Raw genomic sequence first — 115,343 nt, 5'->3', positions numbered from 1 at the left:
CTCGTGTCGTCATATTTTTCATCTTTATGTGTTTCTTTATCCGTCCAATAAATCATTCTGGATAGGAGCAGATAGAGCGTTTCCAGAAAAACATTCTGAAGTTTCTGGCTTTTTTCATGCAGCTGGTTTTGTCCCTTTTGTCCTAATGCATCTAATATATTGTGGAGAATGTTGACATAGCCGAATATGGCTTCCTTGTTGTGCCAATATATATTAGGCGATGAGAATATATGACTTAATTCTTGCTGAGCAAATGATAATGCGACATTCAATTTGTTAGCTCTGAAATACTTTTGGAATATTTCACTTGCAATATAAGGGTGGAATACTTTGATATATTTGTTGGCAAATTCGTTGCATCTTTCATCTTGTACATCGTAGGGATAGAAAGAATTGGCAGCCTCAGTCGTGAATTCGTCCAACAGTCTTCTGTCATTTATCTGGTGACTATGGTTTACATAATGGATAGCGTCTTTGTGATCATCCATTATGCGGTAGAATCTTTCCTTGATGGTTTCAAGAAGAAAGTCTGTTTCCGCATCATTCAAACCTGTTGCGTTCAATTGCATCTGATAGGTGACAATTAAATCATATAGGTTTTCCCTGTTTGTGTTTTTATGTAGGTATTTGGGCAGCCCGATAACTTTTGGTATAAAATGGTCGAGATAATCAATCTCTTCAACAGTCATACCGTTTGTCCATTGGGGCTTGGGATTCCATGTGAGGACATGATTAAGGTCGAAATCGTAAGAAAACTCATTCTCATTCCTGTTACTGTTTTCATATTCCTTTCTAAATATGTCATATCTGTTCTTTATAAGCTCCAGATTCATCCTTATGCCAAGAGTTGACTTTCCATCGGTTTCAACTAACATTTTGTAGTTAAGAATGTGATTTGTCAACTCACGATCATTGTGGTCTGTTAGGTATTGTAACAAACCAGGAACTTTACAAATGATACGATACAGTTTTGTATATTGCTCTTCATTCAGACAATATGACCACAGAAAGTTCTCCATGCAAGTCTGTCAAGGTAATGGGTGGTAATTCATGCTCATGTATCTTCCCACAAGGAGCTGCTGGAACACCTGTTTTGTAATGGTGTAGTCCATATGTTCGAGAGGTTCAATGATAACGTCGCTCATTTTAGCGATGGCATCGACCTCAGATTCTCCTGTCAATCTGAAAGCGATGAAATAGAGTACGCTCATGTCGTTTAACAACTCAAAGATATAGGAGAATTCAAGTTCCTCCTTATATTTCTTGTCGGTTTCTGCTTGGGTTGCCAATTTCTCATATCGAGCAGTGCTGAGAGACCCAACTTGTTCGTATGGGTTGTTTGCCATCCATCCTTCCAGATAGGGCATAACTTCTCTAAGAGCTGTTTCCCCATAGAATCGAATCACATATTTTGCAGCTTCTTGGAAGTCATCAAATTCTGGCATTTCGTCATTGGCAAATGCCTGATAGACAAAACGTGTGCTGTATGCGCGATACATCATGTTGAGCACTATCTTATGTGGGTAAACCTGGGAGGGGTATTTGTTTCTCCAGTTACCTAAGTTTCTCAGTGCCTCATTGAGAGCTGGTCTTAATTCTATCATTTTTTTTGCTTGTAAAGTTAATTGTTCTTTTGTTTGCTTCCAAAGGATTTCCTAATCTTCTTCCATTGTTGTTGAAAATGAAATCAGAGCACCCTTTATCCGGCTGTTTACAACATTAAATTTCTCCTATTTATATAACGTAAAAATCAGCCAAATATTGCCCCTAACAAGCCGAATATGGCGGCAAGCAGGAGAATGTTCAAAATATACCCAGCAATACTGTATAGGCATCCCTTTGCTTCGTCTTTCACGCTTGACTTAGAATCATTACTGCTGTCATCGCTTTGCCCATACCCCAATTCTTTCAAGTTTTCTTCCAATCCCTTATATACCATTCCGGCAGGAGAAATAAGAGTGTTTTCTGTGTACTTTATGCTATGATACGTGGACACCTCTGGCAAGTAGTTCATCCATAAGGCGGTTATAACCTTGAACACACGAATTATTGCCTCGTTCTGTGATTGGGTCATTTGCTGGTCATCAGAAGCAGTCCTTTTCTGAAGATCAGCGATTTCTTTTGACTTGTTGATGATCCAATCACCAAACTCAAAATAGTTCATGTTGCGGCAGAATGGTTGTGATGCGAATTTGTTCATCTTACTTTCTACGGCCATGAGCTGGAAAAAGCCTATCCAACCAGGAACATAAAAAGAGTGATGGAATCCGACAACTGGAGTCTTTTGGGAAAGCTCGTTTATGGCAATGATAATGTCATTGAGCTTATCTTTCATTTCCCTCTCAGGGAACATGTCTAAGATGTTGTTGACGCTGTTCATATTTATAATAATTTGGTGTGGTTTCTTGGAAAGTGTGCAGCCTTGCGGACAAGGCCGCACACGACAAATAAACAATATTAATGGATGAAGTATAACTTCAGGCCATCCTACTTATAGCATATCTTGCAGGGGCGACGTCCCATTTCTTTCGCTTTCGATAGTGTGACAGTTATTACATGTCCTTCCTCAACACATCTTTTAAGTGCCCTGCAAGATTTCTTCATGTGATACGCATAGGCACTATTGCCTTTGCTGATATACACGTTCTCACTGTTGCTACTCGAAACATGAGGTGTCAAGTATAGCAATGCTGCGAGCAAAATGGTTTTCATACGACACGGGCTTTTTGCAATGTCACTCTGTTAAATGCATTGGCGAACTGTACGATTCTTACTTTCTGAGCACCTTTTATTGCAGCCTCATAGTCACATTCACTGTCAACCATTTTGCTTACCACGACGAATAGTTCAAGGCTCATAAGGAGAACGAAGAATACTACGTAAAACGCACCGGCCAGCTTTCTTGTCGTGATGATTTCGCACATTGCCTCCAATTCTTCCAGGAAACCAACGCTTTCCTTACATTCACGTCTAACGTCCTCTTCTACGTTCTGCTTCTTCTCCGTCCACTTTTGCTCTTGTTCACGCAACTTGTCAACTGTTTTGCTGTTGGACTCCAGAAGTGCCTGTTTGGGGTTCGCTACCTGATTGGTCGTTACTGAAGGATTGTTTACAGTCTTTATTTGTCCGTCAGGCATTACCAGCTTAGATGTACTGTTGGTGACTGACTTCTGGATTACGAATGGATTGGCATTGATGTCCGCTTGTAAGGCGGCGTTTATGCGGTCTATTGAATCGATTTCAAGGTGCAAGGCAGCCAGCTTTTCATCAATGATGCGTACTCTTTGATTGGTCAGGTCAGCTACTTGTACTTCGATGGTATTTGCCATCTGCTTGTCGATGTCCTTGCCAAACATCGTCTGGTCGAATATGGTCGATCCGACGATGGCCATGATGAAAGCAATGATTGCCCTGAAAGCCAGCATTGAAAATGTCTTTTCACTTGTTAATATGATTTGACGCTCAATCATGATGACAATCGTGATGAAGAACAGAGACACAAATCCACAGGCCCAAGTGGGTAGCCCGATGTACCTTTGAGCAAAACAGAATCCTGTAACTCCCCAGATGAGGATGAGAATCAGTAATGCAGAAGTGTATTTGCTTAACTTGCATTTGCTGGCTTCTGAACATTGTGACAGTACGCTTGAACTCCACCCTGTCAACTTGCAACCGAATTTAATCCACCAGTTCATAATATCTTTTTTTATTGGTTTGACTTTGTTGATACTTCACACTATTATGCCGTTGCTCTTTGCTGTGAAAGAGGCTGAGCATTATTAGTTTGTGGCATTGCTTTTCTTTGAGGCGAAGTCATGGCGATGGTAGCGACACCTCTCAGGAAACCACAGTTGTATGACTGAAGGGGTACTGAAGCCTGGTCATCAGCCTTGAACTCTCTTTCGAGCTGTTCCAATTCCTGCTTGTGGGTGGTAATGATAGCCATTTGATTCTCCAGTTCTGTAACAGTTGAGATCAAGCCGGCAGCATTGCAGGTGTCCATACGTGTTTCAATGTCCCTCTTCATCACATCGTAATTCAGATTGATTTCGCGGAATACCATCAGGATCTTGTTCTTGATGATGTTCATGTTCATGTCTCTGAAGGCTAAGTCGCTCTTGACCATGGAATCATTGAATCCTTTCTCTTCATAGTTCTTGTGGAGATATCCATAAATGATATCAATTGGCCAACCGGTAGCATAGGAAACAGTCAGCGGCTTGTTTTCAGGTGATTCAGGCTCAGGAGTCGTCATCACACTGTTGATCTCTTCTTCCGATTGGTCAGCTGGGTTTAAAACTGGCAGCATCGAGATGGCTGCGTTTTCACTCTCATTCTTTCTGTTCAAAAAACTAAAAAGTCCCATAATTGAATATTGTTTATTTGTTAATACTTTCATCACGCTCAATGTGTAATTACGACGCAAAGGTAAGGTTTTGTTTTTAACCGGCAAAATTATTTGCGTAAAAAATACACAATGAACAAAAGATTTAACGTCTCTTAACAGAAAGGACGCAAAAAAATGACTTATTGGGAATGAAATAAGAGGGTGGAACATTTGAAAGTGAAGGATCCTATTCTATAGGAATAAGATGGTGCCCACAACGGATGTAAAAAGGGATATTAATAAAGTACGCGCATGTGCGCGAACAAAAAATAAAAAGGTGCTTACGATAAGCACCTTTTTGTAGGTAGGGAAGTAATCCGAAAGCTTTATATACGCATTATTTCAATCTTTTGTAGCTGCAAAAGCCGAGGTAAAATTCGTTGGATGTTTGCTCATTATTTTGAGGGCGACTGAGCCTTCAGAGCCTCGATATAATCTGTCTTTGCTTGTATCAAGTCATCCTTGGCTTTCAGGGCTTCGTCTTTAGCCTTTAGGGTCTCTTTCAGGCTTTCGACCTCTTTGCGAAGAGAGTCATTCTCGATAAGGAGGTTGTTGCTGAGAGAGACATTGCCAACATAGTTGTTATTGCCACTTACATTATTTGTGGCAAATGAGTTTCCCATGCGGAAATAGTCCAGGGGCATATGGAAAAAGTCAGCAAGTATTTCCAGTTTGGACATACTGATGTCTTTCGTGCGCCTGAAGTAATTCATGGTCTGCTTGCTGTTTTTGAACAGTTGGGTGCAAAGCGTCTGCTGTTGCTCTTTTGAGAGGCTCGCGTAGAGATTATCTACCAGATCAATGTTAAGCATAAATGACAAATCTTACATTTAATATGTTAATATGTTCTAATACCCTCAATATATTGAGCGAATTATTTTTTTATTTCAATGTTTTGAGCTAAATTTGCGTGCAAAATTACGCATAACTCTTGAATTAACAAAGTAAATTGGAAGATTTAACACAATATAATGAGCAAATGACGCAAAAAGATATTGCTGCATATTATGAGCAGTTGACGCGCGGTGAGAAAGGTCGTTTTACGGCATTCATCAGTTTACGTCTTGGTGGTTCGCCGCATTCTTGGCAGCACAGACTGTTGTGTGTTGCCAGAAATACCGCTATTCGCCCTTTGTCCCCCGTTATTATCAGGGAGTTGGGTAGTATCATCAAGACTAACTGCTGGAGAGCGGAGTTTGCCGAATGATTCGGCTTCTTCTCAATGAAATTTGATATGATAAAAGAAAAATACATAGATACCATCAAGTCAAGGGTTGACATCAGCCAGCTTGTGATGGACTTATGTCCAGGCACTTCACTACTGAATGCCGGAAAGAATCGCAAGAAATGCTGTTGCGTCTTCCATAGTGAGAAGACACCTTCTTTGATGTTGGATCTCTCGCTGAACATGTTTAAGTGTTTCGGTTGCGGCAAGGGTGGCGACATCATTAGTTTTGTCCAGGAGCTGAAAGGCTTTGACTTCGTGGAAGCCGTAAAGTTTCTGTTGAAAACATATTGTCCTGATGTTGATACCAGTGACCTTTATTCCAAACAGACAGATGAAGAGATAGAAGCCGAACACCATAAGGAGAGCCTTTTTATCTGCAATAAGTTCGCCTATGACTTCTTCAGACAACAATATGAGGCAGATTGCGAAGAGTCGGCCCGATGTCGCTTGTATGCAGAAGACCGCTGGGAACGGGAGTTCTGCAAGACGCTGGGACTGGGTTATGCACCCTTAAAAGGAAACCAGTTCCTTGCTTTTGCCAGGAAACAGGGGCTGAAAACAGAATTGTTGTTAGAGCTAGGTTTGATAGCACAAGAAGAAAACCATCCAGACCATTATTTTGATTTTTACCGTGGTCGGCTGATGATACCACAGCGTGACCGATATGGTCGTATTGTGACGTTTACCGCCAGGTCGCTGAATCCTCAGGCTACAAACAAATACCTCAATGGCAAGGACAGTCCCATCTACAAAAAATCGCTGAGCATCTTTGGCATAGATGTTGCCTTGAAAGCGGCCCGGCAGTCAGGTAAGGTCTATCTTGTCGAAGGAGCGCCCGATGTGATGCGACTGCAATCATTGGGCATTCCCAATGTCGTAGCCTCCTTGGGCGGTGCATGGTCAAAAGAACAGTTGAACACCTTCAGTAGGTTCGGCTGTTCGTTGTGTTTTATCCCTGATGCCGATGTACCGAAAGAAGGGGAACGGTTCGGAAAGGGCGAACAGTTCGTCTTCAAGAATGGGCGACTTGCCACTGAGCTTGGCTTCCAGGTGTCCGTGAGGGAAATCCCTACGGATGGGAAGGTCAAGCAGGATGCCGACTCCTATATCACCAGCATGGACCAATGGGAAACCCTGATGGAGAAAGACTTTATCCTTTGGTATGCTGACAAACACTATGACTTGGCTGGCACCAATGATGACCAGTTGAAAACTATCAGTGAAGTCTGTGACTTATTGGTGTATGTCCAGAGCGATGTCATGCAAGCCTCCTTGCTTGGTGACCTGAAAGGCAAGTTCAGGAAGGCTGCTGTCTGGAAGACTGCCCTTGCTGACGCTGCAAGGCGGCTTCAGGAGCAAAAACATCGTCAGGCCATGCAGAAGAATGACGAGCTGGAGGGCTACCGTTTCTATCGTCGTGGTCGTCATTATTACGACCTTGACCAGCAGGGACGGGAACGGGACTGGACTAACTTCGTCATCCATCCACTGTTCCTAATCGCTGATGACAAGTCACCAACCCGTATCTTCGAGTTGGAGAATGAGAGCGGCATCCGCAAAACTATTGAGCTGCGTCAGATGGATGTCACAAAACTCGATCGTTTCAAAGACCAGATAGAGGGAAAGGGTAATTTCCGCTTCTTTGAGAAGCAGGAAAAATACGAACTGTTGAAAGCCTTCATGTATGAAAAGACTGAGGAAGCCCTTCGGGTCCCTCAGATGGGCTGGAACAACATCGGTGAAAAGGGTTTCTATGCTTTCTGCAATGGTATTGTCTATGGTGGCAAGTGGCAACCGGTCGACGAATATGGCATCATCCGTCTTGACACTGAGAATTTCTACTTGCCAGCCATGTCTAAGATCCATAAGTCGAACCGCACGGGGTTTGTCAACGAACGTCGTTTTATGCACAAGCCAAATATGGATATATCTCTGGAGCGGTATTTTTCGCTTATAGTCGAGCTTTATGGTGACAATGGGGTGGTGGCGCTTTGCTTTTATATGGCCTCCCTGTTCCGTGACATCATCATCGACAGTACGCGCTCTTTTCCTTTGCTGAATATCTACGGTAAGAAAGGCACGGGAAAGACGGAGTTTGCCATAAGCATCATCAGCATGTTTCAGCGCAACCCGGAGGTCAGTAATCTGGAGAGTACTACTTACTATGCAATGGGTGACAAGTGCGCGGAGGTCAGCAACATGATTGTCCACTTTGATGAATACAAGAACTCCCTCAGCCATAAGCACATTGACTTCCTCAAAGGCATCTATGACAATGCCGGACGCTCTAAACGCAGTGCAGATGGTGAGCGAAGGGAAAGTACCAATGTTGATTGTGGAGTGATACTGACTGGCCAGGAGATGCCGACCGCCGATGCTGCATTGTTCTCCCGTGTACTTTTCCTGGAATCTCAACGAAGTGAGCGTACTAAAGAGGAAACGGATAAATTTCACAAGCTCATTCAACTTCGTAATGCCTGTCCAACAAACATAACTGTTGAACTATTGCATTTCCGTGATAACTTTGAGACTCGATGGCAAAAGGCTTGGGAACGGGCACTGAACGAAATCAAGGATGAGGTGGATTATAATGTTATCGGTGAGCGTTTCATCAACAACTGGGCAATGATGCTGGCCACCTTCTATACGCTTGAACCATTTGTAAAAGGGTTGCCTTTCAATGCAAAGAGAGTCAAGGATATATGTCTTCGAGGTCTTGAATATCAATTCTCGCTTTGCAACAGTACTGATGAGATAAGTATGTTCTGGTCTATGTTCTCCAAGTCTCGTCAGTTGGGTGACATCAAGGAAGGTCAGGACTATAAGATCAGTTATGTCGGTAGCCTGAAGGTAAGCCAGAAAAAATCTCCACCTAAGACCATCGATTTCGGGAAGGACACCTACGTTCTCTTTGTCCGCGAGAAGATTTGTCTTGCCAAAGCCAATATTCAGGCAAAGCGTGAGGGTAAGCAGATGATACCCGACGAGTCTCTGTTGTCATACCTGACCAGTACCTCGGAGTATCTTGGTAAGACCCACTCAGCCCTGAAGTTCTATGTCTATGATGAGACTGGCAATCCCGTCCGTAAGACCAATGAGAACGGCATTTGTGAGTTGTTCTATGACCAGGAGCGTGTCCTTGCCTTTGACTATGAAAGCATCTGTGCCAATTATGACATCGACCTGCGCACGATGAAAGAACGTGTTGGCAGGTCTTTTCCTGAAAACCAATCATCCAACCCAATAGAATATGAACCAACAGAATAGTCCATTTCCATTGTTCTTCACCCTGGAAAGAGTGGAGAACGGCTATATTCTGACTGCCAAGGAGAATACCGGCAGTCTGTCACAGGAACCGAAGTTCCGCAAGGAAGTCGTTGCTGAAGACAAAATCAGTTCCCGTGTCGGTCAGTTGCTTAATCTTGAAGCCATGACGAAGGAACGTCCGCTTTTATTCCATGTTGAAGCTGTCAATGAAGGAACTTACAAGACGGAGAGCGATGTTCCTGCTGATCATGTGATGGAAGCCAAGCTTGCCTTTGTCCATATCAAGTCTAAGAACATACCTGCGGATACTGTATTAGTGTTGCAACTCACAGACACCCATTCTATTGAGGTCTGTGGTGACAAGGCAGAGAAGTTAGCGAAGGATAATGGCATCAGTATCACCCGTACTGGTGGTATTCCAGTACTTCGCTTGCCAGACAACAAGGACGGTAAGAAGCTGCTTGCCTCTTTTTGCAATCGTCCCCAGTTGCTTACCACCACCCAGAAGGAAATCCTTCAGTGGTACAATGAGCATAAGGTCGTTATGGAATCCAAAGCCAAATAGAAGATTATAATTGTATATATCGTATGAAATCCAGAATTATCGCTGTTGCCAACCATAAGGGAGGCGTTGGCAAAACCACTACTACCAGCAGCCTTGGCAGTATTCTTGCCAGCAAGGGCTATAAGGTCTTGCTTGTTGACCTCGATGCACAGGCCAACCTTACAACATCGCTTGCGTCTTTCAGTGATGGTGCCACCATTTATGAAGCCATGACAGGCAAAGTAGAAACACTCCCAATTGTCATACTTCATGACTATCTGCATCTTATCCCTGCCTCTCTCACACTTGCAATGGCTGATGTCGAGTTGTCATCTGCCATAGCAAGGGAACGTATCTTGTCAGATCTTCTCATTAAGAGTAAAGCCGTAGAAACCTATGACTTTATCCTTTTTGACTGTCCACCCTCGTTGGGACTGATGACACTCAATGCCTTTACCGCATCCACTGATATTCTTATTCCGCTGGTCGCTGAGGTGCTGCCGTTCAAGGGGCTGACCATGATTAACGATTTTATCAAGATGGTACATGCCCGGCTCAATCCCCAAGCCCATGTCAGTGGCATCCTTATCACCCGTTGGGAGGCCAGCAACCTCTCCAAAGGCATTGAGAACAACCTGCGTCAGGCATTGGGGGACATCGTTTTCCGCACGAAGATACGTAAGAATGTCCGGCTGGCAGAAGCCCCGTTGGAGAATGCCAACATTGTTGACTATGACCCAAGAAGCAATGGAGCAAAGGATTACCTGAGTTTTGCCGAGGAGTTCCTTGAAAGGATGCACCAGGAAGGAAAGGGGGCAGTACTATGAATAACAAGAATCTTGATGCACTTTTTACAGGATTGACAGGAACGCAAATCTCCCTGGCTTCTGAGCTGCCTCCAAATCAGGAACCCAATGTCACGGTAAAGAATCTCGACACAGAGAGGGAATTGAGTGAAGAAGTCTCGGAAGAGCGCTTCTGTACTATTGTCCAGTCCGACATTCTCCGAAAGATACGTATTATCGCCAAACGTGAAGGTTTGCAGATTAAGGAAGTTGTCAATGCTGCTTTTGGAAAGGCCATCAAAAGCTACGAGCGGAAAAATGGCCCGGTAGATGGGCGAATGAAAGGGGATGCCAAGAATCTCTTCTGAAAAATCACTATAGATATATAGAATGAACGGTAGGCTGCGAATGTGGAGCCTGCCGTTTTTTGTGCTTTGTCAGAGTGCTTGAAAGCTCTTGTCAGTTATTTGTTGGTTCTACTTGATTTTGTGGTTAGAACCAATTCATTTATTTACCCCAAAATATTGCGGTATCTTCTCTATATTTTACGATGGAGGGGGATAATCACTCTAATTTTGCGTCGAAATTTTGACAACGAACAAAACCAAAAGTGACCACAATGAGCACATTCGTAATTTTCGCCATCGTACTGACATTAGGCTACATACTCTACTATGCAGCCATGATAACCATAGACATGACAGCAAGAAAGAAGTCCGATGCTGCCACCGAAGAAACCATCAACACTGATGGCTTCTCAGATTCGGATTCAGATGATGACGTTGTTCCCCGTAATGTCATTGAGAACACTGAGACTGGAGGATTCAGCTTCTCATCTCCGGAGCCTGTTATTGCTGAGCCAGTTGATATTGCAGAATCCAATGAAGACGAACCTTTATCAACAACCACGGTTGATGAGGGTGAGACCGCTGTTGATGAAGCCGCGGACGAAGAAGGCACAGAGGGTGCCGACGTACCCGATGATGCACCTGATGTTCCAGGTGTTGATGAGCAGCCAGTGGCTGAAGAACCATTAGAGGATGGTGTATCAGCAGAAGAAACGTCGGAGTTGGAGGATGACGAAGAGCCTGTGCCTGGCATCGAATATTTTGAGGAGAAGCCGGAAGATGATACAGACAAGAAAGACTTCGATGTAAATGATGCTTTCGACCCGGACTTGTTGACCCCTAAGTATGGTGTTACCGAGTTAGTCGAGCCGGCGGTATCAGACGAAGCCCAGGAGAAGGCAAATATGGTCAATGCGTCATTGCTGTCTATAGCCAGCAAGGGCAATCAGATGGACAGTTTTGACCTAACCCGTGTTATACGAGAGCAGAGAGCAGGACAGTTAAATATCGAGACCCATGATGAAGTCACCAACTACTAATCACATCCCATTCGGAGTATTCCTTTCCCTTTTGTCTCTTACCGTCTGCCAGACGGCATCAGCCAAGAGTGGAGCGGTGGACTATTCCTGGGGTGCAGACGGCTTGGCAGAGGCAACCTCTTTTGTCGGAACGATGATGATTTATACGGTTGATATTCTCTACGCTGTGGCTGCTATCATGGTTATCGTTTCAGCTTTGCAGATATACATCAAGATGAACAACCACGAGGGCGACATCACCAAGAGTATCATGATGCTTCTCGGTGGCATCCTGTTTATGATAGGAGCAATGATAGTCATGCCAGCCTTCTTCGGTTATCAGAACATGAATTTCATATTTTAGAATATTGTATTCGCGAACCACAATAGGAGTTAATTCACGGAATGTTAAACCAAAAAAAACGTCAAGAAGCAATGAAACAGTTTTTCAAGAACGCTATCACTTCTACGGTAGATTGGGTACAGGGCATGGGGTCACGTGTCAAGACAGGAGTCTTGGCCGTATGTATCGCCATCCTTTCGCCTGTTGGTGCCTTCGCTCAGTCGCTGGCTAACACCGGCTATGATGCAGGAACCAGTGCCATGGAGGAAGTAGCTACGCAGATTGCGGCATACGTACCCTATGTGGTAAACCTCTGCTACGCTCTGGCAGGAGTGGTGGCCATTGTCGGCGCTATCAGCGTCTACATCGCCATGAACAACGAGGAGCAGGACGTCAAGAAAAAGATCATGATGGTGGTAGGTGCCTGCATCTTCCTGATTGCAGCCGCCAACGCACTGCCTCTGTTCTTCGGTATCACAGGTTAACAACGAGGTAACTATGGCACAGGAGACAGACAACTACACGGACTATCCGATGTTCAAGGGGCTTCAGCGTCCTTTGGAATTCATGGGATTACAGGGAAGGTACATCACCTGGGCGGCTATTACCGCTGCTGTCGGAATCCTTGGCTTCATGCTGGTCTATGCGCTGACTGGTTTCATTATCGGTCTTGCCTTTGCCGTGCTGTCAATCAGTACAGGTGTCGGCATAATCATGGTGAAACAGCGTCGTGGCCTTCATTCCAAGAAAGCCGACAAGGGTGTTTTCGTCTATGCCACGCTGTGTAAACTGTAACTAACCGTAGTTGCCAGAGCATTTGGATGAGGGCAGTCGGTTACTGCCGGCTGCCCTTATTAAATCTCAAATAAGAAAGAAAGTACATGGCAGTTTATATCATATTAATTTTCATCGCCATCTTGATTGGCATGGCAATTTCCGTTTCCGCATTCGGTACAGGCGGTAAACGGGCAAAGATATTCAAGGACATCTACTTCTCGGTCGAGGACGTGGATGGTGTTGGTGTGCTTTATACCAAGACTGGCGAATACTCTGCAATTCTTGCCATGCAGAATCCCGTTCAGAAGTTCTGTGCCAATATCGACAGCTACTATGAGTATTCGAGTCTCATGGCGGCAGTCATGGCAACCTTGGGCGATGGCTATGCCATCCACAAGCAGGACATCTTTACCCAAAAAAAGTTTAAGGGCGAGGCAGACGGGAACAGAGAGTTTCTGTCTGAAAGCTATTTCCGCTATTTTGAGGGAAGGGAGCATACAGACTGTACCACTTTTATTACTATCACGCAGGAAAACAAGAAAAGCAGACTCTTCAGCTTTGATAACAGAAAATGGAGAGAGTTTCAGGTAAAGATTAACAAGGTCAAGGATCAGCTCAGAGACCGCGGAATACATTCCGAGTTCTTGAATAAGGCTCAGGCAACAGAATATGCTGACCGTTACCTTGCCCAGAACTTCACGGACAGACATGTTTCGTTGAACAATTTCAATGTCAAGGACGAAAGTATCGGCATTGGCCCAAGAAAGTTTAAGGTGTACAGCCTTGTCGATGTGGATAGCATTATCCTTCCGGCTTTGATACGTCCATATACCAATATAGAAGTTAACAATATCACCATGCCTGTGGATTTGATGTCACTTGTTGACAGCATACCAGACGCACAGAGTGTTGTCTTCAATCAAGTCATATTCATCCCCAACCAGAAGCAGGAGATGAGTAAGCTCGCCAAGAAAAAGAACCGCCATGCCTCTTTGCCCAATCCAAGTAATCAGATTGCCGTGGAGGACATAAAGCAGGTTGAAGAACTAATAGCGAGAGAGAACAAACAGCTGGTCTATTGCCATTTCAATCTGATTATTACCACTGCTGCCGATGCAGATCTCCAGAAGTGTACCAATCATTTGGAGAATGCCTTTGGTCGTATCGGAATCCATATCAGCCAACGTGCTTACAATCAGTTGGAACTATTTGTCAACTCGTTCCCTGGTAATTGTTATGGCCTTAATGCAGAGTATGACCGTTTCCTGACACTGAGCGATGCTGCTTGCTGCATGATGTACAAGGAGAGGATGACCAAGAGTGAGGAAACGCCTTTGAAGGTCTATTATACAGACCGTCAGGGTGTGCCCGTTGCCATTGACATCAGTGGAAAAGAGGGCAAGGAGAAGCTAACGGATAACTCTAATTTTTTCTGTCTTGGCCCAAGCGGAAGCGGCAAGTCGTTCCACATGAATAGTGTCGTAAGACAGCTTTGGGAGCAGAATACAGACGTTGTCATGGTCGATACAGGTAACTCGTATGAAGGTCTTTGTGAGTATGTCGGTGGTAAGTATATCAGTTATACCGAGGAGAATCCTATCACGATGAACCCGTTCCGCATCCAGCGAGAAGAGCTGAACGTGGAAAAAATAGGTTTCCTGAAAAATCTCATCATGCTCATCTGGAAAGGTAGTAACGGCGAAGTGAGCAAGACAGAAGACCGTCTTATCGAGCAGGTCATTACTGAATACTATGAAGCTTATTTTGTTGGTTTCAAAGGCTATTCTGCCTCTCAGAGGGATGCCTTACATAAGAAGTTCCTCATTGAAACAGCTACACAAGGCAGTGCCACAGACACCAATGAGGAAGTCGAGGCGCGGATTAATAAGCGTATCAAGGAGATGGAAGACCGAAGGAAAGCACTGAAGGTTAAGGAACTGTCCTTTAACTCTTTCTACGAGTACAGTACTCAGCGCATACCATATATTTGTAACGAGAATAAGATTGCCGGTATAGATATATCAACCTATAACTATATGCTGATGGACTTCTACAGGGGAGGCAGTCATGAGCGTACCCTGAACGAGAATTTGGACTCCACGCTTTTCGATGAGACCTTCATCGTTTTTGAGATTGACACCATCAAGGACGACCCCTTGTTATTCCCGCTTGTGACGCTTATCATCATGGATGTTTTCATCCAGAAGATGCGCATCAAGAAGAACCGCAAGGTGCTTGTCATCGAGGAGGCATGGAAAGCCGTTGCCTCTCCCATGATGGCAGAGTACATCAAGTATCTCTATAAGACGGCCAGAAAGTTCTGGGCAATGGTTGGGGTAGTTACACAGGAACTCCAGGACATCATAGGCAGTCCCATTGTCAAGGAAGCTATCATCAATAACTCGGATGTTATCATGCTACTTGACCAGGGTAAGTTCAAGGAGCGTTTTGATGAAATTAAGGCTGTCCTGGGCTTGACTGATGTAGAATGCCGCAAGATATTTACCATCAATCGACTGGAGAACAAGGAAGGCAGGGCTTTCTTCCGTGAAGTGTTCATTCGTCGTGGTCTTGCCAGCGATGTCTTCGGTGTTGAAGAACCGAGGGAATGCTATATGACCTATACGACGGAAAGAGCAGAGAAAGAGGCCCTGAAACTCTATAAGAGAGAACTGAAATGTTCTCATCAGAAAGCCATCGAAGTCTATGTCCGTGATTGGAACAAGTCCGGCATCAGCAAGTCACTGGCTTTCGCTCAGAAAGTCAACCAGACAGGACACGTATTAAACTTATATTAAAACAATATGATTGCTAAAGACAAACGCATTGATCTCAGTACTCCAATAGAGAGACTCGAATTTGGAGATGGGTATAATCTCCGTGTTCATCATGCCTTGCATGTTTACGAGATTGAAACTGTCCTCGACTTGTGTAAAACGAGCCGTAATGCATTTCTTCGACTCAGGAATTGCGGAAAAAAGACGGTTCGAGCTATTGAGATGACTCTGTCTGAGTATGGCCTGAAGCTTGATATGGATGATAAGAGCATCGATGAGTATCTGAATTGCCCTTCCTTCGTGTTGTCTGATGAAGAATGGGAGAATCGTAGATATGCAATTGCCAAAGAGATTTACATAAACAAGTTTTCAGACTATTCCATAGAGAATGCTGAGCTGGCCTTGATGGCAGCAGATGATTTCATCGGTGTCCTGAGAAAATATTACCAAAACAAAGATTAGTAATTATGAGGAAGACGCTGTCCATATTTTTCGTGTTACTGACCTTGGCATTCCCTGTGAGTGTCAAGGCTCAGTACTATAGCATTAATGTGGATTACGGCACAATGGAAGCCATGTCTGAGGCTTTCACTACCGAGGCTGCTATGGAGGCTCTTCATAATGAGAACCTTCAGAAGATCTATGACAGCTACAAAGCTGCCGAAGTTGCCAGTGCCGGTATCTTTTCTTCAAAATACCTTGACAGGAAAGCACTCACTAATCTCAATTTATGGGATGACCGTCAGGAAAACTACTACTACAACCGTATCTATAAGATTGTCTCACGGCGTATTATACCAAAGATGGTCGTATGCGCCCAGCTTATGATAGAAGATCCTTCGACAGCTATCTATTGGGGCAGTTACCTTCTGAAGACCTGTGATGATGTCAAATCTCTCTGTCAGCAGTTTGAGAACATTGTCACGAACAGTACTCTAAGCTTTAATGATATTGCCTTTCTGGAGATATCTGAAGAACTGAAAGCAGTTTTCAACTTGGCCAAATTAGGAGGCATAGACTGGAAGGAACTTTTCGAGCACCTGGGCGATGACATTGAAGGGGCGTTTTCTGAGGAGAACTTGAAAGCCGACCTTGACAATCTCATCAGCAAAGGTGTTGGCCTTGCCAATGCCGGATATAACAATGGTGTGAATCAGCTGCTCCAAGGGACAAGTTTTGGTGGCACGTTCATGGAGAAGGTGGGAAGTGTGCTCACCCTTGCCGATAATGTGAGGAACATGTATGAAGAGTACAAAGACTTATCCGCAACACAAGTTCTGACTACAGTGATAGGACAAGAGAATATCGGCAATCTGTTCAATCTGAGTGACTATAATCTCACTCGGTGGATAGATGACTGGGCTTCTGCTGCTCAGGGCAGTTATTATACTCAACGTGTTTATATCTATCGTAGGGATGCTGGGAGTGAGACACTTTGTAACTATAATCCTCCTACAGATGATAACAGTATCATCAATGGTGGCGAATGGTACAGAATCAGCACCAAAGACCCCAATTTCTATCCAAATTCCACTCAGTATGAGGCCGCTTTGCTAAATTCCGAGGGTTACGCAGGGTGGAGTCGTGAGAGGGTACGCCAATTGAATGCCAGTGGTGATGGCTTCAGCTATTCCATCTATTATTCACCTCTTGCCTACATATTGAGCAAGTCAAAAAGTGGTCAGTATGCCAAGGCTTATGCCTATAGCATCCAAGTTACAAAGTCGTGGAATGTCAAGGAAGAGGTCTATGAGGCCGTCTTTGACAGCTATAGTATGGACTGGAATACGTTCATGGCTCAGATGAATGCTCGCCTAAATCAGTATAATGAAAACGGTGACCATCGTGACATTGAGAATACTTCTGAATTGAATGATTATATCTCCACACATCCGACGGAGAGCAACTATACCTATTATATCGGTTATGATAACCGAAACTACTATCAGGCATCTAATGCTCAGAAGATTGCTGGAGCTGCATCTGCTACTTTCAGCATCACATGCCATGATGGAGGCACTTTGGGTAAGGGCAGTACCACCTATAAATGCAGTCACTGTGGAAGTAGCCCCAGTAGCCACACAAAGGAATGTTCTATGTACACAACGCTTACAGGAACATCAGAGATAGACACCGGTGAGCTACAGGCTAAAATTGCACAGTTACAACAGGAGGCGGCCCATCTGCAGAGCCAGTTGGATGCCCTTAATGCAGAGAATAGTGAATTGCTCCGTAAGATGTCCCAGGCGACAACCACTGAGGAATATAACCAGTATCAAGCCACTTACAACAGCAACAAACAGAAGATACGCGATTTACAGTCACAACTCGACACGATTAACAAGAGTATTATTGACACCAGAAACGCCATTTCTGAAGCAGAGGAAGGGGAGCGTGCCCAGACTGATGACTATACCAGAATACCGCAGTTGATGAAGTCCATGAAGGATGCCTATGGAATCACATGGACGGACAACGGCTCTTGGACGGGCTACACCTTTATCCGCAATGGAACTGTCGGTAGCGTCAAGGGAACGGTTACTTTCAAGGCAACGGTTTCTATTGCACGAAGACCAAAGTATTTCCTTGGTATCAAGATACACCGTGCCATTGTGCAGATTGATTGGGAATTGACCAGTAGCTGGAGTGATACGTCCGTTGCAGAAACGATGGAACTTGATCCTTCAAAGACCGATGATGAGAACGCTGCTATTGTCAACCAGCGTTTGAGTGAGCTTGCTCAGGAATATCCTTCATGTACGGTAAGTGTTGAATATAGCCGTCGTCCAGGACTGGAAACAGAAGACACAGACGGGGTCCGTCACCTCTTATGGGCAAGTGACCGTCTGGAGATTGCCAGAGGCATTGAGGCAAGGCTTGCTAAAATATACACAGATCTGGCAACGATAGAGAAGTTCCTCCATTATAAGCACACAGTCAGGGATTGGGTACACGACTTGTTACCCAAGCTCAATGCTGACAAGAACCGCAAGATGAATATCGCAGAAAAGAGTCGTCGCCGTTGGATGCACAACGGAGGCAGTGACTATTACGATTGGGAGGAAGAGAACAATAATTATGATGTTGAACCCTAAGACGATTAGCAATGAGACAGTTGAGACATATCATCCTATTGCTTTGCCTGACTACCTTGTGTCCCAAGGCTGTCATGGCTCAGTTAGTCCCTCGTGACATACCGACCATTGAAGCTTACATCAACGACCACAAGAAGCAGCGCAGCCTCCTTCTTGCCCGTGCCACCTTGGAAGAGAGCAATGCCCTCCTGCACAAGGCCAGCAAGGTCACTCATCGGGAGTACAGGGATATCAATCTTGAATTAGACAAGTACACCCGTGCCTTTGACATCATTGACCTTGTGTATAGCACCGTCAGCACAGGATTCAATGTCTATCGCACCTATGATAATGTTTCGGAGAAGATAGGCAAGTATAAGACGATGCTCGAAGACTTCAATGAGAAGATCATCCAGCGTGGGCGCATAGAAAGTGCCGACACGTTGCTGCTTGCCGTCAATGCCAGGGCTGTTGCCAATCTTGCCGGGGAATGTCAGAATCTTTATTCCTCCGTCTGTGTGTTGGCGGCTTATGCCAGTGGCCAGGTCTGTTGCACCACTGCCTCCTTAATGCTGATGATTGACAATATCAACAAGTCACTTGACCGTATCAAGGACATCGTGAATAGTGCCTATTACCAGACCTGGAAGTTCATACAGGCGAGGACGAGTTATTGGAAGTCTGAGATATACCGTTCCAAAACCATTCGTCAGATGGCAACGGAAGCCTTTGATCGATGGATGGAAGCAGGAAACATTCTTGATTATTAACGTAAAGAAAAAATATGAGAAAGAGCATCTTCATATCGGCTGTTGCTATACTTTTCATTTGTATTGAGTCCCATGCTCAGTCCATGACCTACAATCACGATGCCTCCAAGCAGGGGCAGATTCAGGTCATGGAACTGGGTGCGGGTAATTTGACTCCAGAGCTTTACTATACCGTTACCCATCGGAGGTACAAGAACGGAGCCAAAGCTGCCACTTCTGTTAAGAACACTTTGCGTATTGCAGCCAATACCGCTTCCATTCCACAGGTGGAATATGCAGACAGTATTCAGGCAGACCTTGAAGGCCGTGCTAAGATTGAAGCAGCCAATATCGCTGACCGCCAGGTTGACCTTGCTTGGGTCACGGAAGGAAACAAGATTGAAAGCAAGCTGCTTGCCTTCAAAAACAATATCAACGCCCTGAATGGGAAGGCTCAGACAGAGGAAATCACCAACTGGACAGAACTTGGCCAGATGTATGACTTCGCTATCAAAGCCACCCGGCAAGCATATATGCCCAATAGTGAACGTCAGAAGCAGTATCTCGCCATTTATGATGAGATTGTCAAGAGCAATGACCATCTTTTGCTTAGAGTGCGATACCTGACTACAAAGAATCAGGCAGACCACCTTGTTCAAGCCATGTCGCGTTTCCAGCACCGTGTCAGTGAGAATGCGACAGCTGGCTATAACCGTTGGCGTGATGCCTCCCATGAAGGCAGTACCAGACGAGTATCAAATAATCCTTAAACGAAAGAAGTAATATGAGTAATGACAGTACCGCTGTTGATTTCGGCATTAACCTCCTTGAAGAAGAGATTGATGACGTGATATTCAGAACCAACGAGTTTCTGACCGATGCCACGTTCACGGGTGGTCAGGGGCCGTTTTGGTGGATTCTCCAGATGTCTATGGCTTTGGCAGGACTCTTTGCCATCATCGTCTGTGCTCACATGGCCTATAAGATGATGGTCAAGCGTGAGCCATTGGATGTAATGAAACTGTTCAAGCCGTTAGTTGTCAGCATTGTCCTTTGCTGGTGGTACCCACCATCGGACACTGGTATAGCAGGAGGTCACAGCTCTTGGTGTGCTCTGGACTTCCTGAGCTATATTCCTAATGCCATAGGTAGTTACACCCACGACCTCTATGAAGCCGAGGCAGCACAGGTGGAGGACAGGATGCAGGACGTACAGCAGCTGATGTATCAGTTAGGCGACGAAGCCGCAGATCCGATGTCCACCATCAAGGCGGCCAGCAATGCCGTCAGTGCCTTGCTCACCCAGAGTAGTGTGCAGGATGTCACAGATGCAGATGCTGCAGCTGAAGATGAAAAAAACATTGTGAAAGCAGAGATGACCAGTACCACAGCCGGACTTGTGATGTTGGCCGACAAGATAATCATGCTGATAGCGTTAATTACTTTCCGAATAGGTTGGTGGGGAACCATCTACTGCCAGCAGATTCTGTTGGGTATGCTTACCATTTTCGGACCTATTCAATGGGCGTTCTCGCTCTTGCCGAAATGGGAAGGGGCATGGGCTAAGTGGATTATCAGGTATCTCACCGTGCATTTCTACGGAGCCATGCTTTACTTCGTCGGCTTCTATGTCCTCTTGCTCTTTGATATAGTCATCAACATACAATATAACGACCTCGCGGCAGTCACTGCTTCAGATGAGACCGTAGTGAACTATTTGCAGAACGCTTTCTTCTCGGCTGGTTATCTTATGGCAGCCAGTGTCGTGGCCTTAAAGTGCTTGAACCTTGTTCCAGACCTTGCAGCCTGGATGATACCTGAGGGCGATACCGCATTCTCCACCCGTAGCTTCGGTGAGGGTGTGGCCACCTCCATGCGTCAGTCGGCAGGACGTTTAGTAGGAGTTTAATATAATATCGTTATACAATGGTAATCAAGAATTTAGAAAACAAGATTAAGCTGGTGCTTATTATATGCAGCCTGTTCTTAGTGGGATGTGTGATCATCTCTCTTGGCAGCATCTGGACAGCCAGGGGAATGGTCAGTGATGCGCATCAGAAAGTGTATGTCCTGGACGGCAATGTTCCCGTCCTCGTCAACCGTAGTACGATGGAGGAAACCTTGGACGTCGAAGCTAAGAGCCATGTCGAAATGTTCCATCATTATTTCTTTACTCTTGCACCTGATGACAAATACATCAAGTACACGATGGAGAAAGCCATGTACCTCATCGACGAGACAGGTCTGGCACAGTACAATGCCCTGAAGGAGAAAGGTTTCTATGGCAATATCATGGGAACGAGTGCCGTCTTCAGTATCTTCTGTGACAGTATCCGTTTCAGTGAAGAGAATATGTCCTTCACCTATTATGGCCGTCAGCGTATCGAGCGCAGAACTTCCGTGCTGATGCGTGAACTGGTCACTGAGGGCTATCTGAAGCGTGTGCCGAGAACCGAGAATAATCCGCATGGACTGCTTATCGTTAACTGGCGCACTATCCTGAACAAAGATCTGGAGCAGCGTACAAAGTCGAACTATTAAACGATAATAATATGGGATTTAAGAAGATTCTGTTCGGGGAGAAAGTTCCTGATAAGGACGACCCGAAGTACAAGGAGCGTTATGAAAGGGATGTGGCAGCAGGAAAGAGTTTCGCCCAAACCCTGCATCTTGACAAGGGTGCTGCATGTGTACAGCGTTTTGCCTCTAAGCACACAAAGTTGTTCCTTGCACTCGTTTTCTCTTTCGTGCTCTTCAGTGTAGGACTAAGCCTGTATCGAATGACACAGGCAGTCAAGTACCGACCTCAGCCTTCCAGTGCCGTTGAACGGCAGGAGAAGGAACTTCATTTTAAGCGTCATCATGCGCCCAAAGAGCAGGGTATGACGGAAAGGAAAGACATCAACAGTTATACACCACATCAAATAGACGAATATGAAGCTTACAGAAAAGATTAACTTCCGGCAGCCGAAGTATATGCTTCCTGCCATCCTGTATATTCCCATCCTGTTCTTGGGCTTCTTTGTCATACGCCTCTTTGGTACGGAAAAAGCCGAGGTGGACAAATCGAACTTGGAAACCACCGAGTTCTTCAACGACAAGTTGCCTGATGCCAATATCAAAGGTGATGGTATCGGCGACAAGTACACCAATATGCTCAATGACTTTGGCAAGATTAAGGATGAATCAGCCGTAGAGAACATTGAACGTGGTGGGGAAGACATCAAGGAAGAATATACTTCACAGTATAGTGATGCAGAGGTCGCTGCTATGGATCCCAACAGCAAACAGGCACAGGAGTCTTTAGAACGCCTGAAGCAGTTGCAGGAGCAGATGCGCCAGCAACAGGCACAAGATAATCATTTTGCTGATGACCGAACGGGTGGAAACACCTCAGAGGAAGACGAGACACTGGAGGGACTTCGCAAGGCACTTGCTGAAGCGAGGATGGAAGGTGAACGCCAGGCTTCTGGTGCAATGTCTGCCGTAGAGAACAGTGCAGCCGAAACAGGAGGCAAAGCTCGGCAGCAGATTGAACAAAAGGTTGGTGAAGTCTCCATCAATGAGAATGCCGTTACCGAGATAGCGGAAGAGGCAGAAGCTGAAGAGGTTGTCAAGTCACAGAAAGAAACTTCGGATTATTTCAACACCATCACCACTAATGACCCCCAGAATAAACTTATCAAAGCCATTGTCGATGAGAATGTCAAGGCGGTTGATGGAAGCCGTGTGCGCCTAAGGCTGTTAGATGACATCGACGTTGGCGACCGTACTATCCCAAGCGGCAGCTATCTGTATTGCACAATGAGTGGTTTCAGCCAACAGCGTGTTAAGGGAACCGTCAAGAGTGTTCTCATTGATGACGAATTGGTAAAGGTTAATCTGAGCATCTACGATACCGATGGTATGGAAGGATTGTATGTGCCAAGGAGCAGTTTCCGGGAAACCACACAGGATGTGGCCAGTGGAGCCATGAGCCAAAGCATGAGCCTAAATGACGGTTCTGCCACCAGTTCATTGGGCCGCTGGGGAATGCAAGCCCTTCAGAATGCTTATCAGAAAACTGCCAATGCTATCTCAAAGAACATTCGCAAGAATAAGGTGAATATCAAGTATGGTACTCAGGTTTACTTAATCAATTCCAAGGAAAAGAGACAAACAAAATGAATATCAATATGAAACTATCAAAAATGTTTGGCACGGCAGTCTTTATGCTGCTGTCCGTTGTGCCAACTATGGCACAGACGACGATGGACGATATGCTATATCTTACCGTCAACGAGAATGTAACCACTGTCATTACTGCCAGTGAGCCCGTCCGTTTTGTGGACATCAGCACTGACAAGGTGGCCGGTGACCAGCCTATCAACAACACTGTCCGTCTCAAACCCAAAGAGGGTATGGACGTACATCATGACGGTGACGTGTTGGCCGTTGTCACTATCGTTACGGAGCGTTACCGTACCCAGTATGCTCTTATCTATACTTCCCATATGGATGAAGCAGTGACAGAGAAGACGATTTCCTTGGACGAGCGAGTTCCGTATAATAATCCTGCCGTCAGCATGTCAACAGAAGATATGACACGGTATGCGCGTCAAATCTGGGCGTCGCCAGCACGTTTTCGCAACGTTTCAACCAAGATGCACCGTATGATAATGCGCCTGAATAACATCTATAGTGTTGGGGAGTATTTCTTCATTGATTTCTCTGTTGAGAATAGGACGAACATCCGTTTCGATATAGACCAGTTAAGGGTTAAGCTCAATGATAAGAAGACTTCGAAAGCAACGACTGTGCAGACTATTGAGTTGAAACCGGAACTCGTTCTTGATCCAACACAATCTTTCCGCTATGGGTACAGGAATGTCATTGTCTTGAAGAAGATGACTTTTCCCAATGACAAGATCCTGACCATAGAACTTAGTGAAAAGCAGATTAGTGGCCGTACCATCAATCTCAGTATTGAGTATGAGGATGTGCTCAGTGCCGATTCGTTTAATAGGGCAATACTGATGGAAGAATAAAAACGAGTGAACTATGAAGAAAATAAGTATTATGAAGTCGTTGCTTGTCTGTGCCATGCTCTTGCTGGCGGTGACAAGTAAAGCACAGAGTCACGGCAACCGTCTCTCATTGGGCGTTGGTGCGCTCTATGAGAGAGGCTTTGATGTAACGTTTGCCGTGGAGCATGAGACAAAGAATCACAATGCCTGGGAATATTTTGCCAATGGCTATGTAAAGTGGGCAAAGGACGAATCAGCCGGACATGTTACCAAAGAATCATTCTGGAACAACTATCGCACATGGGGATTAGGTGTTGCCTATAAACCATGCGTTGTACGTTCCAGAAACAAGTATGGCACTCTGCGTATCGGAGCCAGTGCTGGCAGTGATACCCATGAGGTAGTAGGTTGGGCAAATCTTGGTTATGAGCATAACTATGTCTTCCGTCATGGATGGCAGCTCTATTGGCAGGTGAAGACCGATTTGTGCATCAATGGTGAAGACCTGTTTCGTACAGGCATTGTGTTAGGCATTAAACTTCCAACAGGTTCACGATAAAAACGAGTTATTATGAAGACAAGAATATTCACGAAGTTATTATATGCTTTGATGGCAACTATGCTGCTGACTTCCTGTGATGAACATTTCGAGGAAGATTTCTCCTGGCATAGCTGGATGCCGGGCATGGTCTATAGCACCAATGGTGATGTCACCACTTATGAGAAATGTATTGAAAACGGCAATACTCCAGAAGCTGTTCTTTTCTATGTAGATGCAGCGGATGAAATATCAGGTATTGCCTATGCCGTCAGTTTGAATGCCTCTTTTCAGGATGCTTTCATCAATCCAGACACCATCTATGTTGCTCAGGGAACTTCCACTGACATCAATGCTTGCGATGGAGAGTCAAACACAACGGCCTTGCGTTACGGTAAGATAGAATCCCCTATAGCATCAAGTGTGCAAGCCAAGTATTTCATACCATCCGTCGGTGAAATGTATAAGCTCTATGCGGCAAGGCATATCGTCAATGCAACTATCGAGCGATGTGGAGGGGTAGTCCTTCCTGTTGACTCTGTTGATTGCTGGTACTGGACGAGTACAGAATGTGAAGGGGCTGCCACAGACAGAGCTTGGCGTTTCAGCCTCTATTCAGGTCGTTTTGAAAGCACTGACAAGCACACCTCATTGCCAGTCAGACCAATAATGATGATTCGTTTGAACAAAGAAGAACAAATTCGTAAGTGATGGAAGAGAGCAAAGACCTACAGACGCTATATAAGATATTCCGTACTTTCATCTACCTCTCTTTGGTAGTTGAGTTCTTTGAGTATGCCATAAACCCAGAAGTTTTGGACTTTTGGGGCGGAATACTCGCTGACATCCATGGTAGGCTTAAACTCATGGATGTGTACCAGGACGGCCACATGCTTCGCAGTAAGATCATGACTTTCCTAATGATATGCGTTACTTGTGTCGGCACCAGAAATAAGAAACATTTGGAGTTCAATGCCAAGCGTATGGTCATTTATCCCATTACGTTTGGTGTGATACTCATGTTCTTCTCCGTCTGGGTCTTTAATCGTCATTGGAGTCCAACCTTCTTCACACTCCACAGCAGCACATGGATTTATTTCGTAATGTCTGTGGTCGGTACTGTGTTGGTTCATGTTGCTCTTGACAATATCTCTAAATACCTGAAAGATGGCTTGCTGAAAGACCGTTTCAATTTCGAGAACGAGAGTTTTGAGCAGATGGAGGAGAAGGTAGAGAATAAGTATAGTGTCAATATCCCGATGCGCTATTATTATAAAGGAAAGTTCCGCAAGGGATGGGTAAATGTTATCAACCCGTTCCGTGGTACATGGGTTGTAGGAACACCTGGTTCAGGTAAGACCTTTTCCATCATTGAGCCGTTCATCCGTCAACACAGTGCCAAGGGGTTTGCAATGGTTGTCTATGATTACAAGTTCCCGACGCTTGCCCAGAAGCTGTACTACCACTACCGTATCAACAAGAAAGCCGGAAAGACCCCAAAAGACTGCCAGTTCAACATTATCAACTTCGTGAATGTTGAATACAGCCGTCGTGTCAATCCTATCCAACTGAAATACATCAGCAATCTGGCTGCCGCCAGTGAAACTGCCGAGACCCTTCTTGAATCCTTACAGAAAGGCAAGAAAGAGGGCGGTGGAGGCAGTGACCAGTTCTTCCAGACTTCTGCTGTCAACTTCCTTGCTGCTTGTATCTATTTCTTCTGCAACTATGAAAAGAGACCGTATGATGAGAATGGTCAAGAATTGAACTTTGACAAAACCATTGACCCGGAGACAGGTATGATCAAGCCAACGGGTGTTGTTCGTGACTCAATGGGTAATGTAACGACTCCAGCATATTGGTTGGGCAAATATAGCGACATGCCACATATCTTGTCATTCCTGAATGAAAGCTATGAGACCATCTTTGAGGTTCTGATGACCGATACGGAGGTGGCACCACTTCTTGGCCCGTTCAAGACGGCATTTGAGAATAAGGCAATGGAACAGTTGGAAGGTATGATTGGTACGCTGCGTGTCTTCACTTCACGTCTTGCAACCAAGGAATCTTATTGGATTTTCCATAAGGATGGTGATGACTTCGACTTGAAGGTTTCTGATCCGAAGCATCCGAGTTATCTGCTGATAGCCAATGACCCAGAGATGGAAAGTATTATTGGTGCTTTGAATGCTTTGATATTGAATCGACTTGTCACCCGTGTCAATACCGGCCAGGGCAAGAATATACCAGTCAGCATCATCGTCGATGAGCTTCCTACGTTGTATTTCCACAAGATAGACCGTCTGATAGGAACGGCTCGAAGCAATAAGGTCAGTGTAGCCTTGGGCTTTCAGGAACTTCCGCAGTTGGAAGCCGACTATGGCAAGACAGGTATGCAAAAGATTATTACTACTGTAGGTAATGTGGTCAGTGGTTCTGCAAGAGCTAAGGAAACCCTTGAATGGCTGTCTAATGACATCTTCGGTAAGGTTGTGCAGTTAAAGAAAGGTGTTACCATTGACCGCGACAGAACTTCCGTTAATCTCAATGAAAATATGGACAGCCTTGTGCCAGGCTCTAAGATTGCAGACATGGCGACAGGCTGGATATGTGGTCAGACTGCTCGTGACTTCGTAAAGACAAAGACAGGCAGGGGAGGGAGTATGGACATCCAGGAGTCAGAGGAATTTCAAACCAGCAAGTTCTTTTGCAAGACGAACTTCGACATGGATGAAATCTCCAAGGAGGAGAAGGACTATGCTAATTATCCTATCCCTCAGTTCTACCATTTTGATTCTCCAGAAGTACGTGAGCGGATATTATATGCCAACTTTCTGCAAGTTAACCAAGACGTGAAAGATATGATTAAGGAAATACAGGAGTTCAATAAGAAGTAAGCACTGCGAGAGAGGGGGCAATACGTCTTCTCTCTTTCTTATATATGAATGCCCTGGAAAAGAAAAAAAACACAAATTGATTGTTTTATATGTAAATTTCTGATTGTTTTATTTGCCAATTAGAAAATTTATCTTACCTTTGCTGCGGTATTCATTTTAGAAGTGGGGTACACCACTATAAAAACGATTAAAAATATGGATATATCTAAGTTTAAACATCAATCTTCAGCCCAGATTATAAACAGAAAAGAGGTTGAAGTCACTGCTCCAGATGGAGAAGTGTTTACAGTTCTTTGCCAAATCGGTAGTTATATTAACGAAGAAACCAGGAAACAGGAACTTTTCTGGCTTGAATCGTTGTTTGACAAGAATTTCTCCGATAACAAAGAGCAGATGATTAATGACATCTGGCGTGAGTCCCTGCGTTTTGGCATAGGTGGTGGTATTCTCGGTATAAGTAGTGGTACCAGGCATGAGGATAGAGCCAGAATAGGCAATCGTATCAAGGAGATACGTGAAGAACGTGGTATAGAGGCACGAGATCTTTCACGTCTTGTCGGTATTGATGCAGCCAATCTCAGTCGTATTGAGAATGGTCGCTACTCTGTTGGACTTGATATTCTTGCGAAGATTGCCACTGCCTTGGGAAAGAAAGTGGATTTCGTTGATATTGACCAGTAAACACGCAGGTCCATGGAATATGAGAATAGAATGGAGCAGCATTATGCTGTTTCCAAGAGCGGTGTATTGGTACATATCAACGAAGCTCATGAAAGTAAGGAGGATTGTTTCTGTCCTCATTGTGGATGCAGAATGCTCAAACGTTGCGGAAATATCCGTGCCTGGCACTTTGCACATGACTATAGGTATGAAAACGATGTTAATAAGGAATGTTCTTATGAATCCTATCTCCATGCCTTTGCGAAGCTGAGACTCAAACAGTGGTTTGAAGAGTCCGAGAGCATTATACTCCATTATCAGCAGTCGATGGCTTGTAAGTATGCCAAAGACTGCATTTGGATAGGAAGTGGTGATGAGTGTTCCAGACTTGACGAAAAGACTGTTGATTTGAAGAAATATCTCACTGTTTGTAGGCTTGAAGAGATTGTTCATGTCGATGATGACAGATTCAGGGCAGACCTATTATGGAGTAACCCAAACAATTCAAAGAATGATATTCTTATTGAGATTAAAGTTACGCATGAATGTACTCAAAAAAAGAAGGAGTCCCATAAACGAATCATTGAATTTGAAGTTCATTCTGAAGAAGATGTGGAAAACATTGTAGCCAATGACATTCAGGAGAGTGACACTGTAAGATTCTACAGTTTTAATCCCAAAGATATTGTTGATGAAGTCATTCCAGCCCGTTATTCACTCTCAAAATTTATCTATTATAGTACAGGCAAAGCTTTTGCAAGGTCTGCGTGCGATTGTAAGACTTTTAGGAACAGAAGAAGGTGTGCTTTATTGGAAGTTACAATCAAGAACAGTAATTATAGCATGGGTATGTTCCCGGAAATTCAAGTAAGTCCTGAAGCATTTTCCTTCGGACGTTTTTACAACTGGGGACTGGCATTAGCAAGAAGCAAAGGCTGTGATGTGAGGAACTGCTATCTCTGCAGTCATCATCATTATGATTATGACGAGGAAAAACTTTCTTGTGACCTGAATCCAGATGAACCCTGTGAGGCATCTCAGGCTATATCATGTGGTAAATATAAAGTGGAAGAGGACTTTTATCATAAAAACCTCAATGACTTTACTAAATTCTCGCAGAACAACATAGTTGATGTCTGGCATAAAATGTAACCTGGGAGATACAGGAGTACATTGATCTATTTATTGACTTGTTTGTGAAATACTTGTCATTATGAGTCAATCATAAAGGCAAGTATTTCAACATAGTTATAGTTAAACGAGTGCTGTTTTAAGTGATAACCCAATGCCGAATAGTATGGCCGCTATAATTAGAATGCAAAATTTCGCCATAATAAACCAATGGCTCCTTTTGTTGATTTCATCCATTTTGGGTTCATGTTTTCTGTCGATGTCAAGTAGGGTCTGATAAGAATCAAGTTTGTAGGATTCAATATGATAACTCATGGAATCCCAAAAGTAGTGAATGACATCTGTAAGCAAAAAAACAAGTCCTGTTATAAGGCTGCTCAATAGCCACTTATTTGGAATGCATAGATTCCCATCGACATAAGTCAGAACCCATATGGTTCCTATTATGCCGAGAACGAGACTTCGAGATACAGATGAGAATTTACTGGATTGCTGGTACATGTACCGCTGAGTCTCATCCAGTAGCTCCTGTCTTCGTTTCTCAAACTCATCTTTTTTTGACGGCAGGACTCCCGGAAGGCCCTTTTGACCGAGTGCTTTGTCCCTGCTGTCCACTTTCTCTTGTTTGTTGTTGGCCTTGTTGTTGGCTTGTTTGCGACTTGTCATTTGCCATGTTTCTGCTTATATGTTCGTTTATCAATTCATTCTCTCTAATTCCTTGCGATTTATTCTTTCAAGAATGTCTGTGGTACTACCTTCAGTACTAACACCAACCCGTTTTGCTTGTTTCACTACCTCCGCATGGTTTATCCTTTCAAGAATGTCCGTGGTGCTGCCTTCGGTGCTGACCCCAGCTCTCTTGGCTTGTTTCACCACCTCTGCATGGTTTATCCTTTCAAGAATGTCCGTGGTGCTGCCTTCGGTGCTGACCCCAGCTCGTCTGGCTTGTTTCACTACCTCTTCATGATTTCTACGTTCAAGTATCTCTAACGTAGTAAGTTCTCTTTGAGTTTCCTTCTTAGTTTTTTGAGTTTCACTCACCTCATTCAAGTCCTCTCCAGAATATGATTCTGATGGGGTTTTCGGATTTGACATCTGTTCAGATGAAACAGAATGCTCTTCAACTATTGTCTTGTCTATAGTTTTGGCATCTGAATTATCCGTTTTTTTTATTTTGAATTCCCTATCTTGCGATTGGGCACTTGCATTAACGGAAGAGGGCTTATCTTCATTGCGCCTTTCTTCAGATTGGTTCGTCTCTATTTGTTCACGATTCTCGTTTGATGTTAGTTGTGAGAACTTATTCCATCCAAAAGTCAAGGCTAATAATAATAGAAGGCCGCACAATACATATTTCCAGTTAAACTTATTTTGTGGTTCTTCAGGAAAAGGATTTCTGTCTTTTACATTATATCCATTGCCCATACCAATGGGATTCCCCCATCTATCTGCCTCACTTTGAAATGTAGAATGATGTGGACGCTCTTCTTTGATTTCTTCTGAATAAGAATATGATTTGGCATAATCTCCAAATGGCACATGGCTATGAGTAGTGCTCTCTTCTTGTACAGGGTCTTGCCATATACCATGGCGTTTCTTGTGGCATTCTTCACAAAGAACAACCATTTCTTCTGGTTTATAAGACCACGGATTGATGTCTCGATAAACCAAATGGTGGACTTGAAGCTTATTCCTTTGATTATAAAACCTTCGCCCACAATCTTCACATGTGAAATTGCGCTCCTTGATTAAAGAATAGGAGAATCCTTTCCAATAATCAGACTGTAATAGCTTTTCGTATTCTTCTTTGGTCATCTTATCCAGCTAAAGTGAAATTTTCGATATAGTTAATTGCAAGGTCATTGGCCAGTTGCTTGTTTTTCGCTGACATGATTCCTGCCATAACAAGGATGACTTCATTGTTATAATTTCCATAATCAGCGACACGAGCAGCATCCATAACTGCTTGATACTTTACACATTGAAAAATTCCACGTGTTATATCATATTCAGGAGATGATGACGGTTTTACTTCTATAGCTATATGTTTATTACCCTTGCATTCGAAGAAGACATCAAGTCTATCACCAGAGAGAAGGTCATATTCGGTCCTGGCTGAAATGACTTTTCTAATTCCAATGCTTTCAGGGTGTGAACAAATATAATCTTTTATAGTTTTATGCTCTTTCCCTTCGCCACCGAAACCATGGCTGGAACTTTTCAATTTGGATAAATCGTCGGTTGAAAAGATTTTTGCAGGTTGTAATCCCAGCGAATCAAGCACCCATTCCCAATCATAAAGATGAGCTTGGAGGTTTAGTTTTCTAACCTCGCCTTTTTTGGAGTCAGGCGACAGCTTACTGTAGTTCTTGATGACATAATCAAATCCATCACTTGGCAAGTCGGAGGATTTGCTAAACACGAGGCAATTTAAGGTGGGAATATTTTTACCTGATTGTTTTTGTAAATCGTCAATAATGTCTTGGATGATACCCATGACATTTCCAATATGATTTGTCTTATGTCCTACAGCAGCAGTCAAATCAGAATAATAGTGAGGCTTGTCCCATGCTCCTTGTGCCCATCGCACAAGAACTGGAATCATTTTTAGTGCCCATTCTCTATTTGTCATATTCTTAGTAATATTATACAATAATTAAGATTGTCTAATCACTTCATTATCTGAGCTAGTATAAATCCAACTACTGTGGCGATAATTGCAATGATTATGAATGTGGTCGTGTAGTTCGGCTTTGATGCCAACTGCCGTTCCAACTCTCTGCTATGTTGCCGTTCCCTTTCAAGTAGGGTGTTGGTTTGTTTGTTTTGCTCAGTCAATTTATCTAATGACTCTTTTTGCGATTTAGAAAGATCAGCAAGCTGTTTTTGGAGAGCTGCATTTTGTTTTTGGGACTGCTCCATCTGCTGTTTACTCTGTGCTTGGAACTTGGCTAATGCCTCATCGTTCTTTTTCTGTTGGGCTTCAAGGTTCTTTTTATTTTGTTCGTTGAGCTTGTCAATATTCTCTTTGTTGGCCTTTGTTTGTTCTTGTTGCTGTTTAGTCATTTTCTCTATTTGATCTAGCAATTCCTTGTTCTTCTTGTTAGAGTCCTCCAATTGTTTCTGAAATTGTTTTTTTACTTCTTGTACGAGAGCAGCGCGAGAATTGTTGCGTTTTGCAGCTACACGCTCGACCATTTCAGAGAAATACTGTCCGAGTCCGTTGGGAGTAGGGGCAACTTTGTCTGCAATAGACTTCAAGAAAAGTTCTTCGCCCACATGTCCGATAGCACAAATGATAGGCGTTTCCATTTCGGACACAGTTTGTAAAACAGCAATGTCGTCAAGAGCCTCAATGCCATTGCCACCACCACGTATGAGCGCTATTGTATCAAACTTCATCTCATCTTGCTGTTTGAGAAAAGCCGCCAATGAAGCACCTTTGCCAAAAGATTGTCGCAGTTCTGTGAAATCAATCTTGACAGCTGCGGCATTTACACCGACATTAAAGTCTGCCATAGTTATAGAGGTGGAAGCAAAGATAAGTGCTACTTTAGGACGTTCGTCGCGGAAGAGTTTATCCTCTAATACCGCATCAACATTCTTAAACCCTCTTTTTGTTTTTGCAATTCGGATCTCAGAGCGTTTAATATCCTGCTCTGTCACAAATTCATCTTTTATTATCTCAAACCGTGTAACTGAAACCACAATTTGTATAGTTCCATTAGTAAATGGATTAAGTTCTATCAAACCACCTATTTGCACTAAACTATTTGGCTTCAGACGTTGCCGGTCTTGGCGATTTATCTTTAATGTAATTGAGGTGTTGGTATCAACATCCCTCAATTCATCGTAATATGCAGCCCATTGATTGTTTTGACTTGGCCGTTGAATGTATATGCCACGAAGCCAAACTACTCCGTTGGACTTTCCTCTTTCAAGGAAATTCCTATATATACCCACTAACTCCACTGGAGTATAGTAAGTAACAGCTGGAAGGTTATTTGTAGTTTCTGGCATTACTTATTGCTATTATTTATTTGTTTTATTTTGACAACATACCCATATTGATGTTCATTCAAACAGGAAGTTTTCAAGTAGCTTCTCTGCTTTCATAATGGCAAATTATGGGCCTGTCAACTATCACCCACTTGAAACCACTTGGATATTATAGCAATCAAACCAAGTTTCGATAACCCAGTTTAACAATTCCATGATAGAAATGGCATCAATAAACTTGTTTTAATCAAATCTCAACATAGACTTAGATAATGTTTTTTGTGTCCCATTAGAGTATGTTAAGATGACTTTTGTTATCTGCATATTTGAAGCATCTCCAGCAACATAATAGGAGGAATAATCCCAGTTCCAACTTGCCGATTTCCATTCTTCTAACGGACCGGTTCCTTTGAAATGGCCAGTCTTTCTTACATCATTTACATCATTAGTTATAGTCCAATATACGTCTATATACTTGATGGTTGCTTTATTTGTGTTAGTATATTCAAAATGGAAAGAAACAGCCCCGTATTCACTATCCCATCCCCAATTATTGAAATATCCATAAGGCGCTTCGGCTTTTACTCTATCTGCAGCTTTAGATATAAACATATAGTTGAAAAAATCTGGGTCATCCATCAAAGATTCATTACAAGTTCTTAAGCTGTCTCCATAAACTTCAAAGTGGTAGCGGAATTTCTCGTTAGTTTTTAGTGATGAAGAAACATGCATTGGATGTATCTTCAGATAGGTTTCATCTAGAGCGAATTCTTCACTAGTGACATGATATAAAGTATCATTTCTGTAGCCTAAACAGAAGATAGAATCTTCAGAATACACGGATTTACTGCAAAGGGAGCATGATAAAGAATTTCTAGAAATTGGGACCCACCTCCAGCTGTGGTTCTTTCGATATGTTTCTTTTTGTGATGCAATCCGAGCAAGACGGATAGAATCTTGTTTGACTCGCTCAATAGAATCAGCTTTTGCTTTAGCAATGGAATCTACTATTTGTTGTTGTCTCTGTGTATTGAGTAGATTAAACTGTTCTTCCAATTGCATATTAACTCGCGAAATGGCAGAAGCAAGCTCTTCACCCTTTATCTGAGGTGTGTTTTTGTTTTTCTTCAGGAATTTTGCATAGTTATCTGCAACAGTAATTACGCAGTTCCCAAAATTAGTTTTAACGTATAACTCATGTGATTTCTTGTCATAAGCATAACTTTCTGTAATACCATTTACTACAGGAATACTGATATTTTCGGACTTCTGATAGAAGCCTTTAGCGTCTTTTTGATACAGAACTAATGCCTTTCTCATTAAGGAATTTGATTCGTCATACACCTGTGCGCGCAAAGCGATAGCAGGAAGTAATAGCAATAATGCAAGAATAATCTTTTTCATATATCATTTTTTTTATTTGCCTAATTTTGAAAGAAGCTCTTTATGCTTTTTGACTAGAGCATTCGGGTTAATCGTATTAACTTTTAGAAGTAAACTAATAATTTCAACTTTTGTCATTGAAATATTATCTTCGTTCTTACGCCACCATTTGTAAAATTGCAATGGTGCATCATGATATGGAAGATTCGCTGCGACAGGACGTTCATATCCAGGGAAACCTATTTGTAGTTTTAATCCCATCATGTCGCGGTAATATGGAAAATGATAATGTCTGAGCTTAGACATAAGAATTACAAATATTTCCTGGTCGAATATTAAGCTGAATTTCCGACGTGCCTTATCAAGCTCAATAGGATTTTCTATCAGCCATTTACTAACATGTTTGGTCTGTCCATCTAGAGTGATAAGGTCGTTAGACATGTATTTCCTACCCTCTTGTGGAACGAAAGTGCTTACAGCCTTAGACTTAGAGCTACTATTGTTATCACCGATAGTAGTATCTCCCATGTGATTCTTCACATAAGCAACAATATCAATATGGTTTCTCTCTCCACCCGGATATTTCTCAAATAGTTCGTCGTTAGAGTCCCCAAGGAAGAAGTCTTCGATAAAGTTCCATCTTTCTTCATTGTCAAACGAATGAAGAAAGAAATGGTCGAAAATCTCCGAGCTGCTTCTATGGCGTTTCTCTATATTTGAAAGTAGAGAATTATTATATTTTGCGTCCTCTGCGTCTTGTTTTATTCGTCTGGGGTCATTGATACGTATGAAGATCATCGGATTGTCACCACCTCGACTTTCATATGAACCAATTCCTAAGATTTCCATAAGGCTACCCAATCGTATGTAGTTCGTCAAATACTCACTATCATGTGAGGTGAAGACATAAGAATTGGACTTGGATGCTCCTTCAAAGAGCTTTAACATTCTTCTTTTTAGTTTGGCGAAATTATTTGTGTATTGCCCATTAAATACACGATATTGTTGCTCTTGCTTCGCATTACGCCTGCGCTGCAAGAAAGCGTCCTTGTCAGCTTGATTTTGTTTAGGACGACTTGAATAAGTGGTAAGAATGAATTTCACCAACTTCTCCCTAGTCTCCTTTTTGGAAATGTAGGGCAATAGAGCATCGTCAAGTTCTTTGTCTGTGAAGTAATGCCCGGTGAGACGCGACAGCGTAGATTGCATTACATCGAGGAACATGGCAATTTTACGATATGCAGACTTGAAATCCGTTTCCAAATTGAACATGACCTTTACCTGTGGTTTACAGTCCACATTAGAGTCATTGAACAATGTTCCTTCGTAAAATTCTCGTTTAATCATTGGGAAACTCCGGTCGCTAAAGTTTTTCTTCCAAACTTTATCAAGGTCAAGTTCCACAATATGTTGGTCATTTGATTTGTTTTCCAGTTTTTTGAAGCACCCTTTATAGTCTTGGAACAACAAATTCAGCCCAAAGCTATTAACACGACAATACACTTTTACAAAAAGTTTTTTGGGACGTGCAACAAGAACGTTGAAACGGAATTTTGCCAAATAGTCCTTTTCAATCATCATTAGTGAAGTCATCACCTTTTGGTCGTAGTCCACCGTCCCATCAAATATATAGCTAAAGTCATCAGCCGAAACCAGCATATTACGCTTTCTGCCTCCAGCTTCAAATATTTTGTAGATCTTGTTAAGAACCTCCCTTATTTGGTATTGTCGTAATGCAGATATGCCATGAAGGATTTTACTATACCTCTGGTCCTCAATGGCATAGCTTAGTGCAGCAAATCCTTGAATTTCAGGTTTACGAGCAGCGCGGCCAACTTCCTGAACATAGTCAGGTAGTAAGCCCGATGGCGCATGATGGTAAACCAATTGAATGTCTGGTATATCAACACCCATACCAAACGCTTTCGTAGAAATCATAACCTTGGTTTCATTATCTTTGAAACTATTATATGCAAGGTTTTTACTATCAGCAGTCAAGCCTGAATGGTAAGCAACGGCAATACCGTCCTTGCCATCTGCTTCTAAACGCTGAACGATATTATCAATATGTTTCCGATACGGTGCATATACAATAGTTTTAACCCCAGCTTCATCAATAGCTTCCACGAAATTTACCGTTTCCTTTTCCTTTTCTGAATCATAGTTAGAAGTGTACTTTTCGTGGTTGTCGATAACGAAAGTGATGTTGTTGCGCTTTACCTCACCGATATAAGTGTGTGGGTCATGCATATAAAGACTGCTACGGCTATCAAACACCATATCATTGTCACCACCATAGATGGCGGTGGCGGTGACTGCAACCATTGGGAAGCGATAGCCGTAGTTCTTCCTTATTTTGTTTATATGCTGACCCAAGAACCAATAGTCCACACGGAAGTCTCTACCCCATGTAGTTATGAGGTGGGCTTCGTCGATAACGAGCAAGCCAAGCTTACGTTCCTTACCTATGAAATACGTTATGTCGTATGATAGTAGTAACTCTGGCGAAAGGTATATCACATCTATTTCGCCATTCTGACAATCTTCAATAACCTTATCTCTATCAATTAAGCTCAATTCACTATTTAGGAAATAGACTTTCTCAAAGCCACGTTCTTGCCGTATCTGTTCCACTTGATCCTTCATCAGAGCGATGAGCGGTGAAACAACAATTGTCACATCGTGATTTTGTGATACATAGAAAGCAGGCAACTGGAAAAGCAATGACTTACCAGCACCTGTAGGGGCTGTAAGGAAAAGGTCTTTTACCTCCTTATTCTCTTTCGCATTTTTATACTCGTTGATAATTGTTTCAACAATAAGCCCTTGTGATATGCTGACAATTTCCTTTCCATAGTTCGGGTCTTTATAAACTCGCAGCTCTCGGAAGGAAGCATCCTGGCCCCAGTATCTTTTTAACAGATTGGTGGTTTCTTCAGATGGTATGAACTCTTCTTCAACAGCTTTTTCGTCAAGTTCAAAGAGCTGTCCTCCAAATTGTGACAACAACCAGTTTACCTTTTCGAGCTTTACTTTCTCTTGTCGGTTCATAGGCTGCTTTTTGAACACTTTTACGATAACATTCTTGTTGAAGCTGTCTTCATGTAAGCATTGATTTATGAAGGTGTCAAGTCCATAAGGGTCAGTTGCTGTATCTATAACCTCATGTTCATTGTCGTAAGGTAAAAGTTGTAACGCCTTTTTGTTAGAGAATATATTCAGCGTAGTGAACACCTCTATAGGCATTTTTGCAGAGTAATAGTAATTGTTACCAATCTGCATTTGTTCAGCCATATAGATGGGCATTGCTTCACTACGCTCTTCTATATTTTCCGCTTCTGTTTTCTCGATGAAATTTTCTTTTGGCAGAGGAAGTAATGCCCTAAATCCATCTTGTACGATAACCAAGCGCTCTTTGAAAAAGTCTGGCTGAATGTAGCTGATTAAATAGCTGAATTGGGCAAATGACAGGATTGTATAATCCAATTCTGGATTCGTCAACGCCATATTCAGCGTAGAAAATACTTCTGCAAACCACGATGATGAAAAAACGGATTTGTTGCCGTTTTGGAAGAATGTATTTTTATCTGCGAGCTGCTTCATGAAAACGTCCATGTTAACATATTGCTCAACTCCGACAAATACGAAGATTAGGTTTGCAATTTCCTTCGCTTTTTCATCAAGCTGATTCTTGATGAATGAGGTAAGTGTTTTCTGTATATTATTCTCAGCCATTCTATTGACAGACTTTAGAGTGAAGGTTTAGTTTTCAAATGGATTCCAGTCCTAGCTCCTTTAAGAAAACATTGAGCTTTTCTGTGGACTCTTTTATCTTTGAGTCTATGTCGGCCAGCAGAGCGTGGTTGGCAGTCAGGTCAATCTGAGGTTCCTCCTGTGCCAGGCTGACATAGCGAGTGATATTCAGGTTATAGTCGTTGTCTCGGATTTCTTTGAGACTCACACGACGGCTGTAACGATCCTCTTCGGCGCGTGTGCGATATGTCTCCACAATCTTATCGATGTGCTCCGGCAGCAACTCGTTTTGCTTCTTACTCTTCTCAAAGTATTCAGCAGCATTGATGAAGAGCACATCGTCGCTCTTGCGACATTTCTTCAGAACTATGATGCACACAGGAATGCCAGTTGAGTAGAAAAGATTAGAGGGCAGGCCGATGATACAGTCAATGTTATCATCGTGAATGAGCTTCTGCCTGATAGCTGCTTCGGCACCTCCACGGAAAAGAACACCGTGAGGCAAGATGATGGCCATCGTACCGTTATCGCTCAGATAATGGAAGCCATGCAATAAGAAGGCAAAGTCAGCTGCGCTCTTCGGTGCGACACCATAGCTGTTAAAGCGCGGGTCGTTGGAGGCATCATCATCAGGCTCCCATTTCAAGCTGAAGGGAGGATTAGCCACGACAGCGTCGAATGTAACCGGCTTCACGGGATTGCTATCTTTGAGCAACGGCCAGTCGTTGGTGAGTGTATCACCATGGAAGATTTCAAACTCCGAGTCGTGCAGACCATGAAGCAGCATATTCATACGGGCCAGGTTGAAAGTAGTGTTTGTTTTCTCCTGCCCGTATATCTTACCAATCTTACCACCATGTAGGCGCATTTGGTTGCTGACATTTAGCAACAATGACCCTGAACCACAAGCGAAGTCAAGCACACTGCTCATTTCTCGCTTGTGCCCTGTTTTTGGGTCTTGGCAGTCGAGAGTAACGATGCGCGATAAGATGGTGCTCACAGGCTGCGGCGTGTAGAATTCTCCTGCTTTCTTGCCACTTTCAGCAGCAAATTTAGCAATGAGGATTTCGTAGGCATCGCCAAGGATGTCCCCCTTGCTGTCATATTCAGCAAGTTTCTCTTCCAGCTTTACCACAATGCGACACATCAGGGTGTTCCTACTGGTGTAGTCCTTGCCGAGGTTTTGGCTGGTAAGGTTTATCTCAGAGAACAACCCTTTGAATGCCCCCTTGAAAGACTCCTCCTCGATGTGGCGGAAGCTTTCGCTCAATTCGGTGAGCATATTTGCATCCTGTGTGCGTGCCATTTCGTGAATGGTACTCCACAGATACTTCGGTTTGATGATATAGTGCTTGCTTTTAAGCATCATATCTTCAAAGTCAGGTACGTCCTCTTCGTTGTCTTTGTACCAGGCAAGTAGAGACTCATCAGCAGGAAGATCGCTTCCTAATTCCATACGGGCCGCAGACTCGTATTGCGCACTGATATAGCGATAGAAGAGCATGGGCAACATATAGTTGCGGAATTCGTCGGCAGGCATGCCGCCACGCAATACATTTGCCACTTCCCACAGCGCATTTCCGAGCTGTTCCTTCTCCTGCTTTGTCATCGTTGTTTTCGATGTTTTCTCCATGTTGTATGTTGTTTTTTGTTTCTATTATTCTGTTTTATTCATTTGGATGATTTGCTATCCAAGCTTCGCTGTGGAAGTCAGTCAAGTCAGGCAGAACGAACTGATACTTTTCCACCAGATGATTGAAGATGGATGTCGCCAATTCCTTGTTGTCCTCGTTCATTAAAGACGGAGAGAACATCGACCCTTGGTGAGTGAGCACATTCACCACACGAGAATAGAACTCTGTCAGTTCGTCTTCCGTGAAAGCCGTCTGGTCGTATGTCTGCCCTTTGTATTTTATGCCTTTGAGAATGACGGCGAAATCGCGGTGCCCGAAGAACTCCTTGATTTTCTCCATCACGCTTCGTAACACCGTAAAGTGGAATGTATAAAGCTTGTCACTTTCAATGGCATGCTTTATTTCACTCATCATAGCCACATTGTAGTAGAACGGCGTGTTGTCGTCCATCTTCTTCAGCACCAATCTTCCTTTTTGCTTATCGCGACTCAGATAGTAACGACCAAGTCTCCTGTCCCCAATCAGTCCGTGAAGCATGGTGTGGAAGAAGAGCGCATGGTGTGATGAAACCACAAATTTGATACGGCGGAACTTCTCTTTTCCCGCACGCTGTGCGTCTACCTCTTGCTTCAGTTGCTGCCGTATCACACTGTAAAGCTGTTCGGCAAATGCGATAACATTATTGTCATCCAGTGACGACATCGGGTCGTCAATATAGATGTATTCTATATCCTTGTACGCATCATTGCCTCCGATAACCTGATCTAGGATACAGCGGAAGAAACACCACACGAATAATCGTTCCTCGCCTCGCGAGATTTTGATGTTCTCTACTACGTCATCTATTTCCTGCCATTCGCCGTTGAGCTTTATTTTGCTCTTCACGTTCTTGCTGAAAACAACATAATCAGGCAGGTCAGGTGCTTCCTCACCGTAATGGAAATCGAAGTCAATATCTGTGAAGACTTGCAGGTACTTGCGCAGCTTGTCCGTGAAGTTGTAACCAGCCAGACCTTGTATCAACGAAGAATTCTGATTGATGAGAAGATGATGCTCGGTGTTGTTTTCGAGGTCATTATCCCATGTGAAGAGGTCTTCAGTATAGGCATTGTAGTACAGCGTATGCTGTGTGCTATCCTCTTTTCGGCCATAGTGCGCAAAGTCATACGAAAGGCGTGTTTTGCCGGTACCATTATAAGCAAATACCAGTGCGCAGTTCGTGAACAAGTCTTCGTAGGCTTCAAAGCCCCTGCGCAATGATTTTATGATATTGTCGTTATATGCCATACTGCCTATCATTTAGAGGGTGTTGGGAAGAGTTGTTGCATTAGACCTTTTTTATGGTCTTTGAGAGATTCCAATCTTGCTTCTTCATCAGAAATGAGAGAGTCAAAATTAGAAAGGAAATCAGCAATTATTCGCTGCTCTGCGTAAGAAGGAATATACAATGGCATGTTGAAGAAACCTTCAGATGTAATATTCATCCTATCAAAGCGAGCCCCAAAATTAGCTATACTTTTAAGGTATGGATGCCATATCGTAGTTTGGAAGTATTGCTCGTAAAAAGCAACACATCCAGTATGAAAACGGAAAATAGTATAAAGTGGGGACATTATACCTTTTCCTATTTTGTTAATAGATATAGGTCCAACAGGTGCAGCTGACGAAATTCGAGGGTTATAAACGAATTCGTTAATATCGACAATGTGGTAGTTGGCTGTATTCTCTTTAACAGCAATGCTTCTGTCAAAATAGTCATTTTGGTCAACAATACCAGAATTAGCCGAGTTTGTCAGAACTCTGGTAATTTCCATTTTGCTATTCCGCAGATTTACTTTCTTTGCGATAGAACCTAGTGTTTTCTCTTCCCACTCTCCAGAGAACTCAGGGAAGCGAAGACGTGGTTTGGTTTCGCCTGGCTGGGGGAACAGTTGCTGCATTAATCCTTTCTTATGCACTTTCAGCCTTTCCACTTTCTGATCTTGTGCGCTTATCAAAGCATCTATTTCAGAGAGGAATGTGGCAATCTTCTCTTGTTCGGCAGGGTCGAGAGGCAAGCAAACAGCTTTTGAAACAAATGTATCATTTGAAATATTGATAGTGTTTTTAGCACCCTTTTGAATCAATGATTCCAAATAGCTGTTAGTGTTTGCGGCACTCTCAAAGAAAGAATCTAGTATATAGCCGACAAATTTATTGATAGGCGTGTAAACAGCATACAATGGTGAAACAATCACATTGTATGGGTTCTTATTCTGCTTGACGATACCATAGGGGAAAGCACCAGTAGGGCTTTTTGTATATATTATATCATTGGGTTTCGCCAAGTTATATTTGGAGGTGTCTGCTGCTGCAAAAGATCTACCTAAATATTCAACTTGGTTGATAACACCTTTTGACACAGAAACTGAATGGACTTCACATTTTCCATCACTTTTTGTTCTATGCTCGTGAAGGAAGAACGAAAGAGGTTTGGAAGCCCATTCCCCAGTAAAACCAGGGAATCTCAGCTTAGGTGTACAGCTTTTGTTTTCGCTACTCATATATGTTGCGGTTTTATTGTTTTACGTATGCGTTAAGACCCTCGATAGTATTGCCGGCAGACAGCAAAGTAAACAGCGGAGCCAACTTTGCCAGCAGACCTTCCTTAGCAGTCTTGCGCAGCTTCCAGTTATCGATATGGCTTAACAGTTCGCGCAGTGCATCTTCGTCGATACGACGCAGCTTGGCTGTTTCGCTTACGAAACTTTCAAGTGCGGATGTGTCTATGCCATATTCCTGCGCCAGTTCTGCAATCTTTTGGTTAAAGCGCTTATCCTTAAACGCCTTGTAACGATTGCGAATATCGGCTTCGCTCAATCCGCTTCCTTTCTCCAGTTCCTCTTCGATGAAGGCTTTCAGGTATTCGCGTTCGTTCATCAGATCGACGCTGCTTGAAAGAATCTCCAACAGTTGTTCTTTGGTGATTTTCACCTTCTCGAAATGCGTATCTGTGTATTTAGCCAGCAGACGCATGATGTAGTCGTAGTCCACCAGTGCAGAACTGAAGAGGGACAACTCGAAGTCCGGCTCATCCCCTTCAGGTGTTTCTTCGGTGCGTGAACCACCGCCCTCGGGACGTGAACGACGAGCAAGGTCAAGATATGCTGTGCGGAATTGCTGGAGCGTATCTTCCGGCATGGCGCTCTCAATGGACTCTTTCAACTCTTCCGGCAGGTCCACATATTGGTCGAGCTTCAGAGCCAGACGCTGCACATCCTTGAAAGCGTCAATGAAATGAGCGGTGTTTTCTCCCTGTGGGATATTGATAACCTCTTCAGGTTTACATTCCAAGCCCATGCCATTCATGACGGTCTGTAGCTGTGCGATTTTATCCTTATATTTCTCCACTACCTTTTCGGCAGGCTCCACAAGCCAATACTCCTTTCCTTTGCTCTTGTCGAAGCCACTAAAGAGTACCATAGCATCCTCCATCGCACTTTCAAGGTTGCGATAACAGATGATGTTTCCATACGGCTTCGTTCCGTCAAGGATGCGGTTCGTGCGGCTGAAAGCCTGAATGAGGCCATGCCATTTTAGGTCTTTCGCCACATAGAGCGTATTGAGGAACTTACTGTCAAAGCCCGTCAACATCATCTCCACAACAATCACGATGTCAAGCTTCTTGCTGTGAGGGTAGTCCTTATTCGGATACTTTTGGTCTTTGACACGCTGCTGCACGTCTCTGTAGTACTCATCGAAGAGGTCAGGAGAGAAATTAGTGTCGTACTGAGCGTTGTACGCATCGATAATTTCTCCCAATGACTTTTTGTTTCCATCAGGATTTTCTTTGTTGTCGGCTTCCTCCTGAGGCAGGTCCTCATCCGAACTGTTCTTCATCGGTGGAGTGAAGACAGCCGTGATATTCAGTGGAACATAATCAGGGTCTGCCTGAGAACGCTTTTCCTGTTCCTCCTTGAAAATCTGGAAGTATCTTATCGCATCCGGAATAGAAGGAGTAGCCATCAAAGCATTAAATCGGCGCTGTGCGGTGAGCTTATCGTGGTTGTCGAGGATATGCTGCACGATTTGGTTCTTGGTCAGCGGTGTTGCGGTTTTTTTCTGTCCGTCTGCCGACTTGTTCCCATAATACTCTACCTTAAAGCGCAATACATTATTGTCATTGATTGCGTTGGTGATGGTATATTCGTGCAAAGGCTCCTGGAATACATCTTCCGTGGTGATGCATTCGGCTTGCTGTCCGTTCACCCGAACATAATGGCTATTCTCCTCAAAAATAGGAGTGCCGGTAAAGCCGAAGAGTTGAGCCTTCGGGAAGAAGCTCTTGATGGCTTTGTGGTTTTCACCGAACTGGCTACGGTGGCACTCGTCAAATATAAAGACGATATGCTTATCTTTCAGACGTAGCAGGCGCTCGTAGAACTTATTCTTGTTCGATGGGTCGAGTGCGATACCCAGTTTCTGAATGGTGGTGACAATCACCTTATCAGCATAGTCAGTGCTTTCCAGCCTGCTAACAAGCGCAGCCGTATTCGCATTTTGTTCCACACATCCCTCTTGGAATTTGTTGAACTCATCGCGGGTCTGTTTGTCGAGGTCCTTGCGGTCCACCACAAACACACACTTCTCAACATCCTTGTTATCTTTGAGCAGCGTGGAAGCCTTGAAACTTGTCAGGGTCTTTCCGCTGCCCGTGGTATGCCAGATATAGCCGTTACCCATTTGTTCTGCCACACGGTTTACTATGGCTTCAACGGCATATATCTGATATGGGCGCATGACCAGCACTTTCTTCTCCGTTTCCACAAGCACCATATAGCGGCTGATAAGCTTGCCCAGTTCGCATTTCTGCAACATCATGTCGGAGAAATCAAACAATTGCGCAATCTTATGATTGTTAGGGTCGGCAGCGTGGTACACCGGCAGATAGTTGTTTGTGGTGTCAAAGTGGAAATGTTCGTCGTTATTATTGGCGAAATACATTGTGTCACTTCCACCGTTGCTGACAATAAACAGTTGCATGAAGCACATCAGCGTGTTTGTATATCCGTTTCCACGGTCTTGCTTGTAGCGAACAATCTGCTCAACAGCTTTCAGCGGAGAAACGCTGTGACGCTTCAGTTCTATCTGAACAAGTGGAAGACCATTTATAAGAATGATGACATCATACCGCTGACGGCTATTAGCGGTGTTGATGGTCAGTTGGTTTACAACCTCATACTCATTCTTGCACCAGTCGCGAAGATTCACCAGGCTATAGTCGAAGGTGGTGCCGTCGTTGCGCACAAAAGTTTGCTTTTCGCGCAGATGCTTGGAAGCAGTGAATACATCCGATGTGATGTTTTCCTGTAGCAGTTTACGGAATTCATCATCGGAGAGAGAGACGAAATTCAGACGCTCGAATTTCTCACGGAAGTTTCTTTCGAGTGCATCTAAGGTGCGGATGTCACTACGATAGGTGTACTTCAACTCTTGCAATTTCTCGATGAACTGTTGTTCAAGCTGTGCTTCGCTTTGGATCATGTCTCTTTGTTTTTTAGGTTTGACGGTGCAAAGTTAGGTTCTAACTATGCAAGTTTTCTTCACTCTTCGGAAAACCTTCGAAAGATGTCTGTTTTGCAGAGAAACTTCTTATCGGTTTCCGGGTGCAAAGTAAGGGTCTAACTGTGCAGGTTTTCTTCATCGCTGATATATTTTTGATTTAATGCAAGAATTTTTTCTGCAATATGTTTTCTATAACTTTCTGGAGCAAGTACTTCCATGTGGTCACCAAAAGAGAGTATGAGAGAGTCCAGCTCTTTATTTACTTTCACATTGATGGACACGATGGCATAGTCTTTATGCTCTTCTTTTATACGCTGGGAGAGATGTAGCGGTTTGGTACGGATGAACTCAAACCGCGGCTTGCTTACCTTTAGAACTATGTCTTCCGAATCAACATCAGGCACTGTAACGCCAACCACTTCGTCGAAGTAGTCTTCAAAATCCCTTTGTGCTTCTTTATAGGGAAGAGCCACTTCCTCGAATTCATCTATGCGGTCGAGGGCATAGTGTGCGTAGTAGGAGTGTCCTTTCACCTGTGCAATAAGATACCAGCGGTCATTGTATTCCTTTAAGAAGTAAGGATAGATGGTGGCTGTAATCTGACTTTTGCCGTAAGGTGTATATTTCAGTTTTAGAACGCGCCTAGTGATGATAGCCTGGAGCAGTTCATTGAAGTGGCTAAGCCCCTTCAAGTCAACGTTAGACTGAAAAGAAACCACCTGAGACGAATTTTCATCAAAGAATCCACCTTCAATCTGCATAAGGCAGGAACGCACCCAGTCGTATAACGGCTCTCCTTCAAAATTTTCCAGAACGCGTATAGCATCTCCTATCTTGTTTCTTTCCTCGTCGTTAATGCGGAATAGAGGAATGGTGAAATTTGTATCAGCATAGCGATATATACGCTTGCGACCCTGTTTCAGGGTTTCGTCAAGGACAATATGGTAGTCGGCTTCAAGTGTATTGATGTCATTTTGAATAGTGCGTTTAGACACATCGGGTTTATCTAAACGACGAAGAGCCTTGTTACACTCATCCACGAGGTCGTCGATGGTGTATCCTTTGTATCTATTGCGAAGGCATCTGTTCAGAACTTTATAGCGTTCAAGAACTTGTTTGTCAACTGGCATAGCTCTTACAAAACAAGAACCCCCAAGCAGTGTCTCGACAGGCGACCAAACCTTTATGCAACACTGCGAGGGAGTCCGTATATCTATTTGCCTATTGGCAGTTGGGGTCTTTTGTCGATGAATGTAACGTAGATTGTTCGTCATGCGCACATTGCATGCGCGCAAAGTTACAAAAAAATATGCAAAAAAACAGCCATTTCCTTTAATAAATAAGGTAAACAGCATTGTTTTTTACATCATTTTTGTAACAAAATGACTTGCTTGGCAAATTATTTTATTTGTAATCGGAGCTACACGATACTAATAATTTGTTACTATTTTTCACCATCCAAAGAACTTTCCACCATCATCACACTCACGTTCCCAATCGGACTTCCCATGCCAGGTAGTCCGATTATTCTTTTTCTTCCCCTTGTTTTTGTGGGCGATGATAAGCATGATGCCCACTATAATGATTATTACTCCCATATTATTGCGTTTACTTGTTTATTGTATTTTCAGATTCATTAACTGCTCCGTGATGAACTTCAGCAATATACGTGGGTCAAAGTATTTCCCCGTATCGCTCCACTTACATAACAAGTGTAGATGTGGGCCTGTAGTACGTTTGCCCGTGTTCCCACTAATCGCTATCTTTTGCCCGGCACTCACATGTTGGCCATTTACCACGTTAATTTTCGACAGGTGGAGGAACGAGCATGTGCATATGCCGTAATCGATGGTGATGTAGTTTCCACCAGCCGTTGATGAACCTGCATCTGTCACGGTGCCAGGCAACATCGAATAGACATCTTCATACTTTGCCCTTAAATCCAATCCATAGTGCATCCTGCCTTTCCTGCGGTTCATCGGATCACGCCTCATTCCAAAAGGCGAGTTTATATGGATGTCCTTCAGGGGCAATGCAACCATTAGGGGCACTTCTGTAGCAGCACTGTCTGCATGCATGTCTATGTCTTCTTCTAACGAGTCCTGAACGGTAGTATCAGTTAGAACTTCCACCATCGTTCTGACTTTTTTCTTTTGTGTTTCTCCAACCGTATGGAATGGAGATGCCTCTTGCTGTGCATGTATTCTTGCCGTCGATGAGAAGCAGCACAGTCCAATTAGGATAATTGTCTCTTTTAGCATGTAAAGTTACTAATTTTTGGTGATATATCAAAATATTGAGCGTCAAACTTGTGTAATGAATCGAGATTTTTGTCATTCAAGGTGCGGTTTGTATTGCTCAACATATTGATAATACTATTGGGAGAATAATCTCTTGTAAAGCTGGGTAGCTATCTTTGCCACAGTGGTTGTATATCTTGGGTCTTCAGCGTACCCGATGCGTTTTAGGAATTGTAGGTAGTTTCCTCCTTTATAGCGGTATTGGATGAATTTCTGATAGCCAACCACGCTGTCCTCCCATCTGGCAAAGCGATAGTAGTCCTTGTGCTTGCTATCGTATAATCCAAATAGGTTGTGATAGTTCTTGCATACGGGGCTGGTGAAGTGCCCGGTTTCCAGGACAGCCTGGGCCAATACAAAAAGTTGGTTGCTCAATCCGACCTCCTCGATGACATCAATCAAGTTGGCTAAAGTCAATTCTCGACTTTCTCCAGTATAGTAGCTGAGTACCTGCTGGTTATTATGTTCCATTAAAGTGCTTCTTTCCCTCTTGTTTTGTTTGTAACTCTCATAGAGTTTAATCAGCTTCTCCAACTGTTCTATAGACAATCCGGAATAGGCTGTAGTTGATAACTGAACTGAATCTACTATATTGGAATCAGTAGAGCAGATGCTATCAGGCACACCTTCTCGCGTCTTAATTTCTGCATTGTTCACAAATGTGCGGTTATGCTCACCTATGGTGTGAAATGACCCTGTGTTACTCTGCCCGTACAAAAACGTCGAACAAAGCAAGGCCATTACAGATAAAATCGATTTCTTAGTTTCCATGGTGCAAAGTTAGAGCCTCCTTATACCATTAGATTAAGAATAAAGAAAGAAACTTAATATAATGAGCGATTTTTAATTATTGGTACTAATCAACCACCTCGTTAGAACCAATAATAAAAAGAGAAGTCAAATATCACTATTTTGAGCACATTAAAGAACTTCTATCCTTTCTTATCCAGTAATTTTGCGTCAGCAAATTTTCAAAATGTATAAGAACATGGAAGAAAAAAGATTTCACAGAGAGGATTATCCCCTTGACATTCTTGCTGAGTTCGGGCTCACGGAGGAAATGATATATGACCTCCCCGAATTTGTGCATGAGACCCTTGAACGTGGTGGTAAGTCACCCTTGCTGCCTATATGCGTTGAACAGCCCTTTGGAGTAACCCATGCCTATGCCAAGTTCTGCCTTATCGAGACGGAAGAGGGCCTTGATGTCATGTTCTCACCCAAGCTGAAGAGCATTAACCTCGATGCTTTCAGTGAAGAGGAGCGCCAATCCCTTCTTAGTGGTAAGGTCATTGTTGCCGAGGTGGACGATAAGGCTGTTACTGACGAAGGGGTAGAGGAGATGCAGCGCATCCAAGCCTTCGTGCAGCTTGACCGTGACACCAACGGCGTGATTTATACGCCTACACAAGTCATCGGTCGTAACCTCAATGCCGTTGCCACCGAATATGAGTTGAGTGGCGAAGACCTTAATAGCTTCTGGAAGGGCGGTCTTGTAACACTCTATGAGGAAAACCGCCTGGGGCAAAAAGAACCAGTTACTATCGGTGTTGACCTCTTTACAGATACGGGAGTCATCGTCGTTCCAGGCACTGCTGCCAAATGGGAGAACACGGTGCGTCGTGTCATGCCAAGGTATTCATTCGGCAATGATGGATGTTGGCTCAATAAAGACGGACGACTCACCTATGTTCCTGAAGAGGAGTTCACCAAAGACATCCTTGACGAACTGGAGCGTATTGCCAAACTGCATGGAATGGTCAGCGAGGCACATGAGCTACGTCATGCCATTCAGGAACCTCACGTTCACGCAGTCAACACAGAAGAAGAGCAGCATCAGCTTGTGCGATAATATCAGAAATACGAGTAATACAGTATAACCATTAAACAACATCATTATGGCAAAGAATTATCCAGATTATGATGACCTTCGTGAACAGTACGAGGCCGGAAACATTTCTGCCGTGGATTTCGTTACACAGCAGTCAGATGAGTTAACAGAAGAATATGAGCAGTTCTGCAAGGACAAGTCCATTGATACGGGCAGTAACCAATCAGCCTTGGCATTTATGGACTATCGTGACGAGCTGTTCGAGGAAAGTCTGTCAAACTAACCAATAGGGAAAGGAGCGAATCATGAGCATACGTTCAGAATCACTTCCCATGAGAGGACGGCTTTCCTATCAGTTGGAAGACCTCCTTCGCAGGAACGGCATGAGTGCCCAGCTTGCCGTCAAGGATGGCCAGTATAAGCTCCTTGTTCAGGGGCATGACTCCCCGTTACTGCAATATAACATCAGTGAGCAGCAGTTCCGTGCTCTCGGTGATGGTGGCACCAACTATGCCAACAAGAAAGCCTATAATGTTTTCAATGGCATTGTCGGCAAGGAGTTCGACCTCCCTTCATCATTCGTTGCAGCCCGTAATGTCAATGGCCGTGTTGCCATGGGACTTCATGGTTACAGGGTCGGTGTTGGAGAGTATGGGCGGCCTATGCCTTTCCGTCCCCATGCCTTTGGTCCTGGATTTCTTGGATGGATGCCGAGACAACAGGCAGGCTTCCACCTTCGTCGTGTCGGCGATGTGCCTATGGTCGTGGAGCATCCTGACGGACGCATACGCCCAGGAGAGCTGAAAAGCGGTGGCTACGGTTACTATTATAAAGGTGGTGTGACTCAGGCGCAGGAGGTGGCAGATCCATTGAGGGATTTGCAGACCTATTTTCCACCTGTTCAGACACGTCCACGTCCTTCAGAACCAGCCAAACCGTATAAGGAGCTGATTACGTCAGATGTGTATTTCACCAATGAGAAATGGCAGGAGGTATTGTCTTCACACGGTATCATCATTGATGCCGACAAGAAGCTGCTTACAATCCAGTCTTCAGGAACTCAGCAGGATTTCGTGTATGACCTGACAGAGGAAGAGGTCAAGAAACTCACGGAAAATTCATTGAAGAATGTTCCATTACAGGAACGTCTCGACATTCTCAGCCATGTTATCAGCGGAGATTTCAAGGACTCTATCACCAAAGACATGCTCAACAGCAAAGAGCGTATCAGCATCACCTTGAAGCCGGAAGTGGAGCAGGAACTTAATGTCCAGGCGCAACAGCGCGGTCTTCAGACGGTAGATGTTATTCCAGACCCGTTGCAGGAGCAACAACACTTCGCGCCAACCCTCAATCCAGAGGAAGGCTATGTCAACGGTGCTGAACTTGCAGAAGGCAACGAGCGCAAGGGCTGGTATCGTGAGGGCAATCATGGACGTGAGGTAGAGGTCGGTGACATCTGGGTGGAGAAGGGACAGCCGGAACGTTCACAGCAGCAAGAGACACAACCGAAGAAAGATAACAAGAACAACGAGCAAGTCACTTATCGCATGAGTGCTGTCATCAATGGTCAGGTCGTTTCCCATGAGATCAGCAAGAAACAGTATGACAAATTTCTTGCCGTCGATGACTACCAGCGTCAGCGCATGTTATCCAAGGTGTTTAATGAGGTCGATTTGAAGACCCGTCCTGAATTGCGACAGGGCTTTAATCTCGGTGCTTTCCTCGCTGCCGCAGGGGAAGCCACCTATCTTGGTGCCGACATCGCCCATAACGTAGAGCATATCCGTCATCCGCATTATGCCGCCGATGTATATCACGAGGTTCATGGCACTGGTCGAATCTATGCCAAGCCAGGCGTGGACTCTCCGCAGGACATCGCTTCAAGAGCATTCGAGGCTGGTCTTAACCAAGGCATCTATGGGCATGGGATAGGCAGGTGATAAATCAATAAAGACCGATGATGAGCAGCAATGACATGACCTATCAGGACTATCTTGACCGCATCAACATTCAGGAAGTCCTTCTTCACGCCGGTTACACCTTGAACCGACGTGACGGAATGCGTTATCCTTCTTTTGTCCGTATTGGCAGTGATGGATGCCGTATTCACGGCGACAAGTTCATTGTCACCCAGAACGGCAATACTTGTTTCCGTCCACCTGAACAGAAGTCCTACAATGTTATCAGCCTTATCAAGAGCTTCCCCGGAATGTTCAAGGAACATGTCGGCTCTTCCAATCCAGACCATCTGGTTAACGAGGTGTGCCGTAATATCCTTAACATTCCAAGCGAAGAAAGGCAAGGCAGGATTATTGAGCCGCGTAAGGAACAAAAATCTTTTGACCTCAACAACTATACTATCCATGCCTTCCGTAAGTACGACTTCGAGGGTATCAAGAAGTTCTATCCGTTCTTCATCACCAGAGGCATTAGCCTTGACACCCAGAAAGCCTTTGGTGCTCATTTCATACTTACAACAAAAGAGTCGTTGGATGGAGGTAAGAGTCATACCAACCTTTCCTTCCCGTTGTATGTGCCAGGCAATACAAATGTCGTCGGTTTGGAAGAACGAGGCTATCCCCGTCTTGACGGCAGTTCCGGCTACAAGGGCAAGGCATTGGGAAGCAACAGCTCCGAAGGGTTGTGGATAGCTGCTCTTGGCAAGCAGGACTTGTCGGACGCTACCGATGTATATTGGTTTGAATCCGGCTACGATGCCATGTCATACTATCAGCTTCATGTGAAAGACAATCCCTCGTTGGAAAAAGCCGTGTTTGTCTCTACTGGTGGCAATCCCACCGTCGGACAGATGCAGCGTATGCTGGCAGTCACGCCGTCAGCCAGACACCATATCTGTTTTGACAATGACCTCGCAGGTCGTCAGTTCACGGAAAACCTAAAGGGTGAGATACATCGCATAGCCCTCTCTTCCGTTGTCGTAACGCCAGAGCGCAAGCCATATCTCGATTCTATTCCCTTATCTCAGGATTATGCCAAAGGCGATATTGATACATTGCCGAAGCCTTTGCAGGACAAGTATGCTAAATACGAGTCTGCATGGGAAGAGTCCATGTCCATGCGTCAGAGTCATCTGTGCTATGAGGGTGACATCAGAGAACAGGAGGATTTGACAAGAAAGCTCTATAATGAATACAAAGATTCTGTCAGGGATTTCCTTGGTATAGACTCACGGAAGGTAATCCCATTTGTCCGTGAGGTTCCAGAGCGCGGAAAGGATTGGAATGATCAAGTCCTCTTGGAGAGGGAAGATAGTCTGAAAGCAACTGAAGAAGAAGAGACTCGCAGTGTCGCTTCTGGCATTGACCTCGATGCCGATGGTGAGATTGAGGTCAATGAGAGTGAGGAAAAGAAACGTGTTCACTTTATCAAGAGGTAGTATGAGCCAGGCATTTCCAAACATAAAGATACGTCCACACGGATTACAGTTTGTGGCAGGAAACATCGGCGGCATCGTCTGTGCGGTGCTGATCCTTTTATTGGCTGGCTATGACGGCTTGTTGCCGAAAAGTATCTTCCCGTTTATGATGGCAGCATTCGGCTTATTGTTCATCAACCTCTTGTGTAAATGTGTCTATCTGTTGCGCATATCCTATATCATCACAGAGGAGCAGCTTCAATATGAATATGGCATCCTGTCATTGCAACGTGATTTCATTGAACTTTACCGTGTTGTGGACTATAGTGAGCAGCGCAGTTTCCTACAGATGCTTTTCGGCCTGAAGACTGTCAGCATCTACAGTGGTGACAAGACCTGTCCACGTCTGGACATTATCGGTGTTCAAGGTGACAGCGACTTGATAACAATGATACGTGAACGAGTAGAGTATAACAAGAAAAAACACAACATCCATGAGTTTACGAATATACGATAGGCTCTTCAAGAAGAGCGACAAGCCCAACATGATACCGTCGTGGAATAACGCCTCTGTCAAGCAGTGGATGGTTGTCTCATTGATGGCACTCATCCTTTGGGTAGTAAGCTGTCAACGTGGCTATAGCCAGATAGTAACCGCTAATCCTGGGGAATATACCATATTGGCTACAGGCAATGCACTCATCAACAATACCGTGAAGTCAGAAACCAAGGCAGAACGAGAGACGGCTGTCATGCAGAATGCGATGGCTGGAGAGTTCACGAAGATGGCCGAATGGGAACGTCAATACAATTCTTATCTGAAGATGGCCAATGGATATGCCTCTGCCATCAAGGCAGCCACCCATATCTATGATGATGGTGTTCGCATCCTGCTTACGTTGAACAAGCTACGTCAGGCGGCAACGAACAATCCCCAAGGTATAGTGGCTACGCTTGATATGAATAACCTGTATATGGAAACAGTCACGGAAATGGTCAGCGTCTTCACACTGCTGAAGAATGCGGTTGCCAAGGGTGGTGAGCAGAATATGCTTACCGGCTCTGAGCGCTCCAAGACACTTTGGGAACTGGAGGATAAGCTCTCGTCATTTTCCCATAAGCTTCAATTGCTCTACATCAGCATCCGTCATTACAGGATGGCAGATGTCTGGAATCGTGTAACGGCAGGAATGATAGACCGTGATAAGGGCGGCATTGCCCGGCAATCTCTGTCTCACTGGCGGCGTTATGCCCGTGAGGTGGCACAATATGGACATTAAGATGAATGGAAAGATAAAACATATTATACTGGTTCTGTCCTTTCTATGGATGATGCCGAGTCTGTCTCATGCACAGATAGACCCGACGCTGACAGCCATGATCCTGGAGTACACCCATAAAGCCAAGTCCCAGTACAACTCTCAACTGGAAGTGATGGCCGTGGAAACGGAAGGTCATGTGTGGCTCAAACAGGAGGTCGAGGCGACAAAAAATTATCAGGAGCAGTTCGACCGATATATAAGCACTTTCAGAGGTATTATCTCATACGCTGCACAAGTCTATGGCTTCTACTATGAGATCAACCACCTGACAGAGAACATGGGGCGATTGTCCCACCAGATTGGTGATACACCTGTCAATGCCATTGCTGTAGCCCTCCATAATCATAGGAATGACATCTACGTGGATATCATCAACCAAAGCATTGGTATTGTGAACACCATAAGACAGGTGTGCATTGATACGAAGATGACAGAGAAACAGCGAATAGAGCTGGTTTTCTCCATCCGTCCACAATTGCAGCAGATGAACAGAAAGCTTGCCATGCTTACGAAGCTGGTAAGATGTACCACGATGGCCCAGGTATGGTATGGCATCGAGCAAAGGTCTTTGCCTCATAGGGAAGGCAAGGCTGGCATTGTTGAAGAATGCCTGGGTATGTGGCGAGTCAATGGAAGAAGTGTTAAACCAAGAAGATAAAAATACGACTATGGGATGGTTATCATTAGCAACAAGAATACTGCCCAAGGTGTGGCGGGCAGGTAGTAAGGCCACATCGACATTATGGCATGGTGGAAGTACCGTGCTTGGTGCTGGCGGCAAGGCTCTGACTGTTGCCGCAAGGAACCCGAAGGCAACTGCTGCAACAGGTGTTGCAACCTTTGCCGGATGGCGGATGTTGGATCATCCAGAGGAAAGCCTTGGAACCGCTGTCGGCAAAACGGTAAGAGGTGCTGTTGACCAGAGTGGTGACTTCGCCCATGATGCCGTCAATGGCTTTACGGGGGAGAACACTGTCGAACAAGTCAAAGACACTGCCAGCAATGTCGTTGATGGCTTGCAGGAAACGGTCTCGGAAACAAAGAGCGTTCTCGGTTCTTTGGGAAACACGCTACAAGGGATTGGTTCATCATTAGGCAATCTCTTAGGAGGTGGCTTGAATATGTTTTCCAATTTCTTTAGCAACCTTACTAACGGAAAAATATCAGGACTTGGCATCGGTGGACTCATAGCTGCCGGCTACCTGATGTTTGGTCGGTCAGGATTGCTTGGTAAGATAGGCGGTGCTTTGCTCGCCATGATGATGATTAGCGGCAATTCCCGTCAACAGGCACCGGCTGTAGCCCAAGAGAATACTCAGCAACAGTCCCAGGAGCAACAGCACGGAATGCGCAGGTAATACGAATAATATCAGTAATAACATAAATACATCGCATTATGAAAAAGATATTCATGCTCATGTCATCTGTGTTCCTGGCATGCCCTATCTATGCGGATGCTATCACAGATGGAATCTCAACGGCTGGGGATGCCGTTTTCAGTTATACATCTTATGTTCAGGCATTCGGCTATGTCCTGTCCTGTATCATCGGTATTGTAGGGGCGTTTGTCATCTACTATGCTATTGCCAACAACGAACAGAACATTCGAAAGCGTCTTCTGATGTGGGGTGGTGGTTGCGTCACCATGCTTTGTATGACTATCGCATTGCCCAAGTTCTTTGATTATCAGAAAGGGCTTGCAGGTAGTACGTTGGCAGACGGAGGAAACGGTTCTGGTGGCTTCCATCGCTTTGTCGGAGGTGATGACTATGGTCGTCTTATCATCGACATCCCAGACCTGAGTGATCCTCGTTGGCGGCCTGACCCCATTTATGACCGTCGTATTCTTCCCCCAAGAAGACCAGTCCTGATTGTTACCGACTAAAAGTTCATTTTCAACATTATGAATATACAGCATACAATGAATCTCTATTCTCCAAGTGGCTATGCCATGCCTTTTGAGGCAGACGAGAATACACCCATTGAAGTGGCCAGAAACTATGGCAAACATGTTAATGAGAAGACTGGAGAAGAAAGTTTCTCTCATGGTATGGATTTCAGGGTACGTCGTGGTACTTGGCTGAAAGCCTTGGCTACGGGTGTCGTATCTGGCATATCCAGTGATACTCAGAATGGGTTTAGCCTGACGGTCAATTATCCCAACTATGCGGATGGTAAGCGAAGCTGCTATGATGTTATCTACAGTCATATCAGCGAAGCAGTCTGCAATTTCGGTAAGAATGTCAAGGCTGGTGATAACGTGGCTCGATGTGACGGGCTCCTGCATGTAGAGGTGCATTTCAACGGTGAAGAGACAGACCCACTGGAGTTCCTGACCATGATTAGGGACAATCTTATTGTGAACAGCCAGAAGGATATGTCCGGGACTAATCCTGAGATTGCCACCTTGGATTTTGATGTTCATACTCCTTATGACGCTCAACAGACAGAGATAGACCAGCTGATGATGCGTTACTTCGGCAGTTATATGACCGACCTGCTTAGCGGAAACTATCATGTTCCAACCCAGACGGAGCAGGGCTTGCGTAATGTCATTGCAGAGGGTGCAAGGAATGGAGCATACTATGAGCATACTCCTTCCATGCTCAATCCCCTTGGCCTTGGTCATCGCAGTTTCTCTATCATCGAGAGAGTGCAGACCATTCTGATTACGGACTTCCTAAATTACCTTGCCTTGATGCACAGCGTGTTCCTGTCTTCCATGAGTGAAATCGAAAAAAAAAAGCTGCTGACAGGGCTGTAGAGAGTCAGGGTGTCTTAGACCCTTTGGCTGACTTTGAGATTGACATCCAGAGCTTCGATATTCAAAGGACGGTCAGTGTCTATCCCGACAGGGACGGCATCGTATGGTGGACGAAAGCCTGGTTCAACGGACGTAAGAAAGGAGAACGGGCCATAGAGATTAGCAGGGCACTGGCCATCAAATTCATCCACGATGACATCCAAAAGGATGAGTGGCTGGAAGAGTTCTTTCCCAAGCAGATGGAAGTTCTTCATGCGGCACTCGCACAGACCAGGGAGCAAGTCATTAACCAATATCAACAGACAGTAGTATAGCTATTATGGCAGATAATAAAGACATATTTACTTCCACAGTCGTTCCCATCATGGACAAAGTCCGTGATGACCTTCAGCGCAAACAGGCTGACGAGTATGAACGCCACAGCAGGTCATGGGGTGCTATGATGGCTGGTGCTGCAGGTCCTGATGGCGGCATGGCTTCGTTGGATGCCTATAACAGTACCATCCTTTACACAGGAGAGTGGAACACCAAAACGGTGGAAGACTATATTGACATGGTAAAGGCTGAACTGAAGAAAAAAGGCATTGCTGTTGATGCTGTACTGGAGAAAAAGATGATAGACCATCTTATCCATCAGCAGATGCCCAAATCTACAGTTGAATATATTCTTCGCAAGGCAGCAGAAGGCACCATCTTCTATCTTCCCCAACGTGCCAGGACATCTTCTTTACAAGACCACATCAATAAAGAAGCTGAACGACAATACAATCCATCATTGGCTTCAGAGATTACAGGTAATATCCTTTCTTGGGCTGCCAATGCAGCAAGTACAGGCGGTTTTGGTGGGTTCATAGGACAGACCATATTAGATCTCGGTGTGGAGGGTGGTTCACGTATTGCCCCAGGGCAAGAATCAGAATATCTTGAAAAGCAAAAAGATATTGCCAGAAAAGAGGTGGCAGCAGCAAATAAGAAGAAGGTCACAATTCCACGATGGATGCTCACCCAGATGGGATTTGAACGCATAGCGGACGCAACCGACAAGCAACTGGGCGTTGCAGTACAATGGGCACAATCCAATGCGGATATCTATCGTAAGAAAGTCAATACAGCTGTCAACAATGGTTCCAGAACTGTTAAGTCCCATGGTGATGGAAATGACATGTCCGTTACTGATGCAACTTTACGTGCCATGCAATATGAAGCCTATGTAAAGGCACTGAAAAAGGAGCAGGTCTCTCGAAAAGAAGCCCGTAAGGAAGAACAAGCTAAAGCCTCAGTCATAACAGAAGCCGAAGAGACGAGTATAGCATCACCAAAGGTGACTCAGAGCGTTCCGGAAGAGCAGTCTTCCCATAACACAGAGGCCGTTCAAAGTAATACAGCTGATACAAGCTCTGCCCCCAATGATAATATTCTGGGCAAATTCGGAGGGTGGAACAACCTTCTGGATGCCTTTGGCCTCTCAGGGGCAGGTGATACGTTCAGGTATCTTGGAGTCACTCTTGCCAATCTGCCGGATATGCTGTTGGGTGTCTTTACGGGACGTACCAAATCCATCGGCCTGAACAAAAGTACGATGATGCCGTTGGCGGCTTTGATTGGCGGTTCATTTATCAAGAACCCATTGCTGAAGATCCCTATGATGCTATATGGTGGTGCCAACCTCATTAATAAGGTCGGTCAGGAGTCTTTGGCCGAATATAGGCAGGAAAATGGACTCACTCAGCCAGTGCGGTATAAGCAATATCCAAATGAGGAACTGAATGCAAGAATCAGCAATCCTCATGTCGAGGGCAATGTGCTCATTGTCGATATAGACCACGTTCCCCGTATAGTCACTATGCCTCCGACATTGGCAGATGCCTATCAGTCTGGAGCCATTCCGTTGAACACCCTAGCGAATCACATCCTTGCCAAGACTGATCAGATGCAACGAATACAGATTACTGAACAGCCATCGCAGGAAGTGGCAAGGCATTATGAGCAGAACCAGGAGCGTGAACAAGTCAAGGGAATTCGATAGAGACAAGTATATAATTAATTTCTAACCATTAAATGATACGATAATTATGGCAGAAGAAACAATTCAGAAAAAGACTGGCGCAGAACGCCAAGCGGCGTTTTTAGTGACGGCACTCGAACGTGCCAGCCAGCAAAACGGTGTCCTTTTGAACGGCACCAAGAAGCAAACTCCGCGGTTCTTTGACAAAGGACTTCGTGTTAATCCTGTAAATGCGCTCATTATGGCCATTCACAGCGATATGGGCGGTTTTAAGACGAACAGCTATGTGCTGTTCAATGACACAAAGAACCGTGGTGAAGCCGTCCGAAAGGGCGAAAAGGGAGTTCCGTTCTTATGGACAAACAACAGTGAATATGTCAACAAGGATAATCCTGAAGACAAAATCACCCGTGAGGCTTTCAAGGCACTTCCAGAGTCTGACCAAGCTAGTTACAAGCCGAATCCGAGGGAGGATGTCTATGTCTTGTTTAACATAGACCAGACGACGATGCCCAACGTCCATAAGGAGGACTATGAAAAGCAGGTTCAACTATATGGAGGAACTGCTGAAGCCCAGGATGCCTCTTATATGGACAAGGATGATAAGGCCAAGCGTATCAGCGTAAACCAGTTCATCCTGAACATGCGCGACAACCTTGTGCCCATCCGTAAGGATGCTACAGGCATAGCCCATTATGATGGTCAGCGTGATACCGTATATATCCCTGCCCAGAAAGGCTTCCCTTCATACGCTGACTATGTGCAGGAGGTGGCGCGTCAGGTTGCCCATGCTACTGGAGTCAGCGGACGGCTCAACCGTGACAGCGGTGCAAGTCAAAAAGAAACCCTTGTTGAAGAACTTGCATCTGCTGTCAAGATGTTGGATTTTGGTATGCCTGCTAAGTTGCGTCCTGAAACCATGAAGTCACTTCCTGCTATCATTGAGCAGATGAAGGCAGATCCTCAGCTTGCCGAGGATGTCCTCCATGAAGTTAACCGTACCGTCGGCATGATGAAGAAAGCGGAGAATGGCGAGAAGATACAGCTCATTGAGAAGCCTTCTAATGAACGTCAGCAGCAGTGGGCAGCACAGTTCCCGATTGCACATGTGCCGGAACAATTCTCAGCTGTTACCATGCTCAAAGACGACGAAGGCAAGTGGACGCTGGCCATGAAGGCTGAAAACATGCCCGTTCTTTCTGTTCATCCATCCAAGGAAGATGTCAGCCTTTATTTCGATGTCATCAAGAACGACCATGACGATGCCCATGTGCAGGAGTTCCGTACACAGATGGCTCAGAAATACTATTCCTTGTTCAGTAAGAACCAGGTTCCTCCAGTCAACATCTTCAAGAGTGATGCCAGTCAGGAGGCGTTAGACCTTATCTCCAAGGTCAATGCTTTCAAGACAAAAGATTCAAAGATTCTCCTTGTCGCCACAATCGGCGATGAGAAGCAGAAACCTCGATATGTCAATCAGGAACAGTGGCAACGCTTGTGGCTGGCAGATGACAAACAGGACTACAAAAAGCATTTGGCAGCAGCCCTTTATTCTGATGTCCTTGCCAGAAAGCTCGAAGAAACGAAAGAAAGGGTTGCTCCAGAAGTTGATGGCACAAAACTTCATGAGGAGCAGGAACGTAGGAACAATCAGCAAGAAGAGAAACGCCGTAATTCGCCTGAGCAGAAAGAGAAAGAACGACAGGAAGAGAAAGCTAAGGAGGAAGCGACCAAAGCAGAAACCAAGGCAGTAGCTGCTGTTGTCCTTTCGCCCATGATGAAACAGTTCCTGGATCTGAAGAGCAAACATCCAGATGCTCTTTTGCTGTTCCGTGTCGGTGATTTCTATGAGACTTATCAACAGGATGCAAGAAAAGCATCCCAGGTTCTTGGCATTACCCTTACTAAAAGCAGCAAGACAAAAGGGCCGGATGGCAAACCTGTGGAGATGGCAGGATTCCCTTATCATGCTCTTGATACCTATTTGCCAAAGCTTATCCGTGCCGGTGAGCGAGTGGCCATCTGTGACCAGTTGGAGAATCCCCGTGCCACGACAAAAAGAAACTCTGAAGAATCTTCTCAGGAAAACAAGCAAGAAGTGAAAGAAGTTGTTGCTCCTGCTAAAAAACAGGAGGAGGAACAGCATCGAGGCGTTCACAGATAATGAAACATTATGGCAAACAATTCAAGACAGCAATACATTGACCAGTATGCGGAGTACGCCATGGAACAAATGCGCAGGTATGGCATACCTGCTTCTGTGACCCTTGCGCAAGGCATCATTGAGTCTGCTAACGGCAAGAGCACCCTTGCCCGGACAGCCAATAATCATTTTGGCGTGAAGGGCGAGTTCAACGGTGCATACGTCCTTGCAAATGATGATAAGCCAAACGAGAAGTTCAAGAAGTATGACAATGTGGGACAAAGCTATGAGGACCATTCCAAAGTCCTCATGGCTTCACGTTATCAAAAATATGTCGGGAACCTATCTCCTGATGATTACAGGGGATGGGCTGCTGGCATTAAAAAGGGCGGCTATGCCACTGCCTCCAATTATGTCTCGACCATCGTTGGTGTTATCGAGGGCAGTAACCTCCAGAAGTATGACAAGATGGTTATGGAGCAGATGAAGAGGGAAGGACGGCAATTCGGCACTGCCTCCAATCCATTGAAGGCAGGTGCATCTACCAGTCCATCCAGTAATAGCGAGCTGAAGTCAACAGGAATGGATTTGCCGCAAGGTGAATACAGTATGCCAGTTAAGCGAGACTCCTTTATGCTCATAACTTCTCCTTATGGACCACGAAAAGACCCGATGGATCGAAGCAGGACACAAGTTCATCATGGAATCGATATCAAAACCAATGGTGATGCAGTCCTTGCAACGGAAAACAACGGAACAGTAGTGGCCGTCAACCATAACACCAATACAGGTGGTGGCAAGACGGTAACTGTGGAATATGCTCGTCCAGATGGTAGCAAGACACAAGTGCAGTATATGCACCTTTCTCAAATTGATGTCAAAAAAGGCGATACCGTACAGGCCGGGCAGAAACTGGGCGTGTCAGGAAACACAGGCTCTCGCACGACAGGTGAACATCTGCATTTTGGTGTCATCAATATCTCCTCTGAAGGAAAGCAGCAATGGGTCAATCCTGCTGCCTACCTTGCAGAAATCAACCAGAAAGGGAATCTTCAGAAACAGGCTCAGTATAATGGCAAAGATCTGTTGGCACAATACCAGGCAGGTGGAACACTGACTCCGCCACCTGCTACGCAACAGCAGCAGGTCACTCCCAATGACTGGCTGACCATGCTGATGTCTTCCGATGATTCAGCTTTGGCTCTTAGCGGACAAGGTGAGGGTGGTGGCCTTTTGGATTCCATTATGAAAATGTTCATGACGATGCTTCTTCTGAGTATGCAGATGGAGAACAAAAGCAAAGAAGAGAAAATGGAAACTGTAACGGATGCCTTGGTCAACCGGAGGATCGATATCAGCGGATTTACGCCTAATCTGAAATCCGCTATGTTGACCATTAAGGACAGCGGTACTGCCGTCCTCACTACTGATGACGGCAAGAAACAGTATGTCCATGAACTGACTTCCGCAGAACAGTCACGTTTGTCACAGGTGCTTGGAAGTGACGTGGATGATGCCACAAAACGTCAACGCATTGGTGCTATGGTCAGTGCCATTACTTTCTCCCAACAAGCGTCGCAGAACTACGAGCAGATCGTTACACAGCAGCAGTCCCAGGAACAGAATTTACAAAGGAAATAATTATTCATTAAAAGCATTAGTACAATGATTAGAGCAGATGTTAACATGACTGGCACTATCAAGAGAAGTGCCACCACACGAACAGACAAAAACGAAAAGCCTTATTTGTCTTTTGTAGTGAACGTAAAACTCCCGGATGCCAAAAGCAAAGGAAGAGATCTGGATGTTCTCGTAACTTTCCAGGGAGGAAAGAAAAGTGACCTTTCCCTTCTCGCAGAGAAGCAGAGGGTCACGGTGCAGGGAACACTCGACATTAGGAAAAAAGGGGAAGACCTGGCCTTCTATCTTACGGCAAACAAGGTTTCAGTCAAAAATGTGCCAGACGAAGATGGCATCACAGGTGAACTTCATTTTAGAGGTCGTCTGAAGAACGATAATATCTATGAGGAAAAGAGTGACCGCAATGGCAATCCATATCTTCTGTTTTCGGCATACTCATCTGAGAAGGTAGGTGATAATTTTGTCAGCACGTGGGTTCGCTTCCTTCGTTTTCCTGAAAAGGGTGCTGGTATTGAGACCATCAAGCCGGAATGGATGCAGCCCAGGTGCAGGGTGAGCATTGACGGTGAACTACAGCTTGCTTCGTATGACAAACAAGTTCGGCTGTCCTGCCGTGTTAGTGACATGAAGGAATTCATCAAAGAAGAATACCAGAACAAGTAATATTGAAACTATGGCTAAGAAGAACTATACCACAAATGCTGATGGGAGAAGTGCTGAGGACAAGGCAATGGACAAGTTCGCCGAGCTGATGATTGAGAAGATTACCAATCTGCAAGGTGACTGGAAAAAGCCCTGGTTCTCCCCTCAGGCAGCCCAATTGCCGCGCAACCTCAGTGGCCGTCAGTATAATGGCATGAACAGCATCATTTTGATGCTCATGCAGGAAAAGAACGGATGGCAGACATCCCGTTATGCTACCTTTGACCGTATCATGGGACTGAACTATGTCAAGGACAAGGAAGGTGGACGGACACCAGCACTTGACGAGAAAGGTGAAAGGCTTCCGATGGTATCGGTAAACAAAGGCGAGAAGAGTACGCCTGTCATGTTGACGACCTTCACGGTGGTCAATGCAGAGACTAAAGAGCGCATCAAGTACGAGGATTATAAGCAGATGAGTGAGGAGGAACGTGCGAAATACAATGTTTATCCAAAGCTTCAGGTTTACAATGTCTTCAACCTTGACCAGACGAACATGAGGGAGGCGCGTCCCGAAATGTACGAAAAGTTCCTCAATGAGTCAAAGGGTGAACGGGAAACATCTGATAAGGAGATGGAGAGTTTTCCAGCTATTGATGCAATGATAGAGAAGGACCTGTGGGTTTGTCCTATCAAGCCGACTCATGGTGACAATGCCTATTACAGCATCAGCAAAGACATGATTGTTGTTCCTGAGAAGCAACAGTTTATAGATGGAGAATCGTTTTATTCCAATCTTTTGCATGAGATGAGTCACAGTACAGGTTCGGAGAGTCGTCTTAATCGTCTGAAGCCAGGACAAAGTTTCGGCAGTGCAGAATATGCTCGTGAGGAACTGGTGGCTGAACTTACTGCTGCCTTGGTGTCATCGCAGTACGGGATGACGAAGCATGTAAAGTCAGACAGTGCGGCCTATCTGAAGGGATGGCTCTCGAATCTAAAAGAAGACCCCTCGTATATAAAGACAACGCTTTTGGATGTAAAGCGTTCTGCATCATTCATAGGCCAGCGTGTCGATGCGGTTAATATGCGGATTGAGCGTGATGGTGTTAATGCGGACTTTTCCGACATCCGTGAACAGAACAAAACCTATGCTCCGACTCATCAGGCATCTAAGCCAGGCGGACAGACCACTACGGAAACGGAAAAGCCTAAACAAGAAGATGTGAAGTCAGAGCAGCAGGAACAGCTGGCAGCACGCGGGGTTGACCCGCCTCGATTTCACCGTTGACGGTATCACGGTCAAGGATAATCATATGGAGGTGCTGTTCACGTTCCATGCCGATGATGCAGAGATGTATTTCGGAAAGACACCTGTCAGTGTGGATATGGGAACAGCCCTTTACATGCTTCAGCAAAAGGACTCCATGCCACAAGGAAAGGCATGGGGGGACAGCTTTCCTGCTGTCGTTAACCATACATCTTCCAGTGTGGCAAGGCATCACCCGGACTTCATTGCAGCCAAGCAAGGTGATTTCGATGCTGCCATCAGGCTCGTTGATGATCTCGTAAAGGACGAAAAAGTGATTGATGTCGCCACACGTTTCCCTGAAGCTCATGTAGCATATATTCATCGTCAAAATGGGACTGGCATCAATATGATACCAGCTGCATTTGCAGCAAAATTCTCAGCTGCAGGTATGACGGTAGAGGATGACATTATTGCAATAACTAATGTCTCTCATACAGATGCTTCTGACGTTGCGCGTCTTAGCCGTAGGATGCGATTTGAAGGGAATGTCACAAAGGGTGCCAGTTACATCATCCTGGATGATTTCATTACCTCTGGTGCAGAACTCAGGGATATGCGAGACTACATTTCCAGCAAAGGTGGCAATGTGGTGATGATAACGACTTTCGGACACGGAAGTTTCGGTAAGCTTACAGACATCAGGATTGATAACGACTACAAGAACAAACTGAGAGAAGCAGGTATCACAGATCAAGATTTAAGAAAATATGGAATCGCATCAGAAATCGGCTGTCTCACCATCAGCGAAGCAGCTAAGCTCAGCAGAGTGGTTAACGCCAGCGCAAAGAAACGGACTCCGCAAGTCGTCGAAAGATTTTCAGTTGCACGTCAGGAGCAGTCCACAGTTTCAGCGATGGCAAAGGACGTTTCTGGAACAGAAGAGAAAATGACAAACCACGTACAGGACACCTCTATATCACGCTCTTATGTGCATAGATGACAAAAAGCATGGCCTCTAATGGTCATGCTTTTGTAATAATTGTGTCGAAAGCCCAGTCATCTTAACGACAGCTATACTCTGCAATAAAGCTACTATCAGAATATGCCGAACGGCGATGCTTGACCAGAATCGAAAGAAAGGTTTTGTGTTTGGACAGACTCAAAAGAAGCAATATCATAATTGCTTTTCAGTCTTATTCTATTCCGATGTCCAGTGAGATTCTTCTCAATGTAGAGTTCTGTTATATCACGCAGGTCGTTTCCATATTCATCCTGATAGACTTGATAATATTCGGGACGATGTATAAACATGACCATATCCGACACATCTTCTATTGTTCCAGAATCGCGTAGGTCTGAGAGTTTGGGAGTGTAGATGGAATCAGTAGCCTCTTTGTGCTCGGGCCTGTTTGTCTGAGAGAGAATGATGAAAGGCACATTCAGTGTCATGGCCAGAGATTTAAGACGGCAGACAACTTCCGTGACTTCATCGTTCCTGGTCCAGTTTGGATTACCCTTTGATTGGATGAGTTGCAGATAATCAATAAAAACGGCTTTCGCCTTATTTTGCTTGCAGAACATGTGTACTTGTTCTTCCAGTTTGTCTATGCTGATGCCTTGTGTGTCAAAGATATATATAGGAGAGTCCCGAAGTGCTGCTGAGCCTCGTTCAAGGTTTTCCCATTCTTCCACCGAAAGCATTCCGCTGACGATGTGTTCAAGTGGAATCTTACAAACAATCGAGAGAAGGCGCTGGACAATCTTTTCTCCAGTCATGCTGGGTGATATGTATATGACAGGCATTCGGTGGTCGATGGCTATTCTTTTTACCATAGACAGTGCAAGTGAGGATTTTCCTATTGCAGGTCGTCCGGCAACGGTAATCAAGTCCCCCTCTTGAAAGCCATGCGTTATTTTGTCCAGCTCTTCAATGCCTGACGACAGACCTGTTATGCCACGGCCATCGATGGAAACTGTTTGTATCTTCCGTAGAAAAAGATCAGTTGTATTCTTGATGTTACTCATATTATCCATATTACTCGTAAATATATTGTTATCGTTTGAATGATGTATTGCTCATCTTCTGCTTTATGTCATCCAACGACTGTACGACAGGCTTCGATGGTAAGGGGGATGCTATGGTTATATTGCCTGCCTTGATTCGTGTATAATCAAGGATGGATATATCCAGCCCATTGCGCCTGGCAAATTTTATCATATGCCCCGTGCCACGGCTCTTTCCGTCCCAAAATGCAATTAGCGCGTCGGAACACTTTGCCATCTCTGCATTCCTTACCATACCTGCAGCCTTGCCAAGTAACCGCCATTTGGCGGGATGCAGTTCAAAGGGAAGCCTGAACTCATTCGCAAATCTTTCCCCAAGAGAATCTGCGCCACGGGCATGGCCGGAAACGATGATGACCCTGTGTGTCTTCATCTTTTCCTGTAAGATGGAAAGGCAGTGCTCCCTCAACAGAGCATAGTCATTGAAGGAGCGGCTGCCAGCTATGATTACCCTATAGTCCGTCATAGAATTATCGTCAGTCATTTAGTTTTTCCTCATCAATCTCCAGGTAGAGTGAAACCTTACTGTATCTGTTATCTTTGGGATTTGTGAAGTCGCTTATACCGCCAAGAGAAATGCCTTTCATCCTGTCTGTCGGTACGCCTCGTTTCTTCAGTTCTTTGGCGATGAACCTTGTTCGTTCCTTGCTTAGTGAAGAATTGCCGTTTTCTGAGCCAGTTGCACTGTCAGCAGCTCCGGCGATGTGTACCTTCAGGTTATGCTCAATAGCAACTTTTGCAAGTTCATCGAGATTGATAAGCTGGGATTCATCCGTTAATTCCGCTTTGCCTAATTGGAAGAAGAAGTAGATAGGGATGTTCAGAATATTAGGCTGTGTTTCCAAAGCCTGGGGTATGGAAAAGGAGTTCATGCTTTTCAAGCGTGAACGAAGTGATAGCAATCCTCTGTAGTTGTTTTTCCCATTGCCACGGTCATCAAACAAGTAACCATATTTATCCAAAAGGCCCTCTATTTCCAGTATCTTCTTCAGCTCATCAAGCGTCTTTTGGTCGATGTTATGTTGATTGCGGAGCATCTGATTGTCTTGTTCCAGTTGTCTGCTGTATGAAATAAGATAGTCATTCTGATTAATGTATGGCACAGCGTCGATGGCATGTTTCCATTTTGGGTTTCCTAAGTTCACACCGATACCCAACGAAAGGGAGAGCATGTTGTCTCCCAACTTGCCCCGGTCACCGTTCCCATCGAAATCACGGAACGTGGAAAATCCTCCAAGTTCTCCAGATAGGAAGAACCTTTGGCTGACATGGTAACGTGAATGGATTCCATAGGTTAGCGCAAACTGCAAGTTTCGCAGCTTGCTGCCATCTGGTGACATCACGTTAGAACCGTGAGCCAGGCCAGCTCCGATGTATGGGGCAAAATCCCATTTTGGCATACTCTCTGAGGGACGACGGAACAGGTTGGCGATATTATACATAAGATCCGCATGTGCCAGCTGATAACTCATTTTTGCCAAGTCGCTGTTCTTGTACTTCAATCCCTGAAAGGCCACCCTTGCCCCAACATTTGGTGTGAACCACTTGCCAAGGTAGGCATTGAATGAAGGTGTAGTCCTGTCGAAGAAGTCACCACATCCCAGTGGTTTGCCGATGAATGCAGATGCGCCACCTTGGATTCCGAAGAACCAGTGCTGGCTAATCTTGCCGACTTGGACATAGTCGGTTGTCAGCGTCGGTGCCAGACGTTGTAAAAACGGGTTGTCAACTGAAACCTGGTGAAGTGTGTCAACAGGCCATCCTTTTGCGCTTGCAGTCATTGAGAGTGCAAGCATTGAGATCATCATTACTTTTTTCATTGTTTACTTGTTTTGTTATTACTAATGTTACTGATATTATTCATATTACTTGTATTACCGATATTATCGCCCTCGTTTGATTTTTCTTCCCGATGGTTTCATCATGGCTGCCGACTGAGCAATACATTTCATCCACCATCTTTCGTCATCATCGTCCTTGTCGCGTCCCCAGCCAGTCAGATTTCCACCACCTCCGCCACCATGAGACACGGCATAATCCGTAGCGGCTTTGACATATCGCAAGGCAAGTAGCAGGGCACAGTTGATGACATCCTTCGAGTTTTCTGTCAACTCAACGAAACCGGACTCCTGAAGGATTTCCTTTTGCTTTTCACTGAGTGTAGGCTTCAGAGGCTCTATTGTTTCCATCAGCATCTTTTGGTAGGTGATGTTCATATTTGCTTTAAGGTATGCAGCCTCCTTATCTATGTCGTCGCCCCAGCTCTCTTCAGCGCGTCGATGTTCTGACTGTAAGGCCGTCAGTCGCTGCTTAGTCAAGGCAATCTCGTTGTTTGTCTCGTCAACAGTGCGTTGTCTTTCTGCGATTTTCTGGTTGATGTCCATCAGTTCCTTTCTCAGCTCTTGCATCTTCTTGGCGAGTTGTTCGTTGTCTTGTCCTTCCTGCCCGAATTGACGTGCGATTAGTTCTATTTCCTCATTGACTTTTTCTTTTCGAGCCTGTAAGTTTGCAATCATTGTTGAGAGACTTTTCACCTTGATTTCCATGCGGTGTATTTGTCTTTCAAGTCCTTCTTTCGTATACTCCAATGACTGAACCTCCCTGACCAGATCACGTTTGTATTCCTCTGTTGAACGATGTTTTGCACCAGTTTCAGCCATATTGCTGCCACGTTCCAAGCCCCAATGCTTGTTCACTTCTTCATATAGGGCATCGTGCCGTTCTCTTAGTGATGCGCTTTCCTCTGCAGGGTTCTTGCCAAATACGCTAGTCCAGGAGATTTTATTTTTCTCTTCATCTACAGGGATGACTGTACAATGACAATGTGGGTTAGTTTCGTCCAGATGTACATAGAAGCTGACTATGTTATCTTCACCAAAACGCTTTGCGACAAAGTTATATACCTCAACAGCCCATTTTTCAATGTCATTACTTCTTGTCAGGTGCGAGTTGTCTGCTCCTTTTGTGAAATCAACCTCCTGGTTTCCGAAGGCTATCTCCAACATGCGGTCTCGGCTTCCTCCGAAAATCATCTGAGCAAGAATACGTTGTTTCCTCCTTACATCCTTTCTGGCGTTTGGATTTTTGATACCACGAGCCGACAAGTTTTCATCCATTTTTTGTTGGATGGATTTTGAAGTGTCAATAGGCTGCACCTTGCCGCCTTTTGTCACTTCAAAGTTCAAGTGAGCCCTTGAAGGGTCATAGTTTGCCAAGCTGTCCTTGGCTTTCTTGTCCCAAAGATTATTCGTCCATTTACGCTGCTGTTCGTTGCTCTCAGCATTGCTGATGCCGTCTGTATTCGAGCGCATGTCCATCACCTGCTTTCTTTCTCCCATATGACTGATTTTTTATAATAATCTGCCTGAGCTTGCTCCCCGTAGGAACTCCTTTGGAGAGGCAGCCTAATGTGTTAACGGAAGTTAACTCTAATTAGGCTTAGAGTTTTAACTCATCCCTTCCCTCTATTCGATTTTCGCTTCCCTCTTGTCGGTTTGAGCAAGCTCGTCGAAGAGGGCTGCGAATGTTGCGATGCAAGCATCGGTTCTGTAGTGGGGTGGGTGGTGGTAAAATCCGTATGGCTGCCAGCTATCGTGCTTTCGTCTGTAAGAGACAGCGCAAAAGCATTGACATGTTTTTTCTTGATGATGACAGACATGGCTTCAAGCCCTTCAATAAATTTCTGAACTGTCGGTCTGCTCCAGTGCCATGTCTTGGCCAGTTCGGTATATCTGACTAAATATTCTTGATATGCCGAAGAAGGTTTGCCGCAATCTTCCACATCCGAATCCAGGATGTGTTCCACTAACCAGACAAAGGCATCATAACGTGAAAACTTATGATTCTCCTGAGTCTTCAGGAAAGAAACCAGTCCGCTGTCAAGTTTCAAGGACAGGTTGGTTCTATTTGTATTCTCTTTCATTGGATGAATCGTATTTGAGTTTTACACATGAATGTCATTACAAATTTTATTTGAAATAAGCATCAATGAATTTCTTATCTACATCCGCTTCATTGGCATGATCGTCATAAAACTTCTCCATACCATCAGAAGGATAGAAGTATGAGAATTCCAGAATGAAAGCCAGCGTTATGGCCAAAGATAATAGATGGGGGATAAAGGGAATGATAAGACAAACCAACGTTATGCACCACCGTAGATAATGCTTTCTACGTATTGTCAAAAGTGTCTTTATGCAGTTCTTGGTGAACGACAGGAATATGATTATGGCGATTGTCGGAATTATTCCCCAATCTTTTGGATATACGGCATAGTGTATTGTAATATAAAAGACGAGGAGTACGACAAGAATGTTTGCCGGTACTCTCTTTGATTCCGGATCGGTTATCATATGCAGACAGATTCTGACCACGAGAGGACTGTACCTGTTATAGATAAGAACAGGAAGTAATACCAGTAATACGGGAAATATGAAGAATACTACTTTTGCTGTCATTGTATAATGATAATATGAGTAATATGAATAATATCACCTAACCGTTCTCCAGATAGATGTCGTAGGCTGTTTTGACAAGTTTCAGCTTCAGGGCTTGGAAAGATGCCCTGCGAACTATAACTTCGATGTCAAACAGTGTCGGCTCACACTTGTCAATCCGCTGTGCAAAATCCATGTCTCTTCGAGCAATCTTTTTGATAATCCTGTCGATGTCGTTTTCATAGATATTCCATATACTGCGATTGATGTGGTTCTTTGGTCGGTTTGTCACCATGATATTGAGAACGAGGCAGGTTGACTTTACAAGTTTGTCACCTTGCTGAGTCATATACTGCCTCCTCACTCGTGGTATAACGGCACGGTATTTCGTGCTGTTGGAGTTGATGATGTCGGCTATCTTATATAACAGTTCGGCTCTCATTACAGGGTGCAAAACAAAGCCAGTAATTCAGAAACCTCCATTGCCTGGATAAAGTCGAAACTTACGGCATGGGATTTCAGGTCGGATTCGAGTTCGCTTTCCATCGTATCAAGCGAATCGTACAATGTCACGTTCAGGCCATCTACAAATTCACGCTCATCTGATACTATGTTGAATTTAAACATGGAGTTTGAGGCTTTGGAACTGGCAAAGAAACAACAGTGATGGATCCTTGGATTATCCTTGCTTGTGCCGTGATACAACAGCTTCAGTTCCATCCCATCGTCTATTTCATCCATTACAATGCTGATAGGTAGTCGTTCTTCCAGCGAGAAGAACAGAATGCCGGAATCATCTGTGATGTCCGTTTCGTCTGGGCCATTACTCCTAATCAATTTGGGAAGCATTAGCGGTACCAATGCCATGAACTTGGATATTTCTTCTTTAATCATAGTAGTATAAATTATAAAGTGAGTACATACATTTTCAGTAATTGCTGAGGAAGCAAGTAGTTCAATGCTCGTTGGTCAATGTCAAATGTCTTTGCAAATTTTGTTGACTTTGGCAGTTGTGATATGACGTAGTTGAACTGGCTGCGTTCTTGTGGGGTAAGTGTAGCGATTGAAAACTGGTCAATGCTAATGAAAGGCTGAATGATCATCCATAGATAGGCGTTCTCTTGCGCCTTACTTTTCATCTGTTGGTGGTTAATGTCCGAGATGCATGCCGTAGAGTTCTGTAGCAATCTTCGTACTGTCCTCATCGACATATATACCATAGCATCACGGGCTTTAATCTTACCTTCTTTTGCGGCAATGAATATATTCCGGCAAATGCTTTCCGTTTCCTGTGTAATATCGGCCAGAGGTTCCTTGTCCATATCGTATAAGTGGGCTAGGAATGATCGAAACATAATGTCCTCTTTGCCGATAAAGTCAAGCATATCACTTTTTGTGTTGATTCCTTTCAGCTTTGTGTCTTTAAGCAGTTTCCTGTAATTGCTAAGAATGCTTGCCTTGTCACTCTCTAACAGCGGAATACTATCCAGTTTCAGGAAAAAGGGTTGTGCCTCGTTGACTGCTCCTTGAAGTTCCTTGTCATCATGGAACACTGATGTCTGTTCTTTAATCTTCAACACATCCTCATAGGAATAACGCCATGTTTCTGTAAGGCGTAGAAACTCAAATCGAATTGAGTCATGGATTGCTGTGAATCTTTCTGCACAATTATTATCTTTCAGAAAGACAGAATCCCGCATAAGATAATGAAAGACAGTGTCGGAGGTTGACCTCCACTTGTTAGCTTCTTTGCAGAAAATAGCCGTGTTGGATGTCTTCATGTCCTTCAAACTACCTAAATAAGTCTGATAGACCTTTAATGCATCCTCAGAAGACTGAAAGTCAAGGGTGTCATCATCTGAACATGACATACAAGTTGGCAAAACAATCCACACGATAAATAATGGCAGAAGAGTGTGATGAAGCATGCTCTTTGCCTCAATTTCATGTGAAAAGATGCAATGTGTTATTTGCAACTTCAATGTTTGTATTCTTTTCTTCATAAAATCTCTTTATTTCTTTTGGGGTGCAAAATTACAACATTTTCCTCAAAATCTTGTTTTGTATGCTCATTATTTTAATTGTTGGTATCATTTTTCTGAGAAGTAGAACCAAATAGAACCAAATTGCATCTCAATTTAGTCAAAAGTGCGTTAAATTCACTAAATAAAGGATTTAATAAAAATAATTATATTACCTTTGCGGCGTTCATTTAATGAATATCGGAGCAATATGAAGTATATAGGCTATGTAAATACTGCTTATTATATTGAGCAATTAGAAGCGTTTGTTATATCTATGAAACAAATGCCTTGCGCTTTCATTTACTATGACGAGAAAGGCAATGGGCAACGTCAGAATTGGAAATTGTTCATTAGCAGATTGAATAGCAATGACACGGCGGTTCTGGTTTTGTTTGATAATGCTTTTTGCAATTTCAACGAAATGATGTTTTTTCTGAAGCTGTGCGCCAGTAAGAATATCAGAATAATATCCCTGAAAGATTCATTAGACACCTCTGATGTATTTTTTCCGAAGGTGAGTACCCAGAACACGCTTAATGTCATTGCGAGCATGACAGTTACAAAAGGGCAGGCTGCTTTTGATGATTTCCAGGCCGAACTGTTGTCTGATAAGTTCCATGAGAAGAAACTGAAAAAGTACAGGATGGTCATCAATATGTATAATGCCGGTTATAGTATAAAGGAAATCATGTCTCGCACGGGGTATCATGGGAAAAGTAATATCTACAGGATTCTTCACATGTTCAACGTGGAGCTAGAGTACCCAACGATGGTACGTTCTAAGCAGCCAGACGTAGGTGCTATTATGCGAAATCTTTAATCGTTTATTATATGACAAAGTTGCGGCTCAGTAAGAAGGGTTTTTATCTCTTCAACATTTCACTCTTGATAGTAGGGTTAATCATTACAGGAGTTGGGGCAGCCAATCTCCTGTCAGGGCAAGTGCTTTCACCACATGCCATGTTCAAGCTATGGGTGGTCATAATCACTTTTTTCTTTGTAGCCATCCTTGCTTTAATCTGGCTGCTACTTGATATGATTTCATTTATTGTCAATCACTATAAAAGCAAAAAGTCATGATTGTTTATATAGCAGAAAAGCCAGATATTGCCACGGCGATGGCCGCTTATTTATGGAGTGATTACAGCTCGTACAAGCATAAACACTGTTACCAGAAGGGGGATGTTATTGTGACGTGGGCCTACGGGCATATCATGATGACAGCCATGCCTGAAGCATATGGTAAGGAATATGCTGATTTTAGTACATATCCCGTCATCCCATCTACATGGAAAAAACGTCCTTCACCATCTACCAAAGAGCAGTTTGAGTATATTCGCAGTGTTTTAGGTAAAGCGGATGTTGTGGTCAATGGCGGTGACCCGGACAGGGAAGGCCAGCTTCTTATTGACGAGATTTTGGAGTATGTCAGATATAAGGGAGAGGTGCGTCGTATTCTTATCAATGCAAAGGACACCGACAGCTTGAAGCGGGCATTCGACCATATAGAACCTAATGAGAAATACAGGCCGCTCTATCATGCAGGACTGGCAAGGGAACGTGCCGACTGGCTGGTTGGTATCAACTTGTCAAGGGCTTATACTGTTAGTGCCAGGAAACATGGAGCTGCAGGAGTGTGGCGAGTAGGCAGGGTCAAGATACCGACACTTGCCCTTGTTGTCGAAAGAGAAAAGGAAATTCAAAATTTCCATTCTGTGGAGTACTATGAACTGACGGGAAAGTATTCAAAGAACGGCATCCCATTCTCGGCAATCTTGAAACCTTCGGATGAAGCACCTCTCGATAGCGAGGGGTACATTATCCAACGTAACTATGTAGAGAAGATTCAGAATGAAGTCAAGAACCAACCGGCTCGTGTCACTTCCAGTGAACGGAAGAGCCAGACAGAGAGTGCTCCATTGCCTTATTCGCTTGACACGCTTCAGGTGGAAGCCAATAAACGCTATGGCATGTCGCCATCGGATGTGCTTGCCAAGGTGCAGTCTTTGTATGAGAAGAAATTCGTGAGCTATCCTCGTTCCGACTGCAACTATATCCCTACCAGTCAGCATGGCGACGCTGGGCGCATACTGAAAGCCCTTGCTGAATATGGTCTTGAAGCTGTATCAAATGCAGACGCAAGTATTCAGAGCCGCTGTTTTAATGATGGTAAGGTGAGCGCACACCATGCCATCATTCCGACAGGCGTTATCCCGAAGGGGCTTGATGAACGGGAGCGAAAAGTCTATGACATGATAGCCGTGAGATACTTGATTCAGTTCTATCCACCATGCAGGTATGACGTAGTGAAATATGAACTGACAGCCAAAGGATATGTCTTTGCCGGCAGCGGAAAGACGATTGTTTCTCCAGGATGGAGAGGCATATCCATGTCAGATGACAAAGACGATGAGGTAAAGGAAGTGCCAACGTTGGCTACAGGTGATATAATCCCTATACCTATATATATTATTGACACAAAGAAGACAACCCCGCCAAAGCGTTTCACGGAAGGGTCGTTGCTGGCAGCCATGACCAACATCTGGCGTTTCGTCAGTCCAGATAATCCAAACAAGGAGAAACTGAAGGAATGTAAGGGTATTGGTACCCCTGCCACTCGCGACAGTATCATTGCAGATTTGCTCGCTACAAAGTCTGGTAAGTCTGATATTCTTCCCTGTATTCAGAAAAAGGGTAAGGAACTTGTTCCAACTGCGTTTGGCACAGCCATGATAGATGGCATTCATGAGTCGTTGACCAAGCCAGACTTGACTGCTGTTATGGAATATAATCTATCTGCTATTGCGGAGGGAAAGATGGGGTTGGGCGTTTTTCTTGAAGAAACCCAGAAGATGGTTCTGGAGAATATCGCCTTTGCTGAAGGCTCGTCTCATTATGTGGCTTCAGCAGCCGTTGTTGGTAAGGATGATCAGGAAGTTCCTCATGAGGAATGTCCTGTTTGCCGTCGTAAGACGTTGGCACGGAAGTATTCTCCCAAGACTAAGAAGTATTTCTGGGTCTGTGAGGAGAAGTCTTGCGTGCATCCGACAACTGGAAAGACTGTCTTTTACGCTGATAACAGAAAGAAGCCAGTGGTAAAACTTTGTCCTCAATGTGGTGTGCCATTATGCCAGGTCTATAGCAAGAAGACGAAACAGCAGTATTGGATGTGTCCAAAATGCAACGAATTCAAGAAGATGAAATAAGAATAATAAATATGGAAGATATAAAGAGAAATATTAGACGGATTGATCGTGAGTTCATTAAAACCGTAAAAACCGAAATGGTTAATTGCAATATACTAGAAGTCGAAACCGGAACAAATGGATACCATGGTGGAGACACAGGACATGGTGGAAGGGCCTTAGTGCGATTATCTGACGCAGCAAGTACAGATATGCGTTGCCTTATTTCGGGAGAAATAGCAGGTTATAGTCAGACTTACGAAATATATTTTTCTCATGTGGACTCTGTTGAGATTGTTGTCGGTGGTGATGCTGAAATAGAAACTCTTATTGATTCTTTGGAATTTATTGTCAAAAACCTTAAGGAACAACTAAATAACAAAGGTGAATGGCCGAAGAATATACAGTAATGTGAGCAATAGAAGTAATGCCAGTAATATGAGTAATACAAGGAATACAAACTGATTTTGTCATTTTTCATACGACTACAATTTAAGTTAAACAGGAGCAGGGGTCGCTTGGTAGCGATTCCTGTTTTTTAGTTGCCAATGCTGTAGCGAAAAATAGCGAGATACACATGCTGTAGCGAACCGTAAGATGTTGATACCCAATTGAAATGTACTGTTTTCAAGTGTCTCGCTACATCGCTACAAGAAAATAAGGCATATTTTATATGATAGTGTTTTTTTGTTATATGATGGGGTGGGAAATGATGTTGTCATTGGTACTGCCGTGACACATCCTGACTGACAAAGCAACATCTGTTGTGGTGACATTTGAATGTTGTCGGATTAGAGGCTCCGTGGTATATGTACGGAAAAGGAGAAGGTGTGTCTGAATAGACTTGCCTTCTCCCGTACATACATCACAGAGCCTCCCGATGACTGTCACATGGCATTGTTCAGTCATGAGAATGAGGAACGTGCTAATACCATTGGTTCATCAATTTCCGAACCTACGCGGTTTGCGTTTGATGGATGACAGCTTTTGAGCGTTCATTTCTTCCGGCGATAATGCGACGGGAGATTTGCGACCAGACTCCAGCCATCCAACAAGCTCGTCTTTGAAAAGAATATAGTTCTTTCCTCGTTTGGTGGCTGGAATATTGTTGCGCTCGATATGGTAATACATCGTGGATTTCTTCATCTTCAGGAAGTCACATGCCTCGTCAATGGTCATGGGCGTGTGTTCTGCTGATGATGAAGACTTCTTGCACACTTCATCTTTGATGATGTCAAGTACTCTTTCTAGTCTCTCCACTTTGGAAAGAACCTGGGAAACGACCTCTGGGAGGTCATTGAATGTCAATGTTTCTTGCATGATCTCAAACTATTTGTAATTTGAGTGCAAAGGAACAGACTGATTCAACACTGTATTTCGTCATTCCAAGTTAAGTTTGGAATAAGTCATAATAAGCGAGATTATACCTCGAATTGGTGGAACTGATAATCGTGCTTATCTGGAACATCAATCTTAATGATACAATCTCCTTGCTGTCGGAGGTTTCTGCGAATGGAAGAAATGTCAGAGTCTCTAAACTCGTTTGGGAAAGACTGCTTGATGAAAAGTGCACGTTTTTCACCTGTCCATTTCAGTCGCTCTCCGACATTCCAGGCAAGATGCCGTAGGTCCAACGTGGAAAGCTTCCCGTTCGTCAGGGATGGGGATAGGGGAGTTTCTTGGGAATACTGCCATAGATTCACGTTTTGGAAAAGGGTTTCAATATCCTCGTCCTTCATATAGGGTGGTAGAATACGATAAAGATAATCGTGAATGCTATTCATAATTTGTTGATGTAAAGCTATCTGCTCTTGTAGATGTCTGTCGCGTATGTGCTGCATCCTTTCATTAGTCGTTGGTGTTATCAAAGAGGTGAAGTTATCTTCGTGTGGCTCTGAGCAAGACTGCTCATCAAGGGGTAACGACGGAAGGAGTTTTACCTCCTGCCTTCCGCAACATCGAGCTGATGGTATGGATAGTTGTCCCAACTGAAAGCTAACGATGATGATTTTAGCGATTCCAATCAGGAATAAAATGGTTAATAATATAGGAATGTACTTTCTTGTGGTCTCCTCTAAGTTGCATTCATAATTGATGATTTGTTGGAGCCACAGGCTTATATCAATCCATTCAAAGGAGTTGGCAATATAAAGACAGATTGACAATCCTCCCCAAAATATTATAATATTCTCCTTAATTTTGTTAGTCATACTTACTCTGATTTAATTGAGTTTTCGGACTGTAAAGTTAAGGAGAATTTTTGAATTACTGAAAGATAATCTCTTTATAATATGATATTTTGGGCATTTTTAATATATTTCTTGTCTTATCTCATTTATGCTGACAGGATTTGTTATAATAATTGTTTGTTTGCTCAATATATAGAGCGTTATTTGGCTTTCTTCTCTTTGCCAAGTACCTTAGATGAGATTCTTGTTGCCGTTTCTCGTCTTTTGGGGTCGGCATGACAAGCATATATCTGTGTCGTTGTCACACTCTTATGTGCCAACAGCTGCATGACAGTATAGAGATCTGTTCCAAGTTCAACTTGCAATGAGGCGAATGTGTGCCGGAAAGAGTGGAATGTGATGCGTTTCTTGATACCCGCTTTTCTTAGCCAGGCTTTTAGGGGCTTTTGTGCCATGATAATCTCGAACCCCTCAAATACCTTGCCGTTGATACTTTTTCTGTTCTGAGAAATCAGCTTGTATGCTTCCTCGCTGATAGGGATGATATTTCGCGCCTTTGTCTTTTGAGCGTAAAATTCCACATATTTACCACCATCTGAATAAGATTTGATGCTCCCCCAGGTTAGGTTTATAATATCACTTCGACGCATTCCTGTTAGACAAGCAAAAATAGAGGCTCTTTTAAGGACATCTATTTCGCATGGAGTTTTGTAGAGCTTTTGAAGCTCGGCCAGTGTCAGGCTTTCCTTATTAACAGGGACTGTTGGAATTTTTTCGAGGAAGTCGTTCGGATTGGTACGAATCATTTTGTCCCTGTATGCAATATTGATAAATCCCCTGAAGGTTGACCAATATCCAGCAACAGAGTTAATGAACATAGGTTTTCCGTTTCTTAGATTCTTGGCGGTTAGAAGGTATTTACGGAAGTTGTTGCAAAGGTCGATGTCCACCTCTTCGCATCGACATTTGCCACCGACAAAATACTTGAAGTGTTCATAAACAAACTTCCATTTGGGATCTTTCCCCTGAAGTACTCTGTTGAAATAATCAAGGAAATCACCATGCATCTTAGATTTGTCAAAGAAGTCGTACCTTTCGTTGACAACGCTCTCAAACCTACGGCATCGAATGGCTTCAGCCTTTTCAGTCATGATCTCGTTGAACTCCTTTTCTCGTTTGTTCTGAGGGTCTGCATAGATGTAGATTCCTAACGATTCGTGGCGAGTGGTTTTCATCGTAACGATGTCCCGATAGCCTGGATAGTAATCCAGATAGAATGACAGCATCCCATTTTTTATGGGGCGTGTCCTAAGTGTTACTGTCTTACAATACTGCATAGTCTTTATAATTTAATTTGGTTGCAAATGTCTTTACTTATTTGATACTGATAGCTTTCATTCCTTTATAATTCATGATAAGGGCTGAATAAGTCTGAATAATTGGAAATCCTTATGTGAATTGTCGCTCGTGGATCATTTTTATTATATCCTCTTTGAGGAACAAGGCGAACTTTCCTTCATGGACTTTTCTTACATTGTTGTATCTTAGCATCCCGTAAACTTTGCCCCTGTCCATGTTGAACTTCTCACATATCTGTTCTACAGTATAGTATTGGTCGCTGTATTTAGCTAAGGTATTGTTTACGTCTTCAATGGCAGACCTGAGATAATAGGCTATACCATGTTCTTTCTTGGATGGAATCTTATGCCTTGATACGAATGACCTTCTTGCACAAGTTGTAATACCAAGCATTTCTTCTACATCTGTGCCAGATAGCCATTCTGCACTTTCGTTCTTTTGCAGTTCTTCGCTTGCCTCATTTTTGGCAAACAGAGCTTCAACGGCTTTCAGTTCATAGAAGTTGACATGCTTCACCGTTATCTTTGGAATGTTGGCCTCTCTTGTTCGCCCATGAACGTGATGAACCGTGACCTTGAAGCGTTTGGCAATCTCCTGTGCCGTGATATAGTCCTTTGGAACTTCAAACTTCTCCGGGTCTCTGTTGAATAGCTGCTCAATAGCAGCTTCGTTATAGTAGTTCAAATGCTTTATAACAAACTTTGGCGTTTTTGCTTCACGAGTCTTAGCCTGGACGTGTTTGGGCGTGACTCCATATTTTTCTGCTATTTGAGCAACAGAAATATAACCTTCTGGAATAGCATTGAGTTTCGGCAGTTTTGCTCTCCGCTCTTTTTCTTTCTCCAGAGAATTTGTTTCCATGCGCTCTTTGATAATGCGGTCAAACTCCTTTCTGTTGATGACAGTAAAACGTCCCTGTTTATGATTGTCTATTTCATAGTTATGGACGTAGTAAGAGATCTGGTCTTTTGAGAAATGGTACTTCTCCATGACTTCTGCGTATGTGTAATAGTTCGGATCGATGGATTCACGCTCACCTTTCAGCGTATCAATATGTGCCCTGGAGTAATAGACAGTTCTTCCTTGTGTAATACGTGGTATCTTGTTTCTGGTCACAAATGATAATACAGCTGCATGGCTCATCTTGTATTTCTCCTCCAGTTGCGGAATAGTATAATAGTCACGTAAGTCAATATCCGCAATAAGTTGAGCAAAATGGACATCAACCAGAGCACGGTCAAAGAAACAGTTACGACCTTGGTAAACTTTGGGGATGTTGTATTTCTCAACTCTGGTCATAATAGCCTTCTTTGAGCATTTGAACTTCTCCATGATTTGCCTGAAAGTGTAGTATTCTCGCTTCTCCTGCTTCTTCTCCGAATGGGACTGATAAGTTGGAGGATTGTCAAACAATCTCTCGATGTCCTTCCTGCGAACAATAGTCTTTCCTCGCAATTGTACTGCTTTTATGGTGCCATTAAGCATATAGCGATAGAATGTAGCGCGGCTTAGACCAAGAAGTAATGCACCTTCGGTTGGGGTGAGGAATTCCTTGCCCCCAAGAATATCTACCTTGGGAGTCTTCTGTTTTTCTTCCTCCATGTACTCGGCAATCTGCTTTTGCCGGATTGCTCTTTTGTAGTCCTTATTATTGCACGAAGGTGAGCAATAGATGGTGGTCATCTTATGCGCAATAAAGGATCTTCCACAGTACTTACAGCGTTTCTGAATCTCCATAATTGTTGCACTCGTTTGTTAATTTTCGCCTGCTAAAGTGTCTCACATTGTCTCATCACGTCTCATGGTGTCTCACATTGTACCCTCAATGTCATTTTTGCCTTTTCTCATAGCGTCTCACGCTTGTTCCTACGATGTCATTTAGGTGTGAATCTGACTTTCTGTTTTACACTCGCGGTAGAAATACGGTGCAAAAATAACTGGAAAAACTGTAACTAACAAATATGCAACTTGAAGTGTTAAAATACAAAAAGTCCCTCATTTAGAGGGACTTAGTTCAAATTACTCCAAGTTGCTTAGAGTTGTTTATAAGGGGTCATTTCCCGATGCAGAAATGAGAGAAGATATTGCCAAGGACTTCATCCGTGGTGATGGTATTGCCCGTGATTTCGGAAAGATGAAAGAGGACTTGGCGTAGGTCTTCGCTTATAAGGTCGCCTGAAAGATTTGCGGAGAGACCTTCGATTACTCTCTGCAATGCTTCTTGAGACTGGCGTAGCGAATAGTAATGACGGGCGGAAGTGACGAGATAGTCGTTTTCATGTATCTCGGGAATGTTGGCGGCCTGGTATATGGCTTGTTTCAGTTCTTCCAGATTCGTACCGTACTTGGCACTGATGCCAATCTGGCGGAATACGCCTTTGGCTTGAGTGGGAGACTGGGTGTAGGCGTTGTGGTCAATTTTATTCCGGACGATGATAACCTTCTGATTGGTATCAATGGCGTCGATTGCAGTTTGCTCTTCTTCGTCAAAGGTGTCTTGGTCGGTCAGCCAGAGTATGATGGTCGCCTGCTTGAGTTTCTCGAATGTTCGTTCAATACCAAGTTGTTCAATGGCATCTTCTGTATTTCGGATACCGGCGGTATCAATAAACCTGAACTTGATGCCATTAATAGTCGTCGTGTCCTCAATCACATCGCGAGTGGTGCCGTGGATGTCGCTGACGATGGCTCTATCTTCGCCTAACAATCTGTTAAGCAACGTGCTCTTGCCAACGTTTGTCTTTCCTATGATTGCAACGGCGACGCCTTCCTTGATGGCCTTGCCACTCTCGAATGATTTGCACAGACTATCAATCTTGTTCTCAATGCTTTCGGCCAAAGCAAGCAATTCTCCCCGCTCAGCAAATTCTAATTCCTCATGGTCGGAGAAGTCAAGCTCGAGTTCAAGCAGAGACGTGATTTTCAACAGCTTGTCACGAAGTATGGCCAAGTCGTTGCTGAAGTGACCTTTGAGCTGGGACATGGCTATTTTATGAGTCGCTTTATTGGTAGACGCAATGAGGTCTGCCACGGCTTCTGCCTGACTAAGGTCCATTTTCCCATTGAGGTAAGCGCGCATAGTGTATTCTCCAGGTGTAGCTTGGCGACAGCCTTTTTCAATAAGTATTCTGAGAATCGTGGCGGCTATGAACGTAGACCCATGGCATGAGATTTCAATAGAATCTTCTCCTGTATAGGAATGGGGTGCATGGAATACACTAACAAGGACTTCATCGACAACCTCGCCGTTGGAGTCTATGATGTTGCCGAAATGTATTGTGTTTGGGCGTGCAGATTTTAGAGGCCTCTTCGAGCTTGATATAAACACCATGTCAGCAATGTCAATCGCTCTGTCACCGCTGATTCTTATGAGTGAGATGGCTCCGCCTGCAGGTGTGGCCAGAGCGCATATAGTATCGTTGTTCATCATCTATATAATAAATATGTATATGTACCTCTAATATATATCCACGCCGATGGTGGTGTTGCTATATTCTATCAGCGTCATACCGTTGTCTCTTGTTTCTCACGTAGGACAATAGTATGACGCTGTTCGTTTTATACGAGATGTCTGTCAGGTCAGACTAGATTCTATCAAGTACTTCTATGATAAGATTGTCGATAGAATTCTTGTAATTAGCATTAGCTTCCTTGGCCACCCTGTTGGCAATTACCATACAGCAAGTCATGGCTTTGTGGCCCATGAGAGCGGAGAGGCCGGCGAGCGCGCTGGATTCCATTTCAAAATTGGTTATGCGCAAGTCGCCATATACAAAGCTCTCTACCTTCTCGTTCTGATGAGGGTCTGCCAGAGGAATTCTCAATTCACGACCCTGGGGGCCGAAGAAACCACCACATGCGATGGTTATGCCTCTTACCATATCTTCTCCAGCAATGCGGTCTACCAACTCTTTGTCACCATCAATCACGTAGGGCGCTGAGAGAAGCGGACTCCAATTCATATGCTTCTTAAATGCCTCCTCAAGTTTGAGGTCGCATACGTCGTTACGTCCGGCATAGAAGTTGAGCAATCCGTCGAAACCGATGCTTTTCACGCTGGCAACAAATGTTCCAACAGGTGTGTATGGCTGGAGACCGCCGCATGTACCAATACGTACAAATGTGAGTTGCTTGAAGGTTTCCTTCTCGTGTCTCGTCTTGAAGTCAATGTTGGCCAAGGCGTCCATCTCATTCACAACGATATCGATGTTGTCACAGCCAATACCTGTGCTTTGTACAGTGATACGTTTTCCTTTATATGTACCTGTGATGGTTTTGAACTCTCTGCTTTCTACTTCACACTCCTTGGTCTCAAAATGAGAGGCAACCAGTGCAACTCTGCCAGGGTCGCCAACGAGAATAATCTTGTCAGCGAGCTGTTCAGGCTTAACGTGCAGATGGAAAATGCTACCATCTGGGTTAATAATTAATTCAGATTCAGCAAAATACTTCATAATAGTTATCTGTTAATAAGTTTGTTCTCAGAGTTTCTTATTCTCTTTTCTGTCTCAGTAATTGTGTTGAGCAGTTGTTCTGTTTCTTGTTCTTTATTGATGATGTCAGTAGATACTTTTGCTTTCTGTGCTTTCGAGAGACTTTCATAATTCAGCCTCATCTTGTCAAGCTCTTCCATCTTTTTGCGATAGAGTGCCTTTTGTCCGTTGAGCATCAGGAATTGCTGGCGGTTTGCTTTGCTCTTGAAGTTATCCAGGCGATGATAGACTAGCTTGTCATTGATGACAAAGGAGAAATACTCGTCACTTGACTTGGCAGCCTGTCGTTCCAGTAGATTGGCCTTCTTTTGCAGTCCTTCTGCGCGGTTACCAAATTTCCATGTGTCGGCGATGCTTTGGATATTGGCATACTTCTTGAGCTCATCTTCCGTCAAGTCATCCTCCTCAAAACTTTTGCGGAGAGTAGGTGGGATGAAAGTATAGATACACACCTTGCCCTCTGGCTGGTTGCGGTCGCTTACCAACCATCCTATATTGTCATACTCGTCTATGGCAAGGAAGTAGTCATTGGCTGTGGAATTGAAGGGGAAACCATAATTCTGGGGCTCATAGAACTTGCCACTGTCGCTGTCGAATGTAGTTGTGAAGATATCGTAACCGCCAACACTGTTGGCTCCCTTTGCCGAGAAGAATAGAGTGATACCGTCAGACAAGACAAACGGATAATTGATTTGATGGAAGGCAGAGTCGATGCCTTCTACCTTGGTGCGTTTACCCCATTTCTCGCCAAGCCAGTCCAAGCGATAGAGCTTATTCCCTCTGACAGTGTCTTCTTCCGCATAATAGGCTTGGTCTCCAAATTCATTGATATAGACCGACATCATTACTGATGTTTTCTTGGCCTTGTTGAAGAATTTGTTGTAAGACATGATTTCGCCAGACTCCTTATTGAGAGGAATCTTTGTCAGAAACGAGTCTCTGTCTACCACCAGACTGTCAATAAACATGATTTTTGCGGTTGATGGCAACATGGATGCGTATAGCTTCTCTTCGGGAGATGGCTCTGTCGACACCTTGACAGCCGGCCGTTTAACTCTGCGATGCTTTTGGGCTTGTGTTGATACACAAGCGGAGATGAGCATCATCAATATAATCAGTTTCTTCATAATGGTTATACTATTTCATAAACACAAGATAAACTGCACAGATAATGAGCAGAAAAGCAAGAATGTGGTTCCAGTGCAAGTTCTGGCCTTGGAAGAGGATGTTGGCTATAATGGCAAACACGACCAGACTGACGCATTCTTGAATCACCTTGAGCTGTACGAGCGAGAATGGGCCTCCATTGCCATCATAACCTATGCGATTGGCTGGAACCTGACAGCAGTATTCCAAGAATGCGATAGACCACGAGAAGACGATAACCCCAATTAGGGGCCAGTCGCGTGAGAGGCCGGTTTCCTGTATTTTCAGATGGCCGTACCAAGCCAATGTCATAAATACGTTGCTCAGTATAAGTAGAATGATGGTGTACAACCCGTTCATTATCTTTTCTTTACTTGTTGTCGTTAGACATGTTGATTAGGCGCTCAGCCATGTTCTTGGCAGCGCGACGCCCGTCGCCCATTGCCAGAATTACGGTAGCGCCACCTCTTACTATATCGCCGCCGGCATACAGTTCTGGACGACTGCTCTGCATCTGTTCGTTCACGACGATGGTATTCTTTCGCCCCAGTTCCAAGCCGGGTATCGACTTGGGTACAAGTGGGTTGGGCGATACGCCCACAGCAACAATTACCTGGTCACATTCTATTGTCAGTGTTTCCCCAGTAGCTATAGGGCTTCTTCTTCCGCTTGCGTCGGATTCACCCAGCTGCATGATGTCGAGTACGGCAGCCTTCACGCGACCTTCTTCATCAGCCAGATATTCTTTGGGATTATGGAGTGTAAGGAAGTTGATGCCTTCCTCTTTGGCATGCTTTACCTCTTCCAGACGGGCAGGCATCTCTGTCTCCGACCTGCGGTAGGCGAGGGTGACATCTGCTCCCAAGCGCTTTGCCGTGCGACAAGAGTCCATTGCCGTGTTTCCGCCGCCTACTACCAGCACTTTCTTGCCGATATTCATGGGTGTGTCTGTCCGTTCATTGGCGGCATCCATCAGATTTACACGGGTCAGATACTCGTTGGATGACATAATATTGATGTAGTTTTCGCCAGGAATGTTCATGAAGTTGGGTAATCCTGCGCCTGAAGCGACGAATATCCCCTTGAATCCCTGTTCTTCGAGCTGCTCTACTGTTATGGTCTTGCCTACAATACAGTCGGTTTGGAATTCCACGCCCATCTTGCGAAGATTGTCTATCTCAACATCGACAATCTTATTGGGCAAACGGAATTCGGGAATACCATACTTCAGCACTCCGCCAATTTCGTGAAGTGCCTCGAATACATGTACGTGAAAGCCGTGCTTGGCCATTTCGCCAGCGAAACTCAGACCGGCAGGACCCGAACCGACAACCGCTACTTTGATGCCGTTCTTAGGTGCCATATCCGGCAGTGCGATACTATTGCTTTCACGTTCATAATCGGCGGCGAAACGCTCAAGATAACCTATGGCCACAGCCGGTTCGTTCATCTTGAGATGGATACATTTGCTTTCACACTGTTTCTCCTGGGGGCATACGCGGCCACATACGGCGGGCAGAGCCGAGGTTTGTTTCAGCACCTTGGCTGCAGCGAGGAATTCGCCGCGCTCTATATTCTTGATGAATGAGGGGATGTTGATACTTACAGGACAACCTTCCACGCATCCAGGCTTGGCACAGTCCAGACAGCGTTGAGCCTCAACGAGAGCCATCTCTTTGGTGAGGCCTTTGTTGACCTCTTCCAGTCGTGTTGTGGCGCGATAGGTGGCATCCAGTTCGGGCATTACCACGCGGGCAATCGCCTTGCGCTCTTTGGCACTCTTCGCCTTTCTCAGTTCTTCACGCCATGCAGCGTTGCGGTCTGTGAGGTCACATGCTTCGGCAATATTGTTACACTTGCAGCTATTGCTGTCAGCACAGCTCTCTTTCTCTTCAGCTACGGGAATAGTTACGTGTTCGGCATAGTGTTCCATCTCCACGCGTTCAACGGCCTTGAAAGTACCCATACGCTTGAACATTTCATCCCAATCTACAAGGTTGCCGTCAAACTCAGGGCCGTCGATACATACAAACTTCGTCTTTCCGCCAATAGTCAGTCGGCATGCTCCACACATGCCGGTTCCGTCTACCATAATCGTGTTCAGAGAGACGTCGTTAGGGATATTGTACTTTTGTGCCATCAAGGAACAGAACTTCATCATGATGGGAGGTCCGATGGCAAGCACCTTGTCGACATGCTCGCGCTTGATAACCTTTTCCATACCTGCGGTGACCACACCTTTTTCGCCCCACGAACCATCGTCGGTCATGATGATGACCTCGTCTGAGTATTGGGCGACTTCGTCCACCATTATCACCAGTTCCTTTGTGCGACCGGCCAGTACCGATACTACTCGGTTACCGGCTTTTTTCAGCGCAGTAAGAATCGGTAATATTGCGGCTATTCCAATGCCGCCTCCAGCACAAAGCACGGTTCCGTAGTTCTCGATTTTTGATGGAGTTCCCAACGGGCCTACTACGTCTTCTATATATGCGCCTGGTTCCAATCGGCACAATTTGGTAGAAGAGAGACCTACTTCCTGTACTACCAGAGTAAGGGTTCCTTTGTCGGCATCTGACATGGCGATAGTATAGGGTACGCGTTCGCTGTTCTTGTCGACGCGGATGATGATGAAGTTGCCGGCTTTGCAGCTTCTTGCTATAAGCGGCGCTTCTATTTCAAGGCAGAATACTCTCTCTGAATATTGTTTTTTGGAAATAAGTTTGAACATGGTGGAATGATGATTTCTTGTTGTTAACAAGTGGGGAAGGGCTGTTCGCCCTTACCCCATATATAATAAGGTGGAATTAGAAATTCTTGTCGTCGAGCATCTCGAAGCCGCAGTAGGGTACCAGTACACGAGGAACGCGGATGCCTTCAGGTGTCTGGTTGTTCTCAATGATAGCGGCTACAATACGTGGAAGAGCCAGGGCCGAGCCATTGAGTGTGTGGCAGATTTCTATCTTCTTAGTGTCATTGCGACGGAAACGGCAGTGCAGGCGGTTGGCCTGATAACTCTCAAAGTTGGATACTGACGAAACCTCAAGCCAACGCTTTTGTGCAGCACTCCATACTTCGAAGTCATAGCAGATGGCAGAGGTGAAACTCATGTCACCGCCGCACAGACGCAGAATATGATAGGGGAGTTCCAGCTTCTTCAGCAGCCCCTCTACATGGTCGAGCATTTCGTTCAGACTTTGGTATGAATGTTCGGGAGTGTCGATGCGTACAATTTCAACCTTGTCAAACTGATGGAGACGGTTGAGACCTCTTACGTCCTTGCCATAGCTTCCTGCTTCACGACGGAAACAGGCTGAATAGGCGCAGCGCTTGATGGGCAGGTCCTTCTCGTCCAGTATCTCGTCTCTGAAGATGTTGGTAACAGGAACTTCAGCGGTGGGGATGAGATAGAGATTGTCCAGATTGGCGTGATACATCTGGCCTTCCTTGTCGGGCAGCTGGCCGGTGCCATATCCGCTGGCTTCGTTCACTACGTAGGGAGGCTGTATCTCCAGATAACCGCTCTTGCGGGCCTCGTCGAGGAAGAAAGCCTCGAGAGCGCGCTGGAAACGTGCCATCTTGCCGATGTAGAGAGGGAAACCGGCGCCGGTAATCTTGACGCCGAGGTCAAAATCAACCAGATTATATTTCTTGAGCAAATCCCAGTGGCAAGGAGCGTCTTCGGGAAGTTCGGGCATGTGGCCTCCTTCTTTGACTACCACGTTGTCTGCAGCATCCTTGCCTTCGGGCACGTCGTCGTTGGGTATGTTAGGGATGGTGAGCAGTATGTCTGTCATATCCTGCTGTGCCTTTTCCATAATCTCTTGCAGAGCCTTGTCGGTACATTTGAGCTCGGCAACTTGTTCCTTGGTCGAATTGGCCTCGTCCTTCTTGCCGTCTTTCATCAACTGGCCTATCTGCTTGGACAGCAGGTTCTGTTGTTGCTTGTTGTTGTCTAATTTCTGCTGGGTTTCACGACGCAGCTTGTCGTACTCCAGTACCTTCTCGATGGCTTCACGAGCACCTTTGAAGTGTTTCTTTTCCAACCCGCGCACCACGCGCTCGGTTTCTTCACTGATAAGTTTTAATGTAAGCATAACTTATACTTTATTATAATATGTATATTTACGCAGCAAAGTTAGTAATAATAATTGAAACGAACAAATAATCGTGACTCTCTTTATCTTGAAAAGAAATAAGCTGACAGAACGTCGTTCTATCAGCTTATTCCGATTGTTTGTCATTATTGTTACTTGATTATCTCAAGTTCTTTGAATGCTTTCTTCAATATCTGAACACCGCGCTCAACCTGTTCTTGGGTGTGAGATGCCATAAGGGCAAATCTTACCAGCGTATCCTGTGGTGCGCAGGCTGGTGGGATAACGGGGTTGATGAACACACCGTTGTCAAAGGCCAGCTTGGTAACCATAAAGGTCTTCTCGATGTCTCTTACATAGAGAGGTATGATAGGACTTTCGGTATCTCCGATTTCAAAGCCTTCTTCCTTGAAGCGCTTCAGAGCATAGTTGGTCACATCCCAAAGGTGCTCCAGACGCGAGGGCTCCTCCTGAAGGATGTGTAGAGCCTCGAGAGCAGCAGCGGTAGCGGCGGGAGTGTCGCTGGCACTGAAGATATAAGTACGGCAGCTGTGGCGCAGGAAATTGATGGTGTCTGCATCGCCGGCAATGAAGCCGCCAATCGATGCAAGGCTCTTCGAGAATGTGCCCATGATGAGGTCTACCTCGTCAGTCAGACCGAAGTGGTCGCAGACTCCGCGTCCCTGCTTGCCGAATACGCCAAGGCCGTGTGCCTCGTCTACCATGAGCGAACAGTTGTATTTATGCTTGAGTTCTACGATTTCAGGCAGCTTGGCCAAATCACCTTCCATAGAGAAGACGCCATCGACTACGATGAGCTTGATGGCCTCCTTAGGCAGTTTCTGAAGCACGCGCTCCAGATCTTCCATGTCGTTGTGTTTGTAGTGGAGCTGAGTGGCAAATGACAGACGACGGCCGTCAACGATACTTGCGTGGTCGCGGTCGTCACAGATAATATAATCTCCACGGCCTACCACCATTGCGATAACACCAGCGTTGACTGAGAAACCTGTGGCAAAGCATAGAGCGTCGTCTTTATGTTCAAACTCGGCGAGTTCTTTTTCTAATTGTACGTGAATGTCAAGAGTACCATTCAGAAAACGGCTACCGGCGCATCCGGATCCGTATTTATCAAGCGCTTTGTGGGCGGCCTCGATAACTCTCTCGTCACCGGTAAGACCTGTATAGGCGTTTGAGCCAAACATCAATACCTTGTGGCCGTCCATTTCTACTTCTGGACCCTGTTTGCTGGTTATTGCACGGAAATATGGATACACTCCTGCAGCCATATACTTCTGTGGCTCTCGGTAATTCTTATACCTTTCTTGTAATTGTCCCATTTTAAACTCTCGTTATTAGTCAAATTTTGTGCAAAGGTACAAAAAAAACTTATAAAAGAGCGAAATGTGATAAGAAATAACTCTTTTTGATAAAAATAATACCGTTTGTGAAGAAATATGGAAAGCTTTTTTGTACTTTTGCAGTTAAAGATTCATTTATGAAGTTGAAAGTATTATTCATAATGAACCCTATTTCGGGTACTACGAGTAAGGATGGCATTGCGCCGTTAATCGACAAATATATAGACAGCAGCAAGTTTGATTGTCAGATTCACGTTACCGAGTATGCGGGTCATGCCGAGCAACTGGCAAGACAGGCTGCCGCTGATGGGGTTGATGTCTGCGTGGCTGTTGGTGGCGATGGGACCGTCAATGAGGTAGGTCGCGCCATCGTACATTCCCATACGGCTTTGGGCATTATCCCCTGCGGTTCGGGTAATGGTCTTGCGCGCCACCTGATGATACCTATCAATATCCGGAAGGCGCTCGAGATAATCAATCTGTGCCAGATACGACCTCTCGACTATGGTGTCATCAATGGCTATCCCTTCTTCTGTACTTGTGGAATGGGTTTCGACGCTTGTGTCAGTCACAAGTTTGCCGAAGCTGGCAAGCGTGGCCCCATCACTTATGTCCAGAAGGTTCTGGAGGAAGGACTGAAGTACCAACCGGAGACTTACGAGATTTGTGATGAGAACGGGACCGCTACTTATAAGGCTTTCCTGGTCTCTTGTGCCAATGCGTCGCAGTATGGCAACAATTGCTACATTGCGCCACAGGCATCCATGAGCGACGGACTGATGGATGTAATCATCATGGAGCCATTCGACCTGCTCGAAGCGCCCCAGATAAGCATTGACATGTTCAATAAGACGCTCGACCAGAGTTCCAAAATCAAGACGTTCAGAACCAAGCATCTGCATATACACCGCTCTAAGCCCGGGATGATACATTTCGACGGCGACCCTGTCATGACCGACGCCGACGTTGAGGTTACGCTGCAGGAGAAGGGCATCAATATCGTCGTGAACCCTTATGCCGACCGAAGCAAGCGCAAGCCTAATGCCTTCCAGAGCGCCGCAGCGCAGATATTCAATGAGATAAACATCGTGCGTGACGACTTGTCGAAGCAGGGACGCCATGTACTGGCGCTCAGCAAAGTACTGCAACGCAAATTGAATATCTGACAGATGTTTTTATAGGTAAAAATCTTCTGTCAGTGCTTTATACCAAGCAGAACGGTCACCTCCCTCCATGAGGACGTGACACTCCTCCAGATAGGAGTCGGTCTGATATTTGCCAAACGTGACCAGCATGCGTTTGGCAGTTTTCTTCTCTGTGGTCTTGATTAGTGTTTTCTTGTGGATGAAGAACCCTGCGATGCTGCTTTCCTGCAGGAAGACGGCCGACTGGTCGGTGGGGATGATTATCGACAGCATTCCGTCGGGGGCAAGTAGTCTATAGGCATGCCGGAAGAGGTCTTGGGGAAGCAGCGAGTCGGTGTGGCGTGCCATGGAGCGCTGCTCGTCGGGGCATTTCAGTGACTCTGAAAAGAAGGGAGGGTTGCACACGATGCTGTCATATTGTTGCGGTGGTTCAAATGATGACACATCGCTGTGATATACATTGATTCTCGAGGCAAAACGACTGTCAGCGACATTGCCCCGAGCCTGCTTGCAAGCCTTGGGGTCGATGTCGATACAGTCGATATGCGCGCCGTCAAAGCGCTGCGCCATCATCAGGGCAATGAGACCGGTGCCTGTGCCGATATCCAATATCCTGTCGCCACCGTCGGCCCAACTGCCCAACAGCACACCATCGGTGCCCACTTTCATGGCGCACATGTCGTGCTTGACCACAAACTGCTTGAATGTAAAACAATCCTTCATAAGTGTTGCAGTAATCTCCTTAGTTACAAAGGTAATCATTTTCTCTGTAACCGACAACGTTTCGACCGATATCATTGCAGCAAAATCATTGCAAATCGTCCTTGCCGCCACGATGTTCCTTGATAATAATCTACTTGTGGCAAGTTATATGAAGAGCGAAGCGGCGAAATTGTCCGCGATGGCTTTTAATATGATTTTGAAGCGCGATTTGGTGATTTCGCACTCTGAAACCATCATTGCAAACTGCGATTTGCTGAATTCGCGCTTTGCAATCTGCGCAAAGCCGTATCGTGGGCAGATGAGGGTTAAAGTTGGCATCGCCAACGCGCCTGTCATTCACAAGATCGTGACTTGTGGAGAGGCGCGCGTCTCTTATACCTATTTATATTTGTATACAGAGAGTGGGGTGGGGGCTTGCAGATAAACGATGCAAACCTATTTTCTCTTGAACACAATCTGCTTGGGCAGCTTCACCCACTTGCGGTTGCGTGCCACCTTCAGCGCGCTTCCCTTGAGCTGCTTCAGGGTGCAGATGCCGTCCTTGCCGATGACCAGCTCTGCCTTCAGGTCTTCGCTTCCATAGTCATTGACCATGTCGAGCTGGGCTGCGGTGTCGCTGTGGTTGGTTCTGGCGTCTGTAATGAGCCATTTGCGGCCGTCTTTGTAGTCGCCCAGAAAGCCCGGCATGGCACCGTATATTTCCTGGTTAGGCACGACCACGTTGTTTTGGTAAAAATCTATTACCAGGTATATCCCCAACTCTTCGTTGACAAACTTTCCGCTGAAGTTCTTGGTTGACTGCGCAATAGAGTTTAGCGCTGCCAAAAGCAAGATAATGATGGTGTATGTTTTTTTCATTTCGTTACTTCCAAAGATGGTTTTTGCTCTTTTCAAGGGCAAAGTTAGTAATTCCAAATCAAGAAACGTGCCTATATTTGAAGATTTTAACACATAAATTTCTTATTCTGCGATTTTTAGATTACCTTTGCGTCGTATTATAAATAGTTATGAAGAGAACATTATTGTTTCCGGAATATATATTTGAGTCGAGTTGGGAGGTTTGCAATAAGGTTGGCGGTATCTACACAGTACTCTCGTCGCGTGCCCTCACACTACAGAAAGAACTCGGTGACAATCTCATTTTTATAGGTCCTGATTTTGGAGAGGAAACTCCCTATTTTACAGAAGACAAGCGGCTTTACATTGATTGGGTTAATCAGGAGAAGGAATTGGCTTTACGCGTGGGTAGATGGAATGTACCCGGCAATCCTATAGCAATCTTAGTTGACTTCAAACCATTCTTCGCTCAGAAGAATGATATATACACTTGGTTGTGGGAACACTATCAGGTGGATAGTCTGCATGCCTATGGCGATTACGACGAAGCCTCGATGTTCTCCTATGCTGCCGGCCGAGTGGTAGAGAGCTTCTATCGTTACTACATCAATGGCAACCGTCGCGTGGTATATCATGGCAATGAGTGGATGACTGGTCTCGGTCTGCTGTACGTCAAGAGCAAGGTGCCCGAGATAGCCACTATATTCACCACCCATGCCACAAGTATAGGTCGAAGCATCGCCGGCAACAACAAGCCGCTCTATCAGTATCTCGACGCTTACAATGGCAATCAGATGGCTGATGAACTCAATATGCAGTCCAAACATTCCATCGAATTGCGTACTGCCCACAACGTTGCCTGCTTCACTACTGTGAGCGACATTACCGCTCTGGAGTGCAAGGAGTTGCTGGACAAGCCCGTAGATGTGGTTCTGCCCAATGGATTTGAAAACGACTTTGTGCCCAAGGGCGCTGCGTTTACCCGCAAGAGGAAGTTGGCAAGAGCCAAACTCCTGAACATAGCCAACGCGCTGATGGGTACCAGTCTGGACGACGACACCGTAATCGTGTCGACAAGCGGCCGTTATGAGTTCCGCAACAAGGGCATCGATGTCTTCATCGACTCTCTCAACCGTCTGCGTCACAATGACAGACTCAACCGCAATGTGCTCGCCTTCATCGAAGTGCCGGGCTGGGTAGGCGTGGGCCGTCAGGACTTGCAGGAACGCCTCGCGCTGATGGAGCAAGGCAAGACTTTTGATACGCCCCTCGACAATCCGAGAGTCACCCATTGGCTGCACAATGCCAATGACGACAAGGTGCTCGGCATGATGAACTATCTCGACATGCACAACCGTCTCGATGACAAGGTCAAAGTGATATTCATCCCTTGTTATCTTACTGGCGACGACGGCATCGTCGATATGCCATACTATGACGTAGTGCTCGGCAATGACCTCTGCGTCTATCCCTCATACTACGAGCCTTGGGGCTATACCCCGCTTGAGGCCATCGCTTTCCATGTGCCTTGTATCACTACCGATTTGGCAGGCTTCGGACTGTGGGCCAACCAGGTAAAGGGGGCAGACAGCGAACTCAGAGATGGCGTCAAGGTGGTGCATCGTACCGACTATAATTATAATAATGTGGCCGACGAGCTTTGTGAGACCATTAGAGAGTTTGCAGCCATGTCGCCCGACGAGGTAAAGACATGCCGCGATGCGGCAGTGCGCCTCTCCAAGAAGGCATTGTGGAGCAAATTCATCGCCTACTACAAGGAAGCCTACGACATCGCACTCTCCAAGTCTGCAAAGAGATAACATATATTAATAAGGTAATACTAATAAATTACATATATGAAGATAAAGTCAGATTATGTCAACGAGCCGAAATGGAAGGAGTTGACAATCAAATCAAGATTGCCAGAAAAATTAAAATGTCTGGATGAGCTCGCTCACAACATGTGGTGGGGCTGGAACTACGAAGCACGTAACATGTTTAAGTGTCTCGATGAAAAGCTCTATGAGGAAGTTGGACACAACCCAGTGCTTCTTCTGGAGAGATTAAGCTATGATCGCAAGGTCGAAATCGTGAACGATACAAAGCTGATGAAGAAAATCAAGGATGTATATGCGAAGTTTACGACCTATATGAACGTCAAGCCCGATGCCAGTCGTCCTTCTGTAGCTTATTTCTGTATGGAATATGGTCTCAACCAGGTGCTCAAGATTTACTCCGGTGGTCTCGGTATGCTGGCTGGTGACTACCTCAAGGAGGCTTCTGACAGTAATGTAGACCTCTGTGCCGTAGGTTTCCTCTATCGCTTCGGCTACTTCACTCAGAGTCTGAGTATGGACGGCCAGCAGATTGCCAAATACGACGCCCAGAACTTCAATTCTCTTCCTATTGAGCGCGTTCTGGACAAGGATGGCAACCCTGTTGTGGTAGACGTACCCTATATGAACTATCAGGTACATGCTTATGTTTGGCAGGTAAACGTTGGCCGTATCAAGCTCTATCTGCTCGATACCGACAATGATATGAACTCTGAGTTTGACCGTCCTATCACCCATTCACTGTATGGCGGCGACTGGGAGAACCGTCTGAAGCAGGAAATCCTGCTGGGTATTGGTGGTATCCTTACTCTGAAGAAGCTCGGAATTACCAAGGACATCTATCACTGCAATGAGGGCCACGCTGCCCTGTGCAATCTGCAGCGTCTCTGCGACTATGTTGACAATGGCCTTACCTTCAACCAGGCTATGGAGCTGGTTAAGGCTTCTTCACTCTATACCGTTCACACTCCTGTGCCTGCCGGTCACGACTACTTCGATGAGTCTCTGTTTGGCAAGTACATGGGCGGCTATCCTTCACGTCTCGGCATCAGCTGGGATGAGTTTATCGGCATGGGTCGTCAGAATCCTGATGACCACAGTGAGCGTTTCTGTATGTCAACATTCGCTTGCAACACCTGCCAGGGTATCAATGGCGTGAGCAAGCTCCATGGCTGGGTTAGCCAGCAGATGTTCCAGCCCTTGTGGAAGGGATATTTTGCAGAGGAAAACTCAGTGGGCTATGTTACCAATGGCGTTCACTTCCCATCATGGACAGCGACAGAGTGGCGTAAGGTATATGACAAGTATTTCGACGAGTCGTTCATGAGCGACCAGAGCAATGAGTCTATCTGGCATGGTATCTACAACGTTCCAGACGATGAAATCTGGGAGACCCGTATGGCTCTCAAGAAGAAGCTCATTAGCTATATCCGTGAGAAGTTTACCCAGACATGGCTCCGCAACCAGGGCGACCCTGCTCGCGTGGTATCCCTGCTTGAGCGCATCAACCCCAACGCGCTGATGATTGGCTTCTGCCGTCGTTTTGCTACTTACAAGCGCGCCCACCTGCTCTTCACCGACCTGGAACGCCTCAGCAAGATTGTTAACGACCCCGAGCATCCAGTTCTCTTCTTCTTCTCTGGTAAGGCTCACCCCGCCGACGGGGCCGGACAGGGACTTATCAAGAAGATCTTTGAAATCAGCCAGCGTCCAGAGTTCCTCGGCAAGATTATCTTCCTTGAGGACTACGATATGCAGCTTGCCCGTCGCTTGGTATCTGGTGTTGATATCTGGATGAATACTCCTACCCGTCCTCTCGAGGCTTCCGGTACTTCTGGTGAGAAGGCCGAGATGAACGGTGTGGTTAACCTCTCTGTTCTTGATGGCTGGTGGGTTGAAGGCTATCGTGAGGGTGCCGGTTGGGCTCTCCCCGAGAAGCGTACCTATCAGAACCAGGGTTATCAGGACCAGCTCGACGCAGCTACAATCTATGGTCTGCTCGAGAATGAGATTATTCCTCTCTACTATAAGAAGTCTAAGAAGGGCTATAGTGAGGGTTGGATTAAGGTAATCAAGAACTCTATCGCCACTATCGCTCCCCACTACACCATGAAGCGTCAGTTGGATGACTACTACACTAAGTTCTACAACGCCCAGGCTGCACGCTACCACAAGCTGGCTGCCGACAACAATCGTCTGGCTAAGGACCTGGCTCAGTGGAAGGAAACCGTTGCCGAGCGTTGGGATAGTATCAACGTTGTGTCTAAGGAGACAACTCTCCTTGATAATGGCGGCGAGACCGGAGTAAGCTACAAGCTGAGATATGTCATCGACGAGCAGGGTCTTGTGGATGCTGTTGGTCTGGAGCTTGTTTCGCTCAACAACGAACTTACTCCTGATGGTCGCCAGGTTTACAGCGTTCATCCGTTTGAGGTAGTTGGCCACGAGGGCAATAACTATATCTTCGAGGTAAATGTTGAACCCGATGTTGCTGGTGCCTTCCGTACTTGTGTTCGTATGTATCCCAAGAATGCTGAGCTGCCCCATCGTCAGGACTTCTGCTATGTGAAGTGGCTTGACTAATATTATTAAATTTATATATGGAGAGGGTGGTTGTTTGAGCAACCATCCTCTTTTTTTGTCCACATCTGGCATTTTTATTTGTAATAGATTGTGTGATTAACATAAATGATGTATTTTTGCAGATGAGATAGGTCTTTGGAATGCGGCCTGTCAGAATAATATATAGTATAGATATGACCACCGATTACCAGATAAGAGTTACGCCGCAAGTCGCGGCAAGCGAGCAGAGTATATTACAGTTTTTGGCAGACGAAAAGGGCGTCGATGTGACGAAGGTTACGACCACGCGCATTGTCAAACGGTCGATAGATGCCCGTCAACGTAATATATTCATCAACCTCACGGTCAGAGTCTACATCAATGAGTTTCCTTCCGGTGACTTCCAACGCACCGTCTATCCCCAGGTAGATGAAAAGCCTCAGGTGCTCGTGATAGGAGAGGGCCCCGGCGGCTTGTTTGCTGCTTTGCGACTGATAGAACTTGGGTATAAGCCGATTGTGCTTGAGCGTGGAAAGAATGTCCATGACCGTAAGCGTGATATGGCACTCATTGCCAAAATCCAAAAGGTGGATGAAGAGTCCAACTATTGTTTTGGCGAAGGCGGAGCTGGCGCTTACTCGGATGGCAAGTTGTTTACACGCAGCAAGAAGCGTGGCAATGTCGACAAGATACTTAATGTATTCTGTCAGCACGGTGCCTCCACATCCATTCTGGTTGACGCCCACCCTCATATAGGTACAGACAAGTTGCCCCGAGTTATAGAAAACATGCGCAACACTATCCTTGGATGTGGCGGTCAGGTGCATTTCCAGACCAAAATGACCAGCCTCATCACCAAGGGTGATACCGTGGTCGGTGTAGAAGCGGTAGATCTGAATACAGGTGAGCAACGTTGCTGGAATGGTCCTGTCATTCTTGCCACGGGTCATAGTGCTCGCGACGTTTATCGTTATCTTTATCGTGACAATATTGAGATTGAGGCCAAAGGCATTGCCGTCGGTGTAAGACTCGAGCATCCCGCCATGCTTATAGACCAGATACAATATCACAGTAAGCAAGGTCGCGGCAAATACCTTCCTGCTGCAGAGTATAGCATGGTCACTCAGGTTGACGGAAGGGGCGTTTATAGCTTTTGCATGTGTCCCGGCGGTTTTGTAATACCCGCTGCAACAGGACCCGAGCAAATCGTTGTCAATGGTATGAGCCCCGCCAACCGTGGAACCAAGTGGAGCAATTCGGGTATGGTTGTCGAGTTGCGTCCCGAGGATATCGATGCAGACAATCCATTGGCCGTTATGCACTACCAGGAGGAAGTTGAGAAGATGTGTTGGCAACAAGGAAACCGTCAGCAGACAGCTCCAGCCCAGCGAATGGCTGACTTCGTGAACAACAGATTGAGCTATGACCTACCCGCAAGCAGCTATGCGCCCGGATTGATTTCGAGCCCATTGCATTTCTGGATGCCCAAGCCGATTGCATCACGCCTTCAGGAAGGTTTCAAGACCTTTGGTCGCCAGGCTCATGGTTTTCTTACCAATGAAGCGGTGCTCATAGCTATGGAAACACGTACCAGCTCGCCGGTGAGAATACTTCGCAACCGGGAAACGCTTATGCATGTGAGACTCCAGGGCCTTTTCCCTTGTGGAGAAGGAGCTGGGTATGCAGGCGGAATTGTGTCTGCCGGCGTAGATGGTGAGCGTTGTGCCGAGCAGTGTGCTGCTTATCTGCAACAAATCTAATTCAGTCAGGCTTGAGATATAGCGTAGATTTCTATCGTAACAATCCGCTGTTCGTGATAGCGGTTATGTTCATTTTAGGCATAGCTTTGGGCGATATTCTTATGTTGCCGTTTGCAGTCTATGCCGTCCTCCTGATTTCCGCTATAGCTATCGGCAGCTGGTTCATGCGCTTCCCGATTGTTTCAAGTCTGAGTGTCCATGTCGGCGCCATCATCGCTGGAGCTTGGCTTGTCACCATCGCGAAAGAGTACAACAAGGCCATTCCCGTCGGGCGACATTATTATGAGGCTGTTGTCGTCAGCCAACCCGTCATTACCGACAAGTCTTTCAAGTGCGACTTGTGGATTGTCAATACTCCAGAGCCTATAAAGGTGAAGGCCACGCTGTTGCGCGAAGCCCAACTCTATGGCGATACGCTTAGGCCTGGCGACGGACTTGTTGTCAGCACCGCCTTGAAAGCTGTAGCCGATGTAGACTACAGTGACGGACATTTCGATTATCAGCGCTGGCTGCGTGTCAATCACTATGATGCGACCGCTTATGTATGGCAAGACTGGCAACGCGAGCAAATCAAAATAAGCAATTTGCCAACCATGGAGAAAATACGCATGCGTGCAACGATGTGGCGTGGCAACTTGCAGGAGAATTACAGGCGTCTGGGTCTTGAAGACAGGACATTGGCACTCATTAGCGCCATGACTATTGGCGACAAGAGTCTCCTTGACGACCAAATGCGTGACGAATACTCTATTTCCGGTGCAAGTCACATCCTGGCTTTGAGCGGTTTGCATCTGATGGTGTTGTTTGCGATAGTCAATTACATTATGAATGGCATCGCCAAGTTTCTGATTGCTTACACCGGAGGCAAAGGAAGACTCACTATCAAATTCATTAAGGCCCTTTTATTGTTTGGGTTGATATGGGGATTTACTATCCTTGTCGGACTTTCGCCCAGCATTACGAGAGCCGCGACCATGATTAGCCTGTATGCAGTTGTCGATTTAGACAACAGACCACATCAGCCATTCAATACATTGGCGTTTACAGCCCTGGTAATTCTTCTCTTCAATCCCTTATCCTTGTGGGATGTGGGTTTTCAGTTGTCTTTCATGGCCGTTTTGGGTATCTTCTTCTTTCAACCCAAGCGCCGCCTCAACTGGTTTCTGTCACTGTTGTGGCTCTCCTTGTCAGCCCAGCTGGCGGTGGCACCATTGCTGTTATACCATTTCGGCCGGTTGTCCTGTTATTTCCTTCTTGCCAACATTGTGGTGGTGCCTTGCGCGTACATTATAGTATATTCCGCATTTGCCGTATTGCTCCTTACCCCCGTCGCCCTAATCCAACGGTGGATGGTGGCCATTCTCACTTCTGCCGCCCATATCATGGACAGCAGCGTGAGGGGAATTGCCATGCTGCCCGGCGCTTCTATCGAAAATATTCATTTTGATGGCGTTCAGGTCGTTGCTCTTTATGTGTTAATCATTTGTGTGTATCGCATATTTTGTCTAACTTTGCATTCCAAATGATGAGTCGATATTTTATTTATCTTAGTTTTGACGGAACCGCCTATCATGGTTGGCAGATACAGCCCAATGGAATATCTGTCCAGCAGGTTCTTCAAGAACGATTGTCCACACTGTTGAGAGGCACCATCGAGGTGGTGGGAGCCGGTCGCACCGACGCTGGTGTCCATGCCCATTTGATGGTTGCACATTTTGATTATGACGGCGAGCTCGATGGAGCCCAATTGGCTTATAAGTTGAACCGGATGATGCCACGCGACATAGCCATACACGACGTGAGGAAAGTCGCAGACGATTTGCATGCACGTTTCTCTGCCGTCAAGCGCACCTATCATTATTATATACATACCCATCGCAATCCTTTCCATCGTTTTTATTCCTTGGAGATGCCTTATCAGCTTGATTTCGAAGCTATGAATGAGGCAGCCCGGCTGCTGCTCGATGTCAAGGACTTCGGCTCCTTCTGCAAGGTAGGCGCAGATGTCAAGACTACGTTGTGCGACCTGACCAAGGCCGAATGGATTAAGATGGAGGAGCCTGGCTGCTGGTATTTCGAGATTATCGCCAACCGATTCTTGCGTAATATGGTGCGTGCCGTGGTTGGCACATTGGTCGAGGTAGGTCGTGGTCGTATGACTCTTGATGAGTTCCGTGCGGTTGTAGCTTCCGGTAGCCGTAAAAATGCAGGTGAGAGCATGCCTGCTCATGCCCTTTTCCTCTGGGATATAGTTTATTAAATATATAAGTGATGGTCTGGTTAAGTCTTGCTTTCCTTTCAGCGCTGCTGTTAGGTTTTTATGACACATGTAAGAAGAAATCTCTCGATGGCAATGCTGTCATCCCCGTTCTTTTCCTTAACACCCTGTTTTCTTCTGTTATCTTCTTGCCCTTTATTCTTTTGTCCGCAAACTCCCATCTGTTAGAGGGGAGTATGTTTTACGTACAGTCCCAGGGTTGGGAGGTACACAAGTATATCCTGCTCAAGAGTTGTATCGTCCTGTCGTCATGGACGCTTGGCTATTTTGCCATGAAGCATCTGCCGCTTACCATCGTTGGCCCCATCAATGCCACCCGCCCCGTGATGACGTTGATAGGTGCGCTGCTACTTTTTGGCGAGCGACTCAATGCGTGGCAATGGGTGGGTGTGGTCTTTGCCATCATCTCTTTCTTTATGCTGAGCCGCAGCAGCAAGAAGGAAGGCATCGACTTCAAGCACAACATCTGGATAATCTTTCTTGTCGGAGCAGCACTGTTGGGTGCCGCCAGCGGACTGTACGACAAGTATCTTATGGCGCCTGCCGATAATGGCGGCCTCGCGCTTAACAGTATGACCGTACAGAGCTGGTACAATCTCTACCAGATGGCCATGATGGGTATCGTCCTTCTCATCTGGTGGTGGAAGAGGGGGAAGACCGAGCGCTTCAGATGGAGTTGGTACATCGTGTTCATCTCCGTATTTCTCTGCGCCGCCGACTTTGTCTATTTTTATGCCTTGAGCCTTCCTGCCGCCATGATTTCCATCGTTTCCATGGTACGCCGCAGTTCGGTTATCGTCAGTTTCATGTGTGGAGCCTTGCTTTTCCACGAGAAGAACCTGAAGTCTAAAGCCATAGACTTGCTGTTGGTGCTTGTGGGCATGGTCTTTTTGTGGATAGGAGGTCATTAAAAAATCAAAAAAACATGCATCCACTTTGGCTTTTGCCATATTTCTTGTAACTTTGTACATAAATAACCACATTATTATGTCACGAAACATATTCAAAGGCTTGGGTATTGCCCTGATAACTCCCTTTACACAAGACGGTGAAGTAGATTATGCTGCGTTACAGCGCCTGATACGATATCAATTGGATAACGGTGCCGATTTTTTCTGTATTCTTGCAACCACTGGAGAGGCACCTTGTCTCTCTCGTGATGAAAAAGACAAGATAACGGAGGTCGTTAAAGAGATTACAAATGGCAGAGTGCCTATCCTTAAATATTGTGGTGGCAATAATACTCGTGAGGTTGTTGCCGAAATACAGGAAACCGACTGGTCTGGAATTGATGGTATTCTCAGTATCTGCCCGTATTACAACAAGCCCTCACAAGAGGGGCTTTACCAGCATTTCAAGGCAATAAGCCAGGCAAGCCCTCTACCCATCGTTTTGTATAACGTGCCAGGACGTACCGGCGTCAACATGAAGCCTGAGACTATCGTGCGCTTGGCGCGAGAGTGCCACAACATCGTGGGAGTCAAGGAGGCGAGCGGCTCGCTTGAGCAGGTGGATGAAATCATCAAGAACAAACCAGATGGCTTTGAGGTCATCAGCGGCGACGATGCACTTACGTTCTCTATGGTTGCAAGTGGCGCCATCGGAGTCATCTCTGTGATAGGCAATGCACTGCCCAAGGAGTTCTCGCGTATGATTAGACTTGAGTTCAAGGGCGAATACGACCCCGCCAGAACCATCCACCATCGTTTTACCGAACTTTACAAACTGCTCTTTGTTGATGGCAACCCTGCTGGAGTCAAGGCTCTGCTCAACGACATGGGATATATCGAAAATGTATTGCGTCTGCCTTTGGTCCCCACTACCATTGCGACCAAGGAGAAGATGGCCAACATTCTCAAGGAGCTTCGCATATAGGACGAGACTTCATTATAAGATACGAAAGAGGGATATGCTGTCAGCATATCCCTCTTTCGTATCTCTATTTGGCTTACACTTCAGTAAGTTCACCGGCTATAGAGTGAGCCATCAGCTCTCTGATTTTCTCGGAGTCATCGTATCTCCCTTGCAGATACATCAACTTGGTGGCGGCAGCCTCTACGGTGCTGTCTCTGCCAGAGATGATGCCCGCCTGGAGCAGTTGCCGTCCCGTATCATACCTTCCCATTTCAACCTTGCCCGATATACATTGGCTAATGTTGACCACCACCACGCCGCGATTGCTCGCCTCGCGCAGTTCTTTGATAATCCATGGGTAGTGAGGTGCATTTCCGCTGCCATAACTGCGCATGATGATACCCCGGAGCTCGGGAGCCTCAAGCACGTGCTTCACTATATTCTCGTCTATACCCGGGAAGAGGGAGAAGATGATGACATTGCGGTCCATCTCCTTGTGCACGATAAGCGGTTTGCTGTAGTCGGGGCTAAGGATGTGATGGGTGTGGAAGGTGAAATCGACTCCCGCATCGCAGAGGTGCGGGTAGTTGAACGAGTCAAAAGCGTTGAACCCGTCGGCATTCTGCTTGGTGGCACGGTTGCCTCGCAGCAGATGGCCGTTGAAGTAGATACACACCTCGGGCACCATCGGGGTGCCGTCTGGACGATAGGTCGACGCCAGTTCTATACTCGTCAGGATATTCTCCTTGCCGTCGGTGCGCAACTGGCCCAATGGCAGCTGGCTTCCGGTTAGGATTACCGGCTTGGTGAGGTTCTCTAAGAGGAAAGATAGGGCCGAAGCGGTGTAGGCCATGGTGTCTGTACCATGCAGGATGACAAAGCCGTCATACATATCATACTGTTCACCGATGATAGAGACCAGCCTTATCCATGAGTCAGTGCTCATGTCGCTCGAATCTATTGGCGGATTGAACTGATAGATGTCTATATCAGTCTTGATATATTGGAATTCCGGCAAATGCTCTTTAAGATGCTTAAAATCCAATGGCTCCAGGGCGCCGGTAGCGGGGTTTACACCCATTCCAATGGTGCCACCGGTGTAAATGAGCAGTACTTTTCCTTTTTTTCTCATCATTAAGAATGTAAAGATGATTTGTCAAAATCATATATTCCATGCAAATTTACATTTTTTTTGGTTCTTGCACAAAAAAAATCAGTACATTTGCAACCAAAATAACATATTAATTGATTTATTGTATGAAACAATTTATGGATGCCGATTTCCTTCTCGACACGGAGACGGCCAAACATCTTTACCATGACCACGCTGCCAAGATGCCAATTATCGATTATCATTGTCATCTTGACCCTAAAATGGTGGCCGACGATCATCAGTTTTCAAGCATTACCGAATTGTGGCTTGGAGAGGACCATTACAAGTGGCGCGCTATGCGTACCAATGGCGTTGATGAAAAATATATTACCGGTGATGCTTCCGATTGGGAGAAGTTTGAGAAATGGGCTGATACCATTTCCTACTGCTACCGCAATCCGTTGTATCACTGGACTCACCTTGAACTTCGTTCGGGTTTTGGCATAGACAAGGTGCTCAGCCCAGCCACTGCGCGCGAAATCTATGACGAATGTAATGAGAAACTCAAGCTCCCCGAGTTTTCGGCACGCGGACTGATGGCCCGCTTCAATGTTGAGTGCGTCTGCACAACCGACGACCCCATAGATGACCTGACTTATCACAAGCAAGTCAAGGAAAGCGGTTTCCAGATTCACATGCTGCCCGCTTGGCGCCCCGACAAGGCCATGAATATTGACAAGGCGGGCTTTGCCGATTATGTGCAGACTCTGGGAGAGAAGGCCGGCGTGAACATCGTCCACTTCAAGGATATGGTTGATGCCCTCCAGAATCGTCATGACTATTTCAACGCCTGCGGATGCCGTCTTTCCGACCACGGCATTGATGAGTTCTACGACGAGCCATACACCGCGTCACAGATTGAGACCATCTTCTCCAAGGCCATGCGTGGCATGAGCCTGTCGGCATTGGAGATTCGCCAGTTCAAGCATTGTTTCCTTACCCTTAGTGCTGAAATGGACGCTGCCGACGACTGGACACAGCAGTTCCATTATGGCCCTATCCGCAACAACAATACGCGTATGTTCAACGCCATAGGCCCAGATACGGGATTCGACTCCATCGGTGAGTTCAATACCGCTACGGCTATGTCTCATTTCTTTGACCATCTCAATAGCGAGGGCAAACTTACCCGCACCATCATCTACACCCTCAACCCCTGCGCCAATGAGATGATAGCCGCGATGATAGGCAACTTCCAGGATGGCAGCGAGCCGGGCAAGATGCAGTTTGGTGCTGGCTGGTGGTTCAACGACCAGCTCGACGGAATGACCCGCCAGATGAACGCTTTGTCCAACCTGGGTCTCCTGTCAAGGTTTGTGGGCATGCTGACCGACTCTCGCTCGTTCCTGAGCTATCCCCGTCATGAGTACTTCCGTCGTCTGCTGTGCAATCTGTTAGGTACAGACGTGGAGCGAGGACTTATACCCAATGACGAGGAACCCTTGGCACGCATGGTGGAGGACATCTCCTACAACAATGCGCGCAGATATTTCAGATTCTATTGATACCGTCCAGACCGAAGATAAACAGAGAGGGCTTGCAGCATTATGTTGCAAGCCCTTTTTATCTTTTGGCATGGCGGCATTGTCATTTGCCCTGTTCTTGATAGTAGATGACGGCAGCGAGAGTCGGGATGTGCGTTTGCTGCATATCATAGTCTTGTTGTGAGAGCAACGCAATATATATCCGTAAAAAACAAAAATATCCGAGGTCTTATTAAAGATAATTCCGTGGTTTGATTTAGGGTTTTCACACTTTGATACCGTCTTTTCACGCCATGATTTTATGGTTTCGCGCTTTGCAATCAACTTGTATCTTATCTCCAACTGAAATGGCGTCTCTGCGGGGTCAGGGGCGCTGGTTAGGGTAGAGGTGGTGGTCGCCATAGAACGGGCGGTTGTTGTCATACCACGCCTGTTGTACATCGACCTGGATAGAAAACGACGGGCTGAAGTTGTATTTGGCACCGATACCGATGACATTGGCACCGGGAGTGGCAAAGCCATAACCCGTACGCATGGAGAAGGGTAGGGCGCTGTAGCCCCAATAGCCATATCCGGGCATACCATAACGATTGAAGAAGGAGTTATAGTTGTTGGCTATCGAGAGCTGGCCATAGGCATAGAGCTCCCACTTCTCATTGATTTTGTAACCCAGAATGCCATAGAGACCGGCATCACGGTAGGCGTCGCCGCCCCAAGTGGTGTTGTTGAAGTAAATGCCGGCCGCACCCCATAACTTGCCGTCGCGCGTAAGGGGCGCGAGATAGGCAGCATTGATGTTCTGGCCGAAGCCGCCACGATGAGGGGCGTGTTTGCCCAGTGTGGCAAAGGCGCTGAAGTCGAGCGCGAGGTTGAGCCCCTCATGCATGCCGCCGACGTAGGTATCGACATTGGGCTCGGGGTGGGCAAGCTCGGTATTCAGAAGCCGTGGCTCGCCATTGTAGATGCGTGGCGCCTGTCCTATATAATATAAGGTGTCGCCGGGAAGCAACCATTCGTTGCGCATATTGTCTGCACTGTGGAGCGGACCACGTGCTATACGCTGTGCAAATATGGCGTGGCTCATGCTGAAGAGCCATATTAAAAGCATAATTCGTTTCATAACGGCAAAATTAATAGTTTCGGATAACTTATCGGCAACTTCGAGGCAAAAAAAGTTGGTTTTGTTTGCCTTGTTAACCTAATTTATGTTACCTTTGTAAATTATAGAGCTTTTATTAATCACTAATATAACGATAGAAATGGGTTTTTTGAAGTCATTATTAGGCTTGGGTGGCGACGATGACGCCGCCAAGAACGACGATAACAAGAGTAAGGAATTTGATGTGCTCAAGTACGACGGCGTGCGCGCCCTCCGTATGGGTCAGAACGAGTATGCGGTAAAGTGCTTTGAACATGCGCTCCAGATACATGATGACCTTGAGACCTGTGACTATCTCTCCCAGGCCTATCTGCGACTCGGCGACCTCGAGAATTCCTACCAGTATCTCGGTCGTCTCGCCGAAGCCCAGCCCGATAACGAGCAGATATGGCTGCGTATGGCCAATGTGGCCTATATGCGTGAAGACTACGACGCCCAGCAACAGATGAGCAACAAGGCTTTGGAAGTTAATCCTGAAAGTGCCGAAGCCCATTACTTGTTGGCCCAATCGTATGTAGGACAGGGCAACCCCATACTGGCAATAGCCATGCTTACCAAGGCAATAGCCATCAACGAGGCTTTCCTCAGTGCCAATCTGCTGCGTGGAGAGACCCTCCTGAAGATGGACGACCTCGCCGGCGCCGAGGCTGATGTGAAATTGCTCATGGAAAAGGTGCCGGAAAACGAGGATGCGCTGCTTCTGGCTGCCAGAGTGGCCAAGGCCAAGGATGACCTCGATGGCGCTTTGGCTTACTATGATCGCGTGATTGACGCCAATCCTTTCAGCGCCGCTGCCATGAAGGAGCGCGGAGCGGTGAAGTATGCCAAGGGCGACAAGGAAGGTGCCGAGGCTGACGCCCGTGCTGCGCTGGAGCTGGAACCCGAACAGGTGGCCGATGTCAATGGCGACTATACCGCTCGCGGTACCGAGGACATACAGCGCAAGGTCGAAGAAGCCTATCGCAACAGCAATCCATTCGGTGTATAAGCCAGTAGACTCAGTGAACGTGCCCACCAGGTAAACCGGGATGATGGCCCTGCCGACGAACGGACGCAGTGCACTCGCCGGGTGCCCGGAACGGAGGACGGCTGCGACAGCGATGACCGCGAAGGTGATGGCCAGCGTGGCGACAATTGTAGATAATTGAAAAAAAAACTATCGAAATGTTTGCATGGTTCACTGGAAAGTTATACTTTTGTATCGTAAACGCAATAATAACGATAATATGATAGCAATGAACGCATACTTTTATGGCTTTTACTTTTACTTTGCAAGCAATTGTGAAGCGGGAAGTTGCGTATAAAATCAACTTAGGATATTAACATAACAGTAATCCCGCTTCAAGCCTATTGGAGCGGGATTTTTGCATAAATAAAAGATACGAATGAAGAGAGTAGCAATACAGGGAGTAATCGGGTCGTTTCATGATATAGCGGCACATCAGTATTTCGAAGGAGAACAGTTGCAAATCATCTGCTGCTCGACCTTCGAACAGATATTCGAGAATATCAGACGTGACCCCACCGTGATTGGCTTTCTCGCCATTGAGAACACGATAGCCGGCTCGTTGCTGCATAATTATGAACTGCTGCGCTCGTCGGGTACTACCATCGTGGGCGAACACCGTCTGCACATCCAGCATGCCATCTGCTGTCTGCCCGACGACGACTGGACCAGCGTGACCGAGGTCCACTCGCACCCCGTGGCGCTGATGCAGTGCCGCAACTTTCTCTCCAACCATCCCGGTATCAAGGCAGTGGAAGGCGAGGACACCGCGGGGAGTGCCGAATACATCAGCCGCAACCGCTGCAAGGGTTGGGCGGCCATCTGCCATGCCGATGCCGCCAGGCTCTATGGCATGAAGGTGCTGGAAGACCATATCGAGGACAACAAGCACAACTTTACCCGCTTCCTGGTGGTATGCCATCCCAACAAGGCCGATTTCATGAGGCAGATAGAGCATACCAACAAGTCGAGTCTCGTATTCTCGTTGCCCCACGAGGAAGGAAGTCTGTCCAAGGTGCTTACCATTCTCTCCTTCTACGACATCAACTTGACCAAGATACAGTCTCTGCCCATCATCGGGCATGAGTGGGAATATCTCTTCTATGTCGATGTGACCTTCGACAATCTCACGCGTTACCGCCAGTCGATAGACGCCATTATACCACTGACTAAAGAACTACAAATAATCGGAGAATATGAACAACATTAAACCAGCCAGCCGCCTGGACGCGGTACAGGAATATTACTTCAGTCGGAAACTCAAGGAAGTGGCACGACTCAATGCTGAAGGACAGGATATCATAAGTCTTGCTATAGGCAGTCCGGACCAGCCGCCTTCGCCCCAGACCATCGACAAACTCTGCGAGGTGGCTCACGACCCGTCGGCCCACGGCTACCAGCCCACGATGGGTACGATGGAACTGAGGAAGGCTATGGCAGACTTCTACCACAGATGGTACGGCGTGGAGGTAGACGCCGCCAGTGAGGTGCAGCCCCTGATAGGCAGCAAGGAAGGTATACTGCATATCACTCTCGCCTTTGTCAATCCTGGAGACGAGGTGCTGGTGCCTAATCCTGGCTATCCTACCTATACCTCGCTCAGCAAGATACTCGGTGCTAAGGTGGTCAACTATAATCTGGACGAAGACAATGGCTGGCAGCCCGATTTCGAAGAACTGGAGCACAGAGACCTGTCGCGCGTGAAGCTGATGTGGACCAATTATCCCAACATGCCCACCGGCGGCGATGCCCGCATGGAAACGTACAGCAAGCTGGTCGACTTTGCCCGCCGCCATGACATCGTAGTGGTCAACGACAATCCCTACTCGTTCATCCTCAACGAGCATCCCCTATCTCTGCTCCAAGTGGAAGGCGCCAAGGACTGTTGTATAGAGCTCAACTCGATGTCGAAGGGCTACAACATGCCAGGATGGCGTGTGGGAATGTGTGTGTCAAACCCACTGTTCATCAGTTGGATACTGAAAATCAAGAGCAATATAGACAGCGGTACCTTCCGCGGACTGCAACTTGCTGCGGCGGAGGCCCTGACAACCAATACCGAAGAGTGGCACAGAGAATATAATATCAACGTGTATCGCCGTCGCCGCGAAATAGCCGAGCGCATCATGCAGGCTTTGGGCTGCACTTATGATGACAGTCAGGTGGGTATGTTTCTTTGGGGAAAAATCGCTGACAAGTATGCCAATGCCGAGCAACTCACCGAAAGGGTGCTGCACGAGGCCCGGGTCTTCATTACCCCTGGCTTCATATTTGGCAGCAATGGCGAACGCTATGTGAGAATTTCGCTCTGTGCCCAGGACGATAAGATGCAGGAAGCGCTGAGACGCATCGGCGGTCTGGCATGGTGATGATAAATAACGATAAAACAACACATTAAAATACGAATATTATGGAATTGGATCTTCTCCCTCTTAATCTGCCGAGCGATAACGAACGCCCGTTGGTCATAGCCGGTCCTTGTTCGGCTGAAAGTGAAGAACAGGTAATGGAAACAGCCCGACAGCTGGCTGCTAAAGGATGTCATAACTTCCGCGCCGGTGTGTGGAAACCCCGAACCAAGCCAGGTGGTTTTGAAGGTAAAGGTGAAGAGGCGTTGCCCTGGTTGCAACGTGTCAAGAAAGAGACCGGCATGCTCGTGTCTACCGAAGTGGCAAAGCCCGAGCATGTGGAACTCTGTCTGAAGTATGGCATAGATATCCTGTGGGTAGGCGCACGCACAGCAGCCAATCCCTTTGCCATGCAGGACTTGGCAGACGCACTCAAAGGAGTGGATGTGCCCGTGTTTGTCAAGAACCCCGTCAACCCTGACCTGGAACTCTGGATTGGCGCCATGGAGCGTATCAATCAGGCAGGCATCAAGCGTATGGCTGCCATTCATCGCGGCTTCTCCAGCTTTGATAAAAAGATTTACCGAAACCTGCCTATGTGGCAGATACCTATGGAGTTGCATCGTCGCATCCCCACGCTTCCCATCATCTGTGACCCCAGCCACATCGGCGGTCGTCGCGAACTGATTGCCCCCTTGTGCCAACAGGCTATGGATCTGGGCTTTGATGGTCTGCTGGTCGAAAGTCACTGCTCTCCTGATGAAGCATGGAGCGATGCCAAGCAACAAGTGACGCCAGAAGTATTGGATTATATATTAAGTTTATTGATAGTGAGAGACGAACATGTAACCACCGAAGGCATAACGCTCTTGCGCAAGCAGGTGGATGAACTGGACAACGAGTTAATGAACCTTCTGTCGAAGCGAATGCGTGTATGCCGCGAGATAGGTCAGTACAAAAAGGAGCACAACATGACTGTATTCCAGGCCAACCGCTATTCGGAAATTTTGGACAAGCGTGGCGCGCAAGGTGCGCTGCTGGGTATGTCGCCAGAGTTTATCGCGCAGGTTTTTGAACACGTACACGAAGAGAGCGTGCGCCAACAGGTAGAAATCATCAACCACTAAAACGGCAAGAAAGAGAATAACAGCATCTATGAAGATATTGATTATGGGAGCAGGGAAGATGGGGAGTTTCTTCATCGACCTGCTCAGCTTTGAGCACGAGGTTGCGGTATATGAGAAGGACGCCAAACGCATGCGGTTTACATATAATTGCCAGCGGTTTACGTCTCTTGATGAAATAAAAGGTTTTGCCCCAGAACTGGTTATCAATGCGGTGACGGTGAAGTATACCATACCTGCATTCAGAGAGGTCATTCCATATCTGCCGGAAGACTGCATTCTGAGCGATATCAGCTCGGTCAAGACCGGGTTGAAGGAATTCTATGAGAGTACGCATCACCGCTACGTATCTACTCACCCGATGTTTGGTCCGACCTTTGCCAATCTGAACCAACTGTCGGAAGAGAATGCCATCATCATCAGCGAAGGCGACTATATGGGACGTATCTTCTATAAAGACATCTATGCTCGGTTGGGACTGAACATATACGAATATACCTTTGAAGAACATGACAAGACAGTGGCATATTCACTGAGTATACCTTTCGTCAGTACGTTTGTGTTTGCGGCGGTCATGAAGCATCAAGACGCTCCCGGCACCACGTTCAAGCGGCATATGCGCATCGCCAAAGGCGTATTAAGCGAGGACGACTACCTGCTCCAGGAAATTCTGTTCAATCCCTACACCCATGACCAGGTGTCGCAAATACGCAGCGAGTTGAAGGAACTGCTCGAAATCATTGACAATCGTGATGCGGATGGGATGAAGGAATATCTCACCAAAATCAGGAAGAATGTAAAGGACTAAAAGACACGGGAGGGGTATGTGTAGTCTGCTGGCTCTGCTGATGGGCATTTTCACGATGGTCGAACTGAATTGCGAAAATCTCTTTGATTGTCGTCATGACAGTTTGAAGGAAGATACTGAGTATCTGCCTACGAGTTATCGTCACTGGACTCCTTACAGATATTGGACCAAGCTGAACCACATAGGCCAGGAAATTATCGCATGTGGAGAGTATCGCGGCAGGTTTGAAATCCCCGACTTGGTGGCTTTGACCGAGGTCGAAAACGACAGTGTGCTTTTTGACCTCACCCGTCGCTCCATACTGCGTCAGGCTCGTTACGAATATGTAATGACCTCTTCGCCCGACGTGCGTGGCATCGATGTGGCACTGCTGTATTCTCCGTTTACGTTCAAGCTATTGGACAGTTATGCCATACGCATAGAACCGATGAAAGGGATGAAGCCCACGCGCGATATACTGTATGCCAAGGGTTTAACGATAGCGGATGACACGCTGCATGTCTTTTTGGTGCATGCGCCAAGCCGCTCGGGAGGTGAGAAGGAAACTCTGCCTCATCGAATGTGCGTGGCTGACAAGCTGTTGGAATCGACAGACTCGGTGCTGGCCATCTCGCCATCGGCCAGGATATTGATAGCCGGCGATTTCAATGATACCGAGAAAGACAGGTCGGTCAAGAAAATCGTGGAGCATGGCTTGGTGGAGCTCTCGACCCAACTGCACACAGCCAATGGTGCAAAGGGAACTTATAGGTTTCGCGGGAGATGGCAGAATCTTGACCATATTTTCGGTACGCGTCCTATGTGGGACGACTGGATAGGTGCTGAGCTGGGTGCCTTCAAGTTCCTGCTCACTGAAGACAAGAAATATGGTGGCGTGCAACCTCGTCGCAATTACATAGGAATGAAGTATCAGAATGGCTACAGTGACCATCTGCCTCTGATAGTACGTTTCAAAATTCGTGGCAATTAGTGTGTTTTCATCAGCTTTTATTTGGAACATATATGAGTTTTCCCTATATTTGCAGATGATTAACAATATAATATAAGGTATTATGAAAAAGTGGATTTATTCATCGGCGATTTTGGCGTTTTCCATTATCGTGCTGGGGCTTTGCCTGAAGTGTGGTATAGATGACTTCGCCAACAAAGACCGTAAGGTTACGGTTAAGGGACTGGCAGAGAAGGAAGTGGAAGCAGACAAGGTGACATGGCCAATCCTGTTTAAGGAAACCGGTAATGACCTGCCGGCTTTGTATGATGATATTGCCAACAAACAGGCACGGATAATCAAGTTTCTGCATGAGTCGGGACTGAATGACAAGGACATTACAATAAATGCATCCAAGGTGGTGGACCTCAATGCAGACCAATATTCGTCTAACAACAAGCCTTACCGCTACGTCATCACAGCCATTATGACCGTGACTTCACGCAATGTCAAACTGGTAAGGGGCATTATAGCCAAGCAAAGTGTGCTCCTGAAGCAGGGGATAGCCATCGTCGGGGGCGATTATGAAAATCCGACGGTATACGAGTACGTCTCCTTCACGTCGATGAAGCCGAAAATGATGGAAGAGGCTATACACAATGCGGAGAAAACGGCACAGCAATTTGCTGAAAACAGCCATTCCAATCTGAACAAGATAATCAGTGCCGACCAGGGGCAGTTCAGCATCGAGGACAGGGACCAGAACACTCCTTGGATTAAAAAAGTGAGAGTTGTCACTACGATAACTTTCTCTCTCAAGGACTGAAAATCGCACGATTGTACCAATATTATTGCACATATATA

Annotated in this window: 104 protein-coding genes (1 of these 104 running past the window's edge); 62 read left to right on the top strand and 42 right to left on the bottom strand. The window is 45.4% G+C overall.

Features of this window, described 5'->3' with window-relative positions:
• From CIK94_RS06730 to CIK94_RS06705, 6 genes are all read right to left on the bottom strand, one after another.
• Positions 1-875: the beginning of a DarT ssDNA thymidine ADP-ribosyltransferase family protein gene (locus CIK94_RS06730; protein WP_158216532.1), read on the bottom strand. 991 nt of this gene lie to the left of the window's left edge; 875 of the gene's 1,866 nt are visible here — the first part of the coding sequence; its start codon is at positions 873-875; the stop codon falls past the left edge of the window.
• Positions 876-1,028: 153 nt separating this feature from the next.
• The gene (locus CIK94_RS06725; protein ID WP_094422116.1) at positions 1,029-1,604 is read right to left on the bottom strand and encodes a hypothetical protein; all 576 of its coding nucleotides are present in this window, start codon (positions 1,602-1,604) and stop codon (positions 1,029-1,031) included.
• Between the two features lie 146 nt (positions 1,605-1,750).
• Positions 1,751-2,380 carry a hypothetical protein gene (locus tag CIK94_RS06720; protein WP_094422114.1) on the bottom strand — a complete coding sequence of 210 codons (630 nt, stop codon included), beginning with the start codon at positions 2,378-2,380 and terminating at the stop codon, positions 1,751-1,753.
• A 328-nt stretch (positions 2,381-2,708) separates the two neighbouring features.
• Positions 2,709-3,695 (bottom strand): DUF4407 domain-containing protein, encoded by a 987-nt coding sequence (locus CIK94_RS06715; protein WP_094422112.1) that lies wholly within the window; start codon positions 3,693-3,695, stop codon positions 2,709-2,711.
• A 44-nt stretch (positions 3,696-3,739) separates the two neighbouring features.
• Positions 3,740-4,453: a hypothetical protein gene (locus CIK94_RS06710; RefSeq protein ID WP_144008330.1), complete on the bottom strand. Its 714-nt coding sequence runs from the start codon at positions 4,451-4,453 to the stop codon at positions 3,740-3,742.
• A gap of 329 nt (positions 4,454-4,782) precedes the next feature.
• Complete coding sequence (locus CIK94_RS06705; RefSeq protein WP_094422108.1) at positions 4,783-5,199, bottom strand: hypothetical protein; 417 nt, start codon at positions 5,197-5,199, stop codon at positions 4,783-4,785.
• Positions 5,200-5,336: 137 nt separating this feature from the next.
• Between CIK94_RS06705 and CIK94_RS14040 the strand changes: the two genes are divergently transcribed.
• From CIK94_RS14040 to CIK94_RS06590, 24 genes are all read left to right on the top strand, one after another.
• Positions 5,337-5,594 carry a hypothetical protein gene (locus tag CIK94_RS14040; RefSeq protein WP_103916203.1) on the top strand — a complete coding sequence of 86 codons (258 nt, stop codon included), beginning with the start codon at positions 5,337-5,339 and terminating at the stop codon, positions 5,592-5,594.
• Between the two features lie 27 nt (positions 5,595-5,621).
• Positions 5,622-8,882 carry a DNA primase gene (locus CIK94_RS06700; RefSeq protein WP_158216531.1) on the top strand — a complete coding sequence of 1,087 codons (3,261 nt, stop codon included), beginning with the start codon at positions 5,622-5,624 and terminating at the stop codon, positions 8,880-8,882.
• Positions 8,866-9,447: a hypothetical protein gene (locus CIK94_RS06695; RefSeq protein ID WP_094422104.1), complete on the top strand. Its 582-nt coding sequence runs from the start codon at positions 8,866-8,868 to the stop codon at positions 9,445-9,447. The genes CIK94_RS06700 and CIK94_RS06695 overlap by 17 nt, the downstream gene beginning before the upstream one ends.
• Positions 9,448-9,470: 23 nt before the next feature.
• Positions 9,471-10,253: a ParA family protein gene (locus CIK94_RS06690; protein WP_094422102.1), complete on the top strand. Its 783-nt coding sequence runs from the start codon at positions 9,471-9,473 to the stop codon at positions 10,251-10,253.
• Positions 10,250-10,579: a hypothetical protein gene (locus CIK94_RS06685; protein ID WP_144008329.1), complete on the top strand. Its 330-nt coding sequence runs from the start codon at positions 10,250-10,252 to the stop codon at positions 10,577-10,579. The genes CIK94_RS06690 and CIK94_RS06685 overlap by 4 nt, the downstream gene beginning before the upstream one ends.
• 251 nt (positions 10,580-10,830) lie before the next feature.
• Complete coding sequence (locus CIK94_RS06680; RefSeq protein WP_094422098.1) at positions 10,831-11,598, top strand: hypothetical protein; 768 nt, start codon at positions 10,831-10,833, stop codon at positions 11,596-11,598.
• A complete protein-coding gene (locus CIK94_RS06675) occupies positions 11,576-11,941 on the top strand; it encodes a DUF4134 domain-containing protein (protein WP_254046157.1) in 366 nt (121 codons plus the stop codon). The genes CIK94_RS06680 and CIK94_RS06675 overlap by 23 nt, the downstream gene beginning before the upstream one ends.
• A gap of 125 nt (positions 11,942-12,066) precedes the next feature.
• Positions 12,067-12,405, top strand: coding sequence for a DUF4134 domain-containing protein (locus CIK94_RS06670; protein WP_094422313.1), 339 nt, complete (start codon positions 12,067-12,069; stop codon positions 12,403-12,405).
• Positions 12,406-12,418: 13 nt separating this feature from the next.
• Positions 12,419-12,715, top strand: a complete 297-nt coding sequence (locus tag CIK94_RS06665; protein ID WP_094422096.1) for a DUF4133 domain-containing protein — start codon at positions 12,419-12,421, stop codon at positions 12,713-12,715.
• An 86-nt stretch (positions 12,716-12,801) separates the two neighbouring features.
• Positions 12,802-15,495, top strand: coding sequence for a helicase HerA domain-containing protein (locus CIK94_RS06660; RefSeq protein ID WP_094422093.1), 2,694 nt, complete (start codon positions 12,802-12,804; stop codon positions 15,493-15,495).
• A gap of 6 nt (positions 15,496-15,501) precedes the next feature.
• Positions 15,502-15,936, top strand: a complete 435-nt coding sequence (locus tag CIK94_RS06655) for a DNA-directed RNA polymerase subunit alpha C-terminal domain-containing protein (protein WP_094422091.1) — start codon at positions 15,502-15,504, stop codon at positions 15,934-15,936.
• A 5-nt stretch (positions 15,937-15,941) separates the two neighbouring features.
• Entirely contained in the window at positions 15,942-18,569 is a 2,628-nt protein-coding gene (locus CIK94_RS06650; protein WP_094422089.1) for a hypothetical protein, read from the top strand.
• Between the two features lie 11 nt (positions 18,570-18,580).
• Positions 18,581-19,318 carry a hypothetical protein gene (locus tag CIK94_RS06645; RefSeq protein WP_094422087.1) on the top strand — a complete coding sequence of 246 codons (738 nt, stop codon included), beginning with the start codon at positions 18,581-18,583 and terminating at the stop codon, positions 19,316-19,318.
• 14 nt (positions 19,319-19,332) lie between these two features.
• Entirely contained in the window at positions 19,333-20,067 is a 735-nt protein-coding gene (locus CIK94_RS06640; protein ID WP_094422085.1) for a DUF5045 domain-containing protein, read from the top strand.
• A 14-nt stretch (positions 20,068-20,081) separates the two neighbouring features.
• Positions 20,082-21,206 carry a hypothetical protein gene (locus CIK94_RS06635; protein ID WP_094422083.1) on the top strand — a complete coding sequence of 375 codons (1,125 nt, stop codon included), beginning with the start codon at positions 20,082-20,084 and terminating at the stop codon, positions 21,204-21,206.
• Between the two features lie 17 nt (positions 21,207-21,223).
• Positions 21,224-21,838, top strand: a complete 615-nt coding sequence (gene traK / locus CIK94_RS06630; protein ID WP_094422081.1) for a conjugative transposon protein TraK — start codon at positions 21,224-21,226, stop codon at positions 21,836-21,838.
• Between the two features lie 11 nt (positions 21,839-21,849).
• Positions 21,850-22,254, top strand: coding sequence for a hypothetical protein (locus CIK94_RS06625; protein WP_181020837.1), 405 nt, complete (start codon positions 21,850-21,852; stop codon positions 22,252-22,254).
• On the top strand, positions 22,232-23,464 hold the full coding sequence (gene traM / locus CIK94_RS06620; RefSeq protein ID WP_094422079.1) for a conjugative transposon protein TraM: 1,233 nt from the start codon (positions 22,232-22,234) through the stop codon (positions 23,462-23,464). The genes CIK94_RS06625 and traM overlap by 23 nt, the downstream gene beginning before the upstream one ends.
• An 8-nt stretch (positions 23,465-23,472) precedes the next feature.
• Positions 23,473-24,324, top strand: a complete 852-nt coding sequence (gene traN / locus CIK94_RS06615) for a conjugative transposon protein TraN (protein ID WP_371591645.1) — start codon at positions 23,473-23,475, stop codon at positions 24,322-24,324.
• 13 nt (positions 24,325-24,337) lie between these two features.
• Positions 24,338-24,862, top strand: a complete 525-nt coding sequence (locus CIK94_RS06610) for a hypothetical protein (RefSeq protein WP_371591644.1) — start codon at positions 24,338-24,340, stop codon at positions 24,860-24,862.
• A gap of 12 nt (positions 24,863-24,874) precedes the next feature.
• Positions 24,875-25,552 carry a DUF1566 domain-containing protein gene (locus tag CIK94_RS06605; RefSeq protein ID WP_144008328.1) on the top strand — a complete coding sequence of 226 codons (678 nt, stop codon included), beginning with the start codon at positions 24,875-24,877 and terminating at the stop codon, positions 25,550-25,552.
• Positions 25,552-27,738: a type IV secretory system conjugative DNA transfer family protein gene (locus tag CIK94_RS06600; protein WP_094422073.1), complete on the top strand. Its 2,187-nt coding sequence runs from the start codon at positions 25,552-25,554 to the stop codon at positions 27,736-27,738. Before CIK94_RS06605 ends, CIK94_RS06600 begins: the two co-directional genes overlap by 1 nt.
• Positions 27,739-27,933: 195 nt before the next feature.
• Positions 27,934-28,419 (top strand): helix-turn-helix domain-containing protein, encoded by a 486-nt coding sequence (locus CIK94_RS06595; protein ID WP_094422309.1) that lies wholly within the window; start codon positions 27,934-27,936, stop codon positions 28,417-28,419.
• Between the two features lie 12 nt (positions 28,420-28,431).
• A complete protein-coding gene (locus CIK94_RS06590; protein ID WP_094422071.1) occupies positions 28,432-29,550 on the top strand; it encodes a competence protein CoiA family protein in 1,119 nt (372 codons plus the stop codon).
• A gap of 102 nt (positions 29,551-29,652) precedes the next feature.
• On the opposite strand, the gene CIK94_RS06585 is transcribed toward CIK94_RS06590, so the two are convergent.
• From CIK94_RS06585 to CIK94_RS14565, 13 genes are all read right to left on the bottom strand, one after another.
• Positions 29,653-30,195, bottom strand: coding sequence for a hypothetical protein (locus CIK94_RS06585; protein ID WP_094422069.1), 543 nt, complete (start codon positions 30,193-30,195; stop codon positions 29,653-29,655).
• A gap of 30 nt (positions 30,196-30,225) precedes the next feature.
• On the bottom strand, positions 30,226-31,344 hold the full coding sequence (locus tag CIK94_RS06580; RefSeq protein WP_144008327.1) for an HNH endonuclease signature motif containing protein: 1,119 nt from the start codon (positions 31,342-31,344) through the stop codon (positions 30,226-30,228).
• Position 31,345: 1 nt separating this feature from the next.
• Complete coding sequence (locus tag CIK94_RS06570) at positions 31,346-32,161, bottom strand: hypothetical protein (protein WP_094422063.1); 816 nt, start codon at positions 32,159-32,161, stop codon at positions 31,346-31,348.
• A 38-nt stretch (positions 32,162-32,199) separates the two neighbouring features.
• The gene (locus CIK94_RS06565; RefSeq protein WP_094422061.1) at positions 32,200-33,549 is read right to left on the bottom strand and encodes an exodeoxyribonuclease VII large subunit; all 1,350 of its coding nucleotides are present in this window, start codon (positions 33,547-33,549) and stop codon (positions 32,200-32,202) included.
• Between the two features lie 222 nt (positions 33,550-33,771).
• Positions 33,772-34,932 carry a hypothetical protein gene (locus tag CIK94_RS06560; RefSeq protein ID WP_094422059.1) on the bottom strand — a complete coding sequence of 387 codons (1,161 nt, stop codon included), beginning with the start codon at positions 34,930-34,932 and terminating at the stop codon, positions 33,772-33,774.
• A gap of 12 nt (positions 34,933-34,944) precedes the next feature.
• Positions 34,945-38,646, bottom strand: coding sequence for a DEAD/DEAH box helicase (locus tag CIK94_RS06555; protein ID WP_094422057.1), 3,702 nt, complete (start codon positions 38,644-38,646; stop codon positions 34,945-34,947).
• 34 nt (positions 38,647-38,680) lie between these two features.
• The gene (locus tag CIK94_RS06550) at positions 38,681-40,273 is read right to left on the bottom strand and encodes a type I restriction-modification system subunit M (protein ID WP_094422307.1); all 1,593 of its coding nucleotides are present in this window, start codon (positions 40,271-40,273) and stop codon (positions 38,681-38,683) included.
• Positions 40,274-40,331: 58 nt separating this feature from the next.
• Positions 40,332-41,585, bottom strand: coding sequence for an anticodon nuclease (locus tag CIK94_RS06545; RefSeq protein WP_144008326.1), 1,254 nt, complete (start codon positions 41,583-41,585; stop codon positions 40,332-40,334).
• A gap of 8 nt (positions 41,586-41,593) precedes the next feature.
• Positions 41,594-42,841 carry a restriction endonuclease subunit S gene (locus CIK94_RS06540; protein ID WP_094422053.1) on the bottom strand — a complete coding sequence of 416 codons (1,248 nt, stop codon included), beginning with the start codon at positions 42,839-42,841 and terminating at the stop codon, positions 41,594-41,596.
• A 13-nt stretch (positions 42,842-42,854) separates the two neighbouring features.
• Positions 42,855-45,821 (bottom strand): type I restriction endonuclease subunit R, encoded by a 2,967-nt coding sequence (locus tag CIK94_RS06535; protein ID WP_094422051.1) that lies wholly within the window; start codon positions 45,819-45,821, stop codon positions 42,855-42,857.
• Positions 45,822-45,958: 137 nt separating this feature from the next.
• On the bottom strand, positions 45,959-46,972 hold the full coding sequence (locus CIK94_RS06530) for a YafY family protein (protein WP_158216530.1): 1,014 nt from the start codon (positions 46,970-46,972) through the stop codon (positions 45,959-45,961).
• 486 nt (positions 46,973-47,458) lie between these two features.
• A complete protein-coding gene (locus CIK94_RS06525; protein WP_094422047.1) occupies positions 47,459-48,103 on the bottom strand; it encodes a M23 family metallopeptidase in 645 nt (214 codons plus the stop codon).
• Positions 48,104-48,217: 114 nt separating this feature from the next.
• Positions 48,218-48,799, bottom strand: a complete 582-nt coding sequence (locus CIK94_RS14565; protein WP_254046155.1) for a glucosaminidase domain-containing protein — start codon at positions 48,797-48,799, stop codon at positions 48,218-48,220.
• A gap of 331 nt (positions 48,800-49,130) precedes the next feature.
• On the opposite strand from CIK94_RS14565, the gene CIK94_RS06515 reads away from it, so the two are divergent.
• From CIK94_RS06515 to CIK94_RS06435, 17 genes are all read left to right on the top strand, one after another.
• A complete protein-coding gene (locus CIK94_RS06515; protein ID WP_158216529.1) occupies positions 49,131-49,994 on the top strand; it encodes a DUF4099 domain-containing protein in 864 nt (287 codons plus the stop codon).
• A 46-nt stretch (positions 49,995-50,040) separates the two neighbouring features.
• Complete coding sequence (locus tag CIK94_RS06510) at positions 50,041-50,256, top strand: hypothetical protein (protein WP_094422043.1); 216 nt, start codon at positions 50,041-50,043, stop codon at positions 50,254-50,256.
• A 22-nt stretch (positions 50,257-50,278) separates the two neighbouring features.
• Positions 50,279-51,916: a hypothetical protein gene (locus CIK94_RS06505; protein ID WP_094422041.1), complete on the top strand. Its 1,638-nt coding sequence runs from the start codon at positions 50,279-50,281 to the stop codon at positions 51,914-51,916.
• 17 nt (positions 51,917-51,933) lie between these two features.
• Positions 51,934-53,373, top strand: a complete 1,440-nt coding sequence (locus CIK94_RS06500; RefSeq protein WP_254046154.1) for a toprim domain-containing protein — start codon at positions 51,934-51,936, stop codon at positions 53,371-53,373.
• 1 nt (position 53,374) lies between these two features.
• A complete protein-coding gene (locus CIK94_RS06495; protein WP_158216528.1) occupies positions 53,375-53,869 on the top strand; it encodes a PH domain-containing protein in 495 nt (164 codons plus the stop codon).
• A gap of 67 nt (positions 53,870-53,936) precedes the next feature.
• The gene (locus CIK94_RS06490) at positions 53,937-54,632 is read left to right on the top strand and encodes a hypothetical protein (RefSeq protein ID WP_254046163.1); all 696 of its coding nucleotides are present in this window, start codon (positions 53,937-53,939) and stop codon (positions 54,630-54,632) included.
• Complete coding sequence (locus tag CIK94_RS06485) at positions 54,622-55,332, top strand: hypothetical protein (protein ID WP_254046153.1); 711 nt, start codon at positions 54,622-54,624, stop codon at positions 55,330-55,332. Before CIK94_RS06490 ends, CIK94_RS06485 begins: the two co-directional genes overlap by 11 nt.
• On the top strand, positions 55,304-56,032 hold the full coding sequence (locus CIK94_RS06480) for a hypothetical protein (protein WP_094422037.1): 729 nt from the start codon (positions 55,304-55,306) through the stop codon (positions 56,030-56,032). The genes CIK94_RS06485 and CIK94_RS06480 overlap by 29 nt, the downstream gene beginning before the upstream one ends.
• Before the next feature lie 38 nt (positions 56,033-56,070).
• Entirely contained in the window at positions 56,071-56,559 is a 489-nt protein-coding gene (locus CIK94_RS06475; protein ID WP_094422035.1) for a DUF4134 family protein, read from the top strand.
• 18 nt (positions 56,560-56,577) lie between these two features.
• Positions 56,578-57,438, top strand: coding sequence for a M23 family metallopeptidase (locus tag CIK94_RS06470; RefSeq protein ID WP_094422033.1), 861 nt, complete (start codon positions 56,578-56,580; stop codon positions 57,436-57,438).
• Between the two features lie 23 nt (positions 57,439-57,461).
• Positions 57,462-57,752: a hypothetical protein gene (locus tag CIK94_RS06465; RefSeq protein ID WP_094422031.1), complete on the top strand. Its 291-nt coding sequence runs from the start codon at positions 57,462-57,464 to the stop codon at positions 57,750-57,752.
• Between the two features lie 5 nt (positions 57,753-57,757).
• Entirely contained in the window at positions 57,758-59,464 is a 1,707-nt protein-coding gene (locus tag CIK94_RS06460; protein WP_094422028.1) for a hypothetical protein, read from the top strand.
• A gap of 46 nt (positions 59,465-59,510) precedes the next feature.
• Complete coding sequence (locus CIK94_RS06455) at positions 59,511-61,607, top strand: zincin-like metallopeptidase domain-containing protein (RefSeq protein ID WP_094422025.1); 2,097 nt, start codon at positions 59,511-59,513, stop codon at positions 61,605-61,607.
• 9 nt (positions 61,608-61,616) lie between these two features.
• The gene (locus CIK94_RS14920; RefSeq protein WP_094422023.1) at positions 61,617-63,227 is read left to right on the top strand and encodes a glucosaminidase domain-containing protein; all 1,611 of its coding nucleotides are present in this window, start codon (positions 61,617-61,619) and stop codon (positions 63,225-63,227) included.
• A gap of 24 nt (positions 63,228-63,251) precedes the next feature.
• Positions 63,252-63,890: a hypothetical protein gene (locus tag CIK94_RS06445; RefSeq protein ID WP_094422021.1), complete on the top strand. Its 639-nt coding sequence runs from the start codon at positions 63,252-63,254 to the stop codon at positions 63,888-63,890.
• A gap of 10 nt (positions 63,891-63,900) precedes the next feature.
• Positions 63,901-65,160, top strand: a complete 1,260-nt coding sequence (locus CIK94_RS06440) for an ArdC family protein (protein WP_094422019.1) — start codon at positions 63,901-63,903, stop codon at positions 65,158-65,160.
• A gap of 25 nt (positions 65,161-65,185) precedes the next feature.
• Positions 65,186-66,121: a hypothetical protein gene (locus CIK94_RS06435; RefSeq protein ID WP_144008324.1), complete on the top strand. Its 936-nt coding sequence runs from the start codon at positions 65,186-65,188 to the stop codon at positions 66,119-66,121.
• A 95-nt stretch (positions 66,122-66,216) separates the two neighbouring features.
• Here CIK94_RS06435 and CIK94_RS06430 read toward each other — a convergent pair whose 3' ends face one another.
• The 8 genes from CIK94_RS06430 to CIK94_RS06390 form a co-directional block, all read right to left on the bottom strand.
• A complete protein-coding gene (locus CIK94_RS06430) occupies positions 66,217-67,146 on the bottom strand; it encodes a DnaB-like helicase C-terminal domain-containing protein (RefSeq protein ID WP_158216527.1) in 930 nt (309 codons plus the stop codon).
• A gap of 28 nt (positions 67,147-67,174) precedes the next feature.
• Positions 67,175-67,669 (bottom strand): SLOG family protein, encoded by a 495-nt coding sequence (locus tag CIK94_RS06425; protein WP_216821931.1) that lies wholly within the window; start codon positions 67,667-67,669, stop codon positions 67,175-67,177.
• Entirely contained in the window at positions 67,662-69,005 is a 1,344-nt protein-coding gene (locus CIK94_RS06420; protein ID WP_094422012.1) for an OmpA family protein, read from the bottom strand. The genes CIK94_RS06425 and CIK94_RS06420 overlap by 8 nt, the downstream gene beginning before the upstream one ends.
• A gap of 63 nt (positions 69,006-69,068) precedes the next feature.
• Positions 69,069-70,523: a MobV family relaxase gene (mobV, locus tag CIK94_RS06415; protein WP_094422010.1), complete on the bottom strand. Its 1,455-nt coding sequence runs from the start codon at positions 70,521-70,523 to the stop codon at positions 69,069-69,071.
• Between the two features lie 113 nt (positions 70,524-70,636).
• The gene (locus tag CIK94_RS06410) at positions 70,637-71,107 is read right to left on the bottom strand and encodes a hypothetical protein (RefSeq protein ID WP_094422007.1); all 471 of its coding nucleotides are present in this window, start codon (positions 71,105-71,107) and stop codon (positions 70,637-70,639) included.
• A 572-nt stretch (positions 71,108-71,679) separates the two neighbouring features.
• Positions 71,680-72,063, bottom strand: a complete 384-nt coding sequence (locus CIK94_RS06400) for a hypothetical protein (RefSeq protein ID WP_094422003.1) — start codon at positions 72,061-72,063, stop codon at positions 71,680-71,682.
• Complete coding sequence (locus tag CIK94_RS06395; RefSeq protein ID WP_094422000.1) at positions 72,063-72,515, bottom strand: hypothetical protein; 453 nt, start codon at positions 72,513-72,515, stop codon at positions 72,063-72,065. Before CIK94_RS06395 ends, CIK94_RS06400 begins: the two co-directional genes overlap by 1 nt.
• Before the next feature lie 11 nt (positions 72,516-72,526).
• On the bottom strand, positions 72,527-73,624 hold the full coding sequence (locus CIK94_RS06390) for a hypothetical protein (protein ID WP_094421998.1): 1,098 nt from the start codon (positions 73,622-73,624) through the stop codon (positions 72,527-72,529).
• Between the two features lie 229 nt (positions 73,625-73,853).
• Between CIK94_RS06390 and CIK94_RS06385 the strand changes: the two genes are divergently transcribed.
• From CIK94_RS06385 to CIK94_RS06370, 3 genes are all read left to right on the top strand, one after another.
• Positions 73,854-74,465 (top strand): recombinase family protein, encoded by a 612-nt coding sequence (locus tag CIK94_RS06385; RefSeq protein ID WP_094421996.1) that lies wholly within the window; start codon positions 73,854-73,856, stop codon positions 74,463-74,465.
• 256 nt (positions 74,466-74,721) lie between these two features.
• Positions 74,722-76,851 (top strand): DNA topoisomerase 3, encoded by a 2,130-nt coding sequence (locus tag CIK94_RS06375; protein WP_094421993.1) that lies wholly within the window; start codon positions 74,722-74,724, stop codon positions 76,849-76,851.
• An 11-nt stretch (positions 76,852-76,862) separates the two neighbouring features.
• Entirely contained in the window at positions 76,863-77,240 is a 378-nt protein-coding gene (locus CIK94_RS06370; RefSeq protein ID WP_144008323.1) for a hypothetical protein, read from the top strand.
• A 532-nt stretch (positions 77,241-77,772) separates the two neighbouring features.
• Here the strand turns inward: CIK94_RS06370 and CIK94_RS06365 are convergent.
• The 11 genes from CIK94_RS06365 to CIK94_RS06315 form a co-directional block, all read right to left on the bottom strand.
• Positions 77,773-78,090 carry a helix-turn-helix domain-containing protein gene (locus tag CIK94_RS06365; protein ID WP_254046152.1) on the bottom strand — a complete coding sequence of 106 codons (318 nt, stop codon included), beginning with the start codon at positions 78,088-78,090 and terminating at the stop codon, positions 77,773-77,775.
• 161 nt (positions 78,091-78,251) lie between these two features.
• Positions 78,252-79,040 (bottom strand): hypothetical protein, encoded by a 789-nt coding sequence (locus tag CIK94_RS06360; protein WP_094421987.1) that lies wholly within the window; start codon positions 79,038-79,040, stop codon positions 78,252-78,254.
• Between the two features lie 179 nt (positions 79,041-79,219).
• Positions 79,220-80,356, bottom strand: a complete 1,137-nt coding sequence (locus CIK94_RS06355; RefSeq protein WP_094421985.1) for a site-specific integrase — start codon at positions 80,354-80,356, stop codon at positions 79,220-79,222.
• 112 nt (positions 80,357-80,468) lie between these two features.
• Entirely contained in the window at positions 80,469-82,115 is a 1,647-nt protein-coding gene (locus tag CIK94_RS06350) for a helix-turn-helix domain-containing protein (RefSeq protein WP_094421983.1), read from the bottom strand.
• A 316-nt stretch (positions 82,116-82,431) separates the two neighbouring features.
• Positions 82,432-83,805 (bottom strand): tRNA uridine-5-carboxymethylaminomethyl(34) synthesis GTPase MnmE, encoded by a 1,374-nt coding sequence (mnmE, locus tag CIK94_RS06345; RefSeq protein WP_094422295.1) that lies wholly within the window; start codon positions 83,803-83,805, stop codon positions 82,432-82,434.
• 157 nt (positions 83,806-83,962) lie between these two features.
• Positions 83,963-84,835, bottom strand: a complete 873-nt coding sequence (locus tag CIK94_RS06340; protein WP_094386502.1) for a nucleoside phosphorylase — start codon at positions 84,833-84,835, stop codon at positions 83,963-83,965.
• A 2-nt stretch (positions 84,836-84,837) separates the two neighbouring features.
• Positions 84,838-85,998 (bottom strand): hypothetical protein, encoded by a 1,161-nt coding sequence (locus CIK94_RS06335; RefSeq protein WP_144008322.1) that lies wholly within the window; start codon positions 85,996-85,998, stop codon positions 84,838-84,840.
• Positions 85,999-86,008: 10 nt separating this feature from the next.
• Positions 86,009-86,377, bottom strand: coding sequence for a DMT family protein (locus tag CIK94_RS06330; RefSeq protein ID WP_022311065.1), 369 nt, complete (start codon positions 86,375-86,377; stop codon positions 86,009-86,011).
• A 10-nt stretch (positions 86,378-86,387) separates the two neighbouring features.
• A complete protein-coding gene (locus tag CIK94_RS06325; protein WP_094421979.1) occupies positions 86,388-88,748 on the bottom strand; it encodes a bifunctional dihydroorotate dehydrogenase B NAD binding subunit/NADPH-dependent glutamate synthase in 2,361 nt (786 codons plus the stop codon).
• Between the two features lie 76 nt (positions 88,749-88,824).
• On the bottom strand, positions 88,825-90,114 hold the full coding sequence (serS, locus tag CIK94_RS06320) for a serine--tRNA ligase (protein ID WP_094421977.1): 1,290 nt from the start codon (positions 90,112-90,114) through the stop codon (positions 88,825-88,827).
• A gap of 152 nt (positions 90,115-90,266) precedes the next feature.
• Positions 90,267-91,454: an aminotransferase class I/II-fold pyridoxal phosphate-dependent enzyme gene (locus CIK94_RS06315; protein WP_022311062.1), complete on the bottom strand. Its 1,188-nt coding sequence runs from the start codon at positions 91,452-91,454 to the stop codon at positions 90,267-90,269.
• A gap of 158 nt (positions 91,455-91,612) precedes the next feature.
• On the opposite strand from CIK94_RS06315, the gene CIK94_RS06310 reads away from it, so the two are divergent.
• The gene (locus tag CIK94_RS06310) at positions 91,613-92,641 is read left to right on the top strand and encodes a diacylglycerol kinase family protein (RefSeq protein ID WP_094421975.1); all 1,029 of its coding nucleotides are present in this window, start codon (positions 91,613-91,615) and stop codon (positions 92,639-92,641) included.
• A 9-nt stretch (positions 92,642-92,650) separates the two neighbouring features.
• On the opposite strand, the gene CIK94_RS06305 is transcribed toward CIK94_RS06310, so the two are convergent.
• The gene (locus tag CIK94_RS06305; RefSeq protein ID WP_094421973.1) at positions 92,651-93,343 is read right to left on the bottom strand and encodes a tRNA1(Val) (adenine(37)-N6)-methyltransferase; all 693 of its coding nucleotides are present in this window, start codon (positions 93,341-93,343) and stop codon (positions 92,651-92,653) included.
• Here CIK94_RS06305 and CIK94_RS06300 point away from each other — a divergent pair.
• The gene (locus CIK94_RS06300) at positions 93,321-93,767 is read left to right on the top strand and encodes a hypothetical protein (RefSeq protein ID WP_144008321.1); all 447 of its coding nucleotides are present in this window, start codon (positions 93,321-93,323) and stop codon (positions 93,765-93,767) included. The genes CIK94_RS06305 and CIK94_RS06300 overlap by 23 nt on opposite strands.
• Positions 93,768-93,778: 11 nt before the next feature.
• On the opposite strand, the gene CIK94_RS06295 is transcribed toward CIK94_RS06300, so the two are convergent.
• The gene (locus tag CIK94_RS06295; protein WP_094421969.1) at positions 93,779-94,201 is read right to left on the bottom strand and encodes a hypothetical protein; all 423 of its coding nucleotides are present in this window, start codon (positions 94,199-94,201) and stop codon (positions 93,779-93,781) included.
• A gap of 149 nt (positions 94,202-94,350) precedes the next feature.
• On the opposite strand from CIK94_RS06295, the gene CIK94_RS06290 reads away from it, so the two are divergent.
• From CIK94_RS06290 to dapA, 7 genes are all read left to right on the top strand, one after another.
• A complete protein-coding gene (locus tag CIK94_RS06290) occupies positions 94,351-96,000 on the top strand; it encodes a glycosyltransferase (RefSeq protein ID WP_094421967.1) in 1,650 nt (549 codons plus the stop codon).
• A gap of 36 nt (positions 96,001-96,036) precedes the next feature.
• Complete coding sequence (gene glgP / locus CIK94_RS06285; RefSeq protein WP_094421965.1) at positions 96,037-98,598, top strand: alpha-glucan family phosphorylase; 2,562 nt, start codon at positions 96,037-96,039, stop codon at positions 98,596-98,598.
• 173 nt (positions 98,599-98,771) lie between these two features.
• Positions 98,772-100,337, top strand: a complete 1,566-nt coding sequence (locus CIK94_RS06280; RefSeq protein WP_094386640.1) for an NAD(P)/FAD-dependent oxidoreductase — start codon at positions 98,772-98,774, stop codon at positions 100,335-100,337.
• 65 nt (positions 100,338-100,402) lie between these two features.
• Entirely contained in the window at positions 100,403-101,863 is a 1,461-nt protein-coding gene (locus tag CIK94_RS06275) for a ComEC/Rec2 family competence protein (RefSeq protein ID WP_144008320.1), read from the top strand.
• Positions 101,863-102,597, top strand: a complete 735-nt coding sequence (gene truA, locus CIK94_RS06270) for a tRNA pseudouridine(38-40) synthase TruA (RefSeq protein ID WP_094422293.1) — start codon at positions 101,863-101,865, stop codon at positions 102,595-102,597. The genes CIK94_RS06275 and truA overlap by 1 nt, the downstream gene beginning before the upstream one ends.
• A gap of 11 nt (positions 102,598-102,608) precedes the next feature.
• Positions 102,609-103,526, top strand: a complete 918-nt coding sequence (locus tag CIK94_RS06265; RefSeq protein WP_094388404.1) for a DMT family transporter — start codon at positions 102,609-102,611, stop codon at positions 103,524-103,526.
• A gap of 76 nt (positions 103,527-103,602) precedes the next feature.
• Positions 103,603-104,490 (top strand): 4-hydroxy-tetrahydrodipicolinate synthase, encoded by an 888-nt coding sequence (dapA, locus tag CIK94_RS06260; RefSeq protein ID WP_022311052.1) that lies wholly within the window; start codon positions 103,603-103,605, stop codon positions 104,488-104,490.
• A 73-nt stretch (positions 104,491-104,563) separates the two neighbouring features.
• Here the strand turns inward: dapA and CIK94_RS06255 are convergent, their stop codons facing one another.
• Positions 104,564-105,601: a type I asparaginase gene (locus CIK94_RS06255; RefSeq protein ID WP_094422291.1), complete on the bottom strand. Its 1,038-nt coding sequence runs from the start codon at positions 105,599-105,601 to the stop codon at positions 104,564-104,566.
• 125 nt (positions 105,602-105,726) lie between these two features.
• On the opposite strand from CIK94_RS06255, the gene uxaC reads away from it, so the two are divergent.
• Positions 105,727-107,127: a glucuronate isomerase gene (uxaC, locus tag CIK94_RS06250; RefSeq protein WP_094421961.1), complete on the top strand. Its 1,401-nt coding sequence runs from the start codon at positions 105,727-105,729 to the stop codon at positions 107,125-107,127.
• The gene (locus CIK94_RS14035; protein ID WP_144008319.1) at positions 107,099-107,290 is read left to right on the top strand and encodes a hypothetical protein; all 192 of its coding nucleotides are present in this window, start codon (positions 107,099-107,101) and stop codon (positions 107,288-107,290) included. Before uxaC ends, CIK94_RS14035 begins: the two co-directional genes overlap by 29 nt.
• A 180-nt stretch (positions 107,291-107,470) precedes the next feature.
• On the opposite strand, the gene CIK94_RS06245 is transcribed toward CIK94_RS14035, so the two are convergent.
• Positions 107,471-108,226 (bottom strand): hypothetical protein, encoded by a 756-nt coding sequence (locus CIK94_RS06245; RefSeq protein WP_094421959.1) that lies wholly within the window; start codon positions 108,224-108,226, stop codon positions 107,471-107,473.
• 139 nt (positions 108,227-108,365) lie between these two features.
• Here CIK94_RS06245 and CIK94_RS06240 point away from each other — a divergent pair, with 139 nt between their 5' ends.
• From CIK94_RS06240 to CIK94_RS06210, 7 genes are all read left to right on the top strand, one after another.
• Positions 108,366-109,253: a lipopolysaccharide assembly protein LapB gene (locus tag CIK94_RS06240; RefSeq protein WP_094421957.1), complete on the top strand. Its 888-nt coding sequence runs from the start codon at positions 108,366-108,368 to the stop codon at positions 109,251-109,253.
• 397 nt (positions 109,254-109,650) lie between these two features.
• Positions 109,651-110,481, top strand: coding sequence for a prephenate dehydratase (locus CIK94_RS06235; protein WP_094388400.1), 831 nt, complete (start codon positions 109,651-109,653; stop codon positions 110,479-110,481).
• Complete coding sequence (locus CIK94_RS06230; protein ID WP_094421955.1) at positions 110,468-111,640, top strand: pyridoxal phosphate-dependent aminotransferase; 1,173 nt, start codon at positions 110,468-110,470, stop codon at positions 111,638-111,640. Before CIK94_RS06235 ends, CIK94_RS06230 begins: the two co-directional genes overlap by 14 nt.
• Positions 111,641-111,681: 41 nt before the next feature.
• Positions 111,682-112,746: a bifunctional 3-deoxy-7-phosphoheptulonate synthase/chorismate mutase type II gene (locus CIK94_RS06225; RefSeq protein WP_094386469.1), complete on the top strand. Its 1,065-nt coding sequence runs from the start codon at positions 111,682-111,684 to the stop codon at positions 112,744-112,746.
• 28 nt (positions 112,747-112,774) lie between these two features.
• Positions 112,775-113,551 carry a prephenate dehydrogenase/arogenate dehydrogenase family protein gene (locus CIK94_RS06220; protein ID WP_094388397.1) on the top strand — a complete coding sequence of 259 codons (777 nt, stop codon included), beginning with the start codon at positions 112,775-112,777 and terminating at the stop codon, positions 113,549-113,551.
• A gap of 16 nt (positions 113,552-113,567) precedes the next feature.
• On the top strand, positions 113,568-114,521 hold the full coding sequence (locus tag CIK94_RS06215; RefSeq protein WP_094421953.1) for an endonuclease: 954 nt from the start codon (positions 113,568-113,570) through the stop codon (positions 114,519-114,521).
• Between the two features lie 82 nt (positions 114,522-114,603).
• On the top strand, positions 114,604-115,305 hold the full coding sequence (locus tag CIK94_RS06210) for an SIMPL domain-containing protein (RefSeq protein ID WP_022311040.1): 702 nt from the start codon (positions 114,604-114,606) through the stop codon (positions 115,303-115,305).
• The last annotated feature ends 38 nt before the right edge of the window (positions 115,306-115,343 follow it).

Source organism: Prevotella sp. P4-51 (assembly GCF_002251455.1).
Classification (GTDB): domain Bacteria; phylum Bacteroidota; class Bacteroidia; order Bacteroidales; family Bacteroidaceae; genus Prevotella.
The sequence above is the reverse complement of the archived record's forward strand: the minus strand, read 5'-3'. Positions and strand labels throughout refer to the sequence as shown.

Bases quoted from the DNA above. Each gene is read 5' to 3' on its own strand.
- CIK94_RS06725 (WP_094422116.1), bottom strand. From the start codon at position 1,604: ATGATAGAATTAAGACCAGCTCTCAATGAGGCACTGAGAAACTTAGGT.
- CIK94_RS06720 (WP_094422114.1), bottom strand. From the start codon at position 2,380: ATGAACAGCGTCAACAACATCTTAGACATGTTCCCTGAGAGGGAAATG.
- CIK94_RS06715 (WP_094422112.1), bottom strand. From the start codon at position 3,695: ATGAACTGGTGGATTAAATTCGGTTGCAAGTTGACAGGGTGGAGTTCA.
- CIK94_RS06705 (WP_094422108.1), bottom strand. From the start codon at position 5,199: ATGCTTAACATTGATCTGGTAGATAATCTCTACGCGAGCCTCTCAAAA.
- CIK94_RS06700 (WP_158216531.1), top strand. From the start codon at position 5,622: ATGATAAAAGAAAAATACATAGATACCATCAAGTCAAGGGTTGACATC.
- CIK94_RS06695 (WP_094422104.1), top strand. From the start codon at position 8,866: ATGAACCAACAGAATAGTCCATTTCCATTGTTCTTCACCCTGGAAAGA.
- CIK94_RS06690 (WP_094422102.1), top strand. From the start codon at position 9,471: ATGAAATCCAGAATTATCGCTGTTGCCAACCATAAGGGAGGCGTTGGC.
- CIK94_RS06685 (WP_144008329.1), top strand. From the start codon at position 10,250: ATGAATAACAAGAATCTTGATGCACTTTTTACAGGATTGACAGGAACG.
- CIK94_RS06680 (WP_094422098.1), top strand. From the start codon at position 10,831: ATGAGCACATTCGTAATTTTCGCCATCGTACTGACATTAGGCTACATA.
- CIK94_RS06675 (WP_254046157.1), top strand. From the start codon at position 11,576: ATGATGAAGTCACCAACTACTAATCACATCCCATTCGGAGTATTCCTT.
- CIK94_RS06670 (WP_094422313.1), top strand. From the start codon at position 12,067: ATGGGGTCACGTGTCAAGACAGGAGTCTTGGCCGTATGTATCGCCATC.
- CIK94_RS06665 (WP_094422096.1), top strand. From the start codon at position 12,419: ATGGCACAGGAGACAGACAACTACACGGACTATCCGATGTTCAAGGGG.
- CIK94_RS06660 (WP_094422093.1), top strand. From the start codon at position 12,802: ATGGCAGTTTATATCATATTAATTTTCATCGCCATCTTGATTGGCATG.
- CIK94_RS06655 (WP_094422091.1), top strand. From the start codon at position 15,502: ATGATTGCTAAAGACAAACGCATTGATCTCAGTACTCCAATAGAGAGA.
- CIK94_RS06650 (WP_094422089.1), top strand. From the start codon at position 15,942: ATGAGGAAGACGCTGTCCATATTTTTCGTGTTACTGACCTTGGCATTC.
- CIK94_RS06645 (WP_094422087.1), top strand. From the start codon at position 18,581: ATGAGACAGTTGAGACATATCATCCTATTGCTTTGCCTGACTACCTTG.
- CIK94_RS06640 (WP_094422085.1), top strand. From the start codon at position 19,333: ATGAGAAAGAGCATCTTCATATCGGCTGTTGCTATACTTTTCATTTGT.
- CIK94_RS06635 (WP_094422083.1), top strand. From the start codon at position 20,082: ATGAGTAATGACAGTACCGCTGTTGATTTCGGCATTAACCTCCTTGAA.
- traK (WP_094422081.1), top strand. From the start codon at position 21,224: ATGGTAATCAAGAATTTAGAAAACAAGATTAAGCTGGTGCTTATTATA.
- CIK94_RS06625 (WP_181020837.1), top strand. From the start codon at position 21,850: ATGGGATTTAAGAAGATTCTGTTCGGGGAGAAAGTTCCTGATAAGGAC.
- traM (WP_094422079.1), top strand. From the start codon at position 22,232: ATGAAGCTTACAGAAAAGATTAACTTCCGGCAGCCGAAGTATATGCTT.
- traN (WP_371591645.1), top strand. From the start codon at position 23,473: ATGAAACTATCAAAAATGTTTGGCACGGCAGTCTTTATGCTGCTGTCC.
- CIK94_RS06610 (WP_371591644.1), top strand. From the start codon at position 24,338: ATGAAGAAAATAAGTATTATGAAGTCGTTGCTTGTCTGTGCCATGCTC.
- CIK94_RS06605 (WP_144008328.1), top strand. From the start codon at position 24,875: ATGAAGACAAGAATATTCACGAAGTTATTATATGCTTTGATGGCAACT.
- CIK94_RS06600 (WP_094422073.1), top strand. From the start codon at position 25,552: ATGGAAGAGAGCAAAGACCTACAGACGCTATATAAGATATTCCGTACT.
- CIK94_RS06595 (WP_094422309.1), top strand. From the start codon at position 27,934: ATGGATATATCTAAGTTTAAACATCAATCTTCAGCCCAGATTATAAAC.
- CIK94_RS06590 (WP_094422071.1), top strand. From the start codon at position 28,432: ATGGAATATGAGAATAGAATGGAGCAGCATTATGCTGTTTCCAAGAGC.
- CIK94_RS06585 (WP_094422069.1), bottom strand. From the start codon at position 30,195: ATGACAAGTCGCAAACAAGCCAACAACAAGGCCAACAACAAACAAGAG.
- CIK94_RS06580 (WP_144008327.1), bottom strand. From the start codon at position 31,344: ATGACCAAAGAAGAATACGAAAAGCTATTACAGTCTGATTATTGGAAA.
- CIK94_RS06570 (WP_094422063.1), bottom strand. From the start codon at position 32,161: ATGACAAATAGAGAATGGGCACTAAAAATGATTCCAGTTCTTGTGCGA.
- CIK94_RS06565 (WP_094422061.1), bottom strand. From the start codon at position 33,549: ATGCCAGAAACTACAAATAACCTTCCAGCTGTTACTTACTATACTCCA.
- CIK94_RS06560 (WP_094422059.1), bottom strand. From the start codon at position 34,932: ATGAAAAAGATTATTCTTGCATTATTGCTATTACTTCCTGCTATCGCT.
- CIK94_RS06555 (WP_094422057.1), bottom strand. From the start codon at position 38,646: ATGGCTGAGAATAATATACAGAAAACACTTACCTCATTCATCAAGAAT.
- CIK94_RS06550 (WP_094422307.1), bottom strand. From the start codon at position 40,273: ATGACAAAGCAGGAGAAGGAACAGCTCGGAAATGCGCTGTGGGAAGTG.
- CIK94_RS06545 (WP_144008326.1), bottom strand. From the start codon at position 41,585: ATGGCATATAACGACAATATCATAAAATCATTGCGCAGGGGCTTTGAA.
- CIK94_RS06540 (WP_094422053.1), bottom strand. From the start codon at position 42,841: ATGAGTAGCGAAAACAAAAGCTGTACACCTAAGCTGAGATTCCCTGGT.
- CIK94_RS06535 (WP_094422051.1), bottom strand. From the start codon at position 45,821: ATGATCCAAAGCGAAGCACAGCTTGAACAACAGTTCATCGAGAAATTG.
- CIK94_RS06530 (WP_158216530.1), bottom strand. From the start codon at position 46,972: ATGCCAGTTGACAAACAAGTTCTTGAACGCTATAAAGTTCTGAACAGA.
- CIK94_RS06525 (WP_094422047.1), bottom strand. From the start codon at position 48,103: ATGCTAAAAGAGACAATTATCCTAATTGGACTGTGCTGCTTCTCATCG.
- CIK94_RS06515 (WP_158216529.1), top strand. From the start codon at position 49,131: ATGGAAGAAAAAAGATTTCACAGAGAGGATTATCCCCTTGACATTCTT.
- CIK94_RS06510 (WP_094422043.1), top strand. From the start codon at position 50,041: ATGGCAAAGAATTATCCAGATTATGATGACCTTCGTGAACAGTACGAG.
- CIK94_RS06505 (WP_094422041.1), top strand. From the start codon at position 50,279: ATGAGCATACGTTCAGAATCACTTCCCATGAGAGGACGGCTTTCCTAT.
- CIK94_RS06500 (WP_254046154.1), top strand. From the start codon at position 51,934: ATGATGAGCAGCAATGACATGACCTATCAGGACTATCTTGACCGCATC.
- CIK94_RS06495 (WP_158216528.1), top strand. From the start codon at position 53,375: ATGAGCCAGGCATTTCCAAACATAAAGATACGTCCACACGGATTACAG.
- CIK94_RS06490 (WP_254046163.1), top strand. From the start codon at position 53,937: ATGGTTGTCTCATTGATGGCACTCATCCTTTGGGTAGTAAGCTGTCAA.
- CIK94_RS06485 (WP_254046153.1), top strand. From the start codon at position 54,622: ATGGACATTAAGATGAATGGAAAGATAAAACATATTATACTGGTTCTG.
- CIK94_RS06480 (WP_094422037.1), top strand. From the start codon at position 55,304: ATGGAAGAAGTGTTAAACCAAGAAGATAAAAATACGACTATGGGATGG.
- CIK94_RS06475 (WP_094422035.1), top strand. From the start codon at position 56,071: ATGAAAAAGATATTCATGCTCATGTCATCTGTGTTCCTGGCATGCCCT.
- CIK94_RS06470 (WP_094422033.1), top strand. From the start codon at position 56,578: ATGAATATACAGCATACAATGAATCTCTATTCTCCAAGTGGCTATGCC.
- CIK94_RS06460 (WP_094422028.1), top strand. From the start codon at position 57,758: ATGGCAGATAATAAAGACATATTTACTTCCACAGTCGTTCCCATCATG.
- CIK94_RS06455 (WP_094422025.1), top strand. From the start codon at position 59,511: ATGGCAGAAGAAACAATTCAGAAAAAGACTGGCGCAGAACGCCAAGCG.
- CIK94_RS14920 (WP_094422023.1), top strand. From the start codon at position 61,617: ATGGCAAACAATTCAAGACAGCAATACATTGACCAGTATGCGGAGTAC.
- CIK94_RS06445 (WP_094422021.1), top strand. From the start codon at position 63,252: ATGATTAGAGCAGATGTTAACATGACTGGCACTATCAAGAGAAGTGCC.
- CIK94_RS06440 (WP_094422019.1), top strand. From the start codon at position 63,901: ATGGCTAAGAAGAACTATACCACAAATGCTGATGGGAGAAGTGCTGAG.
- CIK94_RS06435 (WP_144008324.1), top strand. From the start codon at position 65,186: ATGGAGGTGCTGTTCACGTTCCATGCCGATGATGCAGAGATGTATTTC.
- CIK94_RS06430 (WP_158216527.1), bottom strand. From the start codon at position 67,146: ATGAGTAACATCAAGAATACAACTGATCTTTTTCTACGGAAGATACAA.
- CIK94_RS06425 (WP_216821931.1), bottom strand. From the start codon at position 67,669: ATGACTGACGATAATTCTATGACGGACTATAGGGTAATCATAGCTGGC.
- CIK94_RS06420 (WP_094422012.1), bottom strand. From the start codon at position 69,005: ATGAAAAAAGTAATGATGATCTCAATGCTTGCACTCTCAATGACTGCA.
- mobV (WP_094422010.1), bottom strand. From the start codon at position 70,523: ATGGGAGAAAGAAAGCAGGTGATGGACATGCGCTCGAATACAGACGGC.
- CIK94_RS06410 (WP_094422007.1), bottom strand. From the start codon at position 71,107: ATGAAAGAGAATACAAATAGAACCAACCTGTCCTTGAAACTTGACAGC.
- CIK94_RS06400 (WP_094422003.1), bottom strand. From the start codon at position 72,063: ATGAGAGCCGAACTGTTATATAAGATAGCCGACATCATCAACTCCAAC.
- CIK94_RS06395 (WP_094422000.1), bottom strand. From the start codon at position 72,515: ATGATTAAAGAAGAAATATCCAAGTTCATGGCATTGGTACCGCTAATG.
- CIK94_RS06390 (WP_094421998.1), bottom strand. From the start codon at position 73,624: ATGAAGAAAAGAATACAAACATTGAAGTTGCAAATAACACATTGCATC.
- CIK94_RS06385 (WP_094421996.1), top strand. From the start codon at position 73,854: ATGAAGTATATAGGCTATGTAAATACTGCTTATTATATTGAGCAATTA.
- CIK94_RS06375 (WP_094421993.1), top strand. From the start codon at position 74,722: ATGATTGTTTATATAGCAGAAAAGCCAGATATTGCCACGGCGATGGCC.
- CIK94_RS06370 (WP_144008323.1), top strand. From the start codon at position 76,863: ATGGAAGATATAAAGAGAAATATTAGACGGATTGATCGTGAGTTCATT.
- CIK94_RS06360 (WP_094421987.1), bottom strand. From the start codon at position 79,040: ATGACTAACAAAATTAAGGAGAATATTATAATATTTTGGGGAGGATTG.
- CIK94_RS06355 (WP_094421985.1), bottom strand. From the start codon at position 80,356: ATGCAGTATTGTAAGACAGTAACACTTAGGACACGCCCCATAAAAAAT.
- CIK94_RS06350 (WP_094421983.1), bottom strand. From the start codon at position 82,115: ATGGAGATTCAGAAACGCTGTAAGTACTGTGGAAGATCCTTTATTGCG.
- mnmE (WP_094422295.1), bottom strand. From the start codon at position 83,805: ATGAACAACGATACTATATGCGCTCTGGCCACACCTGCAGGCGGAGCC.
- CIK94_RS06335 (WP_144008322.1), bottom strand. From the start codon at position 85,998: ATGAAGAAACTGATTATATTGATGATGCTCATCTCCGCTTGTGTATCA.
- CIK94_RS06330 (WP_022311065.1), bottom strand. From the start codon at position 86,377: ATGAACGGGTTGTACACCATCATTCTACTTATACTGAGCAACGTATTT.
- CIK94_RS06325 (WP_094421979.1), bottom strand. From the start codon at position 88,748: ATGTTCAAACTTATTTCCAAAAAACAATATTCAGAGAGAGTATTCTGC.
- serS (WP_094421977.1), bottom strand. From the start codon at position 90,114: ATGCTTACATTAAAACTTATCAGTGAAGAAACCGAGCGCGTGGTGCGC.
- CIK94_RS06315 (WP_022311062.1), bottom strand. From the start codon at position 91,454: ATGGGACAATTACAAGAAAGGTATAAGAATTACCGAGAGCCACAGAAG.
- CIK94_RS06310 (WP_094421975.1), top strand. From the start codon at position 91,613: ATGAAGTTGAAAGTATTATTCATAATGAACCCTATTTCGGGTACTACG.
- CIK94_RS06305 (WP_094421973.1), bottom strand. From the start codon at position 93,343: ATGAAGGATTGTTTTACATTCAAGCAGTTTGTGGTCAAGCACGACATG.
- CIK94_RS06295 (WP_094421969.1), bottom strand. From the start codon at position 94,201: ATGAAAAAAACATACACCATCATTATCTTGCTTTTGGCAGCGCTAAAC.
- CIK94_RS06290 (WP_094421967.1), top strand. From the start codon at position 94,351: ATGAAGAGAACATTATTGTTTCCGGAATATATATTTGAGTCGAGTTGG.
- glgP (WP_094421965.1), top strand. From the start codon at position 96,037: ATGAAGATAAAGTCAGATTATGTCAACGAGCCGAAATGGAAGGAGTTG.
- CIK94_RS06280 (WP_094386640.1), top strand. From the start codon at position 98,772: ATGACCACCGATTACCAGATAAGAGTTACGCCGCAAGTCGCGGCAAGC.
- CIK94_RS06275 (WP_144008320.1), top strand. From the start codon at position 100,403: ATGTTCATTTTAGGCATAGCTTTGGGCGATATTCTTATGTTGCCGTTT.
- truA (WP_094422293.1), top strand. From the start codon at position 101,863: ATGAGTCGATATTTTATTTATCTTAGTTTTGACGGAACCGCCTATCAT.
- CIK94_RS06265 (WP_094388404.1), top strand. From the start codon at position 102,609: ATGGTCTGGTTAAGTCTTGCTTTCCTTTCAGCGCTGCTGTTAGGTTTT.
- dapA (WP_022311052.1), top strand. From the start codon at position 103,603: ATGTCACGAAACATATTCAAAGGCTTGGGTATTGCCCTGATAACTCCC.
- CIK94_RS06255 (WP_094422291.1), bottom strand. From the start codon at position 105,601: ATGAGAAAAAAAGGAAAAGTACTGCTCATTTACACCGGTGGCACCATT.
- uxaC (WP_094421961.1), top strand. From the start codon at position 105,727: ATGAAACAATTTATGGATGCCGATTTCCTTCTCGACACGGAGACGGCC.
- CIK94_RS14035 (WP_144008319.1), top strand. From the start codon at position 107,099: ATGCGCGCAGATATTTCAGATTCTATTGATACCGTCCAGACCGAAGAT.
- CIK94_RS06245 (WP_094421959.1), bottom strand. From the start codon at position 108,226: ATGAAACGAATTATGCTTTTAATATGGCTCTTCAGCATGAGCCACGCC.
- CIK94_RS06240 (WP_094421957.1), top strand. From the start codon at position 108,366: ATGGGTTTTTTGAAGTCATTATTAGGCTTGGGTGGCGACGATGACGCC.
- CIK94_RS06235 (WP_094388400.1), top strand. From the start codon at position 109,651: ATGAAGAGAGTAGCAATACAGGGAGTAATCGGGTCGTTTCATGATATA.
- CIK94_RS06230 (WP_094421955.1), top strand. From the start codon at position 110,468: ATGAACAACATTAAACCAGCCAGCCGCCTGGACGCGGTACAGGAATAT.
- CIK94_RS06225 (WP_094386469.1), top strand. From the start codon at position 111,682: ATGGAATTGGATCTTCTCCCTCTTAATCTGCCGAGCGATAACGAACGC.
- CIK94_RS06220 (WP_094388397.1), top strand. From the start codon at position 112,775: ATGAAGATATTGATTATGGGAGCAGGGAAGATGGGGAGTTTCTTCATC.
- CIK94_RS06215 (WP_094421953.1), top strand. From the start codon at position 113,568: ATGTGTAGTCTGCTGGCTCTGCTGATGGGCATTTTCACGATGGTCGAA.
- CIK94_RS06210 (WP_022311040.1), top strand. From the start codon at position 114,604: ATGAAAAAGTGGATTTATTCATCGGCGATTTTGGCGTTTTCCATTATC.